A 110,219-nucleotide genomic window follows, 5' to 3' on the forward strand; every position below is an offset into this window, starting at 1 on the left:
CGCGTACGGCACCGTCGGCGCCGCGCAGCACCTCCGTCACCGTGCGGCCGGTCGACAGACGGGCGCCCGAGGCCCGTAGGAGATGCGCGGCGGCCAGGGTCGGCATGACCTGGGCGTCCTGCGGGTAGAGCACCCCGCCCGCCAGGCCGGGTGCCAAGTGCGGCTCGAGGTCGAGGAGTTGATCCGCGTCGACGTTCTCCGCCGTCACCCCGGCGGCCCGTTGCCCGGTCGCGAACCTTTCCAGGGCGGCCAGCCCTTCGGGTTCGGCGGCGACGACCACCCCGCCCTTGGGCTCGAACTCGATCCGGTCACCCAGCTCCTCGGCCAGGCCGGTCCACAACCGGCCGGACAGCAGGGCGAGTTCGAGCTCGGGCCCCGGCTCCTTGTCGGACACCAGCAGATTGCCCTCACCCGCCCCCGTCGTGCCGCCGGCCACCGGGCCGCGGTCCACCACGATGACGTCCAGACCCGCCCGGGACGCGTACAGGGCACAGGCGGCGCCCGCCATGCCCGCCCCGATCACTACGACGTCGCAGGTCAGTCGCATGCTCACGGCAGTAATATGTCACATGGCACAGGGCGAGGGAAGACCGCGGACATCGGGCGGGGCGTACGCCGTGCGAGAGTGGGCCCGGCGTGGCGTTCGCCCGCGGACCCGCCGCGAAGAGGCTGACCTTGAACGGTCGTCGCGTTCGCCACCGGCATGAGCTGGGAGTTCACCTACGCCTTCGTGCGGCCGGCGGACGGGGCGCTGCGCTGGATCACCTGGTCCGGTTCGCCTTCGACCTCGCCATCGGCTACCCGGTGGTCCGCTACGGCCGGACCGAATTCCCTTGCCCGGCACGGGCGTTGCACCTGCCCTCGCCGGCGGCCCTGCTCGTCCTCGCCTTCCTTGTCCTGGACCACGTCTCTCTCCGGTTCGACGAAGGGGAGGGCGTCCACACGTCGTTCGGCGGCAACCTGGCGATGTCCGCGCTGTTCCTGTCGATGCTCGCCGCCCGCCGCAGCACCCGGGCCGGTCCCTGGGCATCGCCGCGCGCAAGATGATCGGCACCGCCTGCGCCGCCCTCTTCGTGATCAGTGCCCTGCACGTCGTACCGCTCTCGGACGCCGCCTCGCACCTGCACCCGCGGTACGACAGCGCCTTCGTGTACTGCCTGTACACCGACTGCTTCCTGCTCGATCTCGCTTCTGCGTACGCGGTGTTCGCCGCCGGCCGCGCCGAACGGGCGGCCGCGGCCGGCGGCGAGCCGGCGGTCATGACCGCTCTGCCGAGCCGATCCACACCCTTGAATGGCGCTCCCGAGTTGACAGGAAGACGATGGAGTGGTGGACGGGAGTTCGAAGGGAGGACACCGTCATGCTGGAGATCAAGACGGTCGACAAGCCGGACGAGCGGCGCGACTTCCCCCGCGGCCACCTGGAGGCCGTGCACCTGACCGGCCTCGACTTCGCCATCGGCACCTTCGAGCCGGGCTGGCGCTGGTCGGAGTCGGTGGCGCCGATCGCGGGCACCGAGAGCTGCATGGTTCACCACAACGGGTATGTGGTGCAGGGCAGGATGCACCTCGTCATGGACGACGGCGGTGAGGGCGAGATCGGCCCCGGCGACGTCTTCGTCCTGCCGGCGGGACACGACGCCTGGGTCGTGGGGGACGAGCAGGTCATCGTGTACGACTTCGCCGGCGGTATGGCAACGGACTACGCGAAGGCCGAGGGGAGCTGAGAACGGCCGCCGGGTGCCGTCACCTTCCGTAGGTGACGGCACCCGGTGTGTCACACCGGCAGCAGCCGCGCGATCAGCCCGCCGAGCTGGCGGGCGGTGCGGCACTCGTGCATCTCCACCCGCTCCGCGTAGTCCGGCGCGGCCGAGTCACCGGTGCCCCACAGGGAGAGCGGCTCGGGGTTCAGCCAGTAGACGCGCCGGGCCTGTCCGGCGATCCTGCGGACGGCGGCGAGGTTCGGGTCGAGGTTGTTGGTGCGGGCGTCGCCGAGCACGAAGACCGTGGTGCGCGGGCCCACCGCGGCGCCGTACCGCTCCGCGAACTCGCCGAGCGCGACGCCGTAGTCGCTGCTGCCGTGCCAGCCGGTGAGCGTCGCCTCGGCGCGGATCCGGGCGCCCAGCCCCTCCGGATCGGCCCGGCCGTGCTCCAGGAGGCCGGTCACCTCGTCGATCCGGTTGACGAAGGCGAACACCCGGACCTTGCTGAACTGGTCGTGCAGCGCCTGCACCAGCAGCATCGTGAAGTCGGAGAACCCCGACACCGAGCCGGAGACGTCACACAGCAGCACCAGCTCGGGACGGACCGGCCGGCGCCTGCGCAGCACCGGCCGCATCGGCACCCCGCCCGTCGACAGCGAGCCGCGCAGGGTGCGCCGCAGGTCGATGGAGCCCCGCGCGGCCCGGCGGCGGCGCGCGGCCAGCCGGGTGGCCAGCTTCCGTGCCAGCGGCTGTACGGTCCTGCGCAGCTCGGTGAGCTGCTCCCGCCCGGCGGAGAGGAAGTCCACCCGGTCGGCGGTCGGCGCCACCGCCCGCCGGGCGATCTGATCCCGGCCGCGCCGCTCGGCCACCCGGCGCCGGGCCTCCGCCGCGACCATGCCCCGGAAGTCCTCGATCCGCCGCCGGATCTCGTCGTCGAGCAGCCGGTCCGCGAACCCCGTGCCGCCGCCCCGCGCCCTGACGTCCGCTCGCACCCGCGCGAGCAGCGTCTGCGGCCGCAGCCGGTCCAGGGTCTGGTACGACGACCAGCCGTCCGAGCCGGGCGAACTCCCGTATCCGCCCAGGCCGTCCACGGCCTCGGCCGCCAACTGCCGCAGCAGCGCGGTGTCGTCGTCGGCCAGCGCGGCCGCGAGCCGCTCCCGCAGCTCCTCCCGGTCACCGGACCCGCCGCCGGGCCCGCCCACCCCGCGCGGGAAGTAGAGGTCGAAGACCTGGTCGAACACGGCCCGTTGGCCGGTGCCGTGCAGCAGGGTCGCGGCCAGCCCCTCGCGCAGCAGGTCCCGGTCGTCCAGGCCCAGCGCCGCCACCGCCAGGCCCGCGTCCACGGTCTCCCCGGTGCCGATCCGCACCCCGTGCGCCCGCAACGCGCCGACCAGCCCCGTCAACCGGCCGGCGAGGTCGGCCGGAGCGTCGGTCGGTGCGTCGGCCGGGGTGCTCACAGCGCGTCCAGGTCCAGCTTGGCGGCCGCCTTCTGGATGTCGTCCTGGTGCTTGAGGATCACGCCCAGGGAATCCCGTACGACCTGCTCGTCCAGCGTGTCGGCGCCCAGGGCCAGCAGGGTGCGCGCCCAGTCGATGGTCTCCGCCACGGACGGGACCTTGCGCAGGTCCATCGCCCGCAGCGCCCCGACCACCCGGACGACGGACTCGGTGAGCGCCTCGGTGAGCCCCGGCACCTTCAGCCGTACGATCCTGCGCTCCAGCTCCTCCTCCGGGAAGCCGATGTGCAGGAACAGGCACCGGCGGCGCAGTGCCTCGGACAGCTCACGGCTGGCATTGGAGGTGAGGACGACGAAGGGGCGGCGGGTCGCGGTGACCGTGCCCAGCTCGGGGACGGTCACCTGGAAGTCGCTGAGCACCTCCAGGAGCAGGCCCTCCACCTCGACGTCGGCCTTGTCGGTCTCGTCGATCAGCAGCACCTTCGGGTCGTCGCCCCGGATCGCGGTGAGCAGGGGGCGGGGGAGCAGGAACTCCTCGCTGAAGATGTCGGTGCGGGCCTCGTCCCAGGTCTCGTCCCGGCCGGCGCTGATCCGCAGCAGCTGCTTGGCGTGGTTCCACTCGTACAGCGCCCGGGACTCGTCCACGCCCTCGTAGCACTGGAGCCGCACGAGCCGGGCCCCGGCCACCGCGGCCACGGCCTTCGCCAGCTCGGTCTTGCCGACCCCGGCTGGGCCCTCGACGAGGAGCGGTTTGCCCAGCCGGTCGGCCAGGAAGACGGTGGTGGCGACGGCGGGGGAGGCGAGGTAGCCGGTCTCCGCGAGGCGCGCGGAGACGTCGTCGACGGAAGTGAACAACGGGGCCTCCGGCTGATCAGGGTCGTGCAACGCACAGGGCGAACAGGTCCAGGTTCCTATCTAAGCGCTTGTTCACCTCCTGGGCCAGCCTGTATACCGATCGGTTTCCTGGCGGCGCCCCGCGCGGTAACCTCGGCGGTATGGCCACCACAGACAAGGCGTCTCCCCGCGACCGGCTCCTCGATGCCGCGGCCGAACTCTTCTACCGCGACGGCGTCTCGATCGGTGTCGAGGCGCTGTGCAGGTCCGCCGGGGTCTCGAAGCGGTCGATGTACCAGCTCTTCGACAGCAAGGACGAGGTGCTGGCAGCCAGCCTGGAGCGCCGCGGGCCCTGGTACGAGGCTCAGCTCAGGTCCCCGGACGCCGAGACGGCCACCCCTCGCGAACGGATCGGGTACGTGTTCCGGCGGGTGGAGGAGAACGCGGCGGCCCCCGGCTACCGCGGCTGCCCGTACCTCGCCGTCCTGGTCGAACTGAAGGACGGCGAGCATCCCGCGAGCGTGGTGGCCCGCGCCGCCAAGGAACTGCTGCAGGGCTACTTCGAGGAGCAGGCCGAACAGGGCGGCGCGGCGGATCCGGCCCTGCTCGCCCGGCAGCTCATGCTGATCTTCGACGGGGCCAGCGCCCGGGCCGGCGCCCGGATCGAGCACCTCGACGACGGGCTGGTCACCCGGACCGTGACCACACTGCTGGACGCGGCCGGCCTGAAGTAGCCGCCCGGACGGATCACCACAACGCGCCGGGCCGGTCGCCCACCCGATGCAATGGAGGCGTGACCGCGCCCCCGAACGACTGCCTCGCGCGCAACGAGTGGATCTGCGGCGCCTATCTGACCAGCCGCCGTCAGATCCTGCTCGACGCGGTCGGCCAGCACCTCCGGCTGACCGTGGTCTCGGTGCTCGTCGGACTCGTCGTCGCCCTTCCGCTCGCCGTGCTGGCCCGCCGCCTGCGCTGGTCGGCCGGACCCGTCCTCGGCATCACCACCGTCCTCTACACCATCCCGTCCCTGGCGATGTTCTCCCTGCTCCTGCCCCTGTACGGCCTCTCGGCCGCCCTCGTGGTCGTCGGCCTGGCGCTCTACTCGCTCACCCTGCTCGTCCGCAACATCCTCGCGGGCCTGCGCGCCGTCCCCGAGGAGACCCGGCAGGCCGCCCGCGGCCTGGGCTACGGCCCGGTCCGCCTCCTGCTCACCGTCGAACTGCCCCTCGCCCTGCCCGCCGCGATGGCCGGCCTGCGCATCGCCACCGTCTCCGCGGTCTCCCTGGTCACCGTCGGCGCGATCGTCGGCTTCGGTGGACTCGGCAACCTGATCTACGCCGGCATGAACACCTACTTCAAGGCCCAGGTGCTCACCGCCTCCGTGCTCTGCGTACTGATCGCCGTCGCCGCCGACCTGCTGCTGCTCGGGGTGCAGCGACTGCTCACCCCGTGGATGCGGGCGGCCCGCGCGTGAAGACGCTCACCGACGCCTGGGCCTGGCTCACCGACTCCGCGCACTGGGCCGGCGACGACGGCATCGGGCACCGGCTGCTCCAGCACCTCGCCCTCACCGCCGCCTGCCTCGTCATCAGCTGCCTGATGGCGCTCCCGGTCGCACTGGTCCTCGGCCACCTCGGCAAGGGCGGCGCGCTCGCCGTGAACATCTCCAACGTCGGCCGGGCCGTCCCCACCTTCGCCGTCCTGGTGCTGCTCCTCCTCACCCCGATCGGCAGGTGGGGTGAGGGCCCCACCGTGGTCGCCCTGGTGCTGTTCGCCGTACCGCCCCTGCTCACCAACGCCTACGTCGGCATGCGCGAGGTCGACCGGAGCATCGTGCAGGCCGCGCGGGGGATGGGGATGACCGGACGGCAGATGTTGTTTCACGTCGAACTGCCCCTCTCGCTCCCCCTGGTCCTCACGGGGGTGCGGATCGCCGCCGTCCAACTCGTCGCCACCGCCACCATCGCCGCCCTCGCCGGCGGCGGCGGACTCGGCCGGATCATCACCGCCGGATTCAACCTGGCCAGCACGCCCATGGTGGTCGCCGGGGCGATCCTGGTCGCCGCGTTCGCCCTGGTCGTCGAGGGCGCCTTCGAACTCGCCGAGCGGCTCGTGCCGGTCCGGCCGCGGGGCCCGCGATGAGACTCCGTACGGTGGCCGGTGCCGTACTCCTCGGCCTCACCGCCTGCACCACCGGCCCCTCCCTGGAGAACCGCGGCGAGGTCACCGCACCGCCGGGCGACAGCAAGCACCTGACCATCGGCTCCGCCGGCTTCACCGAGAGCGACCTGCTCGCCCAGATGTACGCGCAACTCCTGAACCAGGCCGGATACAAGACCTCCCTCATCACCGTCGCCAACCGCGAACTCTACGAACCCGCCCTGGAATCCGGGCAGATCGACGTCGTCCCCGAATACGCGGCCACCTTCGCCGACTGGCTCAACGCCAAGACCGACGGCCCCGACGCACCACCCGTGGGCTCCCCGGACCTCGCCACCACGATGCGGGCACTGCGCCGCCTCGCCACCCCGCGTGGCCTCACCGTCCTCGACCCGGGACGGGCGGTCGACCAGAACGCCTTCGCGGTCACCGGCGCCTATGCCCGGCAGCACCACCTGAAGACGCTCAGCGACCTCGGCGCCTCGGGACTGAAGGTACGGCTCGCGGCCGGTGACGAATGCGTGCAACGGCCGTACTGCGAGCCGGGGCTGAAGAAGGTCTACGGCATCGACATCACCGGCGTCGACCCCAAGGGCGTCGGCACCACCCAGGCCAAGCGGGCCGTGCAGAGCGGGCAGGACCAGATGGTGCTGACCACGACCACCGACGCGACCCTCGACCAGTTCGGCCTGGTCCTCCTCGCCGACGACAGGCATCTGCAGAACGCCGACTACGTCGTCCCGGTCGTCAACCGCGCGCGGGCCGGCAGCGAGCGGGTGACCAAGGCGCTCGGCAAGCTCAACGAGGTCCTCACGACGGCCGACCTGGCCTCGATGAACCAGCAGGTCGACAGCTGGCGGCGGCTGGCCCAGGACGTGGCCCGGACCTATCTGGGGGACAAGGGCCTGCTGAAGTGAACGGCCGGAGACGTGACGACCGGTCTCGTTGTCAGTGGCGGGCGGTACGTTCGGGGCATGGGGATCTATCTGGTGAGTGTCGGTGCGCAGGAGTGGCTCGACGGGGACGAGGACGAGGGCGGCAAGGGCGCTCTCGCCGCGGCCCTCGACGCGGAGTTGCGGCGGCGCGGGCTGGCGCCCTACGAGTCGGTGCCCGAGGCGGCCGCCTTCGTGCGCGGCTCGGGGCTGTCGTTCGAGGAGAAGCTGGTACCGGCCATGGACGGGTTCGGCGCGCTGTGCCGAGAGCACCTGTCCCCCAGGGAGGAGGAGCTGCTGCTGGGCTGGTCGGTGCTGGTGCCCTTCCCGCTCGACGAGGAGATCCGGCTGCCCCTCGCATCCGCCTACACCGACGAGACGGTGGTCGCCGGCGCACCCGAGGTGCTCGCCCTCGCGCAGCGGCTGGCCGCGGTCATCGGGCTTCCTGTCGAGGCGATACCGGAGGCCTGCGACAACCTCGATCTGACCATGTGGTTCCTGGAGGGTCCGGCCAAGGAAACGGCCGGGTCCCGGCCCGGCCCGTGGGGCGAGGACCTGGACGCCGCCTTCTACGTCGCGCTCTACCTGCGGGCCGCCCAGCACTCGCTGCGCCGTGGCTGCCCGATGACGTACTGCTGACGGATCACCGGGCTCCGTCGGTCAGGCGCCGGAGACCGAGTCGAACGGCACCTGGTCTCGCGAGACGCCGCGCGCGTCGGCGTCCACCGAGCGGCGCAGCGCCTCGTGCAGCTTGGCCGGGGTGAGTACGCCGAGGAAGCGCGAACCGTCCAGTACGGCGACCCACCCGGCGTCGTACTGGAGCATCACGCCGAACGCCTGCTTCAGCGGGGTGCCCACCGGTACCCACGCGGTCATCCGGTGGACGAGTCCGTCGATCGTGCCGCCCGCCGCCAGCTCGTCCCGGCCCACCCAGCCGTGCAGGTCGCCGTGGGTGTCCAGGACCACCGCCCACCGGGCGCCCTCCGCCCGGAGCCGTGCCGCGGCGCTCTCGGCGGACTCGCCCGGGCGGACGACCGGCGGTTGCTCCAGGTCGTCGGGCTCGATGTCGGTCACCGACAGCCGCTTCAGCCCGCGGTCCGCGCCCACGAACCCGGCCACGTAGGGCGTGGCCGGTCTGCCCAGCACCGCACCCGGGGTGTCGAACTGCTCGATGCGCCCCTGTCCGTACACCGCGATCCGGTCGCCGAGCCGCACCGCCTCCTCGATGTCGTGCGTGACCAGCAGCACGGTCTTGCGCACGGCGGCCTGCATCCGGAGGAACTCGTCCTGCAGCTGCTCCCGCACCACGGGGTCGACCGCGCCGAACGGCTCGTCCATCAGCAGCACCGGGGGATCGGCGGCGAGCGCCCGGGCCACGCCGACGCGCTGCCGCTGGCCGCCGGAGAGCTGGTCCGGGTAGCGCGGCCCGTACGTCTTCGGGTCCAGGCCGACGAGGTCCAGCAGTTCGGCGGCGCGGGCCCGGGCCCTGGCCCGCTTCCAGCCGAGCAGGGCCGGGACGGTCGCGGTGTTGTCGAGGACCGTGCGGTGCGGGAACAGGCCGACCTGCTGGATGACGTAGCCGATCCGGCGCCGCAGCCGCACCGGGTCGACCCCCGCGACGTCCTCGCCGTCGAGGAGGATCCGGCCCGAGGTCGGTTCGATGAGCCGGTTGACCATCATCATCGTCGTGGTCTTGCCGCAGCCGGAGGGGCCGACGAGCGTGACGAGTTCACCCTCGGCCACCTCGAAGGAGAGCCCGTCCACCGCGGTCGTCCCGTCCGCGTACCGCTTGGTGACCTGCTCGAACCGGATCATTCCCTCACGTTAGCCGCGCCCGTCACGCATCGCCCGAGTTGGCCTCGGCGTCCGGCCGGTCGCCGCCGACGAGCACCACCTCCAGGGTGCGGGGACCGTGCACCCCCTCGACCCGGTCCAGTTCGATGTCGCTGGTGGCCGAAGGGCCGGAGATCCAGGTCAACGGGCGAGTCGGGTCGAGTCGTTCGAGGGCCTGGGGCACGGAGGAAACGACCTGGTCCGGGACCCGTACGACGCAGATGTGGTGGTCGGGGACGAGGGTGATCCGGCGGCGGCCCTGATCGGGACCGCCGTCCAGCACGATCGTGCCGGTCTCGGCGATCGCCACCGCGCAGCCGGTGACCACGCTCTCCACCTTGTCCAGCTCATGAGGTGTGCTCACCGCACGGTCGTGGACCCGGGTGGGGTCCGCGGCCGACATCCAGGCGGGCGGCAGCCCCGGGGGTACCAGCACGTACTGCGGCCCGCGCTCGGCGAGCAACCGCATGATGACGTAGGGCAGTTCCTCGTCGGTGGTGCGGTGCACGACGGCCCGGTAGTCCGCCAGGTTCTCGGCGAGCAGGTCCACCGTCTCCGCGACGCTCCGCTGCCCGTGCTCGCGCAGATACGAGCGCTCGACGGGCCCGTCCTCGCCGTGCACGTCGGCCAGTGCGCGCCGCACCCGGCCGAGGATCCGTTCCCTGCTGCTGCTCACTTCGCACCGCCCTTTCCGCCGCCGGTCCGCTGCCACCAGTCCCTGAACGGCTCGGCCGGTACGGCCGGCAGGTCCCGGGTTTCGCTCCACGCCCGGCCGGGACCCGGCAGCGTACGGGGATGCAGACGGCGGCTGCGGGAGGCGAGGCGCTGGCCGGTGCGCAGGGCGCCGGGGTGGGAGAACGCCCAGCGGGCCGCACGCATCGCCGCCCGCTCGGCCGCGTGCCCCTTGGCCGGTTTGAGCAGCACCTTGTTGCCGCCGCGGACCGCCTCGCCGCCCTCGACGACCCGTTCGCGCAGATGTACCAGTACCTCGGGGATGTCGATGGCGACCGGGCAGACCTCGTAGCAGGCCCCGCACAGCGACGAGGCGTACGGCAGGGAGGCGTCGATCTCGCTCGCGGTGCCCCTGAGCTGGGGGCTGAGGATGGCGCCGATCGGGCCCGGGTAGACCGAGCCGTAGGCGTGGCCGCCGGCCCGCTCGTAGACCGGGCAGACGTTCAGGCAGGCGGAGCAGCGGATGCAGCGCAGGGCCTGGCGGCCGACCTCGTCGGCGAGGGTGTCGGTGCGGCCGTTGTCCAGCAGCACCAGGTGGAAGGTGCTCGGGCCGTCGCCGTCCGTGGTGCCGGTCCACGTCGACGTGTACGGGTTCATGCGCTCGGCGGTGGAGGAGCGGGGCAGGGTCTGCAGGAAGACCTCCAGGTCCCGCCAGGTCGGCACGATCTTCTCGATGCCGACGACCGAGATCAGCGTCTCCGGGAGGGTCAGGCACATCCGCCCGTTGCCCTCGGACTCGACCACGACCAGGGTGCCGGTCTCGGCGACCATGAAGTTGGCGCCGGAGATGCCGACCTTCGCGCGCAGGAACTTCTCGCGGAGGTGGAGCCGTGCCGCCTCGGCGAGTTCGGCCGGGGTGTCGGTGAGGCCCTCGGGTGCGGGGCGCCCCCACTCGCCCATCTCCCTGCGGAAGATGTCCCTGATCTCGCCCCGGTTGCGGTGGATGGCGGGGACGAGGATGTGCGAGGGCCGGTCGTGGCCCAACTGCACGATCAGCTCGGCGAGATCGGTCTCGTAGGCCCGGATGCCCTCGGCCTCCAGGGCCTCGTTCAGACCGATCTCCTGCGTGGCCATCGACTTGACCTTCACGACCTCCGACTCGCCGGTCTCCTTGACCAGTTCGGCGACGATCCGGTTCGCCTCGTCGGCGTCGGCGGCCCAGTGGACGATGCCGCCCGCCGCGGTCACCGCCTCCTCCAACTGGACCAGATAGCGGTCGAGATGACGGAGCGTGTGGTCCTTGATCTGTTTGCCCGCCTCGCGCAGCGCGGCCCAGTCGGACACCTCGGCGACCGCCCTGGCCCGCTTGGCGCGGATGGTGTGCGTGGCGTGGCGCAGGTTCCCGCGCAGGGTCGGGTTGCTGACGGCCTCGTGCGCGGCCTTCGGGAAGGCCGGCATCCCCAGATACGTCCCGCTCATGCGGCCGGGTCCTCCTCCGTGCTCGCCAGGATCTCCGCGATGTGCACCGGCCGCATCCCGCTGCCGAGCCGGGTCATGGTGCCGCCGATGTGCATCAGGCAGGAGTTGTCGGCCGCGCACAGCACCTGAGCCCCGGTCGACTCGGCGTTGCGCACCTTGTCCGTGCCCATCGCCGCCGAGACGTCGGGGTTCTTCACCGCGAACGTGCCGCCGAAACCGCAGCACTCCTCGGCGCCCGGCAGCTCGGCCAACTCCAGGCCCTTGACGGCCTGGAGGAGGCGACGGGGGCGGTCGCCCAGTCCCAGACTCCGCAACCCGTGGCAGGTCGGGTGGTATGTGACATAGTGCGGATAATATGCCCCGACGTCCGTCACCCCCAGGACGTCCACCAGGAACTCCGTCAGCTCGTACGTCTTCGGCACCACCGGCGCCAGCGCCGCGGCCAGCCCGCTCCCGCGCCCCTCCGCCCGCGCCCGCTCGCCCATCCGCGGATACAGCTCCCGCACCATCGCGCCGCAGGACCCGGACGGGGTCACGATCGCCTCGTACTCGCCGAAGACATCGGAGAAATGCCGGGCCAGCGGCTCCGCCTCATGGCGGTAGCCGGTGTTGTAGTGGGCCTGCCCGCAGCAGGTCTGCGCCATCGGGAAATCGACCTCGACGCCAAGCCTGGTCAGGAGTTTCACCACGGCGCGGCCGGTGTCCGGATAGAGCGTGTCGTTGACGCAGGTCAGGAAGAGGGCGACACGCATCGCGGCTCCTAGAGGTCGATCATCGGATGAGTGCAGGGTAATGGGCCGGTGCGATCAGCGGGAGACCCGGTATCGGTGTGGCGGGTCGGAGGCCGGCCCCGACCGACCGGTGACGCCTCGTCACCGGGTGGCCAGCCGCGCCTCGGCCGCCTCCCAGCGGGCGGTGCCGCCGCACGGCGTGTACCGGGTCAGCGGCTGGGTGCGGGCGAGCAGCCGCCGCATGTCGGCGAGGTCGCCGACGAGACCGTGCGCACGGGCCTGGACCAGCACGTTCCCGAGGGCCGCCGCCTCCGTCGGCCCCGCCACCACCGGCAGCCCGCAGGCGTCGGCGGTGAGCTGGCAGAGCAGCGCGTTGCGGGTACCCCCGCCCACCACGTACACCGCGTCCACCGGGTGGTCGGCGAGCCGCTGCGCCTGAGCGACCGCCCGCCGGTGGGCGAGTGCCAGCGAGTCGAGAATGCACCGGGTGATCTCACCGGGCGTCCGCGGCACCGGCTGCCCGGACGCCCGGCACGCCTCGGCGATCCGCTCCGGCATCCGCCCGGGCGCCAGGAACCCGGCATCCCCCGCGTCCACCACCGACCGCAGCGCCGGCACGCCGGCCGCCTCCCGCAGCAACTCGCCCAGATCCGGTTCGCCCCAGGCCCGTACGCACTCCTGGAGCAGCCACAGGCCCATGATGTTGCGCAGGTAGCGGACCGTGCCGTCGAGCCCCAGTTCGTTGGTGAAGTTGGCGGCCCGGCTCTCCTCGGTCAGCACCGGGGCGGTGAGTTCGAGCCCGGCCAGCGACCAGGTGCCGGTGCAGACGTAGGCGAACCGCCCGCCCGTCGCCGGTACGGCGGCCACCGCGGACGCGGTGTCGTGCGAGCCGACGGCGGTCACCGGCACCGGCCCGGTCAGCCCCGTCTCCTCAAGGACCTCGGGGCGCAGCACACCGGCGGGGTCACCCGGCTGCCGCAGCGGCGCGAACAGCCCGAGGTCGATCCCCAGCCGGTCCGCGACCTCGTACGACCAGTCGCGCGTCCGGGGGTCGATCAGCTGGGTGGTGGAGGCATTGGTCAGCTCGGTGCCCTGCTCGCCGGTCAGCCAGTACGACAGCAGGTCGGGCATGAGCAACAGCCGCCCGGCGTGCGCGAACTGGGCACTCGATCGCGCGGCCACCAGCTGGTAGAGGGTGTTGAAGGGCGCGTACTGGAGGCCGGTGCGGGCGTACAGCTCCGCGGCCGGCAGGGTCGCCCACACCTTCTCGGCGACACCCTCGGTCCGCGCGTCCCGGTAGTGCACCGGGTTGCCGAGCAGCGCCCCGTCCGCGTCCAGCAGCCCGTGGTCCACGGCCCAGCTGTCGATGCCGACGGAGTCCACCTGCCCGGCGGCCCGCAGGCCGTCCAGCACCCCGGCGTACAGGGCGAGTACGTCCCACCGCAGCCCCTCGGGCACCCGCACCGGCCGGTTCGCGAACCGGTGCGCCTCGGCCAGCTCCAGCGAGTCCGGGCCCACCCGCCCGACCATGACCCGCCCGCTGGACGCACCCAGGTCGACCGCCGCGTACGACCTCGGCGAGCTCATCGCAGGAACGCGGCCGCCACGCCCGCGTCGACGGGCACGTGCAGCCCGGTGGTGTGGGTGAGCTCGCCACCCGTCAGCGCGAACACCGCGTTCGCCACGTGCTCGGGCAGCACCTCACGTTTGAGGATGGTCCGCTGCGCGTAGAACTCGCCCAGCTTCGCCTCCTCCACCCCGTACACGGCGGCCCGCTGAGCCCCCCACCCGCCGGCGAAGATCCCCGACCCGCGCACCACACCGTCGGGGTTCACCCCGTTGACCCGGATGCCGTGCTCGCCCAGCTCGGCGGCGAGCAGCCGCACCTGGTGCGCCTGGTCGGCCTTGGTCGCGGAGTACGCGATGTTGTTGGGCCCGGCGAACACGGCGTTCTTGGAGGCGATGTAGACGATGTCCCCGCCCAGCCCCTGGGCGATCATCACCCGCGCGGCCTCCCGCGACACGAGGAAGGAACCGCGGGCCATGATGTCGTGCTGGAGGTCCCAGTCCTTGGCGGAGGTCTCCAGGAGCGGCTTGGAGATGGAGATACCCGCGTTGTTGACGACGAGATCCACCCCGCCGAAGGCGAGCGCGGCGGCCCGGAACGCCTCCGCGATCTGATCCTCGGACGTCACGTCCACGGTGACCGCGACGGCCTTGTCGGCCCCGCCCAGCTCCTCGGCCACCGCGGCCGCGCCCTCGGGGTTGAGATCGGCGACGACGACACACGCCCCCTCGGCCACCAGCCGGTGCGCGATCGCCTTCCCGATCCCGCTGCCGGCCCCGGTCACCAGCGCCACCCGGGTGGCCAGCGCCTTCGGTTTCGGCATCCGCTGGAGTTTGGCCTCCTCGAGGGCCCAGTACTCGATCCGGAACTTCTCCGACTCCTCGATCGGCGCATAGGAGGACACCGCCTCGGCCCCGCGCATCACGTTGATCGCGTTGACGTAGAACTCGCCCGCGACCCGGGCGGTCTGCTTGTCCTTGCCGAAGCTGAACATGCCGACGCCCGGCACGAGCACGATCGCCGGGTCGGCACCGCGCATGGCGGGCGAGTCCGCCACGGCGTGCCGCCGGTAGTAGGCGGCGTACTCCTCGCGGTACTCGGCGTGCAGCTCGCGCAGCCGTGCCACGGCTTCCTCCACCGGTGCGGCCGGCGGAAGGTCCAGCACCAGCGGTCGTACCTTTGTGCGCAGGAAGTGGTCCGGGCAGGACGTGCCCAGCGCGCCGAGCCGCGGATGCTCGGTCCGCGCCAGGAAGTCGAGAACGACGTCGGAGTCGGTGAAGTGGCCGACCAGCGCCTTGTCCTGGGAGGCGAGCGCCCGGACGTACGGCGCGAGCGCGGCCGCGCGCTTCCGCCGCTCGGCCTCCGGCAGCGCGCCGTATCCCTCGATCACGGGCCCGAACGGCTCGGCCTTCCCGCGTTCCTCCAGGAACTTCTCTGCGGTGCGGATGATGTGCAGCGAGTTGCGCTCGCACTCCTCGGAGCTGTCGCCCCAGGCGGTGATCCCGTGCCCGCCGAGCACACACCCGATCGCCTGCGGGTTGGCTGTCTTGATCGCGGCGATGTCCAGCCCGAGCTGGAACCCCGGCCGCCGCCAGGGCACCCACACCACACGGTCCCCGAAACACTCGGCGGTGAGTTTCTCCCCGTCGGCGGCGCAGGCGAGCGCGATCCCGGAGTCCGGGTGCAGATGATCGACGTGCGGGGCGTCGACGAGCCCGTGCATGGCGGTGTCGATGGAGGGAGCGGCCCCGCCCTTGCCGTGCAGGCAGTAGTCGAAGGCGGCGACCATCTCGTCCTCGCGCTCGACCCCCGGATACACCCCGGCCAGCGCCCGCAACCGGTCCAGCCGCAACACGGCGAGCCCGCCCTCGGCGAGCGTGCCGAGGTCACCACCGGACCCCTTCACCCACATAAGCTCGACATCACCACCGGTGACGGGGTCGGTGGCGGAGCCCTTGGCGGACGTGTTGCCGCCGGCGTAGTTCGTGTTGCGGGGATCGGCACCGAGCCGATGGGACCGGGACAGAAGGGCGGCTGCTTCGGGATGGGTGGTCACAAGAATTCCTGATTCGTTGAAGGAGCGGGACTGCAACGCGCCCCGTCAGGGGTGCTGGGGGCGCCTCCGGCCGAAGGCTGGGGGAGGAACTGCGCGACCAGCCACATTCGGCCCGCAGTCCGCGGCGCAACAGATCAAGGCAGACGCTTACGCACCCCACCCTGCCTGCTGACCACCAACCCGCTCGGCGACAATCCTCTCGGCCCACCCGGAACGGGCGTACGCCGCAAGCGGATCGGGGTCCAACCCCATCTCGTCCCGCACGTCCCGGAGCAACGGCCGTACATCCGTGTTGTAGGCATCCATGACCACGGCATTCGCGCCCAGCACGTCCCCGGCGGCCTGCGCCTGAGCCAGCGCCCCCCGGTCCACCAGCAACGCCTTCGCCGTGGCCTCCTGCACGTTCATCACCGACCGGATGATCGCCGGGATCTTCGCCTCGAGGTTGTGGCACTGGTCGAGCATGAAGGCCACCTCGGCAGTGAACCCGCCGCCCCGCACCACCTCGTACATGATCCGGAACAGCTGGAACGGATCCGCGGCCCCCACCATGAGATCGTCGTCCGCGTAGAACCGCGAGTTGAAGTCGAACCCGCCGAGCTTCCCCTCCCGCAGCAGCGTGGCGACGATGAACTCGATGTTGGTGCCCGGCGCGTGGTGGCCCGTGTCCACCACGACCTGCGCCTTCGGCCCCAGCTTCAGGCAGTGGGCGTAGGCCGTCCCCCAGTCCGGAACGTCGGTCGTGTAGAAGGACGGCTCGAAGAGCTTGTACTCCAGCAGCATCCGCTGCCCGTCACCCAGCCGCGCGTACACCTCGGCCAGCCCCTCGGCCAGCCGGTCCTGCCGCGCCCGGATGTCGTCCTGCCCCGGATAGTTCGTGCCGTCGGCGAACCAGAGCTTGAGGTCCTTCGACCCCGTCGCGTCCATGATGCCGACGCACTCCAGCAGGTGATCGACGGCCTTGCGGCGCACCGCCGCGTCCGGGTGGCAGATGCTGCCCAGCTTGTAGTCGTCGTCCTGGAAGGTGTTGGAGTTGATCGCCCCCAGCCGCAGCCCCCGCTCCTCGGCGTGCTTGGCCAGGTCCGCATAGTCGTCCACCCTGTCCCAGGGGATGTGCAACGCCACCGTCGGCGCCACCCCGGTCACGGCGTGGACCTGCGCGGCGTCGTCCAGCTTCTCCTTCGGCGAGCGCGGCACCCCCTGCTGGGCGAACACCTTGAAACGGGTCCCCGAGTTTCCGTACGCCCACGACGGCGTTTCGACGGCCTGGGTCTTCAGCGCGGCCTTCACCGCGGCGAGGTCGGTCACTTCGGGGCTCCTGAGGGATCGGAACAACGGGGTGATGAAACGATTCAGAACCGCAAAGTATGAGGCCCGCCCGGGAGTGTCAAGCGTTCCGGCCAACCCCGTTCTCCGTGACTCCGCCGTGACCTTGGCTATCGAAATCTTTTCGACACGGACCCATTGACGTGACATGCCCGTGGTGTCTACGGTCCCGGCAATCCAGTTGAAACCTTTCACGACGCCGTGGGGTCAGGTGCCCACCGTCTCGCCGGTGTCGTCGAGGAGCCCCCATGACCCACCCGTCCGACACGGGACCGGCCCCGGTGCTTGCGCTGAAGGACGTCTCCAAGTCCTTCGGTGCCGTACGCGCCCTGCGGGACGTCTCCCTGGAGCTGTTCCCCGGCGAGGTGCACGCCCTGGCCGGGGAGAACGGCGCGGGCAAGTCGACGCTGATCAAGACCCTCGCCGGAGTGCACCGGCCGGACGCCGGGCAGCTGCTGCTCGACGGCGGGCCCGTCGTCTTCCACGGCCCCGGCGACGCCCGCGACGCCGGCATCGCCGTGATCTACCAGGAACCCACGCTCTTCCCCGACCTGTCGATCGCCGAGAACATCTTCATGGGCCGCCAGCCCCGGCGCGCGCTCGGCCGGATCGACCACAAGGCCACCCGCGCGGCCACGGCCGCCCTGATGAAGCGGCTCGGCGTCGCCCTCGACCCCGACCGCCCCGCCCGCGGCCTGTCCATCGCCGACCAGCAGATCGTCGAGATCGCCAAGGCGCTCTCCTTCGACGCCCGGGTCCTGATCATGGACGAGCCGACGGCGGCCCTCACCGGCAGCGAGGTCGCCCGCCTCTTCGGCGTCGTCCGCACCCTGCGCGACCAGGGTGCCGCCGTCCTGTTCATCTCGCACCGCCTGGAGGAGATCTTCCAGATCTGCCGGCGGGTCACCACCCTGCGGGACGGCGCCTGGATCGCCAGCGAGTTCGTCGACGGCATGACCGAGGACGACCTCGTCCGCCGGATGGTCGGCCGGGACCTGGACGAGCTGTATCCCAAACAGGACGTCCCCGCCGGCGACGTCGCCCTGAGCGTACGGCGCCTGACCCGCGAGGGCGTCTTCACCGACGTCTCCTTCGAGGTGCGGTCCGGCGAGATCGTCGGCCTCGCCGGACTGGTCGGCGCCGGCCGGACCGAGGTCGCCCGGGCCGTGTTCGGCATCGACCGCTGGGACGCCGGCGAAGTCGAGGTCAGGGGACGGAGACTGGCCAACGGCGCGCCCTCCGTCGCGATGTCCGCCGGCCTCGCCCTCGTCCCCGAGGACCGGCGTGCCCAGGGCCTCGTGATGGACATGTCCATCGAGCGGAACATCGGCCTGACCGGACTGCGTACGACCGTGCGGGCGGGCCTCGTCGACCGGGGCGCCGAACGCAGCCGCTCCCTCGACTGGGCGGTCCGGCTCCAGGTGAAGTACGCCCGGATCGCGGACGCCGTCTCCACCCTCTCCGGCGGCAACCAACAGAAGGTCGTCCTCGCCAAATGGCTCGCGACCGGGCCGAAGGTGCTGATCGTCGACGAGCCGACCCGTGGCATCGACGTCGGCACTAAAGCCGAAGTCCACCGGCTCCTGGGTGAGTTGGCCGCCGACGGGGTGGCCGTTCTGATGATCTCCTCCGACCTGCCCGAGATCCTCGGCATGGCCGACCGTGTGCTGGTGATGCACGAGGGCCGGATCACCGCCGAGATCCCGCGCTCCGAAGCCAGCGAGGAAACCGTGATGGCCGCAGCCACGGGGAGGGCCGCCGCATGACGGTGACCACCTCCGAACAGACCCCCGTCGCCGAGGCGCCCGAGTCCAGTGGGACCCGGCTCGTCGACCGCGTCTTCAAGATGCGCGAACTCGCCATCCTCGCCGTCTTCCTGGTGATGATCGGCGTCACCCAGGCCGGCAACAGCGAGTTCCTCTCCGCACAGGGCATCAAGGACCTGCTGCTCAACGCCACCATCCTGGTGCTGGTCGCCACCGGCCAGTCCCTGGTGGTGATCACCCGGAACGTCGACCTGTCCGTCGGCTCCACCCTCGGCATCACGGCCTTCGCCGCCGGTGACTACCTGCACGGCGGTGGCAACCCGGTCGTCGCGATCCTGCTCGCGGTGCTCCTCGGCATCGGCTGCGGACTGCTCAACGGCCTGCTGGTGAGCCTCGGCCAGGTGCCCGCGCTCGTCGTCACCCTGGGAACGCTGTACATCATCCGGGGCGTCGACTCCATCTGGGTCGGCTCCCGGCAGATCACGGCCGCCGACCTCCCCGGCTCCTTCGTCGACTTCGGCTCCGGCGGCCTGTCGGCGATCCCGTGGCTGGCCCTGATCGCCCTCGCGGTCCTGGTCGCCACCGCCTACTACCTCAAACACTTCGGCAGCGGACGGGAGTTGTACGCGCTCGGCTCCAACCCCGAGGCCGCCCGGCTGGCCGGCATCCCGGTCCGCAAGCGGATCCTCACCGCCTACACCTTCTGCGGCGCCCTCGCGGGGCTCGCCGGGGCCATGTACCTGGCCCGGTTCGGGAACGTCGACTCGGGCACCGGCAACGGCTACGAACTCACCGTCGTGAGCGCCGTGGTGGTCGGCGGCGTGGTCTTCACCGGCGGCTCCGGGAGCGTGTATGGCGCCGCGCTCGGCGCGCTGCTGCTCACCTCCATCAACAGCGTGCTGCCGGCCCTCGGGGTCAGCTCCGTGTGGGTGCTCGCCATCAACGGCGTCCTGCTGCTGCTCGCCATCGCCGTCGACCGGATCGTCGCGTCGCGGGTGGCCTCCGCCCTGAAGAAGAGGAACGCCCGCCATGCCTGACTCCCTGACACGCGCGGTCCGCTGGGACACGGTCGTCGGCGCGCTGCTGATCGTCCTCCTGCTGCTGTCGTTCGGTTTCGTCGACGGCTTCGGGAACTCGCTCAACCTGTCGTTCCTGATCGGCAACACGCTTCCCATCGCCCTGGTCGCCCTGCCGATGACCCTGCTGGTCGTCGCCGGCGAGATCGACCTCTCGGTCGCGTCGACCGCCGGGCTCTCGGGAGCCGTCATGGGCAAGCTCTGGAACGAGGGGATGGCGATCGAGACGATCATCCCGTTGTGCCTGCTGCTCGGTGTGGTGTGCGGGCTGGTCAACGGGCTGTTGGTGACCCGCCTCGGGCTGCCCTCCCTCGCCGTCACCATCGGCACGCTCGCGGCCTACCGGGGCATCGCGCAGATCGTCCTCGGCTCCGACGCGGTGACCGACTTCCCCACGCAGTACCTGAACTTCGCGGCGGGGCGGCTCGGCGACACGTTCCTGCCGCGGGCCTTCCTGCCGTTCCTGGTGCTGCTCGTCATCGCCGTGGTGGTCCTGCACGCCACGCCGTTCGGGCGGTCGCTGTTCGCCGTGGGCGCCAGTGAGGAGGCGGCCCGGTTCGCCGGTATCCGCGTCAAGCGCAACAAGCTGATCCTGTTCGTCGCCACCGGCTTCATGGCCTCGCTCACCGGGATCTTCTGGGCGCTGCACTACGCCAGTGCGCGGTACGACAACGCGACCGGACTCGAACTGAGCGTCGTGGCCGCGGTGTTGCTCGGCGGCATCGACTTCGACGGGGGCCGCGGAACGCTCGGTGGGGCCGTTGCGGGGGTGTTCCTGCTCGGGGCGCTGCAGAACGTGATGAGTCTGCTGAACGTGTCGGCACAGTCCCAGATTGTGGTGACCGGTGTGTTGCTCGTTGTCTCGGTGCTCGGGCCGAGGGTTGCCCGGCAGATCTCCCTGGCCAGGCACAGGGGTGCGAAGGCCGTCTGAACACCGCGGGTTGTGTGTGGTTGATCGCGCAGTTCCTCCCCCGGCCTGCGGCCGGGGGTACCCCCAGCGCCCCTGAAACAAGGGGCGCTTCCAGAGCCGTTACGTCAAAAGGAACCGTCATGCGTAAGTCATCTCTCCGGCGTGCCTGTGTGGCCCTCGCCGCGGTGTCGTCCCTCGCCCTTGCCGCCACCGCCTGCGGCGGTACAACCAAGAACAACTCCGGCAGCGACGAGTCGGCGGCCGTCACCTCCACCGCCAAGGCCGACCCGAACGCCGCGCTCAAGAAGGGGCTCACCGTCGGGTTCCTGCCCAAGCAGGTCAACAACCCCTACTTCACCTCCGCCGACAAGGGCGGCGAGAAGGCGCTCACCGAGCTGGGCAGCAAGTACAAGGAGGTCGGGCCGTCCAGTGCGACCGACACCTCCGGGCAGGTCAGCTACGTCAACACGCTGACCCAGCAGCGGGTCGACGCCATGGCCGTGTCCGCGCAGGACCCCGGTGCCCTGTGCACCGCGCTCAAGCAGGCCATGAGCAACAACATCAAGGTGGTCACCTACGACTCCGACACCAACGCCGGCTGCCGCAACGCCTTCGTCTCGCAGGCCAGTGCCGAGGACCTCGGCCGTACCGAGGTGCAGCTGCTCGCCGAGCAGATCGGGTACAAGGGCGAGATCGCGGTCCTGAGCGCCGCGCAGACCGCGACCAACCAGAACACCTGGATCGGCTTCATGAAGGAGGAGCTGAAGGACCCCAAGTACAAGAACGTCAAGCTCGTCAAGATCGCCTACGGCAACGACGACGCCCAGCAGTCCTTCCAGCAGACCCAGGGCCTGCTCCAGCAGTACCCGAACCTCAAGGGGATCATCTCCCCGACCACCGTCGGCATCAAGGCGGCCGCCCAGTACCTGTCCGGCTCCAAGTACAAGGGCAAGGTCAAGCTGACCGGCCTCGGCACGCCCAACGACATGCGCCAGTACGTCAAGAACGGCACCGTCGACGCCTTCGAGCTGTGGGACCCGGCCAAGCTCGGCGACCTCGCCGCCCGCACCGCCGTCGCCCTGGCCTCCGGGCAGATCACCGGCAAGGAGGGCGAGACCTTCAAGGCCGGCGACACCACCTACACCATCGGCAAGGACGGCGTGATCAACCTCGGCAAGCCGACCGTCTTCGACGCGAAGAACATCGACCAGTTCAACTTCTAGTGCGGGAGCGGTACTTCATGCAGCGCGTCTGTTTCCTCCTCAAGGTCCGGCAGGACCGACTCGCCGAGTACCGCGAACGCCACGCCGCCGTGTGGCCGGAGATGCGCGCAGCGCTCTCCGCCACCGGCTGGCACAACTACTCCCTCTTCCTGCGCGACGACGGCCTGCTGGTCGGCTATCTGGAGACCGAGGACTTCGAGGCCGCCCGCGCCGGCATGGAGGCCACCGAGGTCAACGCCCGCTGGCAGGCCGAGATGGGCCCCTTCTTCGAAGCCCTCGACGGCGCCCGTCCCGACGAGGCGATGAAACCGCTCACCGAAGTGTTCCACCTCGCCTGAACCACGACAGGAGCCGTTCGTGAAGAGACGTACCGTGCTCGGTGCCGCCCTCGTCGGCGCCGTGGCCACCCCCGCCCTCGCCGCCGGCACCGCCCGCGCGGCCGGCCCCGGACCGTCGGTGACCAAGCAGCAGACCACCCAGCTCGACGAAGAGGCCGTCTTCTTCGTCTCCTACGACGGCCTGGTCAACAACAACTCGTTCCAGAAGAACGGCCTGTTCACCTACCAGGGCTACCAGTACGCCGGCTGGTACACCTCCACCGGCTCCGCGGTCATCGGCCGCCGGGTGCTCGGCGGGTCGTCCTGGTCGACCGTCACCCTCGCCCACCAGCTCAAGTCCAGCGACTCGCACAACGTCATCTCGATGGGCGTCTCGAAGACCGACGGCCGGCTCCACATCAACATGGACTCGCACAGCGACGGCTTCTTCTACGTGAAGTCGGTGGCCGGGCTGCTCGACAACCCCGGCTCCACCGCCTGGACCTCGGCCGTCTTCGGTGCCGTACAGACGTCCCTCGACGGCGTGTCGCTCACCTCCCAGTTCACCTACCCGCAGTTCATCTCCACACCGGAGGGCAAGCTCCAGCTCAGCTACCGGGTGGGGATCTCCGGGAACGGCCGCAACGCCCTGGCGGAGTACGACGGTTCGAGCTGGACCGCACTGGGGGAGTGGACCAGCTCGACGGGGACGTACACCAGCTCGCACGGGTCCAGCACCGCCCGCAACATGTATCTGCACGGCATCGACTACGACGTCGACGGGCGGCTGCACGCCTTCTTCACCTGGCGTGAGCAGTCGGCGTCCGTCATGTGCAACAGCGGGGGCATCACCAACCACGACACCGGCTACGTCTACTCCACCGACCGCGGCCGCACCTGGCGCAACGACGCCGGCGCCCTGGTCGCCACCACCGGCAGCTCGGACACCGTCGCCGTCACCGACTCCGGGCTGGTCGTCGACTCCCTCGCCCCCGACCACTCCCTGATGAACCAGGAGAGCCAGTGGACCGACTCCGCCGGCCTCCCGCACGCGATCATCAGCTACGTCCCCGGCCGCTTCGGTCAGTGCACCACGAACTACGTCGGCGACCGCACCGCGAACGGCCGTGCCTTCCACCTCCGCAAGAACTCCGCCGGCACCTGGCAGAAGACCGAGATCCCGGTCGCCCTGAACTCCAGCCAGCGCACCAAGCTGGTCCTGGACAAGTACGACAACGCCTACGCGGTGTTTCCCTACGGCCGGATCGCCGGCGCGTCGAAGGCCTCCGGTCACTCCGACTGGGCGCTGCTGTACGACGGCGGTGACCTGAACGCCTTCGGCGAGGTCGTCATCGACGAGCTGCGGGTCAAGGCGGACCACGTGCTGTCGTTCATGTACCAGGAGACGTCGAGCGGTACGACACCCTCCGCGCTCCATGTCGTCGACTTCGCCCTGCCCGGCTGACCCGGACCGGTGTGCGAGTCATGTCGTAATGTGAAGCCCTTCGTGATGTGCCCTTCCGTGCTGTGAAGGCGCCGTCCATGTCTCCTGGAGGTCTCGGCCGATGGCCCAGTCGGTGGGTATCAAGGACGTCGCCCGCGCGGCCGGCGTCTCGGTGGGCACGGTCTCGAACGTCATCAACCGCCCGGACACCGTCGCCGGCGAGACCCGGGCGCGGGTGCAGTCGGCGATCGACCGGCTCGGCTACGTCCGCAGCGAGTCCGCACGCCAGCTGCGCGCGGGCCGCAGCCGGATCATGGGCCTGCTCGTCCTCGACATGGGCAACCCCTTCTTCGTGGACGTGGCCCGGGGCGCCGAGCGGGCCGCCCGGGACGCCGGGCTCGGTGTGATGGTCTGCAACAGCGCGCAGAACGCCGGCGAGGAGGCCGAGTACCTCTCGCTCTTCGCCGAGCAGCGGGTGCGGGGCGTCCTGCTCACCCCGGCGGACGCCACCGGCCGCAACATCGAGACCTTCCGCCGGCACGGCATCCCCTTCGTACTGGTCGACCGGGTCGCCGAGGGCACCACCGAGTGCTCGGTCAGCGTCGACGACGTGGCGGGCGGGGCGCTGGCCGTCCGCCACCTCGTCGACGCGGGGCACCGGTCCATCGCCTACGTCAGCGGACCGCCCGGCTTCAACCAGGTCCGCGACCGGCGCACCGGCGCTCTGAACGCCCTCGCCGAGGCCGGGCTCGGCCCCGACGCGCTGCGCGAACTGCCGACCGAGCGTCTCGACGTGGCCGCCGGACGGGACGCGGGCGCCCGCCTGCTCGGCCTCGCCGACCGGCCCACCGCCGTCTTCTGCGCCAACGACCTGCTCGCCCTCGGCGTCCTGCAGGCCATGTACGCGGCCGGAGTGGTCGTCCCGGACGACCTCGCGATCGTCGGCTACGACGACATCGAGTTCGCCGCCGCCGCCGCCGTACCGCTGACCTCCGTCCGCCAGCCCGCGGTGACCATGGGGGCGATGGCCGCGGAACTCCTCCTGGAGGAGACCGAGGAGCGGGAGGGACAGGCTGCGCACGAACACCGGCGGGTGGTGCTCCAGCCGGAACTGGTGGTGCGGCGCTCCAGCCTCGCCACCCGCTGATCGGCTGTTCAGTAACGATTTCATGATCCCGGGGATGGATCCGCTCCGGACATGTGCTGAACTGGGACGCGACCGTCCATCCGTCCCGGGAGAAACGTTGAGCCTCAGCTACCGCCAGCCCGGCGTCATCCTCACCGACCGCCACTTCACCGTCCCCCTCGACCACGCGGACCCGGACGGCGAGACCATCGAGCTGTATGCCCGGGAGGCGGTCGCGAGCGACAAGGCGGACCAGGAGCTGCCCTGGCTGCTGTACCTCCAGGGCGGCCCGGGCTTCGGAGCGAATCGTTTCGTCGGGCGGCAGGCCTGGCTCGACCGGGCCCTGCGGGACTACCGCGTCCTCCTCCTCGACCAGCGCGGCACCGGCCGCTCCACCCCGGTCAACCGGCAGACCCTCCCGCTGCGCGGCGGCCCGGCCGCCCAGGCCGACTACCTGGCCCGCTTCCGCGCCGACTCGATCGTCCGGGACTGCGAGGCGATCCGCCCGCAGCTCACCGGCGGCGCCCCGTGGACCACCCTCGGCCAGAGCTTCGGCGGCTTCTGCACGGTCACGTACCTGTCGTTCTTCCCCGAGGGCCTGAAGACCTCCGTGATCACCGGCGGCCTGCCGTCCCTGGACGCGCACGCCGACGACGTCTACCGCGCCGCCTACCCGCGCATCGAGCGCAAGGTCACCGCGCACTACGCCCGCTATCCGATGGACGTCGAGCGGGTCCGGCGGATCGCCGAGTACCTCCTGGAGCACGAGACCCCGCTGCCGAACGGCTACCGGCTCACCGTCGAGGCCTTCCAGTCCCTCGGCCTGATGCTGGGCATGAGCGACGGCAGCCACCGCCTGCACTTCCTCCTGGAGGACGCCTTCGTCCGCACCCCGTCCGGCCCCGAACTCTCCGACGCCTTCCAGGAACAGGTCCAGGGCCTGCTGTCGTACGCGGGCAACCCGCTGTACGCCCTGGTCCACGAGCCGGTCTACGGCCAGGACGCGCGCCCCACCGCGTGGGCGGCCGAGCGGGTCCGCGCCGAGTTCCCGCAGTTCGACGCGGCCAAGGCGCTCGCGGGCGACGCCCCCGTGCTGTTCACCGGGGAGACCGTGCACCCCTGGATGTTCGAGACCGACCCGGCCCTGCGGCCCCTGAAGGCGACGGCCGACCTGCTCGCCGCCCGCACCGACTGGCAGCCGCTGTACGACCCGGCCCGCCTGGCCGTCAACGAGGTCCCGGTCGCCGCCGCCGTCTACCACGACGACATGTACGTCGACGCCGGGCACTCGCTGGCGACCGCCCGGGCCGTCCGGGGCCTGCGCACCTGGGTCACCGACGAGTTCGAGCACGACGGCCTGCGCACCGGTGCCCCCAGGGTCCTGGACCGGCTCCTCGCCCTCGTCCGCGACGAGGTGTGAGCCCCGCCGGCAAAAGAGGTTGCGGGCGTCACGGGTCCGCATAGTCTGCGGCCGTGGAGAAACGGGGGGACAGGACCATGGACACGGAACTGCTGGCCGACCGCTTCGAGGAACACCGCGGCCAACTGCGCGCGGTGGCCTACCGGATGCTCGGCTCGCTCACCGAGGCCGAGGACGCCGTCCAGGAGTCCTGGCTCAGGCTCGGGCGGGCCGACGCGGACGAGATCAGGAACCTGGGCGGCTGGCTGACCACGGTGGTCGGCCGGGTCTGCCTGGACATGCTGCGCTCCCGTACGGCGCGCCGCGAGCAGCCCATCGACGAGACCTTCGTCCCCGACCCGGTCATCAGGCCGCTGTCGAGCATCGACCCCGAACAGGAGGTGCTGGAGGCGGACTCCGTCGGGCTCGCCCTCCTCATCGTCCTGGAGACGCTGGAGCCCGCCGAGCGGCTGGCGTTCGTCCTGCACGACCTGTTCGCGGTCCCCTTCGACGACATCGCGCCCATCGTGGAGCGCAGTTCTGCGGCCACCCGCCAGCTGGCCAGCCGGGCCCGCCGCCGGGTGCAGGGGGCCACGCCCACCGGCGACCCCGACCTCGGGCGCCAGCGTCAGGTGCTGGAGGCCTTCCTGGCGGCTTCCCGGGGCGGCGACTTCGAGGCGCTGGTCGCCGTGCTCCACCCGGATGTGGTGCTGCGCGTCGACTCGGGGGCGCTGGTGCGCGGAGCGGCCGCGTCCAAGGTGCTGCGCGGCGCCCGGGCGGTGGCCGAAGGGGCCTTCACGTTCCGGCAGTTCGCGGGCTGGGCGCGGCTCGCGCTGGTCAACGGTACCGTCGGCATGGTCACCGCGCCCGAGGGACGCCCGCTCTCCGTCATGGCGGTCACCGTCGCCGACGGCCGGATCACCGAGATGTACATCCTGGCCGACCCCGAGCGGCTGGACCGCCTGGACTTCGGCGCCGGGGACGACTGACCGTCACTCAGACGGCGGCGGCCGGGGGGCGACGGGGGCTCACGGTCCGTCCGTCGGGCAGGAGCTCACCGGTGTCGTCGAAGACGATCGTGCCGTCGCACAGCAGGCTCCAGCCCTGTTCGGGATGGGCCGAGACGACGACGGCCGAGTGGTCGTCGGGGTGGTCGGCGGCGCCGGGGCGTGGGGGCTGATGCCTGCACATGGTCCGTCTCCTGTCCTGCGGGTTCCTGCCTCTGTGGTAGCCGAGCTTGTTTTCCGCCGGATGAAGAGGACCCCCACGAGGCCGGAAACTCCACGGTGAGTTTCCGGTCCGCGGCAGACTCCCGATCAGTAGCGGACGGTGCTCGCCAGCAGGGGCGGGTACACCGCGCTCGACGCCCCGTCGACCGTGGCGCCGGCGTACTTGAGCATGGTGCCGACGCGGTGGTTGAGGTCATGGGGGAAGTTGAGGGCCGGGGCGGACACCTCGTCGAGGCGGGCCGTCTGTTCCGGTGCGAGGCGGACGTCGAGGGCGGCCACGTTGGCCTCCAGGTGGGCGTGGGTGCGCGGGCCGATCAGGGTGGAGGTGACACCGGGGCGGTTCTGCACCCAGGAGAGGGCGACGGCGGCCGGGCTCGCGCCGGTCTCCTCAGCGACCGCGGCGAGCGCCTCGATCACGGTGAACTGCTCCTCGGTCGGCTGCCCGAGAACGGCCGCCCGCTTCGCGTCGGCGGGTGCGGACCGGTCCCTGCGGTACTTCCCGGAGAGGAAGCCGCTCTTGAGCGGGGACCAGGGCAGCATCCCCATCCCGGCGTCCTGCGCGAGCGGGATCAGCTCGCCCTCGATGGTGCGCTCCAGCAGCGAGTACTCCATCTGCAGCGCCGTCACCGGTGTCCAGCCGCGCAGCAGCGCCATGGTGTGGGCCTTGGCGGTGAACCAGGCCGGGGTGTCGGAGAAGCCGACGTACCGGATCTTGCCGGCCGTCACCAGGTCGTCCAGGGTGCGCAGGGTCTCCTCGACGGGCGTGGACCGGTCGTGGTTGTGCAGCCAGTACAGGTCGACGTAGTCGGTGCGCAGGCGGCGCAGCGAGTCCTCCAGCTGGCCGACGATCGCCTTGCGGCCGGCGCCGCCGCCGTTGGGGTCGCCGAGGTGCAGGTTGCCGAAGAACTTGGTGGCCAGCACCAGGCGGTCGCGGCGGCCGGGGCGGGCGGCGAGGAAGTCGCCGAGGATCGCCTCGGAGTGGCCGTTGGTGTAGAAGTTGGCGGTGTCGACGAAGTTGCCGCCGAGGTCGAGATAGGTCTGGAGGATCTTCTCCGACTCCTCGACCGAGCAGCCGAAGCCGCCGTCCTCGCCGAAGTTCATCGCGCCGAGACAGAAGGGGCTCACCTTGAGTCCGGACCGGCCGAGACCGACGTACGAGTCGAGTGCCATGAAATGCTCCCTGGAAGACGCGTGGGGAATGCGACTCCTCGAGCAAACCAGGCTGAGCTGCGGGAACGTTAGGGCGATCGCACCGGTGGCTTGCACGATCCTGTCGCCTTTCCGGGGGAGGGCGTTGCGGTCGTCCCCCGGCCGGCGTTTGAATCGGGAGCGTGTCCCTCGACGAACTGCGCTCGCTGATCGACCGGCACGCCCCGCGCGACGCCGACGTCGTTCCCGCCATCGACGGCCTCATGCTGACCCGCGCCGAACGGCCCACGGGTCCGCGCTCGGGCATCGCGGACCCCGTCCTCGCCCTGGTCGCCCAGGGCGCCAAACGGCTGACGCTGGGCGGCCGGATCTACGACTACGGGGTGGGCCAGTACCTGGTCGTCTCGGTCGACCTGCCGGTCAGCGGGCAGTGCACCCGGGCCAGTCGCGAGACGCCCTTCCTGGGTTTCGGCTTCCGGCTGCGGCCCGCGCGCATCGCCGCGCTGCTCCTGGAGACCGGCACCGACCGGCACGCGGGCGGGGTGCGCCGCCGCACCGGGCTGCCCGCGCTCGCGGTCGGCGAGGCGCCCGCCGACCTGGTCGACGCCGCCCTCCGGATGGTCCGGCTGCTCGACCGGCCCGCCGACATCCCGGTGCTCGCCCCGATGATCGAGCGGGAGATCCTGTGGCGGCTGATCACCGGCGAGCAGGGCGCGCTGGTCCGGCAGATCGGGCTCGCCGACAGCAGGCTCACCCAGATCGGCCGGGCCGTCCGCCACATCCGCGAGCACTACACCGACGCCCTGCGCGTCGAGGACCTGGCCCGGCTCTCCGGCATGAGCGCCTCCCCCTTCCACCGGTACTTCCGCGCGGTCACCGCGATGACCCCGATCCAGTACCAGAAGCACATCCGGCTCCAGGAGGCCCGGCTGCGCCTGATGAGCAGCACCGACGACGTGGCCGACGTGGGGTACGCGGTCGGGTACGACAGCGCCTCCCAGTTCAGCCGCGAGTACCGGCGGCAGTTCGGCCGGTCGCCGGGGGCGGACGCGGCCCGGCTGAGAAATGCGGACGAGGAGGTCCTCACCGCTCAGTAGGCTGGCCGGATGCCAGAACACATATCCGAACGGGCCCGGCTGAGCGGTGACTGCGCCCGCTGTTTCGGGCTGTGCTGTGTCGCCCTGCCGTTCGCCGCGTCGGCGGACTTCGCGGTCGACAAGGCCGCCGGAAAGCCCTGCCGCAACCTGGGCGGCGACCACCGCTGCGGCATCCACGCCGAGCTGCGGCAGCGCGGGTTCGCCGGCTGCACGGTCTACGACTGCTTCGGCGCCGGGCAGAAGGTCTCGCAGGTCACCTTCGGCGGCCGGGACTGGCGTGGCCGGTCCGGGGAGGACGCCCGCCGGATGTTCGAGACGTTCCCGGTCGTACGGCAGCTGCACGAACTGCTCTGGTACCTCACCGAGGCGCTGGGCCTGGCCGCCGCCCGCCCCGTCCACGCCGATCTGCGTGCCGCGCTGCGGAAGACCGAGGAACTGAGCCTGGGCACGCCCGAGGAACTGGCCGCCCTGGACGTGGCCGCCCATCGGCAGGAGGTCAACGTGCTGCTGCTGCGGACCAGCGAGCTGGCCCGGGCAGGGGTGCGCGGCAGGAAGAAGGACCGGCGGGGCGCCGACCTGATGGGCGCCCGGCTCAGGGGCGCCGACCTGCGCGGGGCGAGTCTGCGCGGCGCCTACCTCATCGCCGCCGACCTCAGCGGGGCCGATCTGCGGGAGGCGGACCTGATCGGCGCCGACCTGCGGGACGCCGACCTGAGCGACGCGGACCTCACGGGTGCCTTCTTCCTGACCCAGCCCCAGCTCGACGCGGCCCGGGGCAACGCGGGCACGCGCCTGCCGGTGTCAGTCACCCGCCCCGTGCACTGGGCAGCCGCCGCCGCTCTCTGACGCGGGCGCCTCCGGCACGGTCACCGGCGCCGGGGCGGGGATGCGCCGCTCAAGCCGCAGCCGCAGGCCGTCCGGCATCAGCGTCAGCCGCTCGGTCACCCGCAGGCGGTAGCCCGGGTCGGCGCCGAGGCCGTAGCGGCGCAGCAGCAGGCCGAGGACCAGGGTGGCCTCGTGCAGGGCGAACTGGCGGCCGATGCAGGCGCGCGCCCCCGTGCCGAACGGCTTGAAGGTGTGCGGGGCCCGCCCCCGTGCCGCCTTCGCCTCGAACCGGTCCGGGTCGAAGCTCTCGGCGTCGGGACCCCACACCTCGGGGTCCCGGTGCAGCATCGGCGTCAGGACCAGCGCCCAGGCACCCCGGCGCATCGGGTGCCGCCCGGCCAGCACGGTGTCCTGGCGGGCCTCGCGGGCGAAGGCGGGGGCGGTCGGCCACAGCCGCAGCGACTCGTCCAACACCCGGCGCACGTAGCGGAGTTTCGCCACCTGGTCGTAGCCCGGCGCGGGCGTGTCGCCCCACACGCGGTCCACCTCGGCGGCCGCCCGCGCGGCGACCTCCGGGTGCCGGGCCAGGTAGTGCAGCGCGAAGGAGAGCGCGCCCGAGGTGGTCTCGTGGCCGGCCACCAGGAAGGTGATCACCTGCCGGCGTACGTTCTCGGCGGACAGCCGCTCACCGGTCTCCGGATGGGCCGTCTCCAGCATCCGGTCGAGCAGGTCGCCCTCACCGCGGCCGGCCCTGCGCCGCTCGGCGACGAGGTCGTCGACGGTGCGGTTGAGGTACTCGATGTCCGCGGCGTTGCGCCGGGCGGCCTGCCGCAGCATCAGCGGGGCCAGCGGGCCGGGCACGCTGTTCAGGCGCTGCGCGTAGGTGAGCGTGCCGATCATCGCGGTCACGAAGGGGTGCGGCCGGTCCCGCTCGAACGAGCCGAAGTCGTGGCCGAACCCGGTGCGGGCGATCGTCTCCAGGGTCAGCTTGGTCATGTCGCCGGGCACGTCCACCCAGCGGCCGGCCGCCAGCTCACGGTCCCAGTGGTCGGTCAGCCGCCCGGCCACGGCCAGCATCATCGCGTGGTAGCCCTCCATGGCGTCCCGGCTGAAGCCCGGGGCCAGGACGTCGTGTGCCAGCTGCCAGTTCGGCTCGTGGTTGTACGCCGTGAACAGGCCGTCCCCGGCGACCGGACGGAGATTGGCCACCCCGAGCCCCACGTGCTTGGCGAACCGCGACTCGTCGGCCATGTCGGCGGCCAGTTCGGCCCCCCACACGAACACGAACTCGTTGCCGAACGCCCTGCGCCGGAAGATCGGGCCCAGCTGCCCGCCGATCCGCATCGAGTCCTGGAGCGGGGTGCGCCGGTCGACGCCCAGGACGTCGCCGAGGAGCGGCAGCCGGCGCGGCGGGTGCGGGATGCGGTGCAGCTCCGGCCAGCCCTGCTCGGCGCCCCGGAACCCCTTCGGCAGCGGGCCGTCCGTCCCCGTCCCCGGCTGCGTGGCCGTCTCCGCCATGACGCGATCTCCCTTGATGCTGCGGCACGTCGATCCAGTTGTACGTGGGTTCAATAAGCGGTTTCAGTCTCGACCCGTTGTTGAACCCACGTCAAGTAAAGTGCGGGCATGGTCCCGAACCAGGGCGAGCGCAGCCGCCGCAGACTCAGTACGGCGGAGCGTCGTGAGCAGCTCCTCTCGGTCGGGGCCAGGCTCTTCTCGGAGAGCCCGTACGACGACGTGTGGATCGAGCAGGTCGCCGAGATCGCGGGTGTCTCCCGGGGCCTGCTGTACCACTATTTTCCGACGAAACGCGATTTCTTCGCGGCGGTGGTGGCGCGGGAGAGCGAGCGGATGCTGCGGATGACGGCCGCCGAGCCCGGCGTACCGGCCCGCGAGCAGCTCACCGCGGCCCTCGACGTCTACCTCGACTACGTCCACACCCACGCGCACGGCTTCCGCGCCTTCCATCGTGCGGAGGCCTCCGGCGACCAGGCCGTACGCCGCGTCTACCGGCAGGCCCAGTCGGCCCAGGAACGCCAGATCCTCGCCGCCCTCGCCGCCGACCCCGAGTTCGGCCCCGCCCTCGAGCGGCGCCCCGACACCCGCCTCGCGGTGCGCGGCTGGCTCGCCTTCACCACGCATGTCTGCCTGGAGTGGCTGCGCACCGAGGAGCTGACGCGGGAACAGGTGCGGGACCTGTGCGCACGGGCCCTGCTGGGCGTCATCTCCTGACCGTCCCGGTCCCTTTCCCGGTCCTGTTCTTCCCGTGCGTGACGCACGCCGTGCTTGGCGTACACCTCGATCTTCGATAGGTTAGGTGAGGCTTACCTAAGGAGGTTTCGGGATGGGTGACGAACAGGCAGCCTGGGCCGCCGGACCCGGTGCGGCGGAGCAGGCCAGGTCCCTGCTGGCCGTCGCGTGGTCGTGCACGGTGACCGCGGACGGCGGCCGCGAGGAGTACGTCGGCGCGCACGCCGTCGCCGACGACGGCCGGGTGCTGCTGCACGTGCCCGAGGACAGCGCCCTGCTCACGGCCGCGATCTGCGCCCCGCGCGGCGAGCCGTCCGCGATGCTGGAGTTCGCCGACGTCGCGCCCGTCCCGGTGCGCAGCCGGATCCGGGCCCGGCTCTGGATGGCCGGCTGGTTCGCCCCCGCCGACGAGCACCTCGTCTTCCGGCCCACCCGCGTGGTGCTGCGCCGGCCCTCCGGTGCGGCGGTCGTCGACCTCGACGAGTTCGCCGCCGCCCGGCCCGACCCGCTGGCCGGTGCCGAGGCCGGGCTGCTCACCCATCTCGCCGACGCCCACCCGGACGCCGTCGAGCGGCTCACCCGGCTCGTCGAGCCCGAGAGCCTGCACGCCGCGACCCGCGTCCAGCCCCTCGCCGTGGACCGGCACGGACTGACCCTGCGCATCGAACGCACCCGCGCCCACGGCGACGTACGGCTCGCCTTCCATGCGCCCGCCGACGACATCTCGGAGCTCACCGAGCGCATGCACTCCCTGCTGGCCCGGGCGAGCGCGGCCGCCTCCTGCCCGCGGGCGCTACAGCGGCAGCGCGCAGACCGCGACCGGTGAGGCGAACGGCTCGCCCGCGAGCCGGAGTTCGCCGCTGTCCGGGTCGACGGTGAAGACGCTCACGGTGCCGGACCGCTGGTTGGCCGCGAACAGCAGCCGGCCGTCGGGGGAGAAGGCGATCTGGCGGGGGAAGTCCCCGTGCACCGGCACCGTGTCCAGCAGCCGCAGCCGGGCCCCGGCGGCCTCGATCGCGTACCGCGCGAGCGTGTTGTCGCCCCGGTTGGCCAGATAGGCGTAGGCGCCGTCCGCGGTGACCAGGAACTGAGCCGGGTAGTTGGTGGTGCCGGCGGCGCTGCCCGTGGACTGCGGCTCGCCGATCGTCAGCCGGCCGGTGGCCGGGTCGTAGCCGCAGACCGCGACCGTGTCGCCCACCTCGTCGGCCAGGTACGCGTACCGTCCGCCCGGGTGGAAGGTCAGGTGGCGCGGGCCCGCCCCCGGCTTCGTGTGCGCCTGGGCGACCTCGGTGAGGGTGCCCCGCGCGGTGTCGAGGCGGTAGCTGTAGACCGTGTCGGTGCCGAGGTCCACGGCGAGGACATGGCCGCCGTCCGGGCTGGTGATGAACTGGTGGGCGTGCGGGCCCTGTTGGCCGGGTCCGGGAGCCGGACTGGTGTGCGTGACCAGGGCGGTGCGCTCGCCGAGGGCGCCCGTGGCGTCGATCGGGTGCACGGCGACACTGCCCGAGGTGTAGTTGGCGCTCAGCAGCCAGCGGCCGGTGGGATGGACCGAGAGATGGCACGGGCCCGCCCCGCCGGTGCTCCGGCTGCCCAGGATCTTCCGGTCCGCCAGGCGTACGGCGGTCACGCTCCCGTCCGCGCGCTCGTTCACCGCGTACAGCGTGCGGCCGTCCGGGTGGACGGTGAGGTACGACGGGTCGGCGACCCCCGTGAGCGTGCCGGTCCCGGTGATCTCGCCGGTCGCCGGGTCGTAGCCGGCGAGTCCGATGCCGGTGCCGCCGCCCGCCACGGAGGTGTAGGTGCCGAGGTAGAGCGGGCGGAGCGTCGAGGGCGTCTTCGCCGGGGCGTCGGCCGCCGGGTGCGCCGCCCGGCGCGGCCGCTCCGCGGGCGGTGCCGCCGGTGCCGGGACCGCGACCACCGCGGCCGCGCCCGCCAGCGCGCCGACGAACCGGCGCCTGCTCCAGCCGCCGCGTGTCCCTTCCGTACCACTGCCCATGCCACGCACCTCAGGTCGTGTGTCACCCCGGACGTGACACACCTTGACGTGGACCGAAGGGGCAGCGCAAGAAGAGCAACGCCCGTTGCATCCAGTGCAATGGCGTTACCAGTCGCCGTCCTCCACCGGCTTTCCCTGCGCGTCCTTCAGGGGAACCACCTGCCCCGGGGACGGCTGCTGCCAGGGCTCCAGGTCGTCGCCGAGCCAGTCGCCGACCGGCTTGACCGCCTCCAGGGTGTCCGTGGGGGCGAGATCCCGGGCGTCCTCGTCGTAGTAGTCGTACCAGGGCAGCCCCGCGCGGGTGTACGCCGCCCGGTCCACCGGCGACGGCGGAGGCGCCTCGCCCGTGATGCGGTACCACTGCGGAGGCGTGACCAGGTGCACGAAGACGCGTCCGGCCGGGGTCTCGGCCCAGTCCCGCAGTGGACGCTCGTCCAGGTACACCTCCTGGCGCATCGAGCCGCCGACACCCAGCCCCATCGCCGCAGGGGCCGACTTCCGCCCCCGGGTCACCGGAGCCGCCCCCGGCGCGGCTGCCGCCATGGGCGGTGCCGCACCGAAGGCGCCGGCCGACCGACTGCTGCGCGTCCGCTCCCGGCCCAGCCGCTCCCGCCGCAGCCGCTCCTGACGGTGGTACTCGGCGAGCGCCTCCTCGGACAGCGGGAAGGACTGGAGTTGCACCCCGCCCCACACCTCCTCGCCGGTGACCTGCCCCTCCACCGTCGCACCCAGACCGAGCGGAACCGCCACGAACTGGCGCACCGTGCCCTTCCCGGAGTTGATCCCGTCCAGCCATGGCTGCCGGGGGAGTACCAGGTAGTTCTGCGGTTTCCGGGACAGCCGGTCGCGCCACGGCTCGCCGGACACCGCGCACACCTTGCCGACGCCGACCTGGAGCGCCGCCGGTTCCGTCGTGCCCGCGAAGCTCAGCCACATCGCCTCGCGCAGGTACACCGGCAGCATCACCCCGCCCCGCGCCCGCCACTCGTCCGGAACGGTGTCCGGGTAGTCGCCGATCCGCCGGACCGGGAACTCACCCAGCCCCGGCGGCAGCGGATGCGTGCCCGTCTCCGGCAGCCGCAGCGTACGCACGAACCGCACCGCCACCCCGCCCGGCAGCCGCAGTGTGTTCCCGTCGATCCGTACCGCCGTGTCCGTCATCGGCGTGCCCCCTTCTCCGTCCGTGACGGAGAACGCCCCGCACCACCGCCCTGGTTCCGCCGCAGCCGCTCCGGTACGCCCACCCGCTCCCGCAGCCAGGTCAGCCAGGGCCGCTTGGCGCGCTGCTCGCCGGAGACCCGGTCCAGTTCCTCCAGCAGACGGCGGGTGCGGTGCTCGGTGTCCAGCTCGTCGAGGAGCCGGTTCACCTCGGTCAGGACGGCGCCGAGCAGCTGCCAGTTCCGGTCGTCGCGGTGGATCTCCTGCTGGAGCAGGTCGGCGAGCTTGTCGCGGGTGCCGGTCGCGGTGTGCAGCTCGGCGGCGAGCCTGGCCTCCGCCGACTCGGCGTTCTCGCTGATGCTGGTGGTCACCAGGACGGCGAAGCTGACCACGGCGTCGGCGATCTGGGACAGCAGCTGTTCCACGGCCGCGCCCGCGTCGGACGCGAACAGCGGTTCGGGCTCGCGGGCCTTGGCCAGGTCGGTGAAGGTCCGGGCCAGCACGCGCAGCACGACCGTGCAGATCTCCAGGGTGTCCAGGCCGGTGCGCAGCACCACCCGGTGCAGCAGTCCCTCCCGGACCCGTGGATTGAGCCGCAGGCTGTCCTCCGCCTGCCGCAGCGCCGCGTCCACCTCGACGATGGCGTGGTCCAGGCGGCGGGCCTCGTGCAGCCGTGCGGCGGCCTGCTGCCAGGGCATGATCTCGGCCGCCTCCTCGCCCATCCGCAGCATCAGCTGCCGCAGCCGGCGGGCCAGGCCCTCGATCGACTCCCCGGCCTCGTCCACCCACACCGGGGGCGGGAGCAGGAGGTTGCAGCCCATGCCGACGACCGCGCCGATCAGGGTTTCCACGATCCGCGCCCACGCGGTACTGCTGATGGTGGTGACCCCGAGCACCAGCATGGCGCTGATCGCCACCTCGGGGACGTACTCGTCGACGCGCACCAGGTGCCCCACCGCCAGTGAGGCCACGATCAGCAGGGCCAGGCTCCACCAGGTCAGGCCCACCAGCTGGCTGAAGGCGATGGCGACCAGCACCCCGGCCACCACCGAGTTGACCCGGCGGAAACCGTTGGTCAGCGTCGCGTACAGGGTCACCTGGACGACGAGGAGTGCGGTCAGCGGGGCGGTGAGCGGAGCCGGCTCCGGGCTCAGGTGGAGCGCGACGACGTAGGCGATCGTGGCCGCGGTGGCCGACCGCAGCGTCTGGACGACCACCGGGTCCCGGTGCCGGCGCAGCAGTCGCGACAGACCCTCGGCCCACTTCCGTACGTTGTGCATCCCTTGGCCTGTTCCCACTCGCGTGTCACGTCGAACGTATTGTCCACAGATCACTCGCGCGCGCTAGTGGCTGATTGACCAGAGTTGATTACGGAGGGTTCTCGAGGCGGCGCCTCCCGACTCGGAAACCGAACGCCAGGCCGACGCGTCCTCTGTACCCGAGGTGCTGAACGGTCGGACGGGACGGAAGGGTTGGGGCATTGAACTTCGGCGCTGTGCTGTGCACGGTGGCAGGCCTGGGGCTGCTCGTGGCCGCGGTGCACGAGGGCACGGTGGTACACCGCCTGCGGCGGCACGGGGTGCACACCTGGGGGTCCGTCGTGGACAACGTGCGCACCCGGGACAGTGACGGACCGAAGTGGGTCCCGGTCATCGCCTTCACGGACCGCTCGGGCTACCGGGTGGAGTTCTCGCCGCGGGTGCAGGGGTCCGGTATGGGGCTGGCGACGGGACGGCAGGTGGCGGTCGTGTATCTGGCGCAGAACCCGCAGATCGCCCGGGTGCGCATGTGGCGGCACGTCGTGGGGCCGGTGGTGTTCCTGGTGTTCGGCGGGCTGGTCTTCCTGGGCGCCGGGGTGCTCATCGCCGTGACGAGCTGATCCCGGAGCGAAACGGCCGCGACCGGGCCGAGGGTGATCGGCTAAGGTCGGCAGGCATCGGACCGGCCACAGGGGGACCCGGGTGGAGCTCACGGACGCCGACACGGCGCGGGGCGCGGCGGCGCTGCGCCATGTGGCCGCGCTGTCCTCGGGGCCGCCTGTCGACCCCGGCCTGCGCATCACCCTCAACTTCCACCCCGACCGCCTCTCCGGCGGCCTGCCGATCCTGGAGGCGCTCGCCCGGGACGGCATCTACCACTCCCAGTTCGTCACCGGCACCGGCAACGGCGGGCTCACCGCCCACCCCGGCGGCGACCGGTGGCGCTGGGAGAGCCGGATCTTCGGCGGAGCCTACGACGACGCCCACCCGGCCGAGCGGCCGGTGTACGGCGCGCTGGACTTCCGCCGCCAAGTGGTCGGCGCGGCCCCGCGGTTCGGTTCCGCACACCTGCGCCTGACCGGACCGGCACTCCACCGCACCACCTTCTGCTACCCCGACAGCGCGGCCGAGCCGACGGACTTCGGGGTGGCCGCCGGTACCCACCTGCTCGCGCTGGCCGACGCCGATCAGCGGGACGCCCTCAACGACTACGTCGAGGCACAGGTGCACGGCGGGGTACGGCTCGACCGGGACGTCGAGGCCCTGGTGCTGGACGCCTGCTACCGGGACACGCCCGTGGCGGTGGCGGCCGGACGGCTGCCCTTCCCGGTCGAATGGCATCCGGGCTACCGGCTCACCGTGCCCGACCTGCGCCGGCACGCCGACTACCGGGGTCCTGAGTACGCCGAACTCGGCGCCGCGATCGCCGAGAAGGGTGTCGTCGACCCCCGGATCATCGGTGCCGCGGCCCGCACCGGCCGGTACGAGATCCAGGACCTCAAGATGGTCTGGCACACGCTGGCCCGCTTCGGCGCCCCGGAAGGCGCCGGCACCGCCTACTCGGCCGGGGCGGTCGGCCGGACGCCCGGTCCGAGCACGCCCAAGGCGTAGGCGCGGGCTACCAGTTCGGTGCGGTTCGCCGCGTCCCGGCGGGCCGAGAGGCGGCGCAGACGGTAGGTGACGCCGTCCCTGGTCAGGCCCAGGTCGCGGGCGGCCCGCTCCGTGGTGGCGCCCCCGGCCGGCAGGGCCGGCACCCGCCCCCGGCCACCGACCCCCGCCACGCCGACCTGATGATCTCCCTCCTCGAGGCCCCCGCCAGGTCCGGCAAGGGCACCTACCGGGGCACCGGCTCCGGCCACCTGGCCGCCCTGCGCCCGGGCGACACGTCGTACGCCCGCGTCCAGCCCTGCCGGGAGGCCTTCCGCGTCGACGGCGGCGCCCCGGTCGTGATGATCGCCGCGGGCACCGGCCCGGCCCCTTCCGCGGCGCCGTCGCCGACGCCGACTACCTGCACGCCGAGGAGCTGCACCCGGCCGAGGCCACCCGCGCCGTCTGCCTGCGCCCGGTCTTCGGCACCGCCGGCACCTTCGTCCAGCACCGCATCGCGGCCGAGGCCGACGAGGTGTGGCAGCTGCTGGAAGCGGGCGCCCGGGGGTACGTCTGCGGCGACGGCAGCAGGACGGCGCCGGGGGTGCGGGAGGCGTTCCGTAGGATGTTCCAGGATCGCAATCCCGGCGGGAACGCGGACGATTGGCTGAACTCCCTGGTGGCGGAGGGCCGTTACGTGGAGGATGTCTACGCGGCGAGCTGATGGGTGCCGTGAGGCGGAGCGCCCCGACAGGGGCGCGGGGCTGTACCGGCATGCGGCTCCACCGCGTGGGCGCGGGCAACCACGACGCACCCGCAGTCCGCACGCACCCCGCACCCCTGCGGTGCACCCCGCTCTCCAGACCCCTTCACTCACAGCGTGAACTAAGGGTTGGGGAAATATCGCTTCCGGCCCCCCGAAGGAGTATGTTGCAGGTCGGGCAGGGTTCGTGAAGGGAGCCACATGGCGGGGCGGAACGGGCGCACGGTGCGCGACCTCAGAAGGGCCAACCGCACGGCCGTGCTGCAGCGGCTCTACTTCGACGGCCCCCTCAGCCGCTTCGAGCTGGGCCCGGCCACGGGCCTGAGCTCCGGCTCGGTGAGCAACGTGGTCGCCGACCTGGTCGCCGACGGCCTGGTCGAGGAGGCCGGCAGCGTCGACTCCGACGGCGGGCGCCCGCGCACCCTGCTGCGCGTCGCCCCGCACAGCGGTCACATGATCGGCGTGGACGTCGGCGAGACCCGGGTCCGCGTCGAGCTGTTCGACCTCAACCTCACCGAACTGGCCCGCGTCGAGCGCCCCTTGGAGCAGCAGGGCTACGACGTCGAGGTGATCGTCGGCCACATCCGGGACGGCATCGACGAGGTCCTCGCCACCGAGGGCGCCTCGCCCGAACTGCTCCTGGGCGTCGGCGTCGGCGTCCCCGGCATCATCGAGCACACCGACGACCGGGGTGCCGTCGTGCACGGCCAGACCATCGGCTGGGACGCCGTCCCGCTGGAGGCACTGCTCCGCTCCGGCTGCCGGCTGCCGGACTCCGTGCGGTACTTCATCGACAACGGCGCCAAGACCCTGGGCCAGGCCGAGATGTGGTTCGGCGCCGGGCGCGGCGCGGACAACGCGGTCGTGGTGCTGTTCGGCTCCGGCGTCGGCGCCTGCCTGGTCACCGCCGAGGTGGAGCACGGCCGGGCCGTCGAATGGGGACATCTGACCGTACGGGTGCGGGGCCGCCGCTGCCGCTGCGGCGCACTCGGCTGCCTGGAGGCGTACGCCGGCGCCGAGTCGTTGCTCGCCCGCTGGCGCGAGGAGGGCGGCCGGCCGGACGAGGGCCTCGACGAGGAGACCGCGCTCACCGCGATGCTCGCCGCCGCCTACCCGTCCGAGGGCACCGAGCCCGACCCGGTCGCGCTCGCCGTCCTCGAGGAGACCGCCGAGTACCTGGGCGCCGGCCTCTCCGACCTGATCAACCTCTTCCAGCCCGAGCGGATCCTGATCGGCGGCTGGGCAGGCCTCCAGCTCGGCGCCCGCTTCCTGCCCGCCGTACGCCGGTACGCGACCACGTACGCGCTGCGCCACCCCGCCGAGCGAGTCACCATCGACCTCGGCCGGCTCGGCCCGGACGCGGTCACCGTCGGCGCCGCGATCCTGCCCCTCGCGGACTTCTTCAGCCGCGGCGGCCGCCGTGCGGAACCGGCGACCGAAAACCGGCTCCCCGCCTGGCACGCGGCCCTGGAGGAACGCAGCCCGCGCTGACCCCACGCACCTCGCCGGCCCCCGCACCGGCCCCGCGTTTCGCCCGGTTCCGCCGAGGTACTCGCCTGACGGTCGGAACGCGGCCTCGGAACGACGCGAGGGGAGTACGCCGTGGGCGACAAGCAGGACGGCAAGCCGGTACCCCGGGACCTCCCGGACCAGCAGGCCGGGCCCGGCCAGGACCCGTGGGAGGCGGCGGAGGGCCGACGGCCGCAGAATAGCCGTGACGACGGCGACCTCCCCGACCCCGACGAGGCCGGCGCGGGCCCTGACGGCGCACCACGCTCGGGGTCGGTGCACCCCGAGAACCCGGTGCCCGACGAGCCGTCGGCCTGAGCCGGGAGGAACGCGTATGACCCTCGCCGACCGATTCCGCTCCTGGCCCGTCTACCGCCAGCTCACCGGCCCCGACCGCACCGGCCGGGGCGCGGCCGCCAAGTCGGCGTACACCGGGAATCTGCGCCCCCGCACCGAGACCGCCGAGCGTGTCGTGCAGTCGGTGTGCCCGTACTGCGCGGTCGGCTGCGGCCAGCAGGTCTACGTCCGGGACGAGAAGGTCGTCCAGATCGAGGGCGACCCGGCCTCCCCGGTCAGCCGCGGCCGCCTCTGCCCCAAGGGCTCGGCCACCCTCCAGCTCACCACCGGACCCGCCCGCGAACACCGGGTCCTCCACCGACGGCCGCACGGCACCGAGTGGGAGCCCCTCGACCTGGACACGGCCATGGACATGGTCGCCGAGCGCGTGATCCGCACCCGGCGCGAGACCTGGGAGTGGGAGTACGAGGGCATGCGCACCGCCCGCACCATGGGCATCGCCAGTCTCGGCGGCGCGACCCTCGACAACGAGGAGAACTACCTCATCAAGAAGCTGCTGACCGGCCTCGGCGTGGTCCAGGTGGAGAACCAGGCCCGGGTCTGCCACAGCTCCACCGTCGCCGGGCTCGGCACCTCCTTCGGGCGCGGTGGCGCCACCACCTTCATGCAGGACCTCCAGCACGCCGACTGCATCGTCATCGAGGGCTCCAACTTCGCCGAGTGCCACCCGGTCGGCTTCCAGTGGGTGATGGAGGCCAAGCTGCGCGGCGCCACGATCATCGACGTCGACCCGCGCTTCAACCGCACCAGCGCCCTCGCCGACCTGTACGTCCCGATCCGCGCGGGCACCGACATCGCCTTCCTCGGCGGGATCGTCAACCACGTCCTGACCGAGGAGAAGGACTTCCGCGAGTACGTCCTGAAGTACACCAACGCGGCCACTCTGGTCAGCGAGGACTTCCGGGACACCGAGGACCTGGACGGCGTCTTCTCCGGCCTCGACGAGGAGAAGGCCCACTACGATCCGCACAGCTGGCAGTACGAGGGCGTCGAGGTGCAGCAGCCGACGGGCGAGGCCGACGAGCTGTACGAGGACCGCACCAGCAAGTCCGCGGGCGCCGAGGTACACGGCTCCGGCGGGGCCCGGACGGGCCACCGCGCCCCCACCGACGAGACCCTCCGGCACCCGCGCTGCGTGTACCAGATCCTCAAGCGCCACTACGCCCGCTACACCCCCGAGATGGTCGAGGACGTCTGCGGCATCCCCCGCGAGACCTTCCGCGAGGTCTGCGACGCGCTGACCGCGAACTCCGGCCCGGACCGCACCAGCGCCTTCTGCTACGCCGTCGGCTGGACCCAGCACTCCACCGGCAGCCAGTTCATCCGCGCCGCGTGCGTCCTCCAGCTGCTGCTCGGCAACATCGGCCGCACCGGCGGCGGCATCCAGGCGCTGCGCGGCCACGCCTCCATCCAGGGCTCCAGCGACATCCCCACCCTCTTCAACCTGCTGCCCGGCTACATCCCGATGCCGCACGCCCACGACGACATGAACCTGGACAACTTCATCGAGGCGAATCGCACGGTGAAGGGTTTCTGGTCGAACATGCGGGCGTACACGGTGAGTCTCCTCAAGGCGTACTACGGCGACGCCGCCACCGCCGACAACGACTTCTGCTTCGACCACATACCGCGCCTGACCGGCCCGCACTCCACCTACGACACGGTGATGGCCCAGCTCGACGGTGACTGCAAGGGCTACTTCCTGCTCGGCGAGAACCCGGCCGTCGGCTCCGCCAACACCCGTCTCCAGCGCCTCGGCATGGCCAACCTGGAGTGGCTGGTGGTTCGGGACTTCTCCCTGATCGAGTCGGCGACCTGGTGGCAGGACGGCCCCGAGATCGAGACCGGCGAACTGCGCACCGAGGACATCGGCACCGAGGTGTTCTTCTTCCCGGCCGCCGCCCACACCGAGAAGTCCGGCTCCTTCACCAACACCAACCGGTGGGTGCAGTGGCACCACGCGGCCGTCGAACCCGAGGGCGACGCTCGCAGCGACCTGTGGTTCATGTACCACCTCGGCCGCCGGATCCGGGAGAAGCTGGCCGGCTCCACCGACCCCATGGACCGGCCGATCCTCGACCTGACCTGGGACTACCCGGTCAGCGGCGAGCTGGACGAACCGGTCGCCGACGCCGTGCTCGCCGAGATCAACGGCCACGGCCCCGACGGCGCGCCGCTGAGCGCCTACACCGAGCTCGAGGAGGACGGCTCCACCCGCTGCGGCTGCTGGATCTACTGCGGTGTCTACGCGGACGGCGTCAACCAGGCCGCCCGCAAGAAGCCCGAGTGGGAGCAGGACTGGGTGGCCGCCGAATGGGCCTGGGCCTGGCCCGCCAACCGCCGCATCCTCTACAACCGCGCCTCCGCCGCCCCCGACGGCACCCCCTGGAGTGAACGCAAGAAGTACGTCTGGTGGGACCCGGAGGAGGGAAGGTGGACCGGCCGGGACGTCCCGGACTTCGTGCCCGACCGCGCCCCCGGCTACGAACCCGGCGAGGACGCCGAGGGCGTGGCGGCGCTGCGCGGCGACGACCCGTTCATCATGCAGGCCGACGGCAAGGGCTGGCTCTACACCCCGGCCGGCCTGGAGGACGGCCCGCTGCCCACCCACTACGAGCCCCAGGACTCCCCGTTCCCCAACGCCCTGTACCCGTCCACCCCGCGCAGCCCGGTGCGCCGGCTGCTGCCCCGCGAGGGCAACCGCTACCACCCGAGCGGAGACGAGAAGGGGGCTGAGGTCTACCCGTACGTCGTCACCACGCACCGGCTCACCGAGCACTTCACGGCGGGCGGCATGAGCCGCTGGTCGGAGTACCTCTCCGAACTGCAGCCGGAGTTCTTCTGCGAGGTCTCGCCGGCCCTGGCCCGCGAACGCGGCCTGGAGAACGGCGGCTGGGCGACCATCGTCACCGCCCGCAACGCAGTCGAGGCCCGGGTCCTGGTCACGGACCGCATCCGGCCGCTGCGCGTCCAGGGCCGCACCGTCCACCAGATCGGCCTGCCCTTCCACTGGGGGCCGAACGGAGTGGCGAAGGGCGACGCGGCCAACGAGCTGATGGCCATCGCCCTCGACCCCAACGCCCACATCCAGGAGGACAAGGCGCTCTCCGCCGACATCCTGGCCGGCCGCCGCCCCCGCGGTCCCGACCTGCCCAGGCTGGTCGCCGAGTACCGCAGGCGGGCCGGCATCACCGCGGCCACCGGAACGGAGGTGCGCAAGTGAGCGAGGAACGCGTCGGCTTCTTCACCGACACCTCCGTCTGCATCGGCTGCAAGGCCTGCGAGGTGGCCTGCAAGGAGTGGAACGCCATCCCCGAGGACGGCCTCTCCCTGACCGGCATGTCCTACGACAACACCGGGGCGCTCGGCGCCTCCACCTGGCGGCACGTGGCCTTCATCGAACAGCCGCGCCCGGACGGCCGTACCGAACTCCCGCTGGTGGCCGGCGAGTCGGCTGACGGCGACGGCGGCGGTGAGCTGCGGTGGCTGATGTCCTCCGACGTCTGCAAGCACTGCACCAGCGCCGCCTGCCTCGACGTCTGCCCCACCGGCTCGCTGTTCCGCACCGAGTTCGGGACGGTCGTCGTCCAGGAGGACATCTGCAACGGCTGCGGCTACTGCGTGCCCGCCTGCCCGTACGGCGTCATCGAGCAACGGCCCGCCGACGGACGGGTGTTCAAGTGCACCCTGTGCTACGACCGGCTCGGCGCGGGACAGGAGCCGGCCTGTGCCAAGGCCTGCCCGACCGAGTCCATCCAGTTCGGTCCCCTCGACGAACTCCGCGAGCGGGCCGCCCTGCGCGTCGACCAGCTGCACGAACAGGGTGTCCCCGACGCCCGGCTGTACGGTCACGACCCGCAGGACGGGGTCGACGGCGACGGCGCGTTCTTCCTGCTGCTGGACGAACCCGAGGTGTACGGGCTGCCCCCGGCCCCCGTGGTCACCACCCGGGACCTGCCCGCCATGTGGAAGCACGCCGGTGTGGCCGCGCTGTCCCTGCTGGGCGGTCTGGCGGCCTGCTTCGCGGCCACGGCAGGAGCACGAGGGAGCCGGCGATGAGCGTACCGGAGCGCGGCGGGCGCAGGCGGCGCGGCCGGGGCGGCCGGGGTGAGCAACCCGTCGTTCCGCGGGCCGAGTTCGAGTCCTACTACGGCCGCCCGGTCATCAAGCCGCCGTCCTGGGCCGCCCCCGACATCGCCGGGTACTTCTTCCTCGGCGGGCTGGCGGGCGCAGGATCGGTCCTCGCGGCCGGCGCGCACCTGACCGGCCGTACGACGACCGCCACCGCGCTGAAGGTGTCGTCGCTGGCCGCCGTCTCCCTGTCGGCCGCCGCACTCATTCACGACCTGGGCCGGCCGGGCCGGTTCGCGAACATGCTGCGGGTGTTCAAGCCCACCTCACCGATGAGCATGGGTTCCTGGCTGCTCGGTGCCTACGGGCCCGCGGCGGGTGCGGCCGCCGCGAGCGCCGTCAGCGGCCGGCTGCCGCGGCTCGGGGGCGCGGCAACCGGCGCGGCGGGGCTGCTCGGGCCGGTCGTCGCCACGTACACCGCGGTCCTGGCCGCCGACACCGCCGTACCGGCCTGGCACGACGCCCACCGTGAACTGCCCTACCTGTTCGCCGCCTCGGCCACGGCCGCGGCGGCCGGCATGGCCCTGGTGACCGGGCCCGCCCGGGAGACCGCACCCGCGCGCTGTGCCGCCGGGCTGGCGGCGCTGGCCGACGTGGCGGTGGAGCGGGCCGCCGAGCGGCGGCTGGGCCTGGTCGCCGAGACCTGGAGGGAAGGGCGCGCCGGGACCCTGCTGCGGGCCGCGCGGTACCTCACCGCGGGCGGCGCGCTGGGAGCCGTCCTGCTCGGCGGCCGCCGGGTGCCCGCGGCCGCCTCCGGGCTCGCGCTGCTGGCCGGTTCGGCGTGCACGCGCTTCGGCGTGTTCGCGGCCGGCGTGGCGTCGGCCAAGGACCCGAAGTACACGGTGGTCCCGCAGCGGGAGCGCGCCCGAGCCGGGACGGCGGCAGGGCCGCGGTAGGGCTCAGGCGAACGCGTTCACGCCCGTCAGCTCCGCCGACAGGTCCCACAGCCGGGAGGCCTGCTCCGGGTCGACCGCCCAGGCCTTCACGCCGGTCGGTTCGCCCTCCACCGCGGGCTCGGCGATGTCGCAGTCCTCGAGGTACACCCCACCCATGTCCGCCAGTTGCGCCGAGGTGGCCGCCCAGGTCTGGGTGGCGGCACCCTGCTCGGGTGTCTTCAGACCCGCGACCTCCAGCACGTTGCCCTGCTCGTCCACCCAGCCGCGCTCGATCTTCTCCGCCAGGGGGATGTGCCGCTGGAGCGGGGTCATGATGCCGCCGGGGTGCAGGGCGAAGGCCCGCACCCCGGAGTCCCGGCCGAGCCGGTCGAGGTGCACGGCGAACAGCACGTTCGCCGTCTTGGCCTGGCCGTACGCCTGCCACTTGTCGTAGCCGTGCCGCCACTGGACGTCGTCCCAGCGCATCCCGGAGAAGTGGTGGGCGCGCGAGGAGACCGACACGATCCGGGCGCCGCCGGGTTCCACGGCCGGCCAGAGCCGGTTGACGAGGGCGAAGTGCCCGAGGTGGTTGGTGGCGAACTGGGCCTCCCAGCCGGGCCCGACCCGGGTCTCCGGGCAGGCCATGATCCCCGCGCTGTCGATCATGAAGTCGACGGTCCGCCCGGAGGCCAGGAACCGCTCGGCGAAGCCGCGTACGCTCTCCAGGTCACCGAGGTCCAGCTCGTCCACCTCGACCCCGTCGAGGCCGGCCAGCGCCTCGCGGCCGGCCTCTACGCGCCGTGCGGGGACGACGACGTGGGCGCCGGCCTTGGTGAGGGCCCTGGTGGTCTCCAGTCCGATCCCGGAGTAGCCGCCGGTGACGATCGCGAGGCGCCCGCCGAGGTCGAGGCCGGCCAGGACCTCGTCGGCCGTGCTGTCCGCGCCGAAGCCGGAACCGATCTTGTGCTGAGGTGTCGTAGCGCTCATGACCCGAACGCTACGAATTGGAGTGCGCTCGAAGTCAAGCGCGTGCCTCCGGGGGCCCGCAGCGGCCCGGAACAGGGGAAAGCCCCGGTCGCGACGGGGGATTCGCGGCCGGGGCGGCCAGGTGGTGGGCACGGATGGCGGTCGCCTCTCGGCGAAACGCTCCACAGGGCTTCAGCCGAACGATCGTCCCTGTGGGCAAAAGGTGAGGCCCGGGGACACTGTCCCATCCGCACCCACGGCTGGTTCAACGGACACCCACCCCGGGGTGTTCCGGGCCCGTACGTGACGCGTGTCACCCCGGGGACAGCGGGCTGTCCGCCAGCGAGTCGAGCAGGTCCGCGGGGTCTGCGTAGATCTCCTCCGCCCCGGCCGCCACCAGGTCCGAGCGCGGGATCCCGCCGCACAGCAGCCCCACACAGCGCACCCCGGCCTTGGTGCCCGCCCGCATGTCCCACACGGTGTCCCCGACGAACACCGCGTGGTCCGCCGGCACCCCCGCCAGCTCCAGGGCGTGTTCCACCGGCTCCGGCGCCGGTTTGCCCCGGGTCACGTCGTCCGCGCTCGCGGTGGCCGCGATGGCGTCGTCGGCGTCGATCGCGCGGCGCAGCGCGGCCAGCTCGGGGCCGCTCGCCGACGTGGCCAGCACCACCCGCCAGCCGTCCCGGTGCAGGCGCCGCAGCAGCTCGGCGGCGCCCGGCAGCGGTGCGAGCCGGTCGAAGAACTGCCCGTACAGCGCCGTGTGCGTCGTGTTCAGCTGATCGTCCTGGCTCTTGTCGCGGTCCTCGCCCAGGAGGTGCCCGACCAGGTCGTCGGAGCCGAGCCCCAAGGAGTGGTGCACGGCGTGCATGGTGACCGAGTGGCCCGCCTGACGGAAGGCCTCCCACCAGGTCGTGACGTGCAGGTGGTTGGTGTCGACGAGGGTCCCGTCGACGTCGAACACGGCCGCCCGGTCCATGGCTCGGCGCCCCTTCCTGTCGTAAGGCCCCAGTCCTGTCGTAAGGCCCCGGGTGTCCGGGTACCGCGTCACGCGCCTCTCACGCGCGCCGGCACCCGTCCCTCGTGGGTCCAGGCCAGCAGCTCCTGCGCGGACCAGGTGGTCACCACCCGGTCCGCGGGCACCGCGCACTCCTCGGCCCGGGCGCAGCCGAGGATCTGCCAGTCCAGCTGGCCCGGGGCGTGGGCGTCGGTGTCGATCGAGAACAGCACCCCGGCGTCGACGGCCCGGCGCAGCAGCCGGCGGGGCGGGTCGAGCCGCTCCGGGCGGCTGTTGATCTCCACGGCCGTACCGGACTCGGCGCAGGCGGCGAACACCTCGTCCGCGTCGAACTCGGACTCCGGCCGCCCCCGCCCGGTGACCAGGCGGCCCGTGCAGTGGCCGAGGACGTCGGCGTGCGGATCGCGGACGGCCGTCACCATGCGCCGGGTCATCGAGCGGGCGTCCATCCGCAGCTTGGAGTGGACCGAGACGACGACCACGTCGAGCCGCTCCAGCAGCTCCGGCTCCTGGTCCAGTGAGCCGTCCTCCAGGATGTCGCACTCGATGCCGGTGAGCAGCCGGAACGGCGCCCAGGAGGCGTTGAGCCGCGCCACCTCGGCCAGCTGCTCACGCAGCCGCTCCGGGGACAGCCCGCGCGCCACGGTGAGCCTGGGGGAGTGGTCGGTGAGCACGGCCCAGTCGTGTCCGAGGGCGGCCGCGGTGCGGCCCATCTCCTCGATCGGGCTGCCGCCGTCGGACCAGTCCGAGTGCAGATGGCAGTCGCCGCGCAGGAGCTCCCGCAGCCCGGACCCGGGACCGGTCGGGGGCTTGCCCGTGTCTTCCTCAAGCATGCGCAAATATCCGGGCAAATCTCCGGCCAGTGCCTCGTGGACCACCTGGGCCGTCTTCGGGCCCACGCCCCGCAGCGACTCCAGGGTCCCGGCGCGCGCCCGCGCGGCGACCTCGCCGGCGGGCAGTGCGGCCAGGACCCTTGCGGCGGTGCGGAAGGCGCGGACCCGGTAGGTGGGCGCCAGGGACCGTTCCAGCAGGAAGGCGATGCGTTCCAGCGCCTCGACGGGGTCCATGGCCACCTCCACCGTCAGGGTGACTCAGGCCGGTCACTTCCGCCCGGGGAGATCTACCCTCGATTGCATGACCGAGATAGCGAGCCCGTACATCTCCCAGCCGCGGATCCTGGTGCTCGGGGTCATGACCGGCAAGCCCGGCACCCCGCCCTTCCGCATCGTGGAGATCGACGGTGAGGTGGTCTGCCAGGCGCGCACCATCACGGACGTGCTGGAGGTCGCCGCGTCCTACGGCATCAAGGTCCACGACCTTGACGACCCGGACGTGGTCTGCTGGGTGGGCGGGGACAAGTTCACCTGGACGCCCCGCCCGTCACGCCGCTAGCAGGCGCGCACTGCTCTCAGCCGACCGTCCACTTCTGGTTGGCGCCGCCCGAGCAGGTCCAGATCTGCAGCCGGGTGCCGTTGGCCGAGTTGTTGCCGGTGACGTCCAGGCACTTGTTCGCCTGTGGGTTCACGATGTCGTGCGCCGAGGAGACGGCCCACTTCTGGGCGGCGGTGCCGTTGCAGTCGTAGAGCTGGACCGTCGTGCCGTCCGCCGTGCCGCCGCCGGTGACGTCCAGGCACTTGCCCAGCGCGCGGATGGTGCCGTCGCTGCCCACGGTCCACTGCTGGGCGGCGGTGCCGTTGCAGTCGTAGAGGTCGACGGGTGTGCCGTTGGCGGTGTTCGCGCCGGCCACGTCCACGCACTTGCCGGCCAGGCCCTTGATCGCGACCCCGGTCGCGCTGTCACTGGTCGTCACCGACACCGAGTCCACGACGAGCTGCGCCGGGAAGGCGGTCGAGCCGTCCGGGTCGCCCGGCCAGTAGCCGCCCACGGCCAGGTTCAGGATCAGGAAGAAGGGCTTGTTGAACGCCCAGGTGTTGCCGCCCACGTCGGCGGGCGTGCGGGTCTCGTAGACGACGCCGTCGACCGACCACTTGATCGAGTTGGGCGCCCAGTCGACGGCGAACGTGTGGAAGGCGTCCGCGAAGGCCTGTCCGTTCGACAGCGAGTAGGCCGCGCCTATCCCGTTGGAGCCGGAGTAGCCGGGGCCGTGGATGGTGCCGTGCACGGTCGAGGGCTCGTAGCCGACGTTCTCCATCACGTCGATCTCACCGGAGTTCGGCCAGCCGACCGACCCGATGTCGGTGCCGAGCATCCAGAAGGCCGGCCACATGCCCTGCCCGCGCGGGATCTTCATCCGGGCCTCGACGTGCCCGTACTGGGCGCTGAACTTCCCGGACGTGTTCATCCGGGCCGAGGTGTACTGGCAGGTGCCGTACCAGCACTGGTAGTTGGCGGGGTTCTCCTTCCTGGCCGTGATGACCAGGTGCCCCTGGCCGTCGAGGGCCGCGTTGTTGGTGCCCGAGGTGTAGTACTCGCGCTCGTGGTTGTTGACGTTGTCGCCGGTCTCCAGCGTCCATTTCGAGGAGTCGACCGGCGAACCGGCGGCCCCGTCGAAGGTGTCGGAGAAGGTCACGGCGGCCGCACTCGCGTCGGCCGCCTCGGCCCGGTGCACCGGACCGACCGCGACGGACCCGACCAGGGCGGCGGACAGGGCGGCGGCGAACAGACATCTGCGGAGCAGTCGTGGGGAGGCCATGGCTCTCCCTTCCGTACGGCGGCCGGGCGCGGGGAGGCATCCGGCCGGGGTGGGGGGTAAGGGCGACGCCTCTTGATTTAAGGAGTGAGATAAGTGGTGCGTCAATACCTTGGTACGGACCAGTCCAGGACGATCCGGTGGCCGGTTCCGGACGCCCGGCCGGCCGTCAGGCCTTGCGCCTGCGGGCGTGCACCGCGCGACCGAGCCGGCGGCCCAGCAGCAGCCAACCGACCAGCGCCCCGGTGGTGTTGAGGATGACGTCGTCCACGTCGAACGCCCGGCCCGTGACCAGCGCACCCTGTGCCATCTCCACCAGCAGCATCACGATCGCGGTGAGCAGCAGCACCCGCAGGACGCCGCGGGCGCGGGGCGCGAGCACCGGCACCAGGATTCCGAACGGGACGCCGAGCAGGACGTTCCCGCCGATCTGCTTCACGGCGTCGCGGAACGCGGGCTGGTCCAGATAGATCCTCAGCGTGGCGCCGGGGTGCAGATTGGTGTGGGCGATCGACACCGACGCGGGCGAGGGATCGAGCGTCAGCTTGGCCAGGACGACCGCGAACGCCACCATCGCGGCGAAGGCGCACGTCATGGCCAGCAGCCGCAGGGGGAGGGGCAGCGGACGGCGCTCGGTGGCGTCGGCCTTGGCGGAGGCTTTGGCGGCGGTTTTGGTGGAGGCTTTGCCGGGCGCCTTTCCCGGGGCGGGCTTCTTGCCGAAGCCGCGCACCCTGCCGGTGGCGCGCTTCTTCCCGGTGGCACCCTTCTTTCCGGTGGCACCCTTCTTTCCGGTGGCGCCCGTCCTTCCGGTGCCCGCGGGCTTCGCGGTGCCGCCCTTGTCCGTGGTGGCCCCCGCCGCGGCGCGGCGGACCCTGACCAGGCGTGCGGCCTTGCTGAAGAGTCCGGAGCTCCTGTCGGGGCCCCCGTCCTTCCTCGTCTCCTCGTTCTTGTCGCCCTTGGCGGTGCGCAGGCGCGAGGCGGCGCTGGCCATGAGGTCCTCCACTCGTGAACTTGGCGGCGTGGTAACGCTGTTACCCGCGAAGCGCCCCGAGATGCCGAAGTCCCGGCGGCGGCCGGAGCGCACCGCCGGTTTCCGTCCGCGCTCCCTGGGCACTCCGGCTGCGTTCCCGCGTGCCGCCGCCCCCGGCGGCATACGGGGTGCTTGGATGCCGGAAGCGACGAAACGGACATCTCGCCAGGCGGCGGCGGAAGGAGGCGGCGTATGACCAGGCGTACTGCGGTCGTCGCCGCGGCCGAACTGCTGGCCTGGTGGGCCGGACTGGCCCTGCTCTGGCTGGTGTTCATCAGCACCGTCGACACCCTGGAGCGGATCGTCGGCGCGAGCGCGGCGGCCGTCGGCGCCCTCGTGGCCCGCGCCGGACGGCGGGCGGTGACCTGGCGGTGAACGGCTGGATCCTGACGGCGACCGTACTGCTGGCCGGGGGCGGGGGCGCGGCCCTGTGGGGAGTGGCCACCGGCCCGCTGAGCCGGCGCGTGATCGCCCAGAACCTCTCCACGACGGTGGTCTGCCCCAGCCTGCTGCTCCTCTCCCAGGGCTACGGGCGAACCTCCTACGTCGACCTCGCGCTGCTGCTGGCCCTGCTGGGACCGGTCGGCACCCTGGTCTTCGCCCGGCTGCTCGCCGACGACCTGGCGGCGGACCGGCCCGCCGCCTGGGGGCTGACCTGGACGGCGGCCGGCGTGGGCGCGGTCGTCGTCCTCGTCCTGTGCGCGGTGACCGGACCGAGCCGGGCGATGGTGAAACTCCTGGTGATCGGGGCGCTGCTGATCGGCGGGAACGTGGTCGCCTCCCGGGCGCTGTCGGGCGGCTTCCGGGGGGTGCGCGGTGGCTGACGCGGTGATCGTCGTCGCGCTGCTGCTGACCGCGGCCTCGGCGACCGCGGCCGTCGCGACCCGCGATCCGGCCCGCCAGGCCCTGGTCCTCGCCGTCCTCGGGCTGCTGCTCGGCGTGGTGTTCACCGTGCTCCAGGCCCCCGACGTCGGCCTGTCGCAGCTCGCCGTCGGCTCGGCGCTCACCCCGCTGCTGATCATGCTGTCGGTCCGCAAGGTGAAACGGCGCGGGAAGGAGGGCGACAAGTGAACCGGCGGCTGAGGCTCTGGCTGCTCGGGGTAGGCGGCGCGGGACTCGGCGCCCTGCTGGTCGCCGCCTGCCTCGACCTGCCCGCCTTCGGCCGGCGCAGCCACCCGTACGGCGAACGCGCGGTCCGTGCCTCCCTCGCCCGGCACACCGCCAACGTCATCTCCTCCGTCAACTTCGACCAGCGGGCCTACGACACCCTCGGCGAGATGAGCATCCTGTTCGCCGCCGTCCTCGGCTGCGTGGTCCTGCTGCGCCAGGCCAGGGACGAGCACCGCTCCGACCCGCGTCCCGCCGAAGTCGCCCTGCCGGTACGCCGGTACGCCCTCCTGGTCGTGCCCGTCGCCCTGGTCACCGGGCTGTACGTGATCGCGCACGGCCAGCTCAGCCCTGGCGGCGGCTTCCAGGGCGGGGTCGTCGCCGCGACCGCACTGCACCTGCTGTACCTCGGCGCCGACTACCGCGCCCTGGAGCGCGTCCGCCCGATCGGCGTCTTCGAGGTCACCGACTCCCTCGCCGCCTGCTCCTATGTGGTCCTGGGCCTCGCCGGGGTGCTGGCCGGCACCGCCTTCCTCGCCAACACCCTGCTGCCGTACGGCACGTTCAACACGCTGTCCTCCGGCGGCCTGGTCCCCCTGCTGAACGCGGCCATCGGCATGGAGGTGGCGAGCGCGGTCGTCGTCCTGCTGGCCCGCTTCCTCGACCAGGCCGTCGAGATCGAGGAGGAGAACGGGAGTTGAGTCCGCAGTGATGCACGTCTTCCCCTATCTGGTCGCCGTCTGGATCTTCCTGACGGGCTGTTACGGCCTCGCCACCAGCCGCAACCTGATCCACGCCGTCGGCTGTCTCGCCGTCTGCCAGTCGTCGACGTACGTCCTGCTGCTCGCGGTCGGCTACCGCGACGGCGGCACCGCACCCGTCTTCTCGGATCTCAGGCCCGGCACCCGGCCGCTGGTCGACCCGGTCGTGCAGGCCCTCGCCCTGACCGACGTGGTGGTCGGCGCGACCGTCACCGCGCTGCTGCTGGCGCTGGTCCTGCAGATCGCCAAGCGGCACGGCACGGTCGACCCCGACGAACTGACGGAGCTGCGCGGCTGATGCACCACCTGCTGCCGCTGCTCGTGGCCGACCCGCTGCTCGGCGCCACCCTGCTGGTGGCCGGCGGCCGCCGGCTGCCCCGGCTCGTGGCCGAGACCTTCGCCTGCCTGGTCTCCGCGGCGACCTGCGCACTCGCCCTGATCCTGCTGCTGAACTCCGCTCCGCCGCTGACCGAGTGGGTGGGCGGCTGGCGGCCGGTCGGCGGCGAGAGCGTCGGGATCGTCCTGATCGGCGACGGCCCGGCCCTCGGGATGGCCGCCCTGGTCTCCCTGCTGACGCTGGCCGCCCTGGCGTACTCCTGGCGCTACTTCGCGGAGCCGCCGCACCGGCACGCGGGTTCGTACCCGGCCCTGATGCTGGTCTTCCAGGCCGGGATGTGCGGGTTCGCGATCGCGGGCGACCTGTTCAACGCCTTCGTGTTCTTCGAGCTGATGAGCGTCGTCGCCTACGCGCTGACCGGCTACCGCATCGACGAGGCGAAGGCCGTGCAGGGCGCGCTCACCTTCGGCGTGGTCAACTCCCTGGGCGCGTACGGCATGCTGACGGGCATCGGGCTGCTGTACGCCCGCACCGGCGAGCTGTCCATGACGAAGATCGGCAGCGGTCTGGACGCGCACGGCCGCCCGGACGCCCTGGTCCTCGCCGCCTTCGTCCTGGTGCTCACCGCGCTGCTGGTCAAGGCGGCCGCCGCCCCCTTCCACTTCTGGCTCCCCGACGCCCACGCGGTCGCACCCACCCCGGTGTGCATGCTGCTGTCCGGGGTCATGGTCGAGCTCGGCGCCTACGGCGTCTGGCGGGTGTACGGCACGGTCTTCGCCGGACCCGGCGGCATCCCGGCGGCCGACCTGGAGCGGGCGCTGGTCGTCCTCGGGGTGGGCACGGCCGCGCTCGGCGCGTTCATGTGCTGGCACCAGCGGCACATCAAGCGGCTGCTCGCCTTCTCCACGATCGCCCACACCGGCCTGTTCCTGGTCGGCCTGGGCGTCCTCACCCCGGAGGGCGACACCGGCATCGCCCTGTACCTCCTCGGGCACGCCGGGGTGAAGGCCGCCCTGTTCGCCTGTGCGGGCATCCTCCTGGACCGCTACGGCACCGTCGACGAACGCGTGCTCCACGGCCGGGCCCGCGAACTGCGCACGGTGGGCGTGCTGTTCGGGCTGGGCGGGCTGGCGCTCGCGGGACTGCCGCCGTTCGGCACCGCGCTCGGCAAGTCGGTCGCCGAGGAGGCGGTGGGCGGCCCGCTGACGGTGCTGTACGTCGTCGTGTCGGCGGTGACGGCGGGTGCGGTGCTGCGTGTCGCGGCCCGGGTGTTCCTCGGCCTCGGGACCAGGCCGCCGCGGGGTGACGCCTATGAGACCACCGGGTCCGGGGAGGAGCCCGAGACCGAGGGCCGGCTCGGCCGGATCCCGGACACCATGACCGTCGTCCCCGCGGTGCTGCTGGCCGGGGCCCTCACCGTCGGCCTCGCCCCGCGCTTCGCCGGGGTGGTGGGCCGCGCCGTCGCCGGGGCCGGTTCGGGCGGTGCCCCGGCCGCCGCCGTGCACTGGACGGCGACCGGGGTGCTGCTGGGCTGTCTCTCCACCCTCCTGGCCCTCGGCCTGGCCGCCCTCGCGGTCACCCGGCCCGGCCTGCTCGTGGCGAAGGGCTGGGCGCTGCCGGTGCGCCGCCTGCAGTCCGGGCACGTCGGGGACTACGTGGCCTGGCTGCTGGTCGGCGCCGCCGCGCTCGGTGCACTGGCGGCGCCGGGGGTGCTGGGCGGCTGATCAGCCGGCGTCGATCCGGCTGATCAGCCCGTGCGATCCGGCTGATCATCCGGTGTCGATCAGACCGTCCCGTAGGACACGTGCACCTCCGTGAAGCCGAGGGAGTGCAGCAGGCCCTCCAGCATGTCGGTGGTGTTGGTCTCGGCCCGGGTGGTCAGCCCGCTGTCCTTGGCCGCGGTGTCGATGTGCTTCACGGCCAGCTTCTGCACCGCCTGCTCGCTGTTGGGGTTGTCGGAGAACAGGTCGCCGAGCCGGTCGAGGAGGCCGCGCTGCTTGGACACGGCGTAGGAGTGGTCCGGGTCCAGGGTCGCCTTGCCGAGTTGGGCGTGCGGCAACCGGATGGTGGCCTCGGTCCGGTCGCCGTTGACCGTCACGTCCTTCTGGGAGATCTTGCCGAGGTCGACGTAGGAGTCGACGTTGCCCGCCCCCACGTACAGGGTGCGGGTGCCGCGGATCGCGCTGGGCAGGTACTTGGCGTCCTTCTCCAGGTCCACGACGACCTGGAAGTTGCCGGAGGCCGCGTCGTAACGGCTCATGTCCTGGATGGACTTGAGCAGCGCCGGGCCGGTGTTGTCGCGGGTCTCCGTGCCGAACAGGTCCTTGATCCCGGGCAGCACCGCCAGTTTGATCCCGGCGAACAGCACCACGAGCACCAGCACCAACGCGGTGACCAGTTTCGCCCAGCCGGGCATGCGCCGGGGCCGGGCCGTGACGGGAGCCTCCTGAGTGGAGCTCGCCTTGCTCTCCTTGGTGGAACTCGCCATGTGACGGTCCTCCTTTCCAACGACACGCATGCCCGCCAACAGCCTTGTCAGACCGCGTTGTCGGCCGATTGAGACAGCTGAGGCAGGACTGATACACGCGCTGCCGAAACGTGTCCGGCGACCACCTGCCGGCGGCGCGTCCGGAAGGCCGGTCAGGCCCTCCCGGCCAGCTCCGCGATCCGGCGCGCCGACGCCGAACCCCGGTCCGCGGTGACGAGGACGACCTCCTGGTCGTCCTCCGGCACCAGCAGGACGTCGCAGTTCAGCCGCAGCCGCCCCAGCTCCGGATGGTCGAGGACCTTGGTGCGGTGTCCGGGGGCGTGCACCGGATGGGCCGCCCAGATCCGCCGGAAGTCCTCGCTGCCCGCCCGCAACTCGTCCAGCAGGGCGCCGAGCTGTGCGTCGTGCGGATAGCGCTCGGCGGCCCGCCGCAGCCGGGCCACCACGATGTGCCCGCTCTCCTCGGCGCTGGAGCTCTGGTACATCCGCCCCTCGCCGAGGAAGCGCCGACGGGCCACGTTGGTCGTGCCGTGCCCGAGATCGCCGCCGAACAGCAGCTGGGCGAGGGGGTTCCAGGCCACCAGGCCGTAGGCCGCGTCGGTGACGATCGCGGCGGTGTCGGGAAGCCGCTCCAGCAGGCGGGCCACGTGCGGTCGCACCCGCCGTACCGCCGCGGCGCCGGGCGGCGGCGCGGCCGAGCCGGCCAGCCGGAAGAGGTGGCTGCGCTCGGCGGGGGCCAGCCGGAGCGCCCCGGCCAGGGCGTCCAGGACGCGCGGGGAGGGGCGGGGGCCGCGGGCCTGCTCCAGGCGGATGTAGTAGTCGACCGACATGTGGGCCAGCTCGGCGACCTCCTCGCGGCGCAACCCCGGAGTGCGCCGGTCGGTGCCCGGCGGCAGCCCCACCGCCTGCGGGCGCAGCCCCGTCCTGCGCTCACGCAGGAAGCGGGCCAGTTCCTGCCTCGCCATGCCGACGTCGCCTCCCCGGTCCGCCTGGTACAGACGGTCCCTGGCAGGGCGGACGCGGCCGGGGGACCGTGGCTGACATGAACGATCGCACAGCACTTGTCACCGGTGCCAACAAGGGCATCGGCTTCCACATCGCCAGGCTGCTGGCCGAGGCGGGTTTCCAGGTCCACGTCGGGTCCCGGGACGCCGAGCGCGGCGAGCGGGCCGTGGCGGAGATCGGCGCCGGCGCGCGGCTCCTGGTGCTCGACGTCACGGACCCCGGCAGCGTCGAGCGGGCCGCTGCCGGCGTCGGCCGCCTCGACGTCCTGGTCAACAACGCGGGCGTGCAACCGGTGACCGGCACCCCGTCGGAGACCGGCGTCGAGGACTTCCGGAAGACGTACGAGACCAACGTCTTCGGCGTCGTCGCCGTCACCAACGCCTTCCTGCCCACCCTGCGCCGCTCCGCCCACCCGCGCGTCGTGAACGTCTCCAGCGGTACCGCGTCCCTCACCTGGAGCACCCGGCCCAATCCGCAGTTCGCCGAGGGCGTCCCCAGGTCCGCCGCCTACCGCTCCTCCAAGGCCGCGCTGAACGCGCTGACCGTCCTGTACGCCCAGGAGCTGGCCGAGGCCGGGATCAAGGTGAACGCCCTGGCCCCGGGGCGGCGGGCCACCGGCCTCGTGCCCGGCGCGGCCGTCGGGGGCGGCGATCCGGCCGAGGGCGCGCGGGGTGCCGTACGGCTGGCGCTGCTGCCCGACGACGGCCCTACCGGCGGGTTCTTCTCCTGGGACGGCACACCCGTGCCGTGGTGAGAGCGGCACGGTCCGTAGCATGAGCCCGTAACCCGTATTGATCATGCGAGGAGCGGATCGTGCGAGACATCGCCGTCTTCAGCGGCAGCGCCCACCCCGACCTGGCCGAGGAGGTCTGCGCGCACCTGGGGGTGCCGCTCAGCCCGACGCGGGTCAGCCGGTTCGCCAACGACTGCCTGGAGGTGCAGCTCCAGGCCAACTGCCGGGAGCGGGACGTCTTCCTGATCCAGCCGCTGGTCCGGCCGGTGCAGGAGCACCTGGTGGAGCTGCTGCTGATGTGCGACGCGGCGCGCGGCGCCTCCGCGGGCCGGATCACCGTCGTCATGCCGCACTACTCCTACGCCCGCTCCGACAAGAAGGACGCCCCGCGTATCTCGCTCGGCGGCCGGCTGGTCGCCGACCTGCTGGTGGCCGCCGGCGCGAGCCGGGTCCTCGCCATGACCCTGCACGCCCCGCAGGTGCACGGCTTCTTCTCGGTGCCGGTGGACCACCTGCACGCGCTGCGCGAGTTGGCGGCACACTTTCGGCGGTACGACCTGTCGCGCACCACCGTCGTCTCGCCCGACCTCGGCAACGCCAAGGAGGCCGCCGCCTTCGCCCGGCTGATCGGCGCCCAGGTGGCGGCCGGTGCCAAGCAGCGATACCCGGACGACCGGGTCACCATCAGTTCGGTGATCGGTGAGGTGGCCGACCGGGACGTCATCGTGCTCGACGACGAGATCGCCAAGGGCAGCACGGTCGTCGAACTCCTCGAAAGAATCAGGGAGCTGGGTCCGCCGCGGTCGATCCGGATCGCCTGTACGCACGGGTTGTTCGCGGCCGGGGCGCTCAAGCGGCTCAGCGAACAGCCCGACGTGCTCGAGATCGTCTGCACCAACACCGTGCCGGTGCCCGTCGAGGAGCACACGGACAAGCTGCGGATCCTGTCCATCGCCCCGGCGCTGGCGGAGGCCGTACGCCGTATTCACAACGGTGAGTCCGTGAGCGCCCTGTTCGACGAGCCGCGCGACCTCTAGACAGGAAGGAGGAGTTGTAGCGCTGAACCGCGCTCGGCGGCACCGACGCGATCAGGAGGCCCCCAGTGGCGAAGGCCAGGTTCGAGCGGACGAAACCCCATGTGAACATCGGCACCATCGGGCACATCGACCACGGCAAGACGACACTCACCGCGGCCATCACCAAGGTGCTGCACGACAAGTTCCCCCAGCTCAACCCCTTCACGCCGTTCGACCAGATCGACAAGGCGCCCGAGGAGCGGCAGCGCGGCATCACCATCTCCATCGCGCACGTCGAGTACCAGACCGAGCGCCGGCACTACGCGCACGTCGACTGTCCCGGCCACGCCGACTACATCAAGAACATGATCACCGGGGCCGCCCAGATGGACGGCGCGATCCTGGTGGTCGCCGCCACCGACGGGCCGATGCCGCAGACCAAGGAACACGTGCTGCTGGCCCGCCAGGTGGGAGTCCCGTACATCGTCGTCGCGCTCAACAAGACCGACATGGTCGACGACGAGGAGATCCTGGAACTGGTGGAGCTGGAGGTGCGCGAGCTGCTCACCGAGTACGAGTTCCCCGGCGACGACGTCCCGGTGGTCAGGGTCTCCGCGCTCAGGGCCCTGGAGGGCGACCCCGAGTGGACCGCGGCCCTGCTCGAACTCCTCGACGCCGTAGACGAGTTCGTGCCCGAGCCGGTGCGGGACGTGGACCGGCCGTTCCTGATGCCGATCGAGGACGTCTTCACCATCACCGGCCGCGGGACCGTCGTCACCGGCCGGATCGAGCGCGGTGTGCTGCGGGTCAACAGCGAGGTCGAGATCATCGGCATCCACCCGCAGAAGACGCGGACCACGGTCACCGGCGTCGAGATGTTCAGGAAGCTGCTCGACGAGGGGCGGGCCGGGGAGAACGTCGGGCTGCTGCTGCGCGGGGTCAAGCGGGACGACGTGGAGCGCGGCCAGGTCGTCATCAGGCCCGGATCGGTCACCCCGCACACGGAGTTCGAGGCGCGGGCGTACATCCTCTCCAAGGACGAGGGCGGCCGGCACACGCCGTTCTTCCAGAACTACCGCCCCCAGTTCTACTTCCGCACCACCGACGTGACCGGCGTCGTCACCCTGCCCCCGGGCACCGAGATGGTGATGCCGGGCGACAACACCACCGTGCACGTCCAGCTGATCCAGCCCATCGCGATGGAGGAGGGCCTGAAGTTCGCGATCCGGGAGGGCGGCCGGACCGTCGGCGCCGGCCAGGTCACGCGGATCCTCAAGTGACCCTTGTGGCAACGGTGTCACAGGGTGCCGGACGTGGCCTCGGGCTGGCCCAGGGCCGCGTCCAGCGTCGCCCTGGGCGGCAGCAGCCGGGACAGCCCGGTCACCTGCAGCACCCGTAAGGTCAGCGGATGGGCGCAGACCAGCTGGAGCTGTCCGCCACGCTCCAGCACCCGGCTGCGCGCTCGGTACAGCAGCCGCAGCCCCGAGCAGTCGAAGAACTCGACGGGCAGCAGGTCGATCACCACCCGGGCATTCTCGTGGGCGGTCACCCGGTCCAGGAAGGGCGCGATCTCCGTCGCCGCCGCGATGTCGATCTCGCCCCGCAGCTCCAGCACCGTGTGGCCGCGGTCCTGGTGGATGCGCAGGTGCCGGGAGAGCGGCGCGGGATCCTGCCGGGGTTCCTGGCGCATGACGGCATCACCTCCCACCCCTGCCGGTCAATTCCGTTCCCCGCCCTGCAAGTTACCCTCGATGGAGGGAATTTGAGCATGTTCGATTGACATATGTCTGCTGCTTCGGCTCGCCATTTTCTGTGGCGTGCGCGACAGTCCGGGAACGTGCACGTGGGAGCGGTGCCACTCGGCGGGGGGAACGGGCCGGGCGGGCGAGCCAGGACAGTGCGCGGGCGAGTCAGGACAGCGCGTGCCACGCCTTGCTCAGCGCCTGGCGGAACTGCTCCTCCTGGTGTGCGGTGAGCTCGCGGACCATTCGCTCCTCCAGCTCCCGCACCGGTCCGGCGACCTCGGCGAGCAGCTCGCGCGCGGCGTCGGTCAGCAGGATCAGCAGCTCCCGCCGGTTGCGCGGATTGCGCTCCCGCCGGATCAGTCCACGCGTCTCCAGCGACCGTACGAGGTCGGCCATCGACTGGGCGGTCACGAACGAGTCCCGCGCCAGCTGGGCCGCGGACAGGCCGTCATGGCGCTCCAGGACGGTCAGGGCCGTGTACTGCAGCGCGGTGATCCCGGCGGGCTTCACCAGCTCGTCGAGGTGTGAGCGCACCACCAGCTCCACCTGCTTGACCATGTACAGCAGCGAGGGGCGTGTCTTTGTACCGACCATGCGTTCACCCTAGACCATTGACAGGAATCCTGTCTGTAATGAGACTGCGGACCAACAGGAAACCTGTTTGTTGAAGGCTTAGCGATCGACGCTGGGAGTGGGCAATGACGACCACCTTCGAGACCGGACCCGGGCAGCTGTTCATCGGCGGACAGTGGCGGGAGGCCGCCGACGGAGCCCGGACGGAGGTGACCGACCCGGCCACCGGCCAGGTGATCACCACCGTCGCGGAGGCCGGGGCCGCCGACGTCGACGCCGCCGTGCGCGCCGCCCGCGAGACCTTCGACTCGGGGGAGTGGTCGGGTCTCAGCGGCCGCGAGCGCGGCCGCGTGCTGCACCGCGTCGCCGACCTGATCCGGGAGAACGCCGAGGACATAGCCGCCCTGGAGAGCCTGGACGTCGGCAAGCCCATCACCCTCGCCGGAGCCGTCGACGTCACCAACGCGGCCAACGACTACGAGCACTTCGCGGCCCTCGCCCACTCCCTGGACGGCGCCGTCCGTGACGTGCCGATGAACGCCCTCGCCTACACCCGGCGCGAGGCGATCGGCGTGGTCGCGGCCATCACCCCGTTCAACTTCCCGCTCATCCTGGCCGGTTCGAAGATCGGTCCGGCCCTCGCCGCCGGCAACACGGTCGTCCACAAGCCCGCCGACGAGACCCCGCTCAGCGCCCTCTACATGGCCCGCCTGTTCAAGAAGGCGGGCCTGCCCGACGGGGTGCTGAACGTCGTCACCGGCGCCGGACCGGTCGCGGGCGAGGCCCTGCTGCGCCACCCGGGCGTCGACAAGGTCGCCTTCACCGGCTCCACGGCCATCGGGCGGCACGTCGCGAGCACCGCCGGGGAGGCGCTCAAGCCGGTCACCATGGAACTCGGCGGCAACGCGGCCCACCTGGTCTTCGAGGACGCCGACCTGGAGAAGGCCGTCGGCGCGGTCATCAAGGCCTTCGTCTTCAACACCGGCCAGTTCTGCATGGGCGGTCCCCGCCTCCTGGTCGCCCGCCCGGTCTACGCCACCCTGCTCGGCATCCTCGCCGAGGCCGTCCCCGGCGTCCCGGTGGGCGACCCGCGCGACCCGGCCACCGTGGTCGGCCCGATGGCGGGGGAGAAGCACCTGCGCAAGGTCGAGGAGTACGTCGACCTCGCCCGCAAGGAGGGCGGCCGTGTCGTCTGCGGCGGCGAACGCCTGGACCTCGACGGCGGCTTCTACTACCGGCCGACCGTCGTCGCCGATCTGCCCAACGACTCCAGGGTGATCCAGGACGAGATCTTCGGCCCGGTCCTCACCGTGCAGCCCTTCGACTCCGAGGACGAGGCCGTCGCCCTCGCCAACTCCACGCCGTACGGCCTCGCCGCCGGCATCCAGACCGGCAGCCTGGCCCGCGCCCACCGGGTCGCCGCCCGCCTCCAGGCAGGCATCGTCTGGGTCAACGACTGGGCGATGCTCGACCCCGCCGTCCCCTTCGGCGGCGTCAAGGCCTCCGGCTTCGGGCGCGAGTACGGCCCCGAGTCCCTCGCCTCCTACACCAAGGTCAAGTCCGTCGTCGTCTCGCTCGACTGAGCCCCGCAGACCAGGAGTTCCAACGATGTCCCTCACCACCCGAGCCGCCGTGGTCGAGTCCGGCGGCGCCCCCTTCACCCTCGGCGACGTCGAACTCGACGCGCCGGGGCCGTACGAGGCGCTCGTCCGCATGGTGGCCACCGGTCTGTGTCACACCGACCTCAGCGTGGCGAGCGGCGGACTGCCCTTCCCGCTGCCCGGAGTCCTGGGCCACGAGGGCGCCGGCGTCGTCGAGGCCGTCGGCTCCGCCGTCACCGGCGTGGCCCCCGGTGACCACGTCGTGCTGTCCTTCACCTCCTGCGGCAGCTGCCGCAACTGCCACGGCGGCCACCCCGCCTACTGCGCCACCTGGCTGCCGCTCAACCTGATCGGCGGCCGGCGCGCCGACGGCACAGCCACCGTCAGCCGGGACGGCGAGCCGCTCGGCGGCCACTTCTTCGGCCAGTCCTCCTTCGCCGAGCGGGCGTTGGTGGACGAGCGCAGCCTGGTCAAGGTCGACCCGGACGTCCCGCTGGAGTCGATCGCCCCGCTCGGCTGCGGGGTGCAGACCGGGGTCGGCGCCGTGTGGAACGTCCTGGAACCGGGCTCCGGCAGCACGATCGTCGTCCTCGGCGCCGGAGCGGTGGGACTGTCGGCCGTCATGGCCGCCGCGCTCAGCCCCGCCACCACGATCGTCGCCGTCGACCGGGTGGCCGAACGCCTGGATCTGGCACGGGAGGTGGGCGCCACCCACACCGTCGACGCGACCCGGGAGGACGTGCCCGAGACCCTGCGGCGCATCTCGAACGGGGCCGGTGCCGACGGCATCGTGGAGACGACCGGCAACGTCGCCGTCCTCCGCCAGGGCGTCGACGCGCTCGCCGCCCGCGGCACCCTGGTCGTCGTCGGCGCCCCGCCCTTCGGCACCGAAGTCCCCCTGGACGTCAACGGGTTGCTGTCGGGCAAGCGGGTCGTCGGCCTCACCCTCGGCGACAGCGAGACCCAGGCCTTCATCCCGGCCCTGGTCCGGCTGGTCCGCGAGGGGCGGCTGCCCCTGCACCGGCTGATCAGCACCTACCCGTTCGCCGAGATCGACCGGGCGGTGCGGGACATGAGCACGGGCAAGGCGATCAAGCCCGTGCTCACCTTCTGACCGCGCCGGTCAGTCCATCACCAGGACCAGCTTCCCGGTGGTCCGGCCGGTGCCGCCCAGCTCGTGCGCCTTGGCGGCATCGGCCGGCGGGAAGGTCCCGGCGACGGTCGCGCGCAGCTTCCCCGCCTCCACCAGCTCCGCGACCGCCTGCATGCCCGCCCGGTCCGCGTCCACCAGCATCCGCACCGCGCGTACGCCCAGCCGCTCGGCCTCCTCGTACAGCGCGGGCGAGCCCACCGGCAGGATGGACACCAGGATCCCGCCCGGCCGCAGCACCCGCAGCGAAGCGACCGAGGTGTCCCCGCCGACGGTGTCGAGCACGACGTCGACGTCCCGCACCGCCTCCGTGACGTCCACGGACCGGTAGTCCACCGGCTCGTCCACGCCGATCTCCCGCAGGAAGTCGTGCTTGCCGGCGCTCGCCGTGCCGATCACGTACGCCCCGCGCGCCTTGGCGATCTGCACCGCCACATGCCCGACCCCGCCGGCCGCCGCGTGGACCAGCACCCGCTGCCCCGGCTGTACGTCGGCGTTCTCCACGAGCGCCTGCCAGGCGGTCAGCGACACCAGCGGCAGCGCGCCCGCCTGGACGTGGTCGATCGCGGCGGGCTTCGGCACCAGGGCGCGGGCCGGGACGGTCACGTAGTCGGCGTGCGTGCCGTGCCCGAACGGGTAGGGCACCATGCCGAAGACCTCGTCACCGGGCCGGAAGGCGGCGACACCGATCCCGGTCTCCTCGACCGTGCCGGAGACGTCCCAGCCGAGGACGAAGGGCGGCTTGCCCAGGAAGCCGCCAGTCTCCCGGTGCTTCCAGTCGGTCGGGTTGAGACCGGCGGCCCGTACCCGGACCAGCACCTCGTTGGGGCGCGGCTTCGGCCGCACCACCTCGATCACCTTCAGCACCTCGGGGCCGCCGAGGACGTCCTGGCTGATCGCGCGCATCGTGTTCACGTCGTTCATGGTCACCCAGCCTGCCGGGGCGCGCCCGGCGGGGAAATGGCGCGATGGTCAACCTTCGATAGGATCGTGCCAGCCGCGCGCTCCCGGCGGACATGAACGTTCCGGCCCGCTCAGCCGTCCAAGGACGGCAACGGTGGCGAGCGGCAGGGGTGGGCATGCGCAGAGGGCTGGCGGCGGCGACGGTACTGGTGGCGGCCACGGCGGTGGGCTGCGACGGCGCGAGCGGGCCGGACGTCGTCGTCGAGGGGACGCCGCCGGCGACGCCGTACCGCGGGTCGCTGGACATCCCCACGAAGGAAGTCGACGAGAGCACTTCGCAGGCCGTGCGCACCGCCTCCGGCGCGGCAGGCCGCGCGCTGGAGTGCGACGGGGAGATCTACTGGGGCACCGGGCCCGACGGCTGGAACGAGAGCGACGGCGGCCACTCGCCCGAGGACGGCCTGCGGCTCTTCTTCGACATGTTCGACCCGGAGGTGCCGCGCAGCGGCTACCGAGTGGAGCGCCGGGAAGCGGACCGGGTGCTCTACTCCTACGACGTCGGCGGGCGCACGAAAGTGGCCGTCGTGGTCGCCAGGGACCAGAAGGACAGGCCGGGTTGGGGGCCGGAGACCAACGCCTCCTGCGATCCCTCCGAGCTCCCGGCGAGCGTGACGTCGGGCCAGGGATGGCACGAGATCTGGACCGACGCCCGCGGTCGCCGGGTACCGGTCTCGAAGATCACCAGCTCCGCCGGCGCCGAGCACTGCGGCTGGCAGTCGGCGCACTTCCTGACGCTCGGCGGCAGGACCTACGTCCGCGACCCGCACGGCGTGTTCGCCGAGGACGACGTGCTCGCCGGGCGCTACGACGGCGACACCACGATGCCCGCCGGCGCGCGCGACACCGGATACCGCTTCCGTGACTGGCGGCTGTGGCTGACGGACGGCGGGGACACGGCGTACGTCCGCACCTCGAAGGGTGTGGAGGCCTGGCCCGCGGAGCGGCGCGGTTTCGCCTGTGCCTGACCGCTCAGCGGCTCATGTGCAGGGCGACCAGCAACTGCCAGACCTGGTCCGCCACTTCGTCCGGGCCGGCGTCGAGCAGGCCGTGCAGCCAGTCGGCCAGTACCCCGGCGAAGGTGGCGGCCACCGCCGAGGCCACCAGCGGGGCGTCCGCCGCGCCCACCAGCTCCCGCTCGGCCAGGCTGCGCGCCCGCAGGTCCCGGTGCAGCACCCGGCCCAGCGGACCCCCGCCGCCCGGCGCGAGCAACTCGCGGTGAAGAGCCGCGTGCGGGACGAGTCCGGCGAAGAACTCCCGGAGCGCCGGCGGCGCGTGCACCGGGTCCGGCCGGCCGCGCCAGGCGTGCAGCGCGTCCACGGCCTCCCGTACGACGTCCGCGCAGGCGTCGACCGCCAGCGCCTCCAGGCCGTCGTAGTGGACGTAGAACGTGGCCCGGCCGACCCCGGCCCGGCGCACCACCGCGGCCACCCCGGCCTCGGCGAGCGGCCGTTCGGCACACTCCTCGAGCAGGGCCGCCCGCAGCCGCGCCCGGGTGCGGGCGGCCCGTGGGTCCTCGGCGGCCGGGCGGCCGGTCATCGGGCGGCGAGGACGGCGGCCAGGGCGAGCGCGCCGGGCAGCGCCTGTGCGAACAGGATCCGCCGGTTGGCGGTGACCGCGCCGTACACCCCCGCCACCACCACGCACGACAGGAAGAACACCTGGGCCCGGAAACCGGTCGGGTCTGCCGCGACCAGCCCCCACACCAGGCCGGCCGCGAGGAAACCGTTGTAGAGACCCTGGTTGGCGGCGAGCGGCGCGGTCCGCCGGGCCAGTTCCGCGTCGAAGCCGTGGAAACGCATCCCGGGGCTCTTCTGCCACAGGAACATCTCCATCACCAGGATGTACGCGTGCAGCGCGGCCACCAGCCCGACCAGCACGTTCGCCAGGATTTCCATGATCGGCGGATCCTCCCCAAGTCTTGAACAGGTGTCCACTATAGCTGGACAGGTGTCCATGAGTCATCGAGGCGGTGCCGGACCCGGTCGTGGGACACATGTCGGGAAGTCGCGGGCGGCAATGGGTATTTGTTGATTTGCCGCCAACTGGCGGAGCGTGACGGAACCCTCACTTCCTCTGCTCCCCGAGGTTGATCCTTTCGGGTTCAAACCCGATAAGCTCCCTTCCGTCACAGCGAGTTGACGCACCCCAGGGTGGGTCCGTCCCGCCGTGTGTACTCATGAGTGCGGCCTTCGCACACTGCCCCTGTTCGCTGTTGTTCGATCGTGTTGCTTCGAGGGATGCAGATGGAACTCGCCACTCCGCCGCCGGCGGCGCGGGCCCCTGTCGCCTGGTACAGCTGGTGGCTGATGCCACTGGCCTTAGGGGGAGGGACGGTCGCCGCCACGTTCATGAGCTCGGAGCGAATAACCGCGGCCGTAGCCGGCGCCGCGGCCACCGTCGCGAGCTCGGTGTGCGTGCGGCTCCTGATCCGTTCGCAGCGCCAACTGCGCGGCGCCGAAGGGTCGTTCCGCAGCGCGCAGGCCGAGCACTCCCAGCAGTGGCAGCAGCATGTCTCGGGCCTGGAGCGCAAGTTCTCCGCCGAGCGCGCCACGCTGGAGGGCCGGCTCAACGAGCAGTCGGCCGCGTTCGACGCCGAGCTCGGTGAGCAGACGTCCGCCTTCGAGGCCCGGCTGGCCGACCGCATCGCCCACTACGACGCCCAACTGGCGGAGCAGGCCCGGGCGTACGAGGAGCGGCTCGCCGACCAGCTGAAGTCCTCCGAGGCGCAGCTCGCCGACCAGGCCGAGGTCTGGCAGGACCAGGTCACGCACCAGCGGTCCGCGATCTCCCGGCTCGCCGACGAGCAGCTGCCCGAGGCGCTGAAGCGGCTGCGCGAGGGCGAGGCCATCGACGACCTGCTGCCCGTCACCGAGCAGTGCGCCAAGGTCGACAAGGACCTCCAGGCCGACCTGCGCCGCATCCTGCGGACCTCGCTGATCGGCGTGGAGGAGGAGTTCAACCGCTCCACCTCCGCCGAGCAGGCCGTGATCAGCATCGGCAACCGCATCCACGTCCTGACCAGCAAGCTGCGCGGCCGGCTGCACGAGATGCAGGGCGAGCACGGTCGGCTGCCGGCCGTGGCCCGCGGTCTCATGGAGCTCGACCAGGAGCTCGGCCCCGCCGACTCGCTCGCCGCCAGCATCGGCGTGCTGGGCGGCTCGGACCGCCCCGGCCGGCAGTGGCAGGAACCCCAGCGCCTGCTCAGCGTGGTGCGCGGCGGCATCGGCCGGATCAAGGACTTCCATCGCGTCGAGGTCCGGCATCTGCCCGAACTCGGCGTCGACGGCGGCCTGGTGGACCACCTCACGCTGATCTTCTCCCACCTGCTCGACAACGCGGCCCGCTACTCGCCGCCCACCGAGCCGGTCGTCGTCTCCGGCAAGGAGGTACCCAACGGCGTCGGCATCGAGATCCAGGACTCCGGCAAGGGCCTGAGCGAGGAGAAGAAGCGCGAGGCCGAGCACTCCCTGGCGGGCACCGAGGCCGGACCGGGCATCGGGGGCATCTCCGAGGACGCCAACATCGGCCTGCGGGTGGTCGGCATCCTCGCCCGCCGCTACGGCATCCGGGTCACCTTCGCGGACTCGCCCTGGCTCGGCACCTCGGTGGTCGTCGTGGTCCCGCACAAGTTCTTCAGCCCGCTGCCCGCGGCCCCCACCGCTCCGGTTCCCGTGACGGCCGCCCCCGCCGCCGCGTCGCCGGTGCAGGCGCACGGCCCGGTCGCCGTCGAAACCGTCACTCAGCCGGAGTCCGGCGAGGCCGTGGACACCACTCCGGGCGGACTGCCCCGGCGGCGCAGCCGGCGCCGCGACGAGGAGCAGCCCGAGGAGCGCGCCCCGCGCACGGAGGGCACCGCGTTCCCCGCGGTCCCGCCCGAGGAGTCCTTCACGGGCCTGGCCGCCTTCGCCACCGCGGGCCGCGCGCCCGCGGCGGACGAAGCCGCGGACAGCGAGGCCGAGTTGACCGGAGACGAAGACGACCCGGCACCCGCGAGCCCGGCCGGCGTCGATGACGCCGCCGCCGGACGCGAGTCCGCCGAGCACCGCACTGAAGAGAGCGACTAGTCCACATGACGCAACAGGGAACCGACGTGAGCTGGGCGCTCCGTGATCTGGTGGAGAGCATCCCGGAGATCCGTTTCGCCCTCGTGGCCTCCAGCGACGGCAAGGCCATCACCTCCTTTGGTGCCGAGGACCCCGACGACGTGGACCGCTTCGCGGCCGTGGTGGCAGGGCTCCAGGCCCTGGCCCAGCCGGTCGCCGAGCAGTTCCCCAAGTACGCGGGGCAGCTGCGACTGGCGATGATCGAGGTCGACGGCGGTCACCTCTTCGTCGTAAGGGCCGGTGTGGAGACGTATCTCGGAGTCCTCGCCCGCGAAGGACTCGACCAGGGGCTGCTCGGCCATCAGATGAGGGATCTTTCCCGGCGGATGGGCGAGCTGCTCGGCACCTCTCCGCGCCTGGAGGAGCACTCTGGATGAGTGCTCCCCGCCGACCGTCGGATCCGTCCGGTCTCGAACGTTATTACGTCCTCACCGGGGGGCGCAGTGGACCGGGCGGGTCGGCGTCGAGCCTCGACGTGGCAACCCTCGTCGTCTCCCGCACCGCCCCCGTCCCGGGGATGCAGCACGAGTACGAGGAGATAATCCGGCGCTGCCGTGATCCGCTGTCGGTGGCCGAACTCACCGCCCATCTCGGATTGCCCTTCAACATTCTCGCGGTGCTGTTGGCGGATCTGCTGGACGCAGGCCGTATTGAAGCCCGTGATCCCATTCCGGCGCATCACGCCGGACGCGGGCCTGACCTCGCGCTCCTCCAGGAGGTACTCAGTGGACTTGAAAGGCTTTGACCATCCCGGCGACCCCGGTGCCGGGGGGACCCGCTCGGTCAAGGTGATGATCGCCGGGGGGTTCGGCACCGGGAAGACCACCATGGTCCGCTCCGTCAGCGACATCAAGCCGCTCACCACCGAGGAGACACTCACCCAGGCCACCGTCGGTGTCGACAACCTCATCGGCGTCGCGGACAAGGCCGAGACCACGGTCAGCCTCGACTTCGGCAAGATCAGCATCAACGAGAACCTGATGCTGTACCTGTTCGGCACCCCCGGACAGGAGCGGTTCTGGTTCCTGTGGAACGGCCTGTTCAAGGGTGCGCTCGGTGCGATCGTCCTGGTGGACACACGCCGGCTGGCCTCCAGCTTCCGGGCGATCGAGGAGATGGAGCGGCAGAACGTACCCTTCGTCATCGCCCTGAACGTCTTCCCGGACTGCAAGGAGCACCCCATCGAGGAGATCCGGGACGCCCTCGACATCTCCCCGCACACCCCGATCGTGGCCTGCGACGCCCGGGACCGGGCCTCCAGCCGTGACGTACTGATCGCCCTGATACGTCATTTGAAGGAACGCTCCGCCGTCGCACTGGAGCCCCGATGAACGAGCAGAACGCCGAAAGCCCCGACGCCCCGCGCGGCTGCCCGGTCGCGCACGGTTCGGCCGAACTGACCCGGTTGTACGGGCCCGAGGCGGCGACCGACCCGTTCGGCATCTACGAACGGCTGCGCAAGGAGCACGGCTCCGTCGCGCCGGTGCTCCTGGAGGGCGACATCAACGCCTGGCTGGTGCTGGGCTACCGGGACGGCCGGCGGGTGCTCGACAATCCCCGCCAGTTCGCCCGGGACGCGCGGATCTGGCGGGACTGGCGGGAGGGCCGGGTCGCGGAGAACCATCCGCTGGTTCCGATGGTCGCCTGGCGCCCCGACTGCGTGTCCCAGGACGGCGAGGCGCACCGCCGACTGCGCGGTGCCGTCAACGACGGGCTCCACGCCGCCGTGAGCCGCGGCATCCGGCGCCACGCCACGTACTTCGCCAACAAGCAGATCGACGCGTTCGCGGCCGCCGGTCGCGCCGACCTGGTGGCGGACTACGCCGGCTACCTGCCGATGCTGATCCTCACCCGCATCCTCGGCCTCACCGAGGCGGAGGGGCGCAGGCTCGTCGAATCCAGTGCCCGGCTGTTCCAGGGCGGCGAGGACGCGATCCTGCACGACGGCATCATCAAGGAGATCCTCGGCGGACTCGTCGACCGCAAGCGGGCCGAGCCCGGCTCCGACTTCACCACCGGCCTGCTGGAGCATCACGCGGCCCTCGACCACGACGAGGTCGTGAGCCATCTGCGTCTGGTGCTGGTGGCCGGGCACAGCACCACCAGCAATCTGCTGGCCCGGGTGCTGCAGCTCGTCCTCACGGACGCCTCGCGGCTCTCCGGCCTGACCAGCGGTCAGGTGACCATCACCGCGCTGGTGGAGGAGGTCATGTGGAACTCTCCGCCGCTGTCCGTCCTGCCGGGGCGCTTCGCCGTCAGCGACGTCGAACTGGGCGGGCACCGCATCGAGGAGGGCGACCTGCTCATCCTCGGTCTCGCACCGGGCAACCTCGACCCCGAGGTCCGGCCCGACCCGGACGTCTCGGTGCAGGGCAACGAATCGCACCTGGCCTTCAGCGCCGGCCCGCACGAGTGCCCCGGGCAGAGCATCGGGATGTCCATCATCCAGATCGCGGTGGACGTCCTGCTGCACCGGCTGCCGGGCCTGCGCCTGGCCGTGCCGGCGGAAGAGCTCACCTCGACCGCGTCCACATGGATGTCCGTGCTGGACAGCCTGCCGGTCGAGTTCGCAGCGTAGGCCCGGACACACCGTTGCCCGGTCGGGTCACCCGACCGGGCAACGGGAGTTGAGGCGTCAGCCGTCGAGCCAGTCGCCCGCCACGCCCGTGGGCCGGTAGCCCGTGGCGTTCCAGAGGAAATGCGGGTGCGCGCACCCGAACATGTAGGCGAGCAGTGTGGTGTCCTCCCGCCCGGTCAGCGGGTCGTGCAGGGCGTGAAACCTTTCGGATCCCACCACACCGGCGTCCTGCTGGACCTGACGGGCGAGGTCCGGGGACGGCGCGGCGCTGGACGCCTCCACGGCGGCGATGTAGGTGCGGCGCAGGATCTCCCAGGTGCTGTCGGTGTCGCCGTACCAGGGGCCGTGCACGGCTTCGAAGGCATGGAGCTCGGCGTCGAAGAGGGGCCATGCCCCGGGGTGCTGGGACCGGCAGCGTGCGGACAGCTCGGCGGTCCTGGGGCTCAGTGCCGGTGCGGTGGGCCGCGGCGCGATGGTGAGGGTCGTGCCGTGGGTGAGGATGCCGGTGCACGCGTTGGGCTGCAGGTCGCACAGCGGGCACCCCTCGGCCGGGGGGAGGCCCTCGGTGATGCCGTCGAACCACAGGGCGTGCCGTCCCGTGAGCCCCATCCAGACGATGGTGGTGGTCAGCAGCCAGGTGTTCCACATCGGGCGATGCGCCTCGGGCGTGCAGCCGTACTTGACGAGGGCTATCGCGCAGGCAGCGTAGAAGGCCTTGGTGTGGGTGGGCATCTCGGCGAGCCAGAAGTTGCTGATCTCGCCGGTGAGGGCGTCGGCCCGGACGTCGGCCATGTCGTCGATGACGCGGCACAGCAGCAGGGAGGCGAGGTTCTCCTCCTGCCAGAGTTCGGTGTCGGGTGCGACGTGCCAGAACAGGCAGTCCAGCATCTGCAGCGCCGAGTAGGAGCTGTGGCCGAGTGGGTTGGTCTGGGAGAGGGTGACGCTGCCCGCCTCGTGCTGCTGGAGCCAGTACTCGTCGACGGATCGCTTGTGGGCCGCGAAGAGTCCGGAGACGAGGGCCCGTGCGCTGTTGGTGCTGAAGCTCGCGGCCAGGCGGTCTTCGACGTGTTGGGTGAGGCGCGTGGTGTCGATGGTGTCGATCACGCGCTTGTACTCGTGGAAGACGAGGATGTCGTCCTCGAAGCGGTGGCGGTGGCCGAGGTCTCGTTCGAGGTCGTTCATCTGACGGGTCCAGGACCATCCACCGGTCAGGACGCTGTCGAGTTCCCGGCGGTACGGCCAGGTCTTGACGGTGAGGGGGCGGCCTGCGCTCTGCCGCCAGCGGTAGTCGTCCAGCGTGCGGGCGGGGGGCGTGGGCAGGTGACGGCAGAGCGGGCAGGCGCAGTCGGTCTCCTGCTCCTCCGCGCGCGGCGGGGTGAGTGCCCGGCTCCGCCAGGCCCCTTCCAGCATTGTGCAGGTCAGCCGGCAGACCTCGATATCGGTGCTGACTTCGGGGAAGGCCGCCTCGATCATGCGCAGGCTGGTGTCGAGGCGCCTCAACCTGGCGTAGCCCTCTTCGTCGGGCGGGAGGAACTCGCGCGGCGCCTGATGGAGGGCTCCCGCCAGATGCAGTGTGGTGCCGGAGTGGCGGGAGCCGAGCGCCTCCAGTCGCTGCTGAGCGGCGTTCTGGAAGGTCCGGTACTGATCCGTGCTCCCGTGTATGCGTTTCACGAAGAGGCGGGCCAGGGTGTTCCCCGCCTCCGTGGGCCGGAACTGTGCGCTCGACTGCGCCGGGAGCAGGCTGTCGGCGGACGCCTTCGGAACAGCACCTACGCCTCGGGAATTCACACCGGTCTCCTTAAAGCTGTGGTCATGACAAAGGAATGGGCCGACTGCGGTCGTCGGCAGTCGGGTCGGAGAAACGTCGGCCCTTCCGCGAAGGCCTCGCCGGGCAGCCGGACTCGCGCGACCGGATCCGGCTCCTGCCGCGAACGACCGCGAGGGGCACGACTTCTGCGTTGACGACCGGGGAAGCGGGGCGGGCCGCCCAGCGGGGCGGTCGTGCGCGGCGGATGCATCCTCGGCACCGCCGGCCTGCCGTGAACGGCCCGTCCTCGCCGAAGCACTCCTGCTACAGGACGAGGACCTGGGGCGCTGCCTCAGCCGTGGTGATGAGGCTGCGCACCAGGTCCATGTCCCGGAGCCGGCGCGGATGACGGGTGCGCGGACTCCGGATGCTCACTGCCGGGGGTGTCGAAGGGCAGGTCGAAGGTGACGTCCTGAGGCATGTGTTTCCTTTCGGGCGACAGTGCGCAGAGTCCCCCCGTCCCTGCGAACGGGCGGCCTGTCAGCCACCCGTGCACTCGAACTGGCCTTCGTGGCTCGAAAGTTGAGCCGTGAAGCGCTACGAGGCTGCCCAGAGCGTAAATGATCTACGCGTGACCTGGCCGTGACGTGTGTTACTGCTCATGCCTCCTGAGCTGAGTACACTCGCGCGCCCCCGACGTATGTGTACGCGACGCGTGTGTCCGCGATGCGCTCGGGGGGCCCGGTGAACGGGTCGCGGTCCAGGACCACCAGATCCGCGAGCGCGCCGACGGCCACCCGCCCGGTGTCGTCGAGGTGGTTCACGTACGCCGAACCGGCCGTGTACGCCCTGATCGCCGCCGCGAGTCCCAGCCGTTCCTCCGGCAGGAACACCGGCGCGTCGCCGTCCGGTTCGACCCGGTTCACCGCGACATGGATGCCCTGGAGCGGGTCGGGGCTGCTCACCGGCCAGTCGCTGCCTGCCGCGAGCCGTGCCCCGGACCGCAGCAGCGCCCCGAACGGGTACTGCCACCCGGCTCGTTCGGACCCCAGGAAGGGGATCGTCAGCTCGTCCATCTGCGGCTCGTGCGCGGCCCACAGCGGCTGGATGTTGGCGGTGGCGCCGAGCCGGGCGAAACGCGGTACGTCGGCGGGGTGCACGACCTGGAGATGCGCCAGGTGGGGCCGCGTGTCACTTCTCCCGTTGGCCGCCCGTGCCGCCTCGACCGCGTCCAGCGCGTCCCGTACGGCCCGGTCGCCGAGGGCGTGGAAGTGGCACTGGAAGCCGAGCGCATCCAACTCGGCGACATAGGCCGGAAGTTGCCCTGGATCGATGAAGCTCTTGCCCCGATTGCGCGTCGCGCAGCCGCACCGGTCCAGATAGGGGTCGAGCAGCGCCGCGGTGCCGTTCTCGGCGACGCCGTCCAGCATCAGCTTCACCGTGCCCGCCCGGAACCGGCCGTGGCTCAACGCCGCCCGCTTCTCGACGAGTTCGGGGATCTGCTCGGCCCCGCGCTCCCGGTCCCACCACAGCGCGCCGACCACCCGCGCGGTCAGCGAACCGTCCCGGGCCGCCGCCAGATACGCCTGAGACGGGTCGTCCATGCCGAGGAAGTCCCCGATCAGCGCGTCCTGCCAGGCCGTGACGCCGAGCGCGTGCAGATGCCGCTGGGCGTGCAGCAGCGCCGCGAGCCGGTCCGCCGGGCCGGCCGGCGGGGCGAGCCGGCCGACCAGCTGCATCGCCCCCTCCTGGAGCGTGCCGCTCGGCGCACCGGAGGCGTCACGCTCGATCCGCCCGTCGGCCGGGTCGGGCGTGTCGCGGCCGATCCCGGCCAGCTCCAGCGCCCGGCTGTTGACCCACGCCCCGTGATGGTCCCGGTTGGGCAGGTACACCGGCCGGTCCGGTACGACGGCGTCCAGCAGCTCCTTCGTCGGCGTGCCGCCCTCGAACGCCTCCATGGACCAGCCGCCGCCCAGGATCCACGCCCGCTCCGGATGCGCCCCGGCGTAGACGCGTACGGCGGCCACGGTCTCCTCGGCGGTCCGCAGCCCGGTCAGATCGCACTGGGCCAGTTCGAGGCCGGCCGGGACCGGATGGACGTGCGCGTCCTGGAACCCGGGCAGCAGCAGCCGCCCGGCGAGGTCGACCACCTCGGTGCGCGGCCCGGCGAGCTCCCGCAGCTCCCCGGCGGGTCCGACGGCGGTGATGCGCTCACCGGTGACGGCGACGGCAGTGGCCGTGGCACCCTCGGGGGTGAGGACGGGGCCACCGGTGAAGAGCAGATCTGCGTGCATGTTTCCTGTTCCTAGCGGGGGGTCGTGAGCAGCTGGGGTGCGTCGGCGTCCGTGCCCTCGCCGGTGCGGAAGTACGGCGACCTGCGCACGTACTTCGCCCACCCGGCCGCGACGAATCCGGACACGATCATCGCCAGCGGGGTGGCCAGCAGGAACCACCCGTTGTCCGCGCTGACCTCGAAGTGGTCGGCGGAGGTGTAGAAGGACCAGCCGAGGTAGCCGCCGAGACCCAGCAGGGCGAGCGCGCTGAGCGCCGGAAGGACCACGGCCCGCACCCCCTGCCGCCAGTCCTCGCGCAGCAGGGAGCGGAAGCGCGCGGCGGCGGCGAGCGCGGTCAGCGCGTACGACAGGGCGACGACGATGCCGACGGCGTTCACCGTCGCCATGATCATGTCGGCGAGCCGCGGGATCACCAGGGCGAGCCCGGCGACCGCCGCGGCCAGCGCGCCGATCAGCAGCGTGCCGGCCACCGGAGTGCCGTACCGGGTGCTGACCCTGGACCACACCGGCCCGAGGGTACGGTCCCGGCTCATCGCGAACATGCCGCGGGCCGTCGGGATCACCCCGGCCTGGAGCGAGGCCACCGCCGAGAACATCAGGGCCACCAGCGGCAGCGCGGCCCACGGCTGCGCGGCCAGCCGGTCGCCGAAGAACGCCAGCCCCTCGGCCCCGTGTCCGGCCAGCTCCTTCTCCGACAGCACCCGCTGGAAGGCCACCGAGCCGAGCACGAACAGGCCCAGCATGGTCACCAGGGTGATCAGCCCGGCCCGGGAGGCGTCCCGGGGGTCGCGGACCTCCTCGTTCACGCTGAACGCGGCCTCGAAACCCCAGTAGCAGAACACCGAAAGGAGCAGGCCCTGGGCGAGAGCGGTGGCCGACGGGATCGCGAACGGGTCGAACCAGCTCAGGCTGAAGGGGTGTGGTCCTTTGACGATGCCGTAGCCGCAGAACCCGAGCAGGACCACGTACTCGAAGACCAGCAGCCCGGTCTGCAGGCGGGCTGCGGTGCGGATGCCGGTCACGGCGGTGAGGGTGACGGCGACCAGGGCCACGATCCCGAGGGCAGTGGTCTGCGCCGTCGAACCAGGGTCCAGGGCGAGCCCGCCGACGCGGTGCACTCCGGCCTCGCCGGCCAGTTGGAGGAGGGCCGAGCCGGTGACCGCCGTGGTGTACGCGAGGAAGGCCACCGTCGCCACGATGTTCACCCAGCCGACCATGAAGCCGAGCCACGGATTGAGCGAACGGCCCACCCACACATAGCCGTTGCCCGCGTTCGGCTCCACCCGGTTCAGCCGGGAGTAGGCGCCCGCGATGCCGAGGACCGGCAGGAACGCCAGCAGCATGATGGCCGGCAGATGCAGCCCGACCACCCCGGCCGTCACCCCCAGGCCGATGCCGATGCTGGTCGTGGCGGCCGTACTGGACGCGGCGACCGCGACGCCGTCGAGGACGCCGAGGGATCTGCGCAACTCAGGGGGGTCCGCTGTGTAGGGCTGGTCGGTCATGGCCGGCACACTCCGCTCGCACCTGGGGGCCGGACTGGTCGGCCCCGGTGACGGGACATGAAACTGCCGGTGCCCTTCACAGGTCAACGGTGTTGTCATAAGGTGCCCGCACGTCCTGAGGAGGTCCGTTGAGTGAACGTGTCGTCCCGGCCGCCGCCCGGCAGCGCCGGCGCCCCACCAAACACGGCGTGGTCCTCTCCGAGGCCCTGATCGTGGAGACCGCACTGCGGCTGATCGAGGAGCACGGCGCCGACGCCCTGTCCGTGCGCCGCCTCGGCCGCGCCCTGGGCGCCGATCCCAGCTCCCTCTACCGCTACTTCCGGCACACCGACGACCTGATGCTCGCCATCGCCGACGAGCTGATCGGCCGTACCCTGCGCGTCTGGCGGCCCACCGGCGCCTGGCGCGCCGACCTGCGCGACCTCGGCCTGCGGATGCACGCCGGCGCCCTCGCCCACCCCCGGGCGGCGGTGCTCAGCGCCCACCGGGTGACCGGGCGGACGTACGAGATCCAGGCCGTCGAGACCATCCTCGGGATACTCCGCGACGCCGGCTTCCCGGACGCCGAGGCGGTCCGCGTCTACCACGCCTTCGTCGACCAGGCCCTCGCGTACGGCGCCCTCGACTCCGCCAACACCGCCCTGCCGCGGTCCGCCCGGGACGCCGAGGCGGACGTGTGGCGGGCGATCTACGCCCGGCTGCCGGCCGCCGGCCACCCGAACATCGCGGCCACCGCCGGCCATCTCGTGGCCTCGATGGGGGGCAGCTCCTATCCGGCCGCCCTGGACCTGCTGCTGACGGCGGCCGAGGCCCGGCTGGCCCAACTGGGCACCGGTAAGCGGCTGGTGGGCGACTGAATCGGCTGATCGGGGACAGACGTGTGCCGGGAGAACCTGCCGAGGGAGGAAACATGGCACTGGTGACCGCGGCAGTCGTGGTGCTCGACTGCGCAGAACCCGAGAAGCTCGCCGAGTTCTACCGGGAGCTCCTGGACGGCGAGGACGGCGAGGCCTCGGCCAACCTGGTCGAGATCCGGGCCGCCGGCGGCTTCCGGATCGCCTTCCGGCGCGACGTCAACGCGACCCCGCCGAGCTGGCCGCGGCCCGAGAACTCGCTCCAGGCCCATCTCGACTTCCTGGTCGAGGACCTCGACGAGGCCGAGCGCCGGGTGGTCGGCCTCGGCGGGCGGCCGATCGAGACGAAGGACCCGGCCGGGCCGTACGAGGAACGCGGGTACGCCGACCCGGCCGGACACTCCTTCACCCTGCGCCTGGTGCCGCCCTCGGCGCCCAAGCAGGGCTGAGACCGCTCAGTCCCGGCCGCCCTTGCCGGCCGTCGGCCACACCCCGGTGGAGCGCTCTATGGCCGTCGCGCCGGTGCGGTCCACGGCGCTGCGCACCACCGCGAAGACCGCGCCCTGGACCGCCGCGGCCAGCAGCACCTCGCCCCAGCCGCGGTTTTGGTCCAGGGCGTCCGGCGCGTCCTCCTCGCCGCGCAGCGCCTTCCAGGTGCGGCGGAAGGCCAGCGCCCCCAGCGCCCCGCCGGCCCAGCTCAGTACGAACCCGACGGGTGCGTAGACGAGCGGGAGCTTCAGCTTCTTCCTGCCCTTGGCCATGCCTGCCTCCGCGTTCTCAGGGCCGCCCCGCGACCGCGACCTCCTCGGCCGCCCGCACCGGGCCGGGCGGCGTTCCGTCCCCGAAGGGCCGGCCGCCGAGCTCCTCCCGGTGATGGGGCGTCAGCCACCCGGCGAGATCCGGGCCGAGGGGCACGATACGGGTCGGGTTGATCCCGGTGTGGACCTGGTAGTAGTGGCGCTTGATGTGGTCGAAGTCGACGGTGTCACCGAATCCCGGCGTCTGGTAGAGGTCCCTGGCGTACGCCCACAGCACCGGGTTCTCCGTGAGCTTGAAGCGGTTGCACTTGAAGTGGCCGTGGTAGACGGCGTCGAACCGCACCAGCGTGGTGAACAGCCGGATGTCGGCCTCGGTGATCGTGTCCCCGACCAGGTAGCGCCGGCCGGCCAGCCGCTCCGCGAGCAGCTCCAGCCGCCGGAACACGCCGGCGCACGCCTCCTCGTACTTCTTCTGCTCGTGCGCGAACCCGGCGCGGTAGACCCCGTTGTTGACGTCCTCGTACACCCCCGCCATCACCGCGTCGATCTCGTCCCGGTGCCGTGCCGGGTAGAGGTCCGGCGCGCCGTCCCGATGCAGTGCCGTCCACTCGGTGGCCAGGTCCAGGGTCAGTTGCTGGTAGTCGTTGGTGACCAGCTGCCCGCTCGGCACGTCCACGACGGCCGGCACGCTCACCCCGCCCGGGTAGCCGGTCTCCCGCCGGTCGTAGGCCTCGCTGAGGTACCGGATGCCGAGCACCGGGTCACGGCCGCCGGGGTCGAGGGTGAAGCGCCAGCTGCGGTCGTCCTGGATCGGGTCGGTGACGGCGAGCGAGAGGGCGTCCTCCAGGCCGAGCAGCCGCCGGGAGATCACCGCCCGGCTCGCCCACGGGCAGGCGCGGCTGGCCACCAGCCGGTAGCGTCCGGCCGCCACCGGCCAGCCGTCCCGTCCGTCCGCGGTGATCCGGTCCGTGAAGTGACTGGGGGACCGGCTGAATGCCTTGTGTCCCAGCGCGCTGTTGCCGTCGCCGCTGCTCATGCGTCCTCCTTGCCCGGGGGCCGCCCTACCGTCGACGGGGAGCCCTGAGGGAATGCGTTCCCCTATTTCCGCCTCTCGCACGGAGTGATCAGCCCGCGTCGGGGCAGTCGGCGGTGGTGAGCAGGACGCCGTCGCAGAAGCATGTGGACCAGGAGCACCCGGAGCAGGAGCGTTCGGAGGAGGCGCGTCGGGACGAGGCGAGTTCGGAGGAGGCGCGTCGGGAGGAGGCGAGTTCGGCGCTGCCGAAGGCCGACCGCCGGACCCGCGTGACCGTCTTCGTGGCGCTCGCCGCCAATCTGGTGATCGCGGTCGCCAAGGCCGTCGGCGGAGTCGTCGCCGGCTCGCCCGCGCTGCTGTCGGAGGCCGCGCACTCCGTCGCCGACAGCCTGAACGAGGTGTTCCTGCTGGCCGCCCTGCGCCGCAGCCGCCGCCCGCCCGACGCCCGGCACCCCTTCGGCTACGGCAAGGAGCGCTTTTTCTGGGCGCTGCTCGCGGCCGTCGGGATCTTCGTCATGGGCGGCTGCTTCTCCGTCTTCCAGGGGGTCGAGGCGCTGCGCAACGGCGCGGACGAAAAGCTCAGCGGCTATGTGGCGGGACTGATCGTGCTGGGCGTCGCCCTGCTCGCCGAGGGCGCGTCCCTGATCCGGGCGCTGCACCAGGCCCGCCGGGAGGACCGGGGGCTGCGGGATCCGGCGCTGCGCACGGTGATCGCCGAGGACGGCACCGCGGTGCTCGGCGTCTGCCTCGCGATCGTCGGCATGGTCCTGCACATGGTCACCGGCCAGGTCGCCTGGGAGGCGTCGGCCTCACTGGCAATCGGTGTCCTGCTGGTGTTCGTCGCCTACCGGCTGGGGGCCGACGCCCGTGCCCAGCTGATCGGGGAGGCCGCGGATCCGGAGCTCAGCGGCAGGATCCGGGAGCAGCTGGAGGCCCAGCCCGAGATCGACAGCGTGGAGGCGCTCTTCACGATGCGGATGGGCCTCGAATCGACCCTGGTCGCGGCCCGGGTCGACCTGGTGCCCGGACTCGACAGCGAGGACGTCGAGGAGGTCCTGGTGCGCATCAAAGGGGCGCTCGCCGAGACGTTCCACGAGGCCGATCAGATCTTCCTGGACGTGACCGACCGCTCCGCGCGGGAGGCACGGGAAAGCCCCGCCGCGACGGGGGAACGCGGCGGGGCCTGACATTCGGCTGCCCGGCCCGAAGCCGGTTCATGCCTCCCGGAAACAGATTTTTCTAAATTCCGCCGGTCCCCGGCCGGAATGGATTCCCGGAATCGTCAGTTCCCTCTACTTCGGTCGAGGCTGCTTCGGCTCCGGTTACGTCGGTTCCGGTTACGTCGGTTCCGGTTACTTCGGTTCCAGCACGAACACCGGGATCTCCCGGCTGGTCTTCTCCTGGTACTCGGCGTACGGCGGGTACGCCGCGACGGCCCGCTCCCACCACTCGGCCTTCTCCGCACCGGTGACCTCGCGAGCGGTCATGTCCTGCTTGACCGGCCCGTCCTGGAGCTCGACGACCGGGTGCGACTTGATGTTGAAGTACCAGACCGGATGCTTGGGCGCCCCGCCCTGCGAGGCGACCACGGCGTACCTGCCGTCGTGCTCCACCCGCATCAGCGGCGTCTTGCGGATCTTCCCGCTCTTCGCACCCAGGGTGGTGAGCAGGATGACGGGCATCCCCGTGTCCATCAGGGTCGTGCCCTCCTTCCCGCCCGAGCTCTCGTACAACTCGACCTGCTCGCGCACCCACGCGGTCGGGCTGGGCTCGTACTCGCCCTCAAGAGGCATGAGGTCCGTCCCCTCGTCGTTTCCATCACTGACGTGTCGATTCAACACTCGAAGTGCCCGGGATCATCCGTACGACACCGGTCCTGCGACGGGATCCCGCCCGCACCGCGCGTGCCCGCGCCGTCAGCCCGGCGACAGCACCATCCGGGCCGCCAGCCCCAGCATCACGCAGCTCGACAGCAGCGCCGTGACCAGGCGGCCCCGGTGGCCGGTCAGGCCGCGGCCGAGGAGCGCGCCGCCGCCCGCCAGCAGGAGCTGCCAGCTCGCGGACGCGGCGAAGGCCGCGAGGACGAAGACACCCTGCTCCAGCGGCCGTACCGCCTCGGCGGAACGCGTGCCGACCACCAGGGCGGCGAAGTAGATCACCGTCGTGGGGTTGAGCAGCGTGATCCCGAGGAGGCCGAGATACGCCCGTCCGGGGCCGGGTACCGGCCGCTCGGCCCGGGTCGCGAGCCGCCGCTCCCGGTATTGGCGCAGCGCGACCACCGCACCGCGCACGGCGAGCGCCACCAGCACCAGGGCCGAGGCCCAGCGCAGCGGCCCCAGCACCGGCAGCAGCGCCGTGGCCAGTGCGGCACCGCCGACCGCGGCGAGCAGGGCGTACAGGCCGTCGGCGCTCGCCACGCCGAGCGCGGCGCAGGCGCCGGTCCGCAGTGACGTGCGAGCCGTGAGGGACACTAGATATGTGCCGACCGCGCCGACCGGGACGGCGATCCCGTACCCGGCGAGCAGGCCGGCGACGAGCGCGGCCGTCACGCGCGTGCGGGCTCGGGCCTCCAGGGACGCCCCGGCTGCTGCTGGACCCGCACCCGACGGACGGTGGCGGTGGTCAGCGGCACGAAGGCGTCAGGAGAGTTCATGCGCAGATCCTGGGGCCCGCGTCGCCGCACCGGCAAGTGAATTTCGGCGCGGAATCGTCCCCCGGCCGGACGCGGTTCGGCCAGATCACACGATGCGGCGATCTGGCCGAACTTCCGGTCGCCCCATAGGTGCCCCGAGCATCTAATGAAGATCGGCACGACGTACGACACTCGTCTGCGAGGTCTTCCATGAACGAACCGACGGACCTGACGGAACCCATCCCTCCCGCCGGCCAGGCCGACCCCGTGGCCTGGCCACAGGACCGCACGTGCCCCTACCACCCGCCCACCGGCTACGACCCGCTGCGGGACGGAACCCCGCTGTCCCGTATCCGTCTCTACGACGGCCGTACCGCCTGGGCCGTCACCGGCCACGGCGCGGCCCGGGCGCTGCTCTCCGACCCCCGGCTCTCCAGCGACCGCCGGCGGGAGGACTTCCCGATGCCGCACGCCCGGTTCGCGGTGGCCCGGGAGCGCCGCCAGGTCGCCCTGCTCGGCCTCGACGACCCCGAGCACCAGACCCAGCGCCGCATGCTGATCCCGGACTTCACCCTCAAACGAGCGACCGGGATGCGGCCCGCCATCCAGCGGATCGTCGACGAACTGCTCGACACGATGATCGCCTCGGGACCACCCGCCGACCTGGTGAGCTCCTTCGCGCTGCCGGTGCCGTCCATGGTCATCTGCGACCTGCTCGGTGTGCCGTACGCCGACCACGAGTTCTTCGAGGCGCAGTCCCGGCGGCTGCTGCGCGGCCCGGCGCCCGCCGACTCGCTGGACGCGCGCGAGCAGCTGGAGACCTATCTGGGCGACCTGGCCGACCGCAAGAGCCGGGACGAGGTGCCCGGCGACGGCGTCCTCGACGACCTCGTCCACCAGCGGCTGCGGGACGGCGCCCTGGACCGCGCCGAAGTCGTCTCGCTGGCCCTCATCCTGCTGGTCGCCGGGCACGAGACCACCGCCAACATGATCTCGCTCGGCACCTTCACCCTGCTCCAGCAGCCCGAGCGGCTCGCCGAGCTGCGCGCCGACCCCGCGCTGGTGCCGGCCGCCGTCGAGGAACTGATGCGGATGCTGTCCATCGCCGACGGGCTGCTGCGCGTCGCCCGGGAGGACATCGAGGTGGACGGCACCACCATCCGCGAGGGCGACGGGGTGCTCTTCGCGACCTCGGTCATCAACCGCGACGAGTCCGTGTACGACGACCCCGACACCCTCGACTGGCACCGCCCGACCCGCCACCACGTGGCCTTCGGCTTCGGCATCCACCAGTGCCTGGGCCAGAACCTGGCCCGTACCGAGCTGGAGATCGCCCTGCGCACGCTGTGGGAGCGGCTTCCGGACCTGCGGCTCGCCGCACCGCCGGAGGAGATTCCCTTCAAACCCGGCGACACGATCCAGGGGATGCTGGAACTCCCCGTGACCTGGTAAGAGGCTCCTGCCATGCACATCGAGATCGACAGCGACGTCTGTATCGGCGCGGGCCAGTGCGCCCTGACCGCCCCGAACGTCTTCACCCAGGACGACGACGGCTTCAGCGCCCTGCTTCCGGGCATGGAGGACGGCGGCGGCGACCCGCTGGTCCGGGAGGCGGCCCGGGCGTGCCCGGTGCACGCCATCACGGTCGAGGAACCGACGGGTTAGGCAGCCGTCGGCACATCGAGCACCGCCAGCTCCAGCCCGCGCAGCCGCACCGGGTCGGCGACGACCTCGTACGCCGCCACCCGGTCGCCCTCCACGGTGACCCGCAGGACGTACCGCAGCCGTCCGCGCGGAGCGACCACGAGGCCGACCCGCCCGTCGACCAGGGCCGGTACGGCGAACCGGGCCCGCTCGCGCAGCAGCACCGTGCCCTCCGCGACCGCCCGCGCGCCCCGCAGCTCCGTCGCCATGCCCGGCGGCAGGATCGCGGGGTCGGCGTGCCGGACCACGTCAGGGGCGAGCAGGCCGAGCAGCGCGCCCAGGTCACCGCCCCGGGCGGCGGCCAGGAACGCCTCCACGACCCCACGGTGCCGGTCCTGCTCGGCGGCCGGCAGCGCGGGCGTGCCCCGGACCTTGTGCCGGGCCCGGCTGGCGAGCTTCTTCGCGGCCGGCAGCGAGCGGTCGGTGATCGCCGCGATCCGCTCGAACGGCACTCCGAACAGATCGTGCAGCACGAACGCCACCCGCTCGGCCGGGCTCAGTATCTCCAGGACCACCAGCAGGGCGAGCCCCACCGACTCGGCCAGCACGGCCTCCTCCTCGGGGCCGCCGCCGGCCGCGTGCTCCGGGAGGTCCTCGCCGTACGGCTCCTCGCGGTGGGCGGCGCGGGCGCGCAGCAGGTCCAGGCAGATGCGGGAGACCACCGTCGTCAGCCAGGCGGTGAGGTTGCCGATGTCGGCGCCGCCCGCGCGGCTCAGCCGCAGCCAGGCCTCCTGGACCACGTCCTCGGCGTCCCCGGCCGAGCCCAGCATGCGGTACGCGATCGCCCGCAGCCGCCCGCGTCGCACCTCGAACTCCGCCGCCAGCTCGTCGTGCCGGTCCATGGGGTCACCTTTCCGTTCCGCACTCCGTCACCCCGTCGACGTATCCGGACCGACCGAGGTGACCACCGCATGCTGCTGCACATCGACTCCAGCGCCGACGCGACCGCCGACTCCGTGACCAGGCGCCTCACCGCGGACTTCGCCCGCGCCTGGCGCGCCGGGCATCCGGCGGGGGAGTACCGCCACCGCGACCTGACCGCCACGCCGGTGCCCCCGCTCGGCGGTGCCTACACCACCCTGGGCCGCCGGGTGGAGCGCGAGGGCTTCGTGCCGCCCGCCAAGGTGCCCGCGCTGATCGAGAGCCCGGCCGAGGCCCGCGAGTGGGAACTGACCCTGCCCCTGATCACCGAGCTGGCCGCGGCGGACACGGTGCTGCTCGGCGTCCCCATGTACAACTTCGCGGTGCCGGCGGCCCTGAAGGCGTGGATCGACCGGGTGACCTTTCCCGGTGCCTTCGTTCATCCCGACACAGGCGAGAGCCTGCTGTCCGGGACGCGGGTGGTGGCCGTCCTGGCGCGCGGCGGGGCCTACGGCCCGGACACCGGCCGGACGGCCTTCGATTTCCAGACCCCGTACCTGAGAGCCTGGACGGGCCGGCTGGGCGTCCGGCCCGAGCACCTCCACCCGGTCGCCGCCGAGCTGACCCGCGTCGACGTGCTGCCGATCCTGGCCGGCCAGGAGGAAGCGGCCGCCGCCTCCCTCACCGAGGCCCGCGCCACCCTCGCCCGGCTCGCCGCCGTGCGCTGACCTCACCCGGCGCGCAGCAGCACCCGGGCCGCCGTGCGGGCCTCCGCCGCGGGCTCCGCGCTCCCGGTGACGCCCGCGGTGACCATCGCCCCCTCGGCGAGCAGGAACAGCGGCCCGGTGAGCGCGGCGTCCAGCCCGGCGTCGGCCACCAGCTCCGCGAGGTAGTCACGGAACGCCCGCTTGTGGCCCCGCACCTGGGCCACCACGCCGGGCGAGGTGGCGCCGAGCTCGCCGTACGCGTTGATCCAGGCGCACCCCCGGAAGTCCGCCTCCCCGAACCACCCCTCCAGCCAGTCGAAGACCGCGAGCAGCCGCTCCCGGGGGTCCTCGTGCCGCCGGACGTGTTCGGCGAGCCGCTGCCGCCAGCGCACGTCCCGCCGCTCCAGATAGGCCTCCACGAGCTGGTCCTTCGCGGGGAAGAGCTGGTAGAGCCGTTTGAGGGAGACCCCGGAGGCGCCGCGTATGTCGTCCATCCCGACGGACTGCACCCCGCGCCCGTAGAACAGCCGCTCGGCGGCGTCCAGAGCCTGCTCACGCGCGACCGCGCTGTCCATGGGCCACTCCTTGACGAGAGAACGTGCGTTCTCCTACGGTAGCAGCGACCCGGAGAACGCACGTTCTCCCATCGATCAGGAGGAGACCATGGCCGACCGACCGCCCCTGCCGCCCTTCACCCGCGAGACCGCCGTCAAGAAGGTCCAGGCCGCCGAGGACGCCTGGAACACCCGCGATCCCGAGCGGGTGGCGCTCGCCTACTCCGAGGACTCGGTCTGGCGCAACCGCGGCACCTTCGTCACCGGCCGCGCGGCGATCGTCGAGTTCCTCACCGCGAAATGGGACCGCGAACTCGACTACGCGCTCCGCAAGGACCTGTGGGCCTTCGACGGCGACCGCATCGCGGTCCGCTTCCAGTACGAGTGCCGTGACGCGGACGGCCAGTGGTGGCGCTCGTACGGCAACGAGCTGTGGGAGTTCGACGGGCACGGACTCATGACCCGGCGCGAGGCCAGCATCAACGACGTCCGGATCGAGGAGCACGAGCGCCGGATCCACGGTCCGCGCCCGGAGTCCGAGCGGGGTCTGTCCTTCCCGCTCCGATAGCGCCCGCATAGGGTTCCCGGATGACCGATGAGCCCCGCAAGCCCTTCCTCTACCTCGTCGTCTGCGCCGCCGGCATCGCCGCGGGTGTCGGCAAGCTGATCACCGCGGCCCAGGAACGCGGCTGGGAGGTCGGGGTCATCGCCACGCCCGTGGCCATGAACGGCTTCTTCGACACCGCGGAGGCGGAGGCGCGCACCGGCCGTCCGATCCGGTCGGCCTGGCGCCGCCCCTCCGATCCGCGTCCCTTCCCCGCGCCGGACGCCGTCGTCGTCGCCCCCGCCACCTTCAACACCGTCAACAAGTGGGCCGCCGGGCTCGCCGACACGCTCGCCGTCGGCACCCTGTGCGAGGCCCTGGGACTCGACGTCCCGATCGCGGTCCTGCCCTGCGTCGCCGGCGCGCTCGCCGCACACCCCGCCTACCAGGAGAGCCTGGCCCGGCTGGGCGCGCTGGGCGTCCGCTTCGGTGACCCCTACGCCGGCGAGCCCGAAGCGGACGGCGGGCGCCCCGAGTTCGCCTGGGGGCAGGCGCTCGACCTGCTGGAGCGGGACTGACGACGTCCGATAACCACCGCCACGACAGGAGGCCGGACGGCCCGCCGACGTACGCTCGCCTGTGTACGACGTGATCTCGACGGTGGGAGACAACGATGGAGTACGTGAAGCTCGGCCGTACCGGTATGGACGTGTCCCGGATCTGCCTCGGCTGCATGACCTACGGCCTGCCCGACCGCGGCACCCACGAGTGGACCCTCGGCGAGGAGGCGACCCGCCCGCTGATCCGGCAGGCGCTGGATGCGGGCATCAACTTCTTCGACACCGCCAACGTCTACTCCGACGGCACCAGCGAGGAGATCGTCGGCAGGGCGCTGCGCGACTTCGCCCGGCGCGACGAGATCGTCCTCGCCACCAAGGTGCACGGCCGGATGCGCCCCGGCCCCAACGGCGGCGGGCTGTCCCGCAAGGCGATCCTCACCGAGATCGACCACAGCCTCGGCCGCCTGGGCACCGACTACGTCGACCTTTACCAGATCCACCGCTACGACCACGCCACGCCCGTCGAGGAGACGATGGAGGCGCTGCACGACGTCGTCAAGGCGGGCAAGGCCCGCTACATCGGGGCGAGTTCGATGTACGCCTGGGAGTTCTCCAAGGCCCAGTACACGGCCGAGCTGGGCGGCTGGACCAAGTTCGTGTCCATGCAGAACCACTACAACCTCCTCTACCGCGAGGAGGAACGCGAGATGCTGCCGCTCTGCGCCGACCAGGGCGTGGGCGTGCTGCCGTGGAGCCCGCTGGCCCGTGGCCGCCTCACCCGCGACTGGGGCACGGTCACCGAGCGCAGTGCGAACGACAACTTCGGCAACCGCCTCTACCAGGAGGGCGACCGCGCGATCGTGGAGGCGGTCACCCGCATCGCCGGCGACCGGGGCGTCCCGCGCGCCCAGGTGGCCCTGTCCTGGCTCCTCCACCAGAACACGGTGACCGCCCCGATCATCGGCGCGTCAAAACCGAACCACCTTAAGGACGCGGTGGCCGCAGTGGAACTCGAGCTCAGCGACAAGGAACTGGAAGAGCTGGAGCAGCCCTACGGCCCCCATCCCATCTCCGGCCACTGAGGCGCGCGCCTGCCTTTTGCTTTCAGGGGCGCGGGGCTGTGTCAATGGGCGGCTCCGCCGCGTGGGCGCGGCCGGCCCCCACCCACCGGCACCCGCATCACCACCGCTCCGTCCCGCACGGACCACCCCCTTCGCTCGCCGGCAAAGGAACCGGTTCCCCTCCCATGGACAACGTCCGGTAGTACCCCCCGATCCGCTCCGCCGACCGCCCCACATAGTGCCCGACGAACGACCGTCGGCTGCGCCCAGCGGAGCGATTGGGCTGTGACCCGTGCACCAGACTCCCGTTGAAGAACAGCACATCCCCCGGCCCCATGTCGACCGGCACCGCCGCGAGCCCCTCCGGCGGTGCCACGTACTCCCGCGCGAACGACAGCTCCGCATCCGACTCCTCCGGGCAGAACAGGTCCATCCGGTGCGTCCCCGGCACCACTTCGAGCCCGCCGTTCTCCCGGTCGATCGCCTCGCAGGCGACCCACGCGGCGACACACGTCCCCGGCTCCACCCGCAGATAGAAGTTGTCCTGATGCAGGGCCTGCCCCCGGGCCCCCGGCGGCTTGAAGTAGAACATGCTCTGTGCGGCCAGCACCTCCTCCCCGAACAGCGCCTCCAGAACCACCCGCAGCCGCGCGTCCAGCAGGAACCGCCGCGCGAGTGCACTGATCTCGTGGGGCTGCATCACCCGCGGATACCGCTGCAGCGGATCCCCCGTCGGCCTCGGCTCGAAGTGCCCCGGCACGACCCGCCCCGCCGTGTGCAGCGCCGCGAACTCCGCGCACAGACGGTCGATCTCGTCGTACCCGAACAACCCCCGTACGACGGTGAACCCGTCCTCCTCGAACTGCCGCAAGACGGTGGTGCCGATGCCCGTCGCTGTCATGCCCGCCCTCCTCGGTCCGGTGCCCTGGACCTGTCACGCTAGGCCGACACACGAGCGGAGAGGATGCCCGTGAGCGCTGCGGAGTTGCCCGGCACTGCTGTCCCTGCCCCGCCGCCGGGCATGGTCGTCACCGGCCGCTACGACGAAGGACCCGGCTACCGGGTCAACCGCCCCGAGGGGTCGAGCAGTTGGCTGCTCACCTGGACCACGGACGGCGGTGGCCTGCTCCGGCAGGGGGCGGTGGAGACCCCCGCGCGCCCCGGCGACCTCGTCGTCCTCGCACCCGGCGTCCCGCACAGCTACGCCGTCGGGCCCGGAGCGCGCCGCTGGCGGTTCTGGTGGACCCACTGCCAGGTCCGCCCGCACTGGACCCCGTGGCTGAGTTCTCGCGCCCTCGGCGACGGCGTGTACGCCGTCGCCGCCCCGGACGGCACCCACGCCCGGATCGAGGCGGCCTTCCACCGGGTGCTCGCCGACTCCCGCTGGACCGGCACCGGCGCGCCGCCCGCCCCGGCAGCCGGCGACGACCCCGTCGCCGTCGCCCACGGCAGCGCCGCACGCGAACTCGCCCTGTGCGCGCTGGAGGAGGTCGTCCTGCTCGCGACCGCCGGCGCGCACCCGGCGCCGCCCGGCCGGGACGCCGGGGACGCGCGGGTGCGCCACGCGGAGGAGCTGATCGCCGCCGACCCGGGCGCCCCGCACACGGTCCGCTCGCTCGCCGGGCGTGTCGCGCTGTCCCCGTCCCGGTTCACCCACCTCTTCACCCAACGGACCGGCGTGCCGCCGATGCGCGCGTTGCGCGAGGCGAGGCTGCGACACGCCGCCCGGCTGCTGGAGAGCACCGACCTGACCGTCGAGCGGGTCGGCGCCGCGTCCGGATTTCCCAGCCCGTTCCACTTCAACCGGGTTTTCCGAGAAAGATACGGTGTCCCGCCCGGCGCCTACCGATCCGGTGAACGTCGGTAATGCGCCCGGTCATTGGTTCACGGGCGCGCCCGGCCGGGCGGATTGTGCAGGTCGGGCCGTGGTCCAATGGTTGGTGTCGATACCGGGGCGGTCGGCCCTGAATCCCCGCGCCAATTGCGATGTCGATACGGAGACAAAGCACGAGCTCGGTCATTGACGTTTCGTCAAATTAGCCCGCCCGCCGGGGAATGCGCAAAACCCCGAGATCTCTTGTTCTGCCCTGCTGGCCTGTGCAAAGGTGTGGCGTGTCGGCATGCGGACAATTAATTTCGACCGCCGCATGCGCGAGGCCGCTCCCCGCGTGCCGAACCCCCCAACAAGCCCATCCGACCTGGACGTCGGCCGGGCCGCATACCGGTCACATACCAGGCGGTATGGGCCGGATCCCGCGTTGCGTCTGGAAGGAATGCAGCCGTGAATGACGCAGGCCTGGGGAATTCCCCTACCCCCGCCCGGCCGTTCGACGTCACCGACGAGCAGCTCAGCGCCGAGCTCAAGCAGTGGACGGGCACCGCACCCGCCCTGCACCCCGTCGGTGAACTGCTCGACCGGCACTGGGAAGCGGCCTTCGCCTACGCCCGTCTGTGCACCGACGGGACGCGCGGCGCGGGAATGCTCACCACCGCCGCATTCACCCGGCTCTTCGGTGAATCCCTCCGACAGGCCGGGCCGACTGCCGCCTGGCGCCCCCAACTCCTTGTCACCGTCCGCCGGATCGCCGCCGAATGGGACAACGACGGCCGCGGCGAACTGCTCCACCCCCAGCTGCGCGCCGGCAAGGGCGAGCGGGCCGCCTCCCGGCTGCTCCCGCCCGCGAACCGCCGGCTGCTCTCCCGCGCCTTCCAGCGGCTCACCCCGTCCTCGCGGACCGTGCTGTGGCACACCGAGGTCGAGTCGGAGCCGCTGACGGCCCCCGCCGCGCTGCTGGGCCTGGACGAGCAGGACGCTGAGGTCGAACTGCGCCGGGCCCGCGAGCGGATGCGCGAGGAGTGCCTCCAGGTGCACCGCGAACTCGCCCACGAGGACGAGTGCCAGCGCTACGTCCGGATGATCGACGTGACCTTCCGGCGCGGCGGGATCGACGTCGACCGGGACCTCCAGCAGCACCTGAACGGCTGCAAGCACTGCCGGTACACCGCCGACCAGCTCCACCAGTTCAACGGCGGGCTCGGCATCGCCCTCGCGGAGGCCGTGCTCGGCTGGGGCGCCCGCGCCTACATGGAGTCCCGGGCCGGACTGGCCGAGCAGCCCGACGAGTTTGCCGCCGTACCCGCCGGAGGGTTCGCCGGCGGCGAGGCCTTCGTGCCACCGGCCGCCCCGGGCAAGGACCTGGTCGTCCACCCCGCCGCCTCCCGCCGTGCCAAGCAGCGGGCCGCCCGCCGGGCCCGGCGCCGCAACCTCACCGTGGCCGTGGGCACCGTGAGCGGTCTGGTCGTGCTCCCGCTGGTGCTGTGGTCGGTGCTCGGCTCCGGCGACGACAGCACCTCGGCCACCGCCAAGCCGTCCGCCACGCCGGCCGGCACCGCCACCTCGGGCCCGTCCTGGATCGGCACCAGCCGGACCACCCAGGGCACCCTGCGCGGCCGGCTGCACAACATCGCCTCCGGCCTGTGCATCGGTGTGGTCGGGAAGAAGGCCGTCAGGGGCGCCGAGACCGAACTCGCCAAGTGCTCCTCCACCGCCAGCCAGCAGTGGACGTACGACGGCGACGGACTGCTGCGCAACGCCGCCGCCCCCGACCTGTGCCTCGACTCGCACCTCGGCTACTCCGTCCAGCTCGCCCCGTGCTCGGCCGCGGCCGGGACCAAGGCCAAGAGCGTCCACTACGACTTCACCCTCCAGGGCGCGCTGGTGCCCCGCTGGGACCAGGACCTGGCCCTCGCCCCGGCAGCCACCGACGGCGGTGGCGCGCTGGTGGTCAAGAACCGGACGGACACCGGCGCACAGCGCTGGGTGATGGACACCTCCCAGCCCGACCTGCAGATGCAGATCGTCAACTGGGACGCCGACACCACCCCGTCCCCGACCGCGTCCGCCACCCCGACCACCAAGGCCGCGAAGCCCGCCACGCCCACGCCCACCCCGTCGGCGTCGAGGACGACCGCGCAGCCGGCGCCGTCGAGCACCCCTGGCTACAACCCGTGCGCCGAGTATCCGGGCTACTGCTACGGATCCGGGGACGGTCAGTACGGCGGCGGCTGGGGCGGCGGCGGTTACGGAGGTGGCTACGGCGGCGGCTACGGCGGCGGGGGCTACGGCTACGGCGGCGGGGGCTACCAGGGGCACTGAGCCGGTGCGGGCTCAGGGGTGCGGCGGCGGGGGCGGCATCGTCGTCAGGTCCGGCGCGCCCTCCGGCCACACCAGCAGCACCGGGCAGGGCGCGTGGTCGACGACGAACCGCGCCGCCTTGCCCAGGCTGTGCGGCCCGAGCCGGGACCGGTCGCCGTCCCGGGCCAGGATCAGCAGGTCGGCGTCGTCGGCGGCGGCCACCACCTCCCGCTCGACCCGGCCGACCCGCTCCAGCCGGGTGCACGGCCGCCCGAGCCGGGCCTCGGCCGCGTCCAGCAGCTCCGCCGCCGACGTCCCGCCGAGCTCCACCAGCCGCTGCTCCGGGTCGGGTTCCGAGCCGGCCCGGCCCAGCAGCCCCGCGAAGGCGCCGTGCGCGAGTCCGGCCACCCCCGGCTCGGCCACGTGCAGCAGCACCACCTCGGACGCGTCCCGCGCATGACCGCGCGCCGCGTCCACACAGGCGGGCCAGGTCCCCTCGACCAGCCAGACGATCACCCGCATGTCCATGGCCTCCCAGCTAGATTCCGTCCAAGCGCTCCGCTGGAACGTGCCGCGATCTGCCGTCGGCCGACCGCGGCGCCGTCGTGGCTGGTCGCGCAGTTCCTCCCCCGGCCTTCGGCCGGGGGTACCCCCAGCGCCCCGTACGGGGCGCTGCCGGACCGCAGCGGATTTCGCCGGACGCCTTTACGTCCCGATCACCTGGAGCGCCCCCCACAGTGCCACCACCGCCGCACACAGCGCGGTCGGCACGGCGAGCAGCCCCAGCCGGGTGAACTCCCCGAGGTCCACCCCGTGATCGTGCTGGTGCACGATCCTGCGCCACAGCAGCGTCGCGAGCGACCCGGCGTAGGTGAGGTTCGGGCCGATGTTCACCCCGAGCAGCACCGCCAGCACCGCGCCCGGCCCGGCCGGCGCGGCCAGCGGCAGCAGCACCAGCACCGCCGGCAGGTTGTTGACGATGTTCGCGAGGACGGCGGCGAGCGCGGCGACGCCGAGCAGCGCCGGCAGCCCGGTCCCGCCCGGCAGCACCTGCCCGAGCGCGTCCGCGAGCCCGTTGTCGACGACCGCCCGCACCACGATCCCGAGCGCCAGCACGAACGCCAGGAACGCGGGCGCGGCCGCCTTCACCACGGTGAGCGGAGTCGCCCGCCGCCGTACCAGCGCCCGCCCGGCCAGTACCAGCGCACCCGCGCACGCCGCCCACGCCGGGTCGATGCCGACCGCCGAGGTGAGCACGAACCCGGCGAGCGTGCAGGCCACCGTCACCAGCGCGAACAGCGGCAGCCGGGGCGGCTCGCCGGGGTCCTGGGAGCCCGGGGCCGCCGAGGACAGGTCACGGGCGAAGAACCGCCGGAACACCAGGTACTCGGCGCCGATCGCCACCAGCCAGGGCAGCACCATCAGTGCCGCGAACCGGGTGAAGCTCAGCCCGCTGGCCGCGAACGCCAGCAGGTTCGTCAGGTTGGACACCGGCAGCAGCAGTGAGGCGGTGTTGGACAGGTGCGTACAGGCGTAGACGTGCGGTTTCGCCCGCACCCCGGACCGGGCCGCCGTCGCGAACACCACCGGCGTCAGCAGCACCACCGTCGCGTCCAGGCTGAGCACGGCCGTGATCACCGACGCCAGCGCGAACACCGCGGTCAGCAGCCGCACCGGCCGCCCGCCCGACCACCGGGCCATCCATGCCCCGCAGGCCTGGAACAGGCCCTCCACGTCGCAGAAGTGGGCCAGTACCAGGACCGCGGCGAGGAATCCGACCACCGGCCCCAGCTGCTCGGCCTCCGCCCGCGCGTGGTCGAGGGAGATCGCCCCGGTGGCGACGACGAGCCCCGCCGCCGGTACGGCGAGCACCGCCTCCGGCCAGCCGCGCGGCCGGATCACGGCCCAGGCCAGGACGGCGGCGAGCAGGAGGACGGACAGCGTCTCGGCGAGCGGGGTGTTCAGAGCGTGTTCCTCGGAGGCGTGATCAAGTACGGCCCGTCCATGAAAGCAGATGAAAGCAGACGGACCCGGTCACGAGGACGGGGTGCCCGCCGCGCCCAGGAACTCCCCCCAGCCGCCCGTGGGCTCCTGGCCCGGGTTCAGCGTGCGCAGCGTCCGCAGCACCGCGGGGTCCTGCGCCTCCAGCCACGCCACCAGCTGCTTGAAGGACACGAAGCGCACGTCGTCGTACTGGGCCATCCGGCCGATCGCCTCCTCGACGGCGTCCATGTAGATGCCGCCGTTCCAGCGCTCGAAGTGGTTGCCTATGAAGAACGGCGCCCGGTTGGTGGTGTACGCCCGCTCGAAGCCCGCCACGTAGCTGTCTCGGGCCTGGGTGCGCCACGCGTCGTACTGGGACTTGTCGCCCAGCGGATTGCCGGCCGACTGGTTGTACATCATGTTGTAGTCCATCGACAGGACCTGGAAGGAGTGCCCGGGGAACGGTATGGACTGCAGGGGGAAGTCCCAGATGCGGTTGCCCTGCACCTTGCCCGGCCAGATCTGCAGGCCGCCGGGGGAGGAGGCGTCGTACTTCCAGCCGAGCGCGGCCGCGGTCGGCAGCAGGTTGGCCTGGCCCTCCAGGCACGGGGTGCGGCCGCCGATCAGCTCCTTGCGGTAGTCGAAGGGCAGCGGCTCCAGGTCGGTGAAGCCGGTGTTCGTCTTCCACTTGGTGACGAAGTCCATGGCCTGGTCGATCTCGCTGCGCCACTCGGCCGGGGACCAGTTGCGCACGCCGTCGCTGCCGCAGAAGTGCCCGTTGAAGTGGGTGCCGATCTCGTGGCCCTCCAGCCAGGCCGCGCGCACCTGCTGGAGCGTGTTGTGGATGTGCCCGTCGGAGAGGTAGCCGATCGCGGAGGCGCCGACAGGGTGCTGCGGGGGACGGTAGAGGTCCTTCTTCGACTCGGGCAGGGTGTAGATGCCGGAGAGGAAGAACGTCATCTTCGCGCCGTGGTCCGCGGCCACCTTGCGGAAGCGGGAGAACAGCTTGTTGCTGAGCTCGCCCGCGCCGTCCCAGGAGAACACCACGAACTGCGGCGGCTTGGTGCCGGGTGCCATCCGGGTCGCCTTCGGCTGGTGGGGCTGCGCGCCGGTGTCGGCGGTGGAGCCGTCGCCGATGAGCTTCAGCGGCTTGGCCGGCGCGCCGCCGTCGGTGCCGCCGTCCTTGACGCCGTCGGCCGAACTGCTGCCGCCCAGCGTCCAGTTGCCGTTCGAGCACGCGGAGAGGGCGCCGAGGGCCCCCGCCGTCGCGCCCGCCGTCAGCACCCGCCTGCGAGAGATGCCGCTCATGTCCGTCCCCGATTCCGTCGTCCCGGCCCCTCGCGGAGCCCCGCTGCTGTGTGGTCGACGGGTTCGATGGGCGGTCCGGCGAAAAAGATCGGAGTCGGCTGTGCGTGTTGCACGCCTGTGACAGTTGTGGCCCGGGCATGACGAACCCCGCTGCCCGGGGGAGTGGGCAGCGGGGTCCGGTCAGGGGACGGTCAGACGCCGGTACCGGCGCTGAACACGTTCAGGCGCACCGAGGAGGCGTTCCCGGACACCGGGACCGCGCCGTTCTTCCAGGTGACCTTGAGCGAGTCCTTCTCGTCGGGCGGGGTGACGAGCAGCGCGGCCGGCGTCGCCGTCTTCGCGCCGCTGATCTCCGGGTTGGAGAAGGTCAGACCCGCCCAGGCGCTCTGGCCCGGCTTGAGCGTGACCGTCGCGGCGGTGCTGCCGGACTCGCGCTGCGGGTCGGGGCCGAGCTGGGTGCCGGCGGCGTTCACGAAGGCGGCGCCCGGGTAGCCGCGCACGGTGCAGGTGCGGCCCGACTTGTTGGTGAGCACGATCGGGAAGTTCTCCTGACCGGCCCCCGGGTTGTTGCTGCCCACCGAGGCGGTCAGCTCCGAGGTGTGGCAGCGGGCGCCGCCGGCGGTGGTGTTGCCGGTCGTGGTGCCCCCGGTCGACGAACCGCCGCCCGTCGCCGAACCTCCGGTCTGCGCCGCCGACGAGGATCCGGTGCCGGAAGGGACGGCGGAGGTGCCCGAGCCGTCCGTGCTCGACGCGTTTCCGGTCGCGGGTGCCGCCGTGCCCGACACCGACTCCGGGGACTTGCCCTGACCGCCGTTGCCGCAGGCGGTCAGCAGGCCCAGGGCGGCGACCGTGCTCGCGAGCAGGGCCGCCCCGCGCCGCAAGGACTGGGACGAGTGCGCCATGTGTCTCACCACTCCTGGATGTGTCGTGGCACGTCCGAAGGCGTGCCGGAGGCGCTCCGTGCGCCGTCACTCCCATCCGATGCGAGAAACGGCGGAAAAGTTCGGGGGCACGCCGGGATTCCCCGAGTCAGGTGACCCGAAGGGACCGGAGTATGCCGTCCGTGGCGGACTTGTCGACGGCGCCCTTCTGCCGCACCTGCACATACACCTGGGGTTGGCTGTCCCCGCCGGCCGGGCGCAGGGCCGCCTCCTGGATCGAGCCGCCCGCGCCGGAACAGCCGCTCCAGCTCCGGACGCGGCCCTTCCAGTCGGTGCCGGTGAAGGCGCGGCTGCCGTCGTAGTGGCAGCCGGAGTGGGAGAGGGCGTTCACCTTGGCGGTGACGTCCCCGTGCTCGCTCACGCCGATGAAGACGCCGTTGACCGCGGTCGTCAGGTCCTGCCACTCCGCCACGTCGTCGGCGACCTCCAGTCCCGGCTCGTGCCCGGAGGCCAGCCCCAGGGCCTGCGGGTTCCAGCCGGAGTTCCGCAGTTCGCCCGCCCACCCGGACGGCACCTGGGCCACCACCCGCCCGGTGGAGTCGGCGACCCGCGTCTCGTCGCCCGCCGACCCGTTCCGGTCGATCATCGTGACCGCGAGCGCCGTCCCCCCGGCCGCGAGGACCGCGGCGACGGTCAGCGTGACCGCGTTGAGCCGCCTGCGGACACCGTCCAGACGCCGGGGCCGGCGTGCCGCCACGGCCGCCGCCAGCCGGTCCAGCTCGTCCGCGAAGGCCTGTGCGGACGGCCAGCGCCGCTGCCGGTCCGGCTCCAGGGCCCGCATCAGCGCCCGCTGCACGTCCTCCCCGAGGTCGGGCCGCAGCCGCTCCGGCCGGATCACCCTCCCGGGCGCCGCCGGCACCGTCCCGGTGACCAGTTCGTAGCCGACCGCGCCCAGCGCGTAGACGTCGGCGCGGGCGTCGATGCCCTCGCCGGGCTCGGCCTGCTCCGGCGGCTGGTACCCCGCCGAACCGGCGGCCAGGGTCAGCCCCGACGCCTGTGCCAGGCTCTTCGCCAGTCCCAGGTCGGCGAGCAGCACCCGCCGGGTGCCGTCCTGCGCGGTGCGCAGCAGCACGTTGGTCGGCTTGATGTCCCGGTGCACGATCCCCGCCCCGTGCAGGTCCGCCGCGCCGCGCGCCGCCAGCGCGGTCAGCCGCAGCGCGTCGGGGATCGGGAGCGGGCCGCCGCCCAGCAGGTCGGCGAGGGTGCCCGCGTCGGCGTACTCCATCACGAAGTACGGCCGCCCGTCCGGGAGTTCGCCGATGTCGTAGACCTGCACCACCCGCTTCGAGTCGGCCCGCCGCAGCAGCCGCGCCTCGGACAGGAAGCGGTCGTGGATGTCGAGGCGATGGGACCAGTTGTCGGCGAGCACCTTCACCGCGACCGGGGCGTCCAGCTGGTCGTCGTGGGCGAGCCAGACCGTCCCGAAGGCACCGGTGCCCAGGCGCTGTTCGAGGCGATAGCGGCCGATCCGCTCCAGGGGTTGCATACGACTATCATGCCTGTCCTGAGATCGACTTCGAGGGGGACCTCCCGTGCCGGACGCCGCGCTGACCGAAGACCTCGCCCGGCGGGCCGCCGCCGGCGACCAGGTGGCCCTGAACCGGCTGCTGTCCGAGGTCTGGCCCGACGTCGTCCGTCGCTGCGGGCGGTTCCTGCCGTGCCGGGAGGACGCCGAGGAGGCGGCCCAGGACGTGCTGCTCCAGATCTCCCGGAAGATCTCCACGTTCGAGGGCCGCAGCCGCTTCAGCACCTGGCTGTACACGGTCGTCGCCAACTGCTCCCGGCAGAAGTACCGGGACCTCAAGCGGCGGGCGGCGGAGCAGCCGGCGACCATCGAACCCACCGAGCACGTCGACCCGCGTACGACGAGCGTGATCGCCGGGTCCCGGATCGATCTGCTGGAGGCGCTGGACCGGCTGGAGCGGGAGCATCCGCAGCTGGTCGCGCCGCTCGTCTACCGGGACATCTGCCAGCTGGACTACGCCGAGGTCGCCGAGCGGGTGGGGATCCCGCTGGGCACCCTGAAGTCCCGGCTGCACGAGGCCCGCAAGCAGGTCCGGCCCTGGCTGAGCGCGCCGTGACGGCCACGAGGGTCCCGAGGAGGGTCCCGTGACAGCAGAACGGGCCGCACATCGGCGGCCCGGAGGAAACACAGGGCGAGGAGTTCTTCTCCTTGCCCTTCTTAACGTATAGCGCACCGGGGGGCTTGCGGCAAGGCCCCCCACGTCCCGCAGAATCGCAGGCCGAAGCCAGGAACCGCGGTATTTGGGGGATGCGCGACATGCGTGTGCTGTTGATGGGATATGGGTCGCGCGGCGACGTCGAACCGCTGGCGGGACTCGCCGTGGCGCTGCGGGAGCTCGGCGCCGAGGCGCGGGTGTGCGCCCCGCCGGACGAGGAGTTCGCGGAGCTGCTGGCCCGTGCGGGCGTACCGCACGTGCCGTTCGGGCCGTCGGTGCGCGCGCTGGTGACCCGGCCGAATCCGTCACCTCAGGACGCGTTCAAGCTCGCGCCCGAGCTGGTGGCCGCGCACTTCGACACGGTCGCCCCGGCGGCCGAGGGATGCGACGTGCTGGTGGCGAGCGGCCTGATGCCGGCCGGCGCGCGGTCGGTGGCCGAGAAGCTGGGCATCCGCTACGTGCTGGCCTGCTACCACACCGCCGGGCTGCCGTCCTCGCGCTTCCCGCCGGCGGGCCGGCCGGGCCGCCCGGCCCCGGCCGACGCCGACCTGCCGACGCTGTGGAAGGTGGACGCCGAGCGGGTGAACGCCCTGTACGGGGAGGCGCTCAACACCCACCGGGCCGCGCTCGGCCTGTCCCCGGTGGACAACGTCCGTGACCACGTCCTCACCGACCGGCCGTGGCTGGCGGCCGACCCGGGGCTGGCCCCGTGGCAGGAGATGACGGATCTCGACCTCGTCCAGACCGGTGCGTGGCTGCTGCCGGACGCACGCCCGCTGCCGGCCGACCTGGTGGCGTTCCTGGAGGCCGGCGCGCCGCCGGTGTACGTCGGCTTCGGCAGCATGGCCATGCGCGGTGCGCCGGACACCGCCCGGGTGGCCGTCGAGGCGGTGCGCGCCCAGGGCCGTCGCGTGCTGGTCGGCCGGGGCTGGGCGGACCTCGCCCCGGTCACCGACGGCGAGGACTGGTTCGCCGTCGGCGAGGCCAACCACCAGGCGCTGTTCCGCCGGGTCGCCGCCGTCGTCCACCACGGGGGCGCGGGCACCACGACGACGGCCGCCGTGGCCGGTGTGCCCCAGGTGGTCGTCCCCCAGCTCGTGGACCAGCCGCACTGGGCCGCCCGGGTGGCCGCACTGGGCATCGGCGCGGCCCACGACGGTCCGGTGCCGACCGTCGACTCGCTCTCGGCCGCGCTCGCGACCGCCCTCACCCCCGATACCCGCGCCCGTGCGGCCGCCGTGGCCGGCACGATGCGCACCGACGGGGCGACCGTGGCCGCGCGGCTGCTTCTCGAGGGCGCCTGAGCGGTACAGACGGCCACCGTGGCGCCCGCGCACGGGCGCGGGCCCGTGCCGAGGTGCTGCCCCGCCGCGTGCGCGCGACCGCCACGACGGCCCCGCAGTCCCTCACACCGCAACCCGCCACCAACCCTGGACGACGGTCGCCGTCCCCCCGTGTTCGCCTGTTCGTCCCGTCCCTCCGGACGCCCTGCCGTATGCGCCCGCGGCCTTACGGCCTCCCCACGGAGCTGATGCTTTGAACCCCCTGACCACCAGCGCCTTCGACCTGCCCGAACGGCTCTCCGCCAAGGCCGACCCGGCCCTGATCGCCGACGACGAGCGGCACCTGGCCGCGATCGCCGAGTGCCTGGCACAGTCGATCGCCGAGCTGTCCGACCGCCTCGACGCCGAACTCAGGGCGCCGGGCGGCACCGGCAGGGCCGCGATGGACCGGGACATCGAGGTCCACCGGCTGACCGGACGGCTGCGGACCCTGCGCCGCTTCGGCCTCGACCTCTGCCTGGGCCGCATCGTCGGCGTGGACGACCCCGAGCCCGTGTACATCGGCCGCCTCGGTCTCACCGACAGCACGGGCCGCCGGCTGCTGATCGACTGGCGGTCGCCCGCCGCCGAGCCCTTCTTCGCGGCGACCCACGCCGACCCGGCGGGGCTGCGCAGCCGCCGCAGGTACCGCTGGACGGACGGCCGGATCAGCGACTACTGGGACGAGGTGTTCACCGCCGACGGGCTCGACGGGCACGCCGCGCTCGACGACCAGTCCGCGTTCATCGCCAGCCTGGGCGCCGACCGGTCGGAGCGGATGCGGGACGTGCTCGCCACCATCCAGGCCGACCAGGACGCGATCATCCGCGCGGGTTCCCGCGGCGCCCTCGTCGTCGACGGTGGCCCGGGCACCGGCAAGACGGTGGTCGCCCTGCACCGCACCGCCCACCTCCTGTACTCCGACCCGCGTCTCGGCCACCGCCGGGGCGGGGTGCTGTTCGTCGGCCCGCACCGGCCCTACCTGAACTACGTCTCCGACGTCCTCCCGAGCCTCGGTGAGGAGGGCGTGCAGACCTGCGTCCTGCGGGACCTCGTCGACGAGGGGGCCGCCGCTGCCGTCGAGACCGACCCGGAGGCGGCCCGGCTGAAGTCCGCCGCGGACATGGTGCGGGCGGTGGAGACGGCCGTCCGGTTCTACGAGGAGCCCCCGGCCCAGGGGATGACGGTCACCACCGACTGGGGCGACCTGCGGCTCACCGCCGAGGACTGGGCCGACGCGTTCCGGGCACCGGCTCCCGGTACCCCGCACAACGAGGCACGCGACCAGATCTGGGAGGAACTGGCCGCCATCCTGCTGGACAAGTACCGCGGCGACGACGTGGCGCCCGAGGAGTTCCGCAGGTCGCTGCGGCAGGACCGGGACCTGGTCGACACCCTCGACCGCGCCTGGCCGCTGCTGGAGCCGACCGACCTGGTCGGGGACCTCTGGTCGGTCCCCGCCTACCTGCGGCTGTGCGCCCCCTGGCTCGGCCGGGACGACGTCCGCAGGCTGCAGCGCGCCGACGCCCAGGCCTGGACGGTGTCCGACCTGCCGCTCCTGGACGCGGCCCGGCAGCGGCTCGGCGACCCGGAGGCGGCCCGGCGCAAGCGGCGGCAGGAGGCCGTGCTCGCCGCCCAGCGCGAGCGCATGGCCCAGGTCGTCGACAACCTGATCGGGGCCGCCGCCGACTCCGGCGCCGACGGCGACGACGGCGAGGGCCTGGTGAGGATGCTCCGCGGCGAGGACGCCAAGGTCAGCCTGGTCGACGAGTCCGAACTGGCCGTCCTCGCCCCCGACCTGCTGGCCGGCCCGTTCGCGCACATCGTCGTCGACGAGGCCCAGGAACTCACCGACGCGGAGTGGCAGATGCTGCTGCTGCGCTGCCCGTCCCGGAGCTTCACCATCGTCGGGGACCGCGCCCAGGCCCGGCACGGGTTCACGGAGACCTGGCAGGAACGTCTGACCCGGGTCGGGTTCGACCGGATCGAACTGGCCTCGCTCAGCATCAACTACCGCACCCCGGAAGAGGTCATGGCGGAGGCCGAGCCGGTCATCCGGGCCGTGCTCCCGGACGCCAACGTGCCGACCTCGATCCGCGGCGGCGGCCTGCCCGTGGTCCACGCATCGGTGTCCGAGCGGGACGAGATCCTCGGCACCTGGCTCGCCGCCCACGCCGAGGGCGTCGCCTGCGTGATCGGCGACCCCCGCTTCACACCGACGCCCCGGGTCGCCTCGCTCACTCCCGAACTGTCGAAGGGGCTCGAATTCGACCTGGTCGTCCTCGTCGACCCGGCGGACTTCGGCAGGGGCGTGACGGGCGGTGTCGACCGCTACGTCGCGATGACCCGCGCGACCCGGCAGCTGGTGGTCCTGACGAGCGACTGAGCGGGTCCGGTGACGTCCGCCGCGGTTCGCCAGCGCCCGGAAGGGGCGCTGGGGGTGCCCCCGGCCGACGGCTGGGGGAGGAACTGCGCGACCAGCCACGACGGCGCGGCAGTCGGCGAACGACATATCGCTGCAGCCGCCCCGGGGGTCAGGCCACGCCGAGTTCGGTCGCCGCACGCACGGCGAACCAGACCTCGGTGAAGGCGGCCGTCGTCGACAGGTCCCGGCCGGTCACCTCGCCGAAGCGGCGCAGCCGGTAGGCGAGGGTGTTGGGGTGGATGTGCAGGGCCGCGGCGGCGTCCTCGGTACGGCGGTCGCGTTCCATCCAGGTGCGGACGGAGACCAGCAGCTGCGACCCGTGCGCCTCGTCGTAGCGCAGTACCTCGCCGAGGACCTGCTCGACGAGCGCCGACAGCAGCCGGCGGTCCTCGGGCAGCCAGCGTCCGGTGGCGTCCTCGCCGTAGTGGAGGAGCGGCTTGCCCGCCTCCTCCGCGCGGCCTGCCGCCCATTCCGCCTCCTGCAGGGCGACCCGCAGCGGCTCGCCGACGGTGACGGGCCGGCTCACCCCGCACACCGCGCCCGGCAGGTCGGCGAGGGCCTCGGTGAAGCCCGGTTCGGCCAGGACCAGCCGGTCCTCGCCGCGGCGCAGGGTGAGGTGCGGGTGGTCGGACAGGGCGCCGTCCAGCTGCTCGTCCTGGGTGCGCCGGAGCACCGCGAGGACGACGGGCCGCAGGGTGTCCAGGCCGTGGTGGGCCAGTCGGCGCTGGGCGCCGGCCGGGTCGAGGGTGTCCTGGAGCATCTCGGCGAGGGTCTCCGCCCCCTCCCGCCGCAGCACCTCGCGCTCCTGGCGCACCATGGCCAGCCGCAGGGCGGCGACGGTCGCCAGGTGCTGGACGACGGCCAGCCCGGCCGGGCGGGCGCCGGCCTGTTCCAGCGCGACCAGGTAGCCGGCCGCGCCGCCCGGGCCGAGGACGGGAAGAACGAAGCCGCCGGGCACGGTCGGCGGGGCGTCCGGGTCCGCCGGGAGCACTGAGAGGTCCTCCGGCGCCGGGACGCCGGGCAGCAGCGGCCGCCCCTGCGGGGTGCACAGGAAGATGCGGTAGCCGCTGAGCTGCTCCAGGCGGTCGAAGAGCGCGGGGATGTCGAGGTTCTCCTCGGCCATCCAGCGCAGCGCGCCGAAGACCTGGAGCTGGGCGCCGAGCCGTTCGGCGGACTTCTCGCTGACCGCCGCGGCGACCTCCTGGGCGATGGTGACGAAGGGTACGGTGAGCGGCACCTCGAGGACCGGGAAGCCGCGCTCCTCGGCTGCGGCGAGGAACGCCTGCCGCAGCGGCGGGGTCCGCAGCTGGGTGCTGAGCACCAGCGCCGCGACGCCCGCGTCGTCCAGCCGCTCCAGATAGCGCCGCTGCGCCTCGCCGCCACGCGGCACGGCGAGGCCCACGGTCATGAGGACCTCCGAGCCCTGGAGCCACGGCGTGGGGTCCTCCAGTTCGCTGACGTGCGCCCAGGAGACCGTGCGGCCCAGGCCGCCGCCGCCCGCGAGCAGGCGCATCTGCAGCGCCGGGAACGACAGCAGGTCGCCGACGGTGAGCACGGAACGCGGCGTGGCTTTGTGGTCAGACACAAGTCCACTGTAGTTCTTCGTTCCGTCAACAATTGACCCTGTCGGTCGGCCGTCCGCACACTGAGGCATCCCCCGCTACCGGAACCACCAGCTCCGGTCCTGGGTCCGCCCACCCGGCGGTGTACGCCCAAGGCTCGACAGGAAGGTGCCCCATGACGACCGAGCCCCGTGGACCCGTGGACTCCTCCCGGATCCCCCGCTACGCGGGACCCGCGACCTTCGCCCGGCTGCCGCGCCTCGACGAGGTGCCCCGCGCGGACATCGCCGTCGTCGGCGTGCCCTTCGACACCGGTGTCTCCTACCGGCCCGGCGCCCGGTTCGCCCCGGCCGCCGTGCGCGAGGCGTCCCGGCTGCTGCGCCCGTACCACCCGGCCCTGGACGTGTCCCCGTTCGCGACGGCCCAGGTCGCCGACGCCGGTGACATCCCGGTGAACCCCTTCGACATCAACGAGGCGATCGAGACCGTCGAGCACGAGGCCTCCCGCCTCCAGTCCGACGGCACGAAGCTGGTGACCATCGGCGGCGACCACACCATCGCGCTGCCCCTGCTGCGCGCGGTCGCCAAGCGCCACGGACCCGTCGCCGTCCTCCACTTCGACGCCCACCTCGACACCTGGGACACCTACTTCGGCGCCGAGTACACCCACGGCACCCCGTTCCGGCGCGCCGTCGAGGAGGGCATCGTCGACACCGAGGCGCTCAGCCACGTCGGCACCCGCGGCCCCCTGTACGGCAAGCGGGACCTGGAGGAGGACCGCCGGCTCGGCTTCGGCATCGTCACCTCCTCCGACGTGCTGCGCCGCGGCGTCGACGAGACGGTGGACGCGCTGCGGCAGCGCATCGGCGACCGGCCGCTGTACGTCTCCGTCGACATCGACGTCCTCGACCCCGCCCACGCCCCCGGCACCGGAACCCCGGAGGCCGGCGGCATGACCTCGCGTGAGCTGCTGGAGATCCTGCGCGGCCTCGCCGGGCTCAACCTCGTCGGCGGCGACGTCGTCGAGGTGGCCCCCGCCTACGACCACGCCGACATCACCTCCGTCGCCGCGTCGCACGTCGCCTACGACCTGATCAGCCTGTTCACCCTGGACTCCGACGGCCCTCGCGAGGAGCAGACATGACCACCAGCCCCCAAGCGGAGCAGCACGACGCCCCGTCGCTGACCGAGATCGAGACGTACGGGGTGGAGCGCATCCCGGACGCCGACCGCACCGCCCGTCCCCTCGACCTGTTCCGGGTCGCCTTCGGTGGCGCGAACACCTTCGCCACCTGTGTCCTCGGCGCCTTCCCGATCCTGTTCGGGCTCTCCTTCTGGCAGGGCCTGGCGGCCACCGGCCTCGGGCTCGCCGTCGGCGCGCTGATCCTCGCGCCGCTCGCCGTGTTCGGCCCGCTGAACGGCACCAACAACTCGGTCTCCTCCTCCGCCCACCTGGGCGTGCACGGCCGGGTCGTCGGCTCCTTCCTCTCCCTGCTGACCGCGGTCGCGTTCTTCTCGATCTCCGTGTGGTCCTCCGGCGACGCCCTGGTCGGCGGCGCGCACCGGATGTTCCGCCTGCCGACCAACGAGGGCGTGTACGCGCTGGCGTACGGGCTGTTCGCCGCGCTGGTGCTGACGGTGTGCATCTACGGCTTCCGGTTCATGCTCTTCGTGAACAAGATCGCGGTGGCCGCCGCCTCCGTGCTCTTCGTCCTCGGTCTCTTCGCCTTCGGGGGCGACTTCGACCCCGGCTACCAGGGCAGCTTCCACTCGCTGAGCACCCCCGGCTTCTGGCCGGCGTTCATCGGCTCCGCGCTGATCGTGCTCTCCAACCCGGTCTCCTTCGGGGCCTTCCTCGGCGACTGGGCGCGCTACATCCCCGCCGACACCCCGCGCCGCCGGGTCATGGGCGCGGCCTTCCTCTCCCAGATCGCGACGATCCTGCCGTTCTTCTTCGGCCTCGCGACCGCCTCGATCATCGCCGCGAAGGCCGGGAACTTCCTCGACCCGAACGCCCCGGACTACGTCGGCGGCCTGCTGGCCGTCTCGCCGTCCTGGTACTTCCTGCCGGTCTGCCTGCTCGCACTGATCGGCGGCATGTCCACCGGCACCACCTCGCTCTACGGCACCGGCCTCGACTTCGCCAGCGTCTTCCCGAGGTTCAGCCGGGTGCAGGCCACCGTGTTCATCGGCGTCCTGTCGATCTCCTTCATCTTCGTCGGCCGGTTCGCCGCCAACCTGACCCAGTCCATCTCGACCTTCGCGACGCTGATCATCGTCTGCACCGCGCCGTGGATGGTCATCATGACCCTGGGTTTCCTCACCCGCCGCGGCTGGTACGACCCCGACTCGCTGCAGGTCTTCAACCGCCGCCAGCGGGGCGGACGTTACTGGTTCACGCACGGCTGGAACTGGCGCGGCATGGCCGCCTGGCTGGCCGCCGCCCTGCTCGCGGTCCAGTTCGTCAACCTCCCCGGCCAGTTCGTCGGCGCCCTGGGCGACCTCGCGGGCGGTGTGGACATCTCCCTGCCCGTCGGACTGGGTCTCGCCGCGATCCTCTACCTGGCCCTGCTGTGGCTCTTCCCCGAACCCCGCGCCGTCTTCGGTCCCGAGGGCCCGCGCCTGGTGCGCGCCGTGGACACCCCGGTGCCGCCGATCACCGCCGCCGACGGCGCCCCCGTCGCCGTCCCCGAGCCTGCGGAGGTGTGAGCGGGATGCGCCTGATCGACCTGTCCGTGCCGCTGCGCACCGGCATGCCGGTCTACCCCGGCGACCCCGAGGTGGACATCAGGCCCGCGCTCACCGCGGCCCAGGACGGCGTCAACGTCCTTCAGGTGCACATGGGTTCGCAGTCCGGCACGCACGTGGACGCCCCCTCCCACATCGAGGACGGCCTGCCCGCGCTTGACCAGCTGCCCCTGGACCGTTTCGACGGCCCCGCGCACGTCGTCGACGCCCGGGGCCTTCCGCCCCGGGCGGCCATCGGGGCGGACCTGCTCGCCCGCGTCCCGGCGGGCCGCATCGTGCTGATCGCCACCGGCTGGTCCGCGCACTGGGGCACCGACGCCTACCACGACCACCCCTACCTGACCGAGGAAGCGGCCGCCCTCCTCGTCGCCCGCGGTGTGTACACCGTCGGCATCGACGCCCTCAGTGTCGACCCGACCCCCGGCGAGACCCTGCCCGCCCACCGCATCCTGTGCGGCGCCGAGGCCGTCATCGCCGAGAATCTCACCAGCCTCGCCGAGGTCCTCGACGCCCAGCACACCGGCCACGACGTCCACGTCAGCCTCTTCCCCCTGCACCTGCCCGGCGCGGACGGCGCACCCGTCCGCGCCGTGGCCCGGATCTCGGAGCCGAAGCCTTGAGCAACGACCACGACACCGCCCTCGCCGCGGCGGACGCCCTGATCGCCGCGTTCGCCGAGGGCCGCACCGACGACTACTTCGCCGCCTTCGCGGCAGACGCCACGTTCGTCTTCCACACCACCGGCCGGCGGCTGGAATCCACCCAGGAGTACCGCGACCTGTGGCAGCGGTGGAGCGAGGAGGACGGCTTCCGCGTCCTGTCCTGCGACTCGGACGACCGCCGCCTCCAGCTCTTCGGCGACACGGCCGTGTTCACCCACGCGGTGACCACCCGTGTCTCCACCACGGCCGGCGAGGAGGTCCTCCACGAACGCGAGACCATCGTCCTCCACCGCGCCGACGGCGAGGACTGGCGGGCGGTCCACGAGCACCTGTCCGCCGCGACCGAATGAAGCCTGCGGTTCTGCAGCGCGCCCCCTGAGGGGCGCTGGGGGTACCCCCGGCCGAAGGCTGGGGGAGGAACTGCGCGACCAGCCACGACGGCGCCGCAGACGACCACGACACGGCACCCCCCAGCGGAGCACTCAGCCGAACTCGTCCTCGAAGAGGGAAAGCTCCGCCCAGATCGTCTTGCCCTCCGCGGTGTGCCTGGTGCCCCACCGCTGCGTCAGCTGGGCCACCAGCAGAAGGCCGCGGCCGCCCTCGTCCCAGGTCTTGGCCCGGCGCAGGTGCGGGGCCGTGTGGCTGGTGTCGGAGACCTCGCAGATCAGGGTGGCCGTGTCGTGGATCAGACGGAGCCCGATGGGGTGGGCGCCGTAGCGGATGGCGTTGGTGACCAGCTCGCTGACCACCAGCTCAGCGGTGAAGGCGGCCATGCTCAGGTTCCACACGTCGAGCTGCTCCACCACCTGCTTGCGGATCGGAGCCACCAGGGCGGGGTCGACGGGGATGTCCCAGGACGCCACCCGGGTCGACGGCAGGCTCTGGGTGCGGGCCAGCAGCAGGGCCACGTCGTCGGCCGCGCCGCCCGACGGCAGCAGGGCGTGCAGGATCCGGTCGCAGGTCTCGTCGAGGGAGTCGCTGTACGCCGCCAGCGCCTCGTGGAGGAGCCGGCGGCCGGTGTCCGGGTCCCGGTGCCGGGAGGTGATGAGCCCGTCCGTGAACATCGCCAGCACCGTGCCCTCGGGCAGCGTCACCTCCGCCGACTCGAACGGCAGCCCGCCCAGGCCCAGTGGCGGACCGGCGGGCAGCTCCAGCAGATGGGGACGGTGGCCCGGGCGCAGCACGACGGGCGGCGGGTGCCCGGCGCGGGCCAGTGTGCAGCGCCGCGACACCGGGTCGTAGACGGCGTACAGGCAGGTCGCGCCGACCTCGCCGGGGCTGCCCTCGCCGCCCTGCTCCTCCGAGAGCCGGAGCACCAGGTCGTCGAGGTGGGTCAGCAGCTCGTCCGGGGCCAGGTCGATGTCGGCCAGGGTGCGCACGGCGGTCCGCAGCCGGCCCATGGTCGCCGAGGCCTGCACACCGTGGCCGACGACGTCCCCGACGACCATGGCGACCCGCAGCCCGGACAGCGGGATCACGTCGAACCAGTCGCCGCCCACCCCGGTCCGTGCCGCCGGCAGATAGCGGGAGGCGGCCTGCAGGGCGGCGGTGCGCGGAAGCGTCCGGGGCAGCAGACTGCGCTGCAGGGCCAGGGCGGTCTCGCGCTCGCGCGAGTACCGGCGGGCGTTGTCGATGCAGACGGCGGCCCGCGCCGTGATCTCCTCGGCGAGGAGCACGTCGTCCGGACCGAACGGGTCGAGCCGCCGGTGCCGTCTGAACACCGCGACCCCCAGGGTGGTGCCGCGGGCCTGGATCGGCACCGACATCGAGGAGTGCACGCCGAACTCGCGGACCCGCTCCCCACGGGCCTTGTTCCAGGACAGCCACTGGTCCAGCGCCCCGGCCGCCACCGAGGCCACGATCGTGTGCCCCGCGGTCAGTGAGTCGGCCTGCGGCGAGGAGGCCGGGTAGACCTCGGACTGCCCGGGCTTGAGGACCGCCTCGGGGACGCCGGGGAGCACGGACTGGTGCGCGATGCGGCGCAGGGTGACCGGCGAGCTGAGCCGGGCCGGCAGGTCGCCGCCGTCCTCCGGCGGGTCCAGCAGGTCGACGGTGACGAGGTCGGCGAGTGCCGGGACGCAGACGTCCGCCAGCTCCTGGGCCGTTCGGATGACGTCGAGGGTG

108 protein-coding genes and 2 pseudogenes (2 of these 110 cut by a window edge) are annotated in these 110,219 nt (G+C 72.4%); 64 read left to right on the top strand and 46 right to left on the bottom strand.

All coding sequences use genetic code 11. From position 1 onward, the window contains the following. On the bottom strand, positions 1-553 hold the beginning of the coding sequence (locus ACFY0P_RS04805; RefSeq protein ID WP_388907430.1) for an NAD(P)/FAD-dependent oxidoreductase. Its footprint begins 599 nt before the window's first position; the window shows 553 of its 1,152 coding nt (coding positions 1-553); its start codon is at positions 551-553; the stop codon falls past the left edge of the window. A gap of 83 nt (positions 554-636) precedes the next feature. Between ACFY0P_RS04805 and ACFY0P_RS04810 the strand changes: the two genes are divergently transcribed. Continuing rightward, positions 637-1,047, top strand: coding sequence for a hypothetical protein (locus ACFY0P_RS04810; protein WP_388907431.1), 411 nt, complete (start codon positions 637-639; stop codon positions 1,045-1,047). A 313-nt stretch (positions 1,048-1,360) separates the two neighbouring features. After that, positions 1,361-1,726 (top strand): cupin domain-containing protein, encoded by a 366-nt coding sequence (locus ACFY0P_RS04815; RefSeq protein WP_388907433.1) that lies wholly within the window; start codon positions 1,361-1,363, stop codon positions 1,724-1,726. Between the two features lie 50 nt (positions 1,727-1,776). Here the strand turns inward: ACFY0P_RS04815 and ACFY0P_RS04820 are convergent, their stop codons facing one another. Both ACFY0P_RS04820 and ACFY0P_RS04825 read right to left on the bottom strand, forming a co-directional pair. After that, complete coding sequence (locus tag ACFY0P_RS04820; RefSeq protein WP_388907435.1) at positions 1,777-3,159, bottom strand: VWA domain-containing protein; 1,383 nt, start codon at positions 3,157-3,159, stop codon at positions 1,777-1,779. Then, complete coding sequence (locus ACFY0P_RS04825; RefSeq protein ID WP_388907437.1) at positions 3,156-4,013, bottom strand: AAA family ATPase; 858 nt, start codon at positions 4,011-4,013, stop codon at positions 3,156-3,158. The genes ACFY0P_RS04820 and ACFY0P_RS04825 overlap by 4 nt, the downstream gene beginning before the upstream one ends. 140 nt (positions 4,014-4,153) lie before the next feature. On the opposite strand from ACFY0P_RS04825, the gene ACFY0P_RS04830 reads away from it, so the two are divergent. The 5 genes from ACFY0P_RS04830 to ACFY0P_RS04850 are packed head-to-tail and all read left to right on the top strand — an operon-like array spanning position 4,154 to position 7,723. Then, positions 4,154-4,726 (top strand): TetR/AcrR family transcriptional regulator, encoded by a 573-nt coding sequence (locus tag ACFY0P_RS04830; RefSeq protein WP_388907439.1) that lies wholly within the window; start codon positions 4,154-4,156, stop codon positions 4,724-4,726. Positions 4,727-4,785: 59 nt separating this feature from the next. Then, positions 4,786-5,466: an ABC transporter permease gene (locus ACFY0P_RS04835; protein ID WP_388907441.1), complete on the top strand. Its 681-nt coding sequence runs from the start codon at positions 4,786-4,788 to the stop codon at positions 5,464-5,466. Then, positions 5,463-6,134 carry an ABC transporter permease gene (locus tag ACFY0P_RS04840; RefSeq protein ID WP_388907443.1) on the top strand — a complete coding sequence of 224 codons (672 nt, stop codon included), beginning with the start codon at positions 5,463-5,465 and terminating at the stop codon, positions 6,132-6,134. Before ACFY0P_RS04835 ends, ACFY0P_RS04840 begins: the two co-directional genes overlap by 4 nt. After that, entirely contained in the window at positions 6,131-7,069 is a 939-nt protein-coding gene (locus ACFY0P_RS04845) for an ABC transporter substrate-binding protein (RefSeq protein WP_388907445.1), read from the top strand. Before ACFY0P_RS04840 ends, ACFY0P_RS04845 begins: the two co-directional genes overlap by 4 nt. Before the next feature lie 57 nt (positions 7,070-7,126). Beyond that, the gene (locus ACFY0P_RS04850; protein WP_388907447.1) at positions 7,127-7,723 is read left to right on the top strand and encodes a hypothetical protein; all 597 of its coding nucleotides are present in this window, start codon (positions 7,127-7,129) and stop codon (positions 7,721-7,723) included. Positions 7,724-7,744: 21 nt separating this feature from the next. On the opposite strand, the gene ACFY0P_RS04855 is transcribed toward ACFY0P_RS04850, so the two are convergent. From ACFY0P_RS04855 to rhaI, 7 genes are all read right to left on the bottom strand, one after another. After that, positions 7,745-8,899: a betaine/proline/choline family ABC transporter ATP-binding protein gene (locus tag ACFY0P_RS04855; RefSeq protein ID WP_388907449.1), complete on the bottom strand. Its 1,155-nt coding sequence runs from the start codon at positions 8,897-8,899 to the stop codon at positions 7,745-7,747. Positions 8,900-8,921: 22 nt separating this feature from the next. Then, positions 8,922-9,593 carry a lactate utilization protein C gene (locus ACFY0P_RS04860; protein WP_388907451.1) on the bottom strand — a complete coding sequence of 224 codons (672 nt, stop codon included), beginning with the start codon at positions 9,591-9,593 and terminating at the stop codon, positions 8,922-8,924. Continuing rightward, positions 9,590-11,068 (bottom strand): LutB/LldF family L-lactate oxidation iron-sulfur protein, encoded by a 1,479-nt coding sequence (locus ACFY0P_RS04865; RefSeq protein WP_388907453.1) that lies wholly within the window; start codon positions 11,066-11,068, stop codon positions 9,590-9,592. The genes ACFY0P_RS04860 and ACFY0P_RS04865 overlap by 4 nt, the downstream gene beginning before the upstream one ends. After that, positions 11,065-11,820, bottom strand: a complete 756-nt coding sequence (locus ACFY0P_RS04870; protein ID WP_388907455.1) for a (Fe-S)-binding protein — start codon at positions 11,818-11,820, stop codon at positions 11,065-11,067. Before ACFY0P_RS04870 ends, ACFY0P_RS04865 begins: the two co-directional genes overlap by 4 nt. Before the next feature lie 120 nt (positions 11,821-11,940). Then, positions 11,941-13,386 (bottom strand): rhamnulokinase family protein, encoded by a 1,446-nt coding sequence (locus ACFY0P_RS04875; protein WP_388907457.1) that lies wholly within the window; start codon positions 13,384-13,386, stop codon positions 11,941-11,943. Continuing rightward, positions 13,383-15,422: a bifunctional aldolase/short-chain dehydrogenase gene (locus tag ACFY0P_RS04880; RefSeq protein ID WP_388907459.1), complete on the bottom strand. Its 2,040-nt coding sequence runs from the start codon at positions 15,420-15,422 to the stop codon at positions 13,383-13,385. The genes ACFY0P_RS04875 and ACFY0P_RS04880 overlap by 4 nt, the downstream gene beginning before the upstream one ends. A gap of 147 nt (positions 15,423-15,569) precedes the next feature. After that, positions 15,570-16,730 (bottom strand): L-rhamnose isomerase, encoded by a 1,161-nt coding sequence (gene rhaI / locus ACFY0P_RS04885; protein ID WP_388907461.1) that lies wholly within the window; start codon positions 16,728-16,730, stop codon positions 15,570-15,572. 266 nt (positions 16,731-16,996) lie between these two features. Between rhaI and ACFY0P_RS04890 the strand changes: the two genes are divergently transcribed. From ACFY0P_RS04890 to sigJ, 9 genes are all read left to right on the top strand, one after another. After that, positions 16,997-18,514, top strand: a complete 1,518-nt coding sequence (locus ACFY0P_RS04890) for a sugar ABC transporter ATP-binding protein (protein WP_388907463.1) — start codon at positions 16,997-16,999, stop codon at positions 18,512-18,514. Then, positions 18,511-19,551, top strand: coding sequence for an ABC transporter permease (locus ACFY0P_RS04895; RefSeq protein ID WP_388907465.1), 1,041 nt, complete (start codon positions 18,511-18,513; stop codon positions 19,549-19,551). The genes ACFY0P_RS04890 and ACFY0P_RS04895 overlap by 4 nt, the downstream gene beginning before the upstream one ends. Then, positions 19,544-20,521, top strand: a complete 978-nt coding sequence (locus ACFY0P_RS04900) for an ABC transporter permease (protein ID WP_388907467.1) — start codon at positions 19,544-19,546, stop codon at positions 20,519-20,521. Before ACFY0P_RS04895 ends, ACFY0P_RS04900 begins: the two co-directional genes overlap by 8 nt. Positions 20,522-20,640: 119 nt before the next feature. Further along, positions 20,641-21,723, top strand: a complete 1,083-nt coding sequence (rhaS, locus tag ACFY0P_RS04905) for a rhamnose ABC transporter substrate-binding protein (protein ID WP_388907469.1) — start codon at positions 20,641-20,643, stop codon at positions 21,721-21,723. Between the two features lie 17 nt (positions 21,724-21,740). Beyond that, complete coding sequence (locus ACFY0P_RS04910; protein ID WP_351486648.1) at positions 21,741-22,061, top strand: L-rhamnose mutarotase; 321 nt, start codon at positions 21,741-21,743, stop codon at positions 22,059-22,061. A 19-nt stretch (positions 22,062-22,080) separates the two neighbouring features. Continuing rightward, positions 22,081-23,505, top strand: a complete 1,425-nt coding sequence (locus tag ACFY0P_RS04915; protein WP_388907472.1) for a BNR repeat-containing protein — start codon at positions 22,081-22,083, stop codon at positions 23,503-23,505. A gap of 100 nt (positions 23,506-23,605) precedes the next feature. Continuing rightward, positions 23,606-24,631 carry a LacI family DNA-binding transcriptional regulator gene (locus ACFY0P_RS04920; protein ID WP_388907474.1) on the top strand — a complete coding sequence of 342 codons (1,026 nt, stop codon included), beginning with the start codon at positions 23,606-23,608 and terminating at the stop codon, positions 24,629-24,631. A gap of 97 nt (positions 24,632-24,728) precedes the next feature. Beyond that, positions 24,729-26,030: an alpha/beta fold hydrolase gene (locus ACFY0P_RS04925; RefSeq protein ID WP_388907476.1), complete on the top strand. Its 1,302-nt coding sequence runs from the start codon at positions 24,729-24,731 to the stop codon at positions 26,028-26,030. A gap of 77 nt (positions 26,031-26,107) precedes the next feature. Then, positions 26,108-26,998, top strand: a complete 891-nt coding sequence (gene sigJ, locus ACFY0P_RS04930; RefSeq protein ID WP_388907478.1) for an RNA polymerase sigma factor SigJ — start codon at positions 26,108-26,110, stop codon at positions 26,996-26,998. Positions 26,999-27,005: 7 nt separating this feature from the next. Here the strand turns inward: sigJ and ACFY0P_RS04935 are convergent, their stop codons facing one another. Together ACFY0P_RS04935 and ACFY0P_RS04940 are read right to left on the bottom strand one after the other, a co-directional pair. Further along, positions 27,006-27,200 carry a DUF5999 family protein gene (locus ACFY0P_RS04935; protein ID WP_388907480.1) on the bottom strand — a complete coding sequence of 65 codons (195 nt, stop codon included), beginning with the start codon at positions 27,198-27,200 and terminating at the stop codon, positions 27,006-27,008. Positions 27,201-27,325: 125 nt separating this feature from the next. Next, complete coding sequence (locus ACFY0P_RS04940; RefSeq protein WP_388907482.1) at positions 27,326-28,408, bottom strand: aldo/keto reductase; 1,083 nt, start codon at positions 28,406-28,408, stop codon at positions 27,326-27,328. 161 nt (positions 28,409-28,569) lie between these two features. Between ACFY0P_RS04940 and ACFY0P_RS04945 the strand changes: the two genes are divergently transcribed. Then, entirely contained in the window at positions 28,570-29,484 is a 915-nt protein-coding gene (locus ACFY0P_RS04945; protein ID WP_388907484.1) for an AraC family transcriptional regulator N-terminal domain-containing protein, read from the top strand. A 9-nt stretch (positions 29,485-29,493) separates the two neighbouring features. Then, positions 29,494-30,330: a pentapeptide repeat-containing protein gene (locus ACFY0P_RS04950; protein ID WP_388907486.1), complete on the top strand. Its 837-nt coding sequence runs from the start codon at positions 29,494-29,496 to the stop codon at positions 30,328-30,330. On the opposite strand, the gene ACFY0P_RS04955 is transcribed toward ACFY0P_RS04950, so the two are convergent. Then, the gene (locus ACFY0P_RS04955) at positions 30,286-31,827 is read right to left on the bottom strand and encodes a cytochrome P450 (RefSeq protein WP_388907488.1); all 1,542 of its coding nucleotides are present in this window, start codon (positions 31,825-31,827) and stop codon (positions 30,286-30,288) included. The two genes, ACFY0P_RS04950 and ACFY0P_RS04955, sit on opposite strands and share 45 nt — an antisense overlap. A 108-nt stretch (positions 31,828-31,935) precedes the next feature. Between ACFY0P_RS04955 and ACFY0P_RS04960 the strand changes: the two genes are divergently transcribed. Then, positions 31,936-32,541: a TetR/AcrR family transcriptional regulator gene (locus tag ACFY0P_RS04960; RefSeq protein WP_388907490.1), complete on the top strand. Its 606-nt coding sequence runs from the start codon at positions 31,936-31,938 to the stop codon at positions 32,539-32,541. A gap of 112 nt (positions 32,542-32,653) precedes the next feature. Beyond that, on the top strand, positions 32,654-33,385 hold the full coding sequence (locus ACFY0P_RS04965) for a DUF2470 domain-containing protein (protein WP_388907492.1): 732 nt from the start codon (positions 32,654-32,656) through the stop codon (positions 33,383-33,385). Here the strand turns inward: ACFY0P_RS04965 and ACFY0P_RS04970 are convergent. The 3 genes from ACFY0P_RS04970 to ACFY0P_RS04980 all read right to left on the bottom strand — a co-directional run bounded on the left by ACFY0P_RS04970 (position 33,353) and on the right by ACFY0P_RS04980 (position 36,993). Then, a complete protein-coding gene (locus ACFY0P_RS04970) occupies positions 33,353-34,555 on the bottom strand; it encodes a lactonase family protein (protein ID WP_388907494.1) in 1,203 nt (400 codons plus the stop codon). The two genes, ACFY0P_RS04965 and ACFY0P_RS04970, sit on opposite strands and share 33 nt — an antisense overlap. 105 nt (positions 34,556-34,660) lie before the next feature. Further along, positions 34,661-35,716: a hypothetical protein gene (locus ACFY0P_RS04975; protein ID WP_388907496.1), complete on the bottom strand. Its 1,056-nt coding sequence runs from the start codon at positions 35,714-35,716 to the stop codon at positions 34,661-34,663. Further along, positions 35,713-36,993: an aromatic acid exporter family protein gene (locus ACFY0P_RS04980; RefSeq protein ID WP_388907498.1), complete on the bottom strand. Its 1,281-nt coding sequence runs from the start codon at positions 36,991-36,993 to the stop codon at positions 35,713-35,715. Before ACFY0P_RS04980 ends, ACFY0P_RS04975 begins: the two co-directional genes overlap by 4 nt. 200 nt (positions 36,994-37,193) lie before the next feature. On the opposite strand from ACFY0P_RS04980, the gene ACFY0P_RS04985 reads away from it, so the two are divergent. Together ACFY0P_RS04985 and ACFY0P_RS04990 are read left to right on the top strand one after the other, a co-directional pair. Then, entirely contained in the window at positions 37,194-37,592 is a 399-nt protein-coding gene (locus tag ACFY0P_RS04985) for a DUF3592 domain-containing protein (protein WP_388907500.1), read from the top strand. Between the two features lie 82 nt (positions 37,593-37,674). Further along, positions 37,675-38,583, top strand: coding sequence for a DUF3626 domain-containing protein (locus ACFY0P_RS04990; protein WP_388907502.1), 909 nt, complete (start codon positions 37,675-37,677; stop codon positions 38,581-38,583). Here the strand turns inward: ACFY0P_RS04990 and ACFY0P_RS04995 are convergent. After that, a pseudogene (locus ACFY0P_RS04995) lies at positions 38,529-38,729 on the bottom strand (diguanylate cyclase); the annotation flags it as partial. The gene ACFY0P_RS04990 and the pseudogene ACFY0P_RS04995 sit on opposite strands and share 55 nt — an antisense overlap. Positions 38,730-38,732: 3 nt before the next feature. On the opposite strand from ACFY0P_RS04995, the pseudogene ACFY0P_RS05000 reads away from it, so the two are divergent. From ACFY0P_RS05000 to nrfD, 6 genes and pseudogenes are all read left to right on the top strand, one after another. Continuing rightward, a pseudogene (locus ACFY0P_RS05000) lies at positions 38,733-39,283 on the top strand (reductase); the annotation flags it as partial. Positions 39,284-39,523: 240 nt separating this feature from the next. Then, positions 39,524-40,813 carry an ROK family protein gene (locus tag ACFY0P_RS05005; protein WP_388907504.1) on the top strand — a complete coding sequence of 430 codons (1,290 nt, stop codon included), beginning with the start codon at positions 39,524-39,526 and terminating at the stop codon, positions 40,811-40,813. 111 nt (positions 40,814-40,924) lie between these two features. After that, a complete protein-coding gene (locus tag ACFY0P_RS05010; RefSeq protein WP_388907506.1) occupies positions 40,925-41,149 on the top strand; it encodes a hypothetical protein in 225 nt (74 codons plus the stop codon). 16 nt (positions 41,150-41,165) lie between these two features. Then, positions 41,166-44,411, top strand: a complete 3,246-nt coding sequence (gene fdh / locus ACFY0P_RS05015) for a formate dehydrogenase (protein ID WP_388907508.1) — start codon at positions 41,166-41,168, stop codon at positions 44,409-44,411. Then, positions 44,408-45,247, top strand: coding sequence for a 4Fe-4S dicluster domain-containing protein (locus tag ACFY0P_RS05020; RefSeq protein WP_388907510.1), 840 nt, complete (start codon positions 44,408-44,410; stop codon positions 45,245-45,247). Before fdh ends, ACFY0P_RS05020 begins: the two co-directional genes overlap by 4 nt. After that, on the top strand, positions 45,244-46,215 hold the full coding sequence (gene nrfD / locus ACFY0P_RS05025; protein WP_388907512.1) for an NrfD/PsrC family molybdoenzyme membrane anchor subunit: 972 nt from the start codon (positions 45,244-45,246) through the stop codon (positions 46,213-46,215). The genes ACFY0P_RS05020 and nrfD overlap by 4 nt, the downstream gene beginning before the upstream one ends. A 3-nt stretch (positions 46,216-46,218) precedes the next feature. On the opposite strand, the gene ACFY0P_RS05030 is transcribed toward nrfD, so the two are convergent. The 3 genes from ACFY0P_RS05030 to ACFY0P_RS05040 all read right to left on the bottom strand — a co-directional run bounded on the left by ACFY0P_RS05030 (position 46,219) and on the right by ACFY0P_RS05040 (position 49,242). Continuing rightward, the gene (locus ACFY0P_RS05030) at positions 46,219-47,181 is read right to left on the bottom strand and encodes an SDR family NAD(P)-dependent oxidoreductase (protein WP_388907514.1); all 963 of its coding nucleotides are present in this window, start codon (positions 47,179-47,181) and stop codon (positions 46,219-46,221) included. A 292-nt stretch (positions 47,182-47,473) separates the two neighbouring features. Further along, the gene (locus tag ACFY0P_RS05035) at positions 47,474-48,136 is read right to left on the bottom strand and encodes an HAD family hydrolase (RefSeq protein ID WP_388907516.1); all 663 of its coding nucleotides are present in this window, start codon (positions 48,134-48,136) and stop codon (positions 47,474-47,476) included. 68 nt (positions 48,137-48,204) lie between these two features. Then, positions 48,205-49,242 (bottom strand): PHP domain-containing protein, encoded by a 1,038-nt coding sequence (locus ACFY0P_RS05040; protein WP_388907518.1) that lies wholly within the window; start codon positions 49,240-49,242, stop codon positions 48,205-48,207. Between the two features lie 67 nt (positions 49,243-49,309). Between ACFY0P_RS05040 and ACFY0P_RS05045 the strand changes: the two genes are divergently transcribed. Next, positions 49,310-49,567: a hypothetical protein gene (locus tag ACFY0P_RS05045; RefSeq protein WP_388907520.1), complete on the top strand. Its 258-nt coding sequence runs from the start codon at positions 49,310-49,312 to the stop codon at positions 49,565-49,567. Between the two features lie 16 nt (positions 49,568-49,583). Here ACFY0P_RS05045 and ACFY0P_RS05050 read toward each other — a convergent pair whose 3' ends face one another. After that, on the bottom strand, positions 49,584-50,828 hold the full coding sequence (locus ACFY0P_RS05050; RefSeq protein ID WP_388907522.1) for a ricin-type beta-trefoil lectin domain protein: 1,245 nt from the start codon (positions 50,826-50,828) through the stop codon (positions 49,584-49,586). A gap of 166 nt (positions 50,829-50,994) precedes the next feature. After that, complete coding sequence (locus ACFY0P_RS05055) at positions 50,995-51,447, bottom strand: VanZ family protein (protein ID WP_388908805.1); 453 nt, start codon at positions 51,445-51,447, stop codon at positions 50,995-50,997. Positions 51,448-52,047: 600 nt separating this feature from the next. Here ACFY0P_RS05055 and ACFY0P_RS05060 point away from each other — a divergent pair. From ACFY0P_RS05060 to ACFY0P_RS05085, 6 genes are read left to right on the top strand one after another with little or no spacing between them, the layout of a single operon-like run. Beyond that, positions 52,048-52,230 (top strand): hypothetical protein, encoded by a 183-nt coding sequence (locus tag ACFY0P_RS05060; RefSeq protein WP_388907524.1) that lies wholly within the window; start codon positions 52,048-52,050, stop codon positions 52,228-52,230. Further along, the gene (locus ACFY0P_RS05065; protein ID WP_388907526.1) at positions 52,227-52,679 is read left to right on the top strand and encodes an MrpF/PhaF family protein; all 453 of its coding nucleotides are present in this window, start codon (positions 52,227-52,229) and stop codon (positions 52,677-52,679) included. The genes ACFY0P_RS05060 and ACFY0P_RS05065 overlap by 4 nt, the downstream gene beginning before the upstream one ends. After that, positions 52,672-52,926 (top strand): Na(+)/H(+) antiporter subunit B, encoded by a 255-nt coding sequence (locus tag ACFY0P_RS05070; RefSeq protein WP_388907528.1) that lies wholly within the window; start codon positions 52,672-52,674, stop codon positions 52,924-52,926. The genes ACFY0P_RS05065 and ACFY0P_RS05070 overlap by 8 nt, the downstream gene beginning before the upstream one ends. After that, positions 52,923-53,663, top strand: coding sequence for an MnhB domain-containing protein (locus ACFY0P_RS05075; protein WP_388907530.1), 741 nt, complete (start codon positions 52,923-52,925; stop codon positions 53,661-53,663). Before ACFY0P_RS05070 ends, ACFY0P_RS05075 begins: the two co-directional genes overlap by 4 nt. A gap of 10 nt (positions 53,664-53,673) precedes the next feature. Further along, positions 53,674-54,021 (top strand): sodium:proton antiporter, encoded by a 348-nt coding sequence (locus ACFY0P_RS05080; protein ID WP_388907532.1) that lies wholly within the window; start codon positions 53,674-53,676, stop codon positions 54,019-54,021. Continuing rightward, complete coding sequence (locus ACFY0P_RS05085; protein WP_388907534.1) at positions 54,021-55,784, top strand: complex I subunit 5 family protein; 1,764 nt, start codon at positions 54,021-54,023, stop codon at positions 55,782-55,784. The genes ACFY0P_RS05080 and ACFY0P_RS05085 overlap by 1 nt, the downstream gene beginning before the upstream one ends. A 59-nt stretch (positions 55,785-55,843) precedes the next feature. Here ACFY0P_RS05085 and ACFY0P_RS05090 read toward each other — a convergent pair whose 3' ends face one another. Then, a complete protein-coding gene (locus ACFY0P_RS05090; RefSeq protein ID WP_388908807.1) occupies positions 55,844-56,476 on the bottom strand; it encodes a DUF4230 domain-containing protein in 633 nt (210 codons plus the stop codon). A gap of 224 nt (positions 56,477-56,700) precedes the next feature. Further along, entirely contained in the window at positions 56,701-57,513 is an 813-nt protein-coding gene (locus tag ACFY0P_RS05095) for a helix-turn-helix transcriptional regulator (RefSeq protein WP_388907536.1), read from the bottom strand. A 77-nt stretch (positions 57,514-57,590) separates the two neighbouring features. Here ACFY0P_RS05095 and ACFY0P_RS05100 point away from each other — a divergent pair, with 77 nt between their 5' ends. The 3 genes from ACFY0P_RS05100 to tuf all read left to right on the top strand — a co-directional run bounded on the left by ACFY0P_RS05100 (position 57,591) and on the right by tuf (position 60,582). Beyond that, positions 57,591-58,307 (top strand): SDR family oxidoreductase, encoded by a 717-nt coding sequence (locus tag ACFY0P_RS05100; RefSeq protein ID WP_388907538.1) that lies wholly within the window; start codon positions 57,591-57,593, stop codon positions 58,305-58,307. A gap of 59 nt (positions 58,308-58,366) precedes the next feature. Then, entirely contained in the window at positions 58,367-59,323 is a 957-nt protein-coding gene (locus ACFY0P_RS05105) for a ribose-phosphate diphosphokinase (protein ID WP_388907540.1), read from the top strand. A 65-nt stretch (positions 59,324-59,388) separates the two neighbouring features. Further along, on the top strand, positions 59,389-60,582 hold the full coding sequence (gene tuf, locus ACFY0P_RS05110) for an elongation factor Tu (RefSeq protein WP_388907542.1): 1,194 nt from the start codon (positions 59,389-59,391) through the stop codon (positions 60,580-60,582). Between the two features lie 17 nt (positions 60,583-60,599). On the opposite strand, the gene ACFY0P_RS05115 is transcribed toward tuf, so the two are convergent. Continuing rightward, the gene (locus ACFY0P_RS05115; protein WP_388907544.1) at positions 60,600-60,992 is read right to left on the bottom strand and encodes an anti-sigma factor antagonist; all 393 of its coding nucleotides are present in this window, start codon (positions 60,990-60,992) and stop codon (positions 60,600-60,602) included. A gap of 220 nt (positions 60,993-61,212) precedes the next feature. After that, on the bottom strand, positions 61,213-61,641 hold the full coding sequence (locus tag ACFY0P_RS05120) for a MarR family winged helix-turn-helix transcriptional regulator (protein ID WP_388907546.1): 429 nt from the start codon (positions 61,639-61,641) through the stop codon (positions 61,213-61,215). Between the two features lie 104 nt (positions 61,642-61,745). Here ACFY0P_RS05120 and ACFY0P_RS05125 point away from each other — a divergent pair, with 104 nt between their 5' ends. Next, entirely contained in the window at positions 61,746-63,203 is a 1,458-nt protein-coding gene (locus tag ACFY0P_RS05125) for an aldehyde dehydrogenase family protein (RefSeq protein WP_388907548.1), read from the top strand. Positions 63,204-63,228: 25 nt separating this feature from the next. Continuing rightward, a complete protein-coding gene (locus ACFY0P_RS05130) occupies positions 63,229-64,335 on the top strand; it encodes an NAD(P)-dependent alcohol dehydrogenase (protein WP_388907550.1) in 1,107 nt (368 codons plus the stop codon). 9 nt (positions 64,336-64,344) lie between these two features. Here the strand turns inward: ACFY0P_RS05130 and ACFY0P_RS05135 are convergent, their stop codons facing one another. Then, a complete protein-coding gene (locus ACFY0P_RS05135) occupies positions 64,345-65,295 on the bottom strand; it encodes an NADP-dependent oxidoreductase (RefSeq protein WP_388907552.1) in 951 nt (316 codons plus the stop codon). A 155-nt stretch (positions 65,296-65,450) separates the two neighbouring features. On the opposite strand from ACFY0P_RS05135, the gene ACFY0P_RS05140 reads away from it, so the two are divergent. After that, entirely contained in the window at positions 65,451-66,299 is an 849-nt protein-coding gene (locus ACFY0P_RS05140) for a hypothetical protein (protein WP_388907554.1), read from the top strand. Positions 66,300-66,303: 4 nt separating this feature from the next. Here ACFY0P_RS05140 and ACFY0P_RS05145 read toward each other — a convergent pair whose 3' ends face one another. Then, positions 66,304-66,870, bottom strand: a complete 567-nt coding sequence (locus ACFY0P_RS05145; RefSeq protein WP_388907556.1) for a TetR/AcrR family transcriptional regulator — start codon at positions 66,868-66,870, stop codon at positions 66,304-66,306. Continuing rightward, positions 66,867-67,229, bottom strand: a complete 363-nt coding sequence (locus ACFY0P_RS05150) for a DUF1304 domain-containing protein (RefSeq protein ID WP_089103417.1) — start codon at positions 67,227-67,229, stop codon at positions 66,867-66,869. The genes ACFY0P_RS05145 and ACFY0P_RS05150 overlap by 4 nt, the downstream gene beginning before the upstream one ends. Before the next feature lie 348 nt (positions 67,230-67,577). On the opposite strand from ACFY0P_RS05150, the gene ACFY0P_RS05155 reads away from it, so the two are divergent. From ACFY0P_RS05155 to ACFY0P_RS05175, 5 genes are read left to right on the top strand one after another with little or no spacing between them, the layout of a single operon-like run. Then, the gene (locus ACFY0P_RS05155; RefSeq protein WP_388908809.1) at positions 67,578-69,398 is read left to right on the top strand and encodes an ATP-binding protein; all 1,821 of its coding nucleotides are present in this window, start codon (positions 67,578-67,580) and stop codon (positions 69,396-69,398) included. Positions 69,399-69,403: 5 nt separating this feature from the next. Next, positions 69,404-69,814 (top strand): roadblock/LC7 domain-containing protein, encoded by a 411-nt coding sequence (locus tag ACFY0P_RS05160; protein ID WP_046733906.1) that lies wholly within the window; start codon positions 69,404-69,406, stop codon positions 69,812-69,814. Continuing rightward, positions 69,811-70,182, top strand: a complete 372-nt coding sequence (locus ACFY0P_RS05165; protein ID WP_388907558.1) for a DUF742 domain-containing protein — start codon at positions 69,811-69,813, stop codon at positions 70,180-70,182. The genes ACFY0P_RS05160 and ACFY0P_RS05165 overlap by 4 nt, the downstream gene beginning before the upstream one ends. Then, on the top strand, positions 70,163-70,768 hold the full coding sequence (locus ACFY0P_RS05170; RefSeq protein ID WP_351486576.1) for an ATP/GTP-binding protein: 606 nt from the start codon (positions 70,163-70,165) through the stop codon (positions 70,766-70,768). Before ACFY0P_RS05165 ends, ACFY0P_RS05170 begins: the two co-directional genes overlap by 20 nt. Next, entirely contained in the window at positions 70,765-72,015 is a 1,251-nt protein-coding gene (locus tag ACFY0P_RS05175) for a cytochrome P450 (RefSeq protein ID WP_388907560.1), read from the top strand. The genes ACFY0P_RS05170 and ACFY0P_RS05175 overlap by 4 nt, the downstream gene beginning before the upstream one ends. Positions 72,016-72,072: 57 nt before the next feature. Here the strand turns inward: ACFY0P_RS05175 and ACFY0P_RS05180 are convergent, their stop codons facing one another. From ACFY0P_RS05180 to ACFY0P_RS05190, 3 genes are all read right to left on the bottom strand, one after another. Beyond that, the gene (locus tag ACFY0P_RS05180) at positions 72,073-73,803 is read right to left on the bottom strand and encodes a hypothetical protein (protein ID WP_388907562.1); all 1,731 of its coding nucleotides are present in this window, start codon (positions 73,801-73,803) and stop codon (positions 72,073-72,075) included. A 618-nt stretch (positions 73,804-74,421) separates the two neighbouring features. Then, entirely contained in the window at positions 74,422-76,056 is a 1,635-nt protein-coding gene (locus ACFY0P_RS05185; protein WP_388907564.1) for an amidohydrolase, read from the bottom strand. Positions 76,057-76,067: 11 nt separating this feature from the next. Beyond that, positions 76,068-77,561, bottom strand: coding sequence for an APC family permease (locus ACFY0P_RS05190; RefSeq protein ID WP_388907566.1), 1,494 nt, complete (start codon positions 77,559-77,561; stop codon positions 76,068-76,070). A gap of 128 nt (positions 77,562-77,689) precedes the next feature. On the opposite strand from ACFY0P_RS05190, the gene ACFY0P_RS05195 reads away from it, so the two are divergent. Next, the gene (locus tag ACFY0P_RS05195; protein WP_388907568.1) at positions 77,690-78,418 is read left to right on the top strand and encodes a TetR/AcrR family transcriptional regulator; all 729 of its coding nucleotides are present in this window, start codon (positions 77,690-77,692) and stop codon (positions 78,416-78,418) included. Positions 78,419-78,471: 53 nt separating this feature from the next. Beyond that, a complete protein-coding gene (locus ACFY0P_RS05200) occupies positions 78,472-78,864 on the top strand; it encodes a VOC family protein (protein ID WP_388907570.1) in 393 nt (130 codons plus the stop codon). A 6-nt stretch (positions 78,865-78,870) separates the two neighbouring features. On the opposite strand, the gene ACFY0P_RS05205 is transcribed toward ACFY0P_RS05200, so the two are convergent. Both ACFY0P_RS05205 and ACFY0P_RS05210 read right to left on the bottom strand, forming a co-directional pair. Continuing rightward, a complete protein-coding gene (locus ACFY0P_RS05205; protein ID WP_388907572.1) occupies positions 78,871-79,176 on the bottom strand; it encodes a DUF4235 domain-containing protein in 306 nt (101 codons plus the stop codon). 16 nt (positions 79,177-79,192) lie between these two features. Continuing rightward, positions 79,193-80,209, bottom strand: a complete 1,017-nt coding sequence (locus tag ACFY0P_RS05210; protein ID WP_388907574.1) for a glutathione S-transferase family protein — start codon at positions 80,207-80,209, stop codon at positions 79,193-79,195. Positions 80,210-80,448: 239 nt separating this feature from the next. On the opposite strand from ACFY0P_RS05210, the gene ACFY0P_RS05215 reads away from it, so the two are divergent. After that, on the top strand, positions 80,449-81,393 hold the full coding sequence (locus tag ACFY0P_RS05215) for a cation diffusion facilitator family transporter (RefSeq protein ID WP_388908811.1): 945 nt from the start codon (positions 80,449-80,451) through the stop codon (positions 81,391-81,393). 165 nt (positions 81,394-81,558) lie between these two features. Here ACFY0P_RS05215 and ACFY0P_RS05220 read toward each other — a convergent pair whose 3' ends face one another. Further along, a complete protein-coding gene (locus ACFY0P_RS05220) occupies positions 81,559-81,999 on the bottom strand; it encodes a nitroreductase family deazaflavin-dependent oxidoreductase (protein WP_388907576.1) in 441 nt (146 codons plus the stop codon). A gap of 123 nt (positions 82,000-82,122) precedes the next feature. After that, complete coding sequence (locus ACFY0P_RS05225; RefSeq protein ID WP_388907578.1) at positions 82,123-82,755, bottom strand: LysE family transporter; 633 nt, start codon at positions 82,753-82,755, stop codon at positions 82,123-82,125. 293 nt (positions 82,756-83,048) lie between these two features. Here ACFY0P_RS05225 and ACFY0P_RS05230 point away from each other — a divergent pair, with 293 nt between their 5' ends. Beyond that, a complete protein-coding gene (locus tag ACFY0P_RS05230) occupies positions 83,049-84,290 on the top strand; it encodes a cytochrome P450 (RefSeq protein WP_388907580.1) in 1,242 nt (413 codons plus the stop codon). Positions 84,291-84,302: 12 nt separating this feature from the next. Continuing rightward, a complete protein-coding gene (locus ACFY0P_RS05235; protein WP_388907582.1) occupies positions 84,303-84,503 on the top strand; it encodes a ferredoxin in 201 nt (66 codons plus the stop codon). Here ACFY0P_RS05235 and ACFY0P_RS05240 read toward each other — a convergent pair. Beyond that, positions 84,500-85,384, bottom strand: coding sequence for a sigma-70 family RNA polymerase sigma factor (locus ACFY0P_RS05240; protein WP_388907584.1), 885 nt, complete (start codon positions 85,382-85,384; stop codon positions 84,500-84,502). The two genes, ACFY0P_RS05235 and ACFY0P_RS05240, sit on opposite strands and share 4 nt — an antisense overlap. 69 nt (positions 85,385-85,453) lie before the next feature. On the opposite strand from ACFY0P_RS05240, the gene ACFY0P_RS05245 reads away from it, so the two are divergent. Then, on the top strand, positions 85,454-86,131 hold the full coding sequence (locus ACFY0P_RS05245) for an FMN-dependent NADH-azoreductase (protein ID WP_388907586.1): 678 nt from the start codon (positions 85,454-85,456) through the stop codon (positions 86,129-86,131). A gap of 2 nt (positions 86,132-86,133) precedes the next feature. Here ACFY0P_RS05245 and ACFY0P_RS05250 read toward each other — a convergent pair whose 3' ends face one another. Next, positions 86,134-86,685: a TetR/AcrR family transcriptional regulator gene (locus ACFY0P_RS05250; RefSeq protein WP_388907588.1), complete on the bottom strand. Its 552-nt coding sequence runs from the start codon at positions 86,683-86,685 to the stop codon at positions 86,134-86,136. Positions 86,686-86,773: 88 nt separating this feature from the next. Between ACFY0P_RS05250 and ACFY0P_RS05255 the strand changes: the two genes are divergently transcribed. The 3 genes from ACFY0P_RS05255 (at position 86,774) to ACFY0P_RS05265 (ending at position 88,850) form a co-directional block, all read left to right on the top strand. After that, on the top strand, positions 86,774-87,232 hold the full coding sequence (locus tag ACFY0P_RS05255) for a DUF1348 family protein (protein WP_388907590.1): 459 nt from the start codon (positions 86,774-86,776) through the stop codon (positions 87,230-87,232). Positions 87,233-87,252: 20 nt separating this feature from the next. Continuing rightward, entirely contained in the window at positions 87,253-87,786 is a 534-nt protein-coding gene (locus tag ACFY0P_RS05260; RefSeq protein ID WP_388907592.1) for a flavoprotein, read from the top strand. A 95-nt stretch (positions 87,787-87,881) separates the two neighbouring features. Continuing rightward, positions 87,882-88,850, top strand: coding sequence for an aldo/keto reductase (locus ACFY0P_RS05265; protein WP_388907594.1), 969 nt, complete (start codon positions 87,882-87,884; stop codon positions 88,848-88,850). A 97-nt stretch (positions 88,851-88,947) separates the two neighbouring features. Here the strand turns inward: ACFY0P_RS05265 and ACFY0P_RS05270 are convergent, their stop codons facing one another. Then, positions 88,948-89,730 carry a phytanoyl-CoA dioxygenase family protein gene (locus ACFY0P_RS05270; RefSeq protein WP_388907595.1) on the bottom strand — a complete coding sequence of 261 codons (783 nt, stop codon included), beginning with the start codon at positions 89,728-89,730 and terminating at the stop codon, positions 88,948-88,950. 63 nt (positions 89,731-89,793) lie between these two features. Between ACFY0P_RS05270 and ACFY0P_RS05275 the strand changes: the two genes are divergently transcribed. Together ACFY0P_RS05275 and ACFY0P_RS05280 are read left to right on the top strand one after the other, a co-directional pair. Further along, positions 89,794-90,696, top strand: coding sequence for a helix-turn-helix domain-containing protein (locus ACFY0P_RS05275; protein ID WP_388907596.1), 903 nt, complete (start codon positions 89,794-89,796; stop codon positions 90,694-90,696). Between the two features lie 414 nt (positions 90,697-91,110). Further along, a complete protein-coding gene (locus tag ACFY0P_RS05280) occupies positions 91,111-92,985 on the top strand; it encodes a ricin-type beta-trefoil lectin domain protein (protein ID WP_388907597.1) in 1,875 nt (624 codons plus the stop codon). Positions 92,986-92,997: 12 nt separating this feature from the next. Here ACFY0P_RS05280 and ACFY0P_RS05285 read toward each other — a convergent pair whose 3' ends face one another. From ACFY0P_RS05285 to ACFY0P_RS05305, 5 genes are all read right to left on the bottom strand, one after another. Further along, positions 92,998-93,486, bottom strand: coding sequence for a universal stress protein (locus tag ACFY0P_RS05285; protein WP_388908813.1), 489 nt, complete (start codon positions 93,484-93,486; stop codon positions 92,998-93,000). A gap of 183 nt (positions 93,487-93,669) precedes the next feature. Further along, on the bottom strand, positions 93,670-94,929 hold the full coding sequence (locus ACFY0P_RS05290) for an arsenic transporter (protein WP_388908815.1): 1,260 nt from the start codon (positions 94,927-94,929) through the stop codon (positions 93,670-93,672). A gap of 69 nt (positions 94,930-94,998) precedes the next feature. Beyond that, a complete protein-coding gene (locus tag ACFY0P_RS05295) occupies positions 94,999-96,255 on the bottom strand; it encodes a hypothetical protein (RefSeq protein WP_388907598.1) in 1,257 nt (418 codons plus the stop codon). A 191-nt stretch (positions 96,256-96,446) separates the two neighbouring features. Next, on the bottom strand, positions 96,447-97,157 hold the full coding sequence (locus tag ACFY0P_RS05300; RefSeq protein ID WP_388907599.1) for a DUF4232 domain-containing protein: 711 nt from the start codon (positions 97,155-97,157) through the stop codon (positions 96,447-96,449). A 127-nt stretch (positions 97,158-97,284) separates the two neighbouring features. Then, complete coding sequence (locus tag ACFY0P_RS05305; protein WP_388907600.1) at positions 97,285-98,682, bottom strand: serine/threonine-protein kinase; 1,398 nt, start codon at positions 98,680-98,682, stop codon at positions 97,285-97,287. Positions 98,683-98,728: 46 nt separating this feature from the next. Here ACFY0P_RS05305 and ACFY0P_RS05310 point away from each other — a divergent pair, with 46 nt between their 5' ends. The 3 genes from ACFY0P_RS05310 (at position 98,729) to helR (ending at position 103,084) form a co-directional block, all read left to right on the top strand. After that, on the top strand, positions 98,729-99,277 hold the full coding sequence (locus ACFY0P_RS05310; protein ID WP_388907601.1) for an RNA polymerase sigma factor: 549 nt from the start codon (positions 98,729-98,731) through the stop codon (positions 99,275-99,277). 200 nt (positions 99,278-99,477) lie between these two features. After that, complete coding sequence (locus tag ACFY0P_RS05315; protein WP_388907602.1) at positions 99,478-100,680, top strand: glycosyltransferase; 1,203 nt, start codon at positions 99,478-99,480, stop codon at positions 100,678-100,680. Positions 100,681-100,912: 232 nt separating this feature from the next. Next, positions 100,913-103,084 (top strand): RNA polymerase recycling motor ATPase HelR, encoded by a 2,172-nt coding sequence (gene helR, locus ACFY0P_RS05320; RefSeq protein ID WP_388907603.1) that lies wholly within the window; start codon positions 100,913-100,915, stop codon positions 103,082-103,084. Positions 103,085-103,232: 148 nt separating this feature from the next. Here helR and ACFY0P_RS05325 read toward each other — a convergent pair whose 3' ends face one another. Further along, complete coding sequence (locus ACFY0P_RS05325; RefSeq protein WP_388907604.1) at positions 103,233-104,708, bottom strand: PucR family transcriptional regulator; 1,476 nt, start codon at positions 104,706-104,708, stop codon at positions 103,233-103,235. Positions 104,709-104,860: 152 nt separating this feature from the next. Between ACFY0P_RS05325 and speB the strand changes: the two genes are divergently transcribed. Genes speB through ACFY0P_RS05345 form a run of 4 tightly spaced genes read left to right on the top strand, consistent with a single transcriptional unit; the run spans position 104,861 to position 108,445 of the window. Continuing rightward, positions 104,861-105,829 (top strand): agmatinase, encoded by a 969-nt coding sequence (gene speB / locus ACFY0P_RS05330; RefSeq protein WP_388907605.1) that lies wholly within the window; start codon positions 104,861-104,863, stop codon positions 105,827-105,829. Beyond that, the gene (locus ACFY0P_RS05335) at positions 105,826-107,394 is read left to right on the top strand and encodes a purine-cytosine permease family protein (protein ID WP_388907606.1); all 1,569 of its coding nucleotides are present in this window, start codon (positions 105,826-105,828) and stop codon (positions 107,392-107,394) included. The genes speB and ACFY0P_RS05335 overlap by 4 nt, the downstream gene beginning before the upstream one ends. 5 nt (positions 107,395-107,399) lie before the next feature. After that, positions 107,400-108,053 (top strand): cyclase family protein, encoded by a 654-nt coding sequence (locus ACFY0P_RS05340; RefSeq protein ID WP_388907607.1) that lies wholly within the window; start codon positions 107,400-107,402, stop codon positions 108,051-108,053. Continuing rightward, positions 108,050-108,445, top strand: coding sequence for a nuclear transport factor 2 family protein (locus ACFY0P_RS05345; RefSeq protein WP_388907608.1), 396 nt, complete (start codon positions 108,050-108,052; stop codon positions 108,443-108,445). The genes ACFY0P_RS05340 and ACFY0P_RS05345 overlap by 4 nt, the downstream gene beginning before the upstream one ends. 132 nt (positions 108,446-108,577) lie before the next feature. Here the strand turns inward: ACFY0P_RS05345 and ACFY0P_RS05350 are convergent, their stop codons facing one another. After that, on the bottom strand, positions 108,578-110,219 hold the 3' portion of the coding sequence (locus ACFY0P_RS05350; protein WP_388907609.1) for a SpoIIE family protein phosphatase. 743 nt of this gene lie beyond the right edge of the window; only the last 1,642 of its 2,385 coding nucleotides appear in the window; its start codon lies off the right edge, out of view; its stop codon occupies positions 108,578-108,580.

Origin of the sequence: Streptomyces sp. NPDC001714 (genome assembly GCF_042892755.1) — a bacterium.
Lineage (GTDB): Bacteria > Actinomycetota > Actinomycetes > Streptomycetales > Streptomycetaceae > Streptomyces.

What these genes read in the sequence shown, in the direction of transcription:
- ACFY0P_RS04815 (WP_388907433.1), top strand. Translation starts at nt 1,361, where the DNA reads ATGCTGGAGATCAAGACGGTCGACAAGCCGGACGAGCGGCGCGACTTC.
- ACFY0P_RS04830 (WP_388907439.1), top strand. Translation starts at nt 4,154, where the DNA reads ATGGCCACCACAGACAAGGCGTCTCCCCGCGACCGGCTCCTCGATGCC.
- ACFY0P_RS04845 (WP_388907445.1), top strand. Translation starts at nt 6,131, where the DNA reads ATGAGACTCCGTACGGTGGCCGGTGCCGTACTCCTCGGCCTCACCGCC.
- ACFY0P_RS04850 (WP_388907447.1), top strand. Translation starts at nt 7,127, where the DNA reads ATGGGGATCTATCTGGTGAGTGTCGGTGCGCAGGAGTGGCTCGACGGG.
- ACFY0P_RS04855 (WP_388907449.1), bottom strand. Translation starts at nt 8,899, where the DNA reads ATGATCCGGTTCGAGCAGGTCACCAAGCGGTACGCGGACGGGACGACC.
- ACFY0P_RS04865 (WP_388907453.1), bottom strand. Translation starts at nt 11,068, where the DNA reads ATGAGCGGGACGTATCTGGGGATGCCGGCCTTCCCGAAGGCCGCGCAC.
- ACFY0P_RS04870 (WP_388907455.1), bottom strand. Translation starts at nt 11,820, where the DNA reads ATGCGTGTCGCCCTCTTCCTGACCTGCGTCAACGACACGCTCTATCCG.
- ACFY0P_RS04875 (WP_388907457.1), bottom strand. Translation starts at nt 13,386, where the DNA reads ATGAGCTCGCCGAGGTCGTACGCGGCGGTCGACCTGGGTGCGTCCAGC.
- ACFY0P_RS04890 (WP_388907463.1), top strand. Translation starts at nt 16,997, where the DNA reads ATGACCCACCCGTCCGACACGGGACCGGCCCCGGTGCTTGCGCTGAAG.
- ACFY0P_RS04895 (WP_388907465.1), top strand. Translation starts at nt 18,511, where the DNA reads ATGACGGTGACCACCTCCGAACAGACCCCCGTCGCCGAGGCGCCCGAG.
- ACFY0P_RS04900 (WP_388907467.1), top strand. Translation starts at nt 19,544, where the DNA reads ATGCCTGACTCCCTGACACGCGCGGTCCGCTGGGACACGGTCGTCGGC.
- rhaS (WP_388907469.1), top strand. Translation starts at nt 20,641, where the DNA reads ATGCGTAAGTCATCTCTCCGGCGTGCCTGTGTGGCCCTCGCCGCGGTG.
- ACFY0P_RS04910 (WP_351486648.1), top strand. Translation starts at nt 21,741, where the DNA reads ATGCAGCGCGTCTGTTTCCTCCTCAAGGTCCGGCAGGACCGACTCGCC.
- ACFY0P_RS04920 (WP_388907474.1), top strand. Translation starts at nt 23,606, where the DNA reads ATGGCCCAGTCGGTGGGTATCAAGGACGTCGCCCGCGCGGCCGGCGTC.
- sigJ (WP_388907478.1), top strand. Translation starts at nt 26,108, where the DNA reads ATGGACACGGAACTGCTGGCCGACCGCTTCGAGGAACACCGCGGCCAA.
- ACFY0P_RS04935 (WP_388907480.1), bottom strand. Translation starts at nt 27,200, where the DNA reads ATGTGCAGGCATCAGCCCCCACGCCCCGGCGCCGCCGACCACCCCGAC.
- ACFY0P_RS04940 (WP_388907482.1), bottom strand. Translation starts at nt 28,408, where the DNA reads ATGGCACTCGACTCGTACGTCGGTCTCGGCCGGTCCGGACTCAAGGTG.
- ACFY0P_RS04950 (WP_388907486.1), top strand. Translation starts at nt 29,494, where the DNA reads ATGCCAGAACACATATCCGAACGGGCCCGGCTGAGCGGTGACTGCGCC.
- ACFY0P_RS04955 (WP_388907488.1), bottom strand. Translation starts at nt 31,827, where the DNA reads ATGGCGGAGACGGCCACGCAGCCGGGGACGGGGACGGACGGCCCGCTG.
- ACFY0P_RS04960 (WP_388907490.1), top strand. Translation starts at nt 31,936, where the DNA reads ATGGTCCCGAACCAGGGCGAGCGCAGCCGCCGCAGACTCAGTACGGCG.
- ACFY0P_RS04965 (WP_388907492.1), top strand. Translation starts at nt 32,654, where the DNA reads ATGGGTGACGAACAGGCAGCCTGGGCCGCCGGACCCGGTGCGGCGGAG.
- ACFY0P_RS04970 (WP_388907494.1), bottom strand. Translation starts at nt 34,555, where the DNA reads ATGGGCAGTGGTACGGAAGGGACACGCGGCGGCTGGAGCAGGCGCCGG.
- ACFY0P_RS04975 (WP_388907496.1), bottom strand. Translation starts at nt 35,716, where the DNA reads ATGACGGACACGGCGGTACGGATCGACGGGAACACACTGCGGCTGCCG.
- ACFY0P_RS04980 (WP_388907498.1), bottom strand. Translation starts at nt 36,993, where the DNA reads ATGCACAACGTACGGAAGTGGGCCGAGGGTCTGTCGCGACTGCTGCGC.
- ACFY0P_RS05005 (WP_388907504.1), top strand. Translation starts at nt 39,524, where the DNA reads ATGGCGGGGCGGAACGGGCGCACGGTGCGCGACCTCAGAAGGGCCAAC.
- fdh (WP_388907508.1), top strand. Translation starts at nt 41,166, where the DNA reads ATGACCCTCGCCGACCGATTCCGCTCCTGGCCCGTCTACCGCCAGCTC.
- nrfD (WP_388907512.1), top strand. Translation starts at nt 45,244, where the DNA reads ATGAGCGTACCGGAGCGCGGCGGGCGCAGGCGGCGCGGCCGGGGCGGC.
- ACFY0P_RS05030 (WP_388907514.1), bottom strand. Translation starts at nt 47,181, where the DNA reads ATGAGCGCTACGACACCTCAGCACAAGATCGGTTCCGGCTTCGGCGCG.
- ACFY0P_RS05035 (WP_388907516.1), bottom strand. Translation starts at nt 48,136, where the DNA reads ATGGACCGGGCGGCCGTGTTCGACGTCGACGGGACCCTCGTCGACACC.
- ACFY0P_RS05040 (WP_388907518.1), bottom strand. Translation starts at nt 49,242, where the DNA reads ATGGACCCCGTCGAGGCGCTGGAACGCATCGCCTTCCTGCTGGAACGG.
- ACFY0P_RS05045 (WP_388907520.1), top strand. Translation starts at nt 49,310, where the DNA reads ATGACCGAGATAGCGAGCCCGTACATCTCCCAGCCGCGGATCCTGGTG.
- ACFY0P_RS05050 (WP_388907522.1), bottom strand. Translation starts at nt 50,828, where the DNA reads ATGGCCTCCCCACGACTGCTCCGCAGATGTCTGTTCGCCGCCGCCCTG.
- ACFY0P_RS05060 (WP_388907524.1), top strand. Translation starts at nt 52,048, where the DNA reads ATGACCAGGCGTACTGCGGTCGTCGCCGCGGCCGAACTGCTGGCCTGG.
- ACFY0P_RS05080 (WP_388907532.1), top strand. Translation starts at nt 53,674, where the DNA reads ATGCACGTCTTCCCCTATCTGGTCGCCGTCTGGATCTTCCTGACGGGC.
- ACFY0P_RS05085 (WP_388907534.1), top strand. Translation starts at nt 54,021, where the DNA reads ATGCACCACCTGCTGCCGCTGCTCGTGGCCGACCCGCTGCTCGGCGCC.
- ACFY0P_RS05090 (WP_388908807.1), bottom strand. Translation starts at nt 56,476, where the DNA reads ATGCCCGGCTGGGCGAAACTGGTCACCGCGTTGGTGCTGGTGCTCGTG.
- ACFY0P_RS05095 (WP_388907536.1), bottom strand. Translation starts at nt 57,513, where the DNA reads ATGGCGAGGCAGGAACTGGCCCGCTTCCTGCGTGAGCGCAGGACGGGG.
- ACFY0P_RS05100 (WP_388907538.1), top strand. Translation starts at nt 57,591, where the DNA reads ATGAACGATCGCACAGCACTTGTCACCGGTGCCAACAAGGGCATCGGC.
- ACFY0P_RS05115 (WP_388907544.1), bottom strand. Translation starts at nt 60,992, where the DNA reads ATGCGCCAGGAACCCCGGCAGGATCCCGCGCCGCTCTCCCGGCACCTG.
- ACFY0P_RS05120 (WP_388907546.1), bottom strand. Translation starts at nt 61,641, where the DNA reads ATGGTCGGTACAAAGACACGCCCCTCGCTGCTGTACATGGTCAAGCAG.
- ACFY0P_RS05125 (WP_388907548.1), top strand. Translation starts at nt 61,746, where the DNA reads ATGACGACCACCTTCGAGACCGGACCCGGGCAGCTGTTCATCGGCGGA.
- ACFY0P_RS05130 (WP_388907550.1), top strand. Translation starts at nt 63,229, where the DNA reads ATGTCCCTCACCACCCGAGCCGCCGTGGTCGAGTCCGGCGGCGCCCCC.
- ACFY0P_RS05135 (WP_388907552.1), bottom strand. Translation starts at nt 65,295, where the DNA reads ATGAACGACGTGAACACGATGCGCGCGATCAGCCAGGACGTCCTCGGC.
- ACFY0P_RS05140 (WP_388907554.1), top strand. Translation starts at nt 65,451, where the DNA reads ATGCGCAGAGGGCTGGCGGCGGCGACGGTACTGGTGGCGGCCACGGCG.
- ACFY0P_RS05145 (WP_388907556.1), bottom strand. Translation starts at nt 66,870, where the DNA reads ATGACCGGCCGCCCGGCCGCCGAGGACCCACGGGCCGCCCGCACCCGG.
- ACFY0P_RS05150 (WP_089103417.1), bottom strand. Translation starts at nt 67,229, where the DNA reads ATGGAAATCCTGGCGAACGTGCTGGTCGGGCTGGTGGCCGCGCTGCAC.
- ACFY0P_RS05155 (WP_388908809.1), top strand. Translation starts at nt 67,578, where the DNA reads ATGGAACTCGCCACTCCGCCGCCGGCGGCGCGGGCCCCTGTCGCCTGG.
- ACFY0P_RS05160 (WP_046733906.1), top strand. Translation starts at nt 69,404, where the DNA reads ATGACGCAACAGGGAACCGACGTGAGCTGGGCGCTCCGTGATCTGGTG.
- ACFY0P_RS05165 (WP_388907558.1), top strand. Translation starts at nt 69,811, where the DNA reads ATGAGTGCTCCCCGCCGACCGTCGGATCCGTCCGGTCTCGAACGTTAT.
- ACFY0P_RS05175 (WP_388907560.1), top strand. Translation starts at nt 70,765, where the DNA reads ATGAACGAGCAGAACGCCGAAAGCCCCGACGCCCCGCGCGGCTGCCCG.
- ACFY0P_RS05185 (WP_388907564.1), bottom strand. Translation starts at nt 76,056, where the DNA reads ATGCACGCAGATCTGCTCTTCACCGGTGGCCCCGTCCTCACCCCCGAG.
- ACFY0P_RS05190 (WP_388907566.1), bottom strand. Translation starts at nt 77,561, where the DNA reads ATGACCGACCAGCCCTACACAGCGGACCCCCCTGAGTTGCGCAGATCC.
- ACFY0P_RS05200 (WP_388907570.1), top strand. Translation starts at nt 78,472, where the DNA reads ATGGCACTGGTGACCGCGGCAGTCGTGGTGCTCGACTGCGCAGAACCC.
- ACFY0P_RS05205 (WP_388907572.1), bottom strand. Translation starts at nt 79,176, where the DNA reads ATGGCCAAGGGCAGGAAGAAGCTGAAGCTCCCGCTCGTCTACGCACCC.
- ACFY0P_RS05210 (WP_388907574.1), bottom strand. Translation starts at nt 80,209, where the DNA reads ATGAGCAGCGGCGACGGCAACAGCGCGCTGGGACACAAGGCATTCAGC.
- ACFY0P_RS05220 (WP_388907576.1), bottom strand. Translation starts at nt 81,999, where the DNA reads ATGCCTCTTGAGGGCGAGTACGAGCCCAGCCCGACCGCGTGGGTGCGC.
- ACFY0P_RS05230 (WP_388907580.1), top strand. Translation starts at nt 83,049, where the DNA reads ATGAACGAACCGACGGACCTGACGGAACCCATCCCTCCCGCCGGCCAG.
- ACFY0P_RS05235 (WP_388907582.1), top strand. Translation starts at nt 84,303, where the DNA reads ATGCACATCGAGATCGACAGCGACGTCTGTATCGGCGCGGGCCAGTGC.
- ACFY0P_RS05240 (WP_388907584.1), bottom strand. Translation starts at nt 85,384, where the DNA reads ATGGACCGGCACGACGAGCTGGCGGCGGAGTTCGAGGTGCGACGCGGG.
- ACFY0P_RS05245 (WP_388907586.1), top strand. Translation starts at nt 85,454, where the DNA reads ATGCTGCTGCACATCGACTCCAGCGCCGACGCGACCGCCGACTCCGTG.
- ACFY0P_RS05250 (WP_388907588.1), bottom strand. Translation starts at nt 86,685, where the DNA reads ATGGACAGCGCGGTCGCGCGTGAGCAGGCTCTGGACGCCGCCGAGCGG.
- ACFY0P_RS05255 (WP_388907590.1), top strand. Translation starts at nt 86,774, where the DNA reads ATGGCCGACCGACCGCCCCTGCCGCCCTTCACCCGCGAGACCGCCGTC.
- ACFY0P_RS05260 (WP_388907592.1), top strand. Translation starts at nt 87,253, where the DNA reads ATGACCGATGAGCCCCGCAAGCCCTTCCTCTACCTCGTCGTCTGCGCC.
- ACFY0P_RS05265 (WP_388907594.1), top strand. Translation starts at nt 87,882, where the DNA reads ATGGAGTACGTGAAGCTCGGCCGTACCGGTATGGACGTGTCCCGGATC.
- ACFY0P_RS05270 (WP_388907595.1), bottom strand. Translation starts at nt 89,730, where the DNA reads ATGACAGCGACGGGCATCGGCACCACCGTCTTGCGGCAGTTCGAGGAG.
- ACFY0P_RS05275 (WP_388907596.1), top strand. Translation starts at nt 89,794, where the DNA reads ATGCCCGTGAGCGCTGCGGAGTTGCCCGGCACTGCTGTCCCTGCCCCG.
- ACFY0P_RS05285 (WP_388908813.1), bottom strand. Translation starts at nt 93,486, where the DNA reads ATGCGGGTGATCGTCTGGCTGGTCGAGGGGACCTGGCCCGCCTGTGTG.
- ACFY0P_RS05295 (WP_388907598.1), bottom strand. Translation starts at nt 96,255, where the DNA reads ATGAGCGGCATCTCTCGCAGGCGGGTGCTGACGGCGGGCGCGACGGCG.
- ACFY0P_RS05300 (WP_388907599.1), bottom strand. Translation starts at nt 97,157, where the DNA reads ATGGCGCACTCGTCCCAGTCCTTGCGGCGCGGGGCGGCCCTGCTCGCG.
- ACFY0P_RS05305 (WP_388907600.1), bottom strand. Translation starts at nt 98,682, where the DNA reads ATGCAACCCCTGGAGCGGATCGGCCGCTATCGCCTCGAACAGCGCCTG.
- ACFY0P_RS05315 (WP_388907602.1), top strand. Translation starts at nt 99,478, where the DNA reads ATGCGTGTGCTGTTGATGGGATATGGGTCGCGCGGCGACGTCGAACCG.
- speB (WP_388907605.1), top strand. Translation starts at nt 104,861, where the DNA reads ATGACGACCGAGCCCCGTGGACCCGTGGACTCCTCCCGGATCCCCCGC.
- ACFY0P_RS05335 (WP_388907606.1), top strand. Translation starts at nt 105,826, where the DNA reads ATGACCACCAGCCCCCAAGCGGAGCAGCACGACGCCCCGTCGCTGACC.
- ACFY0P_RS05340 (WP_388907607.1), top strand. Translation starts at nt 107,400, where the DNA reads ATGCGCCTGATCGACCTGTCCGTGCCGCTGCGCACCGGCATGCCGGTC.